This is a genomic window from Paractinoplanes aksuensis, from assembly GCF_024137025.1.
Taxonomy (GTDB): domain Bacteria; phylum Actinomycetota; class Actinomycetes; order Mycobacteriales; family Micromonosporaceae; genus Actinoplanes; species Actinoplanes aksuensis.
Genome location: NZ_JAMYJR010000026.1, coordinates 169,669 through 285,011 on the forward strand (window position 1 = coordinate 169,669; position 115,343 = coordinate 285,011).

The 115,343-nt window shown below is 69.7% G+C and carries 100 protein-coding genes, 1 tRNA gene, 1 pseudogene and 1 riboswitch (2 of these 103 only partly in view); of the genes and pseudogenes, 50 read left to right on the forward strand and 52 right to left on the reverse strand.

The genetic code is table 11. From position 1 onward, the window contains the following. Positions 1–26: riboswitch (ZMP/ZTP riboswitch) on the forward strand (it extends 67 nt beyond the left edge of the window). A gap of 18 nt (positions 27–44) precedes the next feature. From M1L60_RS23265 to M1L60_RS23280, 4 genes are all read left to right on the forward strand, one after another. Then, positions 45–1,469, forward strand: coding sequence for a glycine hydroxymethyltransferase (locus tag M1L60_RS23265; protein ID WP_253239592.1), 1,425 nt, complete (start codon positions 45–47; stop codon positions 1,467–1,469). 210 nt (positions 1,470–1,679) lie between these two features. Then, positions 1,680–2,759, forward strand: a complete 1,080-nt coding sequence (locus tag M1L60_RS23270; protein WP_256516908.1) for a helix-turn-helix domain-containing protein — start codon at positions 1,680–1,682, stop codon at positions 2,757–2,759. A gap of 123 nt (positions 2,760–2,882) precedes the next feature. Further along, entirely contained in the window at positions 2,883–3,275 is a 393-nt protein-coding gene (locus tag M1L60_RS23275; protein ID WP_253239594.1) for a PIN domain-containing protein, read from the forward strand. A gap of 32 nt (positions 3,276–3,307) precedes the next feature. Beyond that, the gene (locus M1L60_RS23280; protein WP_253239595.1) at positions 3,308–6,073 is read left to right on the forward strand and encodes a DEAD/DEAH box helicase; all 2,766 of its coding nucleotides are present in this window, start codon (positions 3,308–3,310) and stop codon (positions 6,071–6,073) included. A gap of 1 nt (position 6,074) precedes the next feature. Here M1L60_RS23280 and M1L60_RS23285 read toward each other — a convergent pair whose 3' ends face one another. Next, on the reverse strand, positions 6,075–6,578 hold the full coding sequence (locus tag M1L60_RS23285; RefSeq protein ID WP_253239596.1) for a metallophosphoesterase family protein: 504 nt from the start codon (positions 6,576–6,578) through the stop codon (positions 6,075–6,077). A 368-nt stretch (positions 6,579–6,946) separates the two neighbouring features. On the opposite strand from M1L60_RS23285, the gene M1L60_RS23290 reads away from it, so the two are divergent. Continuing rightward, positions 6,947–9,148 (forward strand): discoidin domain-containing protein, encoded by a 2,202-nt coding sequence (locus M1L60_RS23290; RefSeq protein WP_253239597.1) that lies wholly within the window; start codon positions 6,947–6,949, stop codon positions 9,146–9,148. A gap of 55 nt (positions 9,149–9,203) precedes the next feature. On the opposite strand, the gene M1L60_RS23295 is transcribed toward M1L60_RS23290, so the two are convergent. The 3 genes from M1L60_RS23295 to M1L60_RS23305 all read right to left on the reverse strand — a co-directional run bounded on the left by M1L60_RS23295 (position 9,204) and on the right by M1L60_RS23305 (position 13,138). After that, the gene (locus M1L60_RS23295; RefSeq protein ID WP_253239598.1) at positions 9,204–10,460 is read right to left on the reverse strand and encodes an ATP-binding protein; all 1,257 of its coding nucleotides are present in this window, start codon (positions 10,458–10,460) and stop codon (positions 9,204–9,206) included. A gap of 224 nt (positions 10,461–10,684) precedes the next feature. Beyond that, positions 10,685–12,031 carry a serine hydrolase domain-containing protein gene (locus M1L60_RS23300; protein ID WP_253239599.1) on the reverse strand — a complete coding sequence of 449 codons (1,347 nt, stop codon included), beginning with the start codon at positions 12,029–12,031 and terminating at the stop codon, positions 10,685–10,687. Positions 12,032–12,163: 132 nt separating this feature from the next. Continuing rightward, a complete protein-coding gene (locus M1L60_RS23305; protein WP_253239600.1) occupies positions 12,164–13,138 on the reverse strand; it encodes a LacI family DNA-binding transcriptional regulator in 975 nt (324 codons plus the stop codon). Between the two features lie 175 nt (positions 13,139–13,313). On the opposite strand from M1L60_RS23305, the gene M1L60_RS23310 reads away from it, so the two are divergent. The 3 genes from M1L60_RS23310 to M1L60_RS23320 are packed head-to-tail and all read left to right on the forward strand — an operon-like array spanning position 13,314 to position 16,143. Next, positions 13,314–14,339 (forward strand): sugar ABC transporter substrate-binding protein, encoded by a 1,026-nt coding sequence (locus tag M1L60_RS23310; RefSeq protein WP_253239601.1) that lies wholly within the window; start codon positions 13,314–13,316, stop codon positions 14,337–14,339. Between the two features lie 2 nt (positions 14,340–14,341). Next, on the forward strand, positions 14,342–15,355 hold the full coding sequence (locus M1L60_RS23315) for an ABC transporter permease (RefSeq protein WP_253239602.1): 1,014 nt from the start codon (positions 14,342–14,344) through the stop codon (positions 15,353–15,355). Further along, on the forward strand, positions 15,352–16,143 hold the full coding sequence (locus M1L60_RS23320) for an ATP-binding cassette domain-containing protein (protein ID WP_253239603.1): 792 nt from the start codon (positions 15,352–15,354) through the stop codon (positions 16,141–16,143). The genes M1L60_RS23315 and M1L60_RS23320 overlap by 4 nt, the downstream gene beginning before the upstream one ends. A gap of 41 nt (positions 16,144–16,184) precedes the next feature. On the opposite strand, the gene M1L60_RS23325 is transcribed toward M1L60_RS23320, so the two are convergent. Beyond that, entirely contained in the window at positions 16,185–16,382 is a 198-nt protein-coding gene (locus tag M1L60_RS23325) for a hypothetical protein (RefSeq protein WP_253239604.1), read from the reverse strand. Positions 16,383–16,513: 131 nt separating this feature from the next. Here M1L60_RS23325 and M1L60_RS23330 point away from each other — a divergent pair, with 131 nt between their 5' ends. Beyond that, on the forward strand, positions 16,514–16,723 hold the full coding sequence (locus tag M1L60_RS23330; protein WP_253239605.1) for a hypothetical protein: 210 nt from the start codon (positions 16,514–16,516) through the stop codon (positions 16,721–16,723). 165 nt (positions 16,724–16,888) lie between these two features. Here M1L60_RS23330 and rhaI read toward each other — a convergent pair whose 3' ends face one another. The 6 genes from rhaI to M1L60_RS23360 are packed head-to-tail and all read right to left on the reverse strand — an operon-like array spanning position 16,889 to position 23,133. After that, on the reverse strand, positions 16,889–18,055 hold the full coding sequence (rhaI, locus tag M1L60_RS23335) for an L-rhamnose isomerase (RefSeq protein WP_253239606.1): 1,167 nt from the start codon (positions 18,053–18,055) through the stop codon (positions 16,889–16,891). Further along, positions 18,052–18,384: an L-rhamnose mutarotase gene (locus M1L60_RS23340; protein WP_253239607.1), complete on the reverse strand. Its 333-nt coding sequence runs from the start codon at positions 18,382–18,384 to the stop codon at positions 18,052–18,054. The genes rhaI and M1L60_RS23340 overlap by 4 nt, the downstream gene beginning before the upstream one ends. Positions 18,385–18,398: 14 nt before the next feature. Next, positions 18,399–19,472 (reverse strand): rhamnose ABC transporter substrate-binding protein, encoded by a 1,074-nt coding sequence (rhaS, locus tag M1L60_RS23345; protein ID WP_253239608.1) that lies wholly within the window; start codon positions 19,470–19,472, stop codon positions 18,399–18,401. Positions 19,473–19,495: 23 nt separating this feature from the next. After that, positions 19,496–20,557, reverse strand: a complete 1,062-nt coding sequence (locus M1L60_RS23350; RefSeq protein WP_253239609.1) for an ABC transporter permease — start codon at positions 20,555–20,557, stop codon at positions 19,496–19,498. After that, entirely contained in the window at positions 20,550–21,593 is a 1,044-nt protein-coding gene (locus tag M1L60_RS23355; protein ID WP_253239610.1) for an ABC transporter permease, read from the reverse strand. Before M1L60_RS23355 ends, M1L60_RS23350 begins: the two co-directional genes overlap by 8 nt. A gap of 28 nt (positions 21,594–21,621) precedes the next feature. After that, a complete protein-coding gene (locus tag M1L60_RS23360; RefSeq protein ID WP_253239611.1) occupies positions 21,622–23,133 on the reverse strand; it encodes a sugar ABC transporter ATP-binding protein in 1,512 nt (503 codons plus the stop codon). Between the two features lie 178 nt (positions 23,134–23,311). On the opposite strand from M1L60_RS23360, the gene M1L60_RS23365 reads away from it, so the two are divergent. Further along, complete coding sequence (locus M1L60_RS23365) at positions 23,312–24,346, forward strand: LacI family DNA-binding transcriptional regulator (RefSeq protein ID WP_253239612.1); 1,035 nt, start codon at positions 23,312–23,314, stop codon at positions 24,344–24,346. Between the two features lie 243 nt (positions 24,347–24,589). Here the strand turns inward: M1L60_RS23365 and M1L60_RS23370 are convergent, their stop codons facing one another. The 4 genes from M1L60_RS23370 to M1L60_RS23385 are packed head-to-tail and all read right to left on the reverse strand — an operon-like array spanning position 24,590 to position 26,476. After that, complete coding sequence (locus M1L60_RS23370; protein WP_253239613.1) at positions 24,590–25,000, reverse strand: roadblock/LC7 domain-containing protein; 411 nt, start codon at positions 24,998–25,000, stop codon at positions 24,590–24,592. Positions 25,001–25,032: 32 nt separating this feature from the next. Then, complete coding sequence (locus M1L60_RS23375; RefSeq protein ID WP_253239614.1) at positions 25,033–25,662, reverse strand: hypothetical protein; 630 nt, start codon at positions 25,660–25,662, stop codon at positions 25,033–25,035. Continuing rightward, positions 25,662–26,108, reverse strand: coding sequence for a hypothetical protein (locus M1L60_RS23380; protein WP_253239615.1), 447 nt, complete (start codon positions 26,106–26,108; stop codon positions 25,662–25,664). The genes M1L60_RS23375 and M1L60_RS23380 overlap by 1 nt, the downstream gene beginning before the upstream one ends. Further along, positions 26,105–26,476 (reverse strand): hypothetical protein, encoded by a 372-nt coding sequence (locus M1L60_RS23385; protein WP_250002441.1) that lies wholly within the window; start codon positions 26,474–26,476, stop codon positions 26,105–26,107. The genes M1L60_RS23380 and M1L60_RS23385 overlap by 4 nt, the downstream gene beginning before the upstream one ends. 384 nt (positions 26,477–26,860) lie before the next feature. Between M1L60_RS23385 and M1L60_RS23390 the strand changes: the two genes are divergently transcribed. From M1L60_RS23390 to M1L60_RS23430, 9 genes are read left to right on the forward strand one after another with little or no spacing between them, the layout of a single operon-like run. Continuing rightward, on the forward strand, positions 26,861–28,891 hold the full coding sequence (locus M1L60_RS23390) for a bifunctional aldolase/short-chain dehydrogenase (RefSeq protein ID WP_253239616.1): 2,031 nt from the start codon (positions 26,861–26,863) through the stop codon (positions 28,889–28,891). Then, the gene (locus M1L60_RS23395) at positions 28,888–30,246 is read left to right on the forward strand and encodes a rhamnulokinase (RefSeq protein WP_253239617.1); all 1,359 of its coding nucleotides are present in this window, start codon (positions 28,888–28,890) and stop codon (positions 30,244–30,246) included. Before M1L60_RS23390 ends, M1L60_RS23395 begins: the two co-directional genes overlap by 4 nt. Before the next feature lie 9 nt (positions 30,247–30,255). Beyond that, positions 30,256–30,993: a (Fe-S)-binding protein gene (locus M1L60_RS23400; protein ID WP_253239618.1), complete on the forward strand. Its 738-nt coding sequence runs from the start codon at positions 30,256–30,258 to the stop codon at positions 30,991–30,993. A 40-nt stretch (positions 30,994–31,033) separates the two neighbouring features. Further along, positions 31,034–32,461, forward strand: a complete 1,428-nt coding sequence (locus M1L60_RS23405) for a LutB/LldF family L-lactate oxidation iron-sulfur protein (RefSeq protein ID WP_253239619.1) — start codon at positions 31,034–31,036, stop codon at positions 32,459–32,461. Next, positions 32,458–33,048, forward strand: a complete 591-nt coding sequence (locus M1L60_RS23410; protein WP_253239620.1) for a LutC/YkgG family protein — start codon at positions 32,458–32,460, stop codon at positions 33,046–33,048. The genes M1L60_RS23405 and M1L60_RS23410 overlap by 4 nt, the downstream gene beginning before the upstream one ends. After that, positions 33,045–34,460 carry an L-fucose/L-arabinose isomerase family protein gene (locus tag M1L60_RS23415; protein ID WP_253239621.1) on the forward strand — a complete coding sequence of 472 codons (1,416 nt, stop codon included), beginning with the start codon at positions 33,045–33,047 and terminating at the stop codon, positions 34,458–34,460. The genes M1L60_RS23410 and M1L60_RS23415 overlap by 4 nt, the downstream gene beginning before the upstream one ends. Positions 34,461–34,480: 20 nt before the next feature. After that, on the forward strand, positions 34,481–35,368 hold the full coding sequence (locus tag M1L60_RS23420) for an NmrA family NAD(P)-binding protein (protein WP_253239622.1): 888 nt from the start codon (positions 34,481–34,483) through the stop codon (positions 35,366–35,368). Between the two features lie 9 nt (positions 35,369–35,377). After that, positions 35,378–36,169 carry an SAM-dependent methyltransferase gene (locus M1L60_RS23425; protein WP_253239623.1) on the forward strand — a complete coding sequence of 264 codons (792 nt, stop codon included), beginning with the start codon at positions 35,378–35,380 and terminating at the stop codon, positions 36,167–36,169. A gap of 10 nt (positions 36,170–36,179) precedes the next feature. Next, positions 36,180–36,743, forward strand: coding sequence for a DUF1707 SHOCT-like domain-containing protein (locus M1L60_RS23430; protein WP_253239624.1), 564 nt, complete (start codon positions 36,180–36,182; stop codon positions 36,741–36,743). On the opposite strand, the gene M1L60_RS23435 is transcribed toward M1L60_RS23430, so the two are convergent. After that, positions 36,740–37,444 (reverse strand): LamG-like jellyroll fold domain-containing protein, encoded by a 705-nt coding sequence (locus M1L60_RS23435; RefSeq protein ID WP_253239625.1) that lies wholly within the window; start codon positions 37,442–37,444, stop codon positions 36,740–36,742. The genes M1L60_RS23430 and M1L60_RS23435 overlap by 4 nt on opposite strands. Beyond that, the gene (locus M1L60_RS23440) at positions 37,441–38,556 is read right to left on the reverse strand and encodes a hypothetical protein (RefSeq protein WP_253239626.1); all 1,116 of its coding nucleotides are present in this window, start codon (positions 38,554–38,556) and stop codon (positions 37,441–37,443) included. The genes M1L60_RS23435 and M1L60_RS23440 overlap by 4 nt, the downstream gene beginning before the upstream one ends. A 111-nt stretch (positions 38,557–38,667) precedes the next feature. Here M1L60_RS23440 and M1L60_RS23445 point away from each other — a divergent pair, with 111 nt between their 5' ends. Beyond that, entirely contained in the window at positions 38,668–41,730 is a 3,063-nt protein-coding gene (locus M1L60_RS23445; RefSeq protein WP_253239627.1) for a M4 family metallopeptidase, read from the forward strand. Here M1L60_RS23445 and M1L60_RS23450 read toward each other — a convergent pair. The 7 genes from M1L60_RS23450 to ahcY form a co-directional block, all read right to left on the reverse strand. Beyond that, positions 41,699–42,205 carry an NUDIX hydrolase gene (locus M1L60_RS23450; RefSeq protein ID WP_253239628.1) on the reverse strand — a complete coding sequence of 169 codons (507 nt, stop codon included), beginning with the start codon at positions 42,203–42,205 and terminating at the stop codon, positions 41,699–41,701. The genes M1L60_RS23445 and M1L60_RS23450 overlap by 32 nt on opposite strands. 429 nt (positions 42,206–42,634) lie before the next feature. Further along, positions 42,635–43,105 carry a helix-turn-helix domain-containing protein gene (locus M1L60_RS23455; RefSeq protein WP_253239629.1) on the reverse strand — a complete coding sequence of 157 codons (471 nt, stop codon included), beginning with the start codon at positions 43,103–43,105 and terminating at the stop codon, positions 42,635–42,637. Positions 43,106–43,247: 142 nt separating this feature from the next. Further along, positions 43,248–44,819 (reverse strand): ABC transporter permease, encoded by a 1,572-nt coding sequence (locus M1L60_RS23460; protein WP_253239630.1) that lies wholly within the window; start codon positions 44,817–44,819, stop codon positions 43,248–43,250. Next, entirely contained in the window at positions 44,816–45,709 is an 894-nt protein-coding gene (locus tag M1L60_RS23465; protein ID WP_253239631.1) for an ABC transporter ATP-binding protein, read from the reverse strand. Before M1L60_RS23465 ends, M1L60_RS23460 begins: the two co-directional genes overlap by 4 nt. Before the next feature lie 2 nt (positions 45,710–45,711). Next, positions 45,712–46,311 carry a TetR/AcrR family transcriptional regulator gene (locus M1L60_RS47595; RefSeq protein ID WP_308208529.1) on the reverse strand — a complete coding sequence of 200 codons (600 nt, stop codon included), beginning with the start codon at positions 46,309–46,311 and terminating at the stop codon, positions 45,712–45,714. A 207-nt stretch (positions 46,312–46,518) separates the two neighbouring features. Then, positions 46,519–48,168, reverse strand: a complete 1,650-nt coding sequence (locus M1L60_RS23475; protein WP_253239632.1) for a Na+/H+ antiporter — start codon at positions 48,166–48,168, stop codon at positions 46,519–46,521. A 57-nt stretch (positions 48,169–48,225) separates the two neighbouring features. After that, positions 48,226–49,701, reverse strand: a complete 1,476-nt coding sequence (ahcY, locus tag M1L60_RS23480; protein WP_253239633.1) for an adenosylhomocysteinase — start codon at positions 49,699–49,701, stop codon at positions 48,226–48,228. 174 nt (positions 49,702–49,875) lie between these two features. Here ahcY and M1L60_RS23485 point away from each other — a divergent pair, with 174 nt between their 5' ends. From M1L60_RS23485 to M1L60_RS23500, 4 genes are all read left to right on the forward strand, one after another. Next, positions 49,876–50,841: a hypothetical protein gene (locus M1L60_RS23485; protein ID WP_253239634.1), complete on the forward strand. Its 966-nt coding sequence runs from the start codon at positions 49,876–49,878 to the stop codon at positions 50,839–50,841. A gap of 88 nt (positions 50,842–50,929) precedes the next feature. After that, positions 50,930–51,943, forward strand: coding sequence for a LacI family DNA-binding transcriptional regulator (locus tag M1L60_RS23490; protein ID WP_253239635.1), 1,014 nt, complete (start codon positions 50,930–50,932; stop codon positions 51,941–51,943). Positions 51,944–52,025: 82 nt separating this feature from the next. Then, positions 52,026–52,355, forward strand: coding sequence for a YciI family protein (locus tag M1L60_RS23495; protein ID WP_253239636.1), 330 nt, complete (start codon positions 52,026–52,028; stop codon positions 52,353–52,355). A 1-nt stretch (position 52,356) separates the two neighbouring features. After that, complete coding sequence (locus M1L60_RS23500; RefSeq protein WP_253239637.1) at positions 52,357–53,517, forward strand: RNA polymerase sigma factor; 1,161 nt, start codon at positions 52,357–52,359, stop codon at positions 53,515–53,517. Positions 53,518–53,552: 35 nt separating this feature from the next. On the opposite strand, the gene M1L60_RS47930 is transcribed toward M1L60_RS23500, so the two are convergent. From M1L60_RS47930 to M1L60_RS23515, 3 genes are read right to left on the reverse strand one after another with little or no spacing between them, the layout of a single operon-like run. Next, positions 53,553–54,773 carry an EAL and HDOD domain-containing protein gene (locus M1L60_RS47930; RefSeq protein WP_253239638.1) on the reverse strand — a complete coding sequence of 407 codons (1,221 nt, stop codon included), beginning with the start codon at positions 54,771–54,773 and terminating at the stop codon, positions 53,553–53,555. Between the two features lie 7 nt (positions 54,774–54,780). After that, on the reverse strand, positions 54,781–55,995 hold the full coding sequence (locus tag M1L60_RS23510) for a CehA/McbA family metallohydrolase (RefSeq protein WP_253239639.1): 1,215 nt from the start codon (positions 55,993–55,995) through the stop codon (positions 54,781–54,783). Positions 55,996–56,026: 31 nt separating this feature from the next. Then, complete coding sequence (locus M1L60_RS23515) at positions 56,027–56,356, reverse strand: hypothetical protein (RefSeq protein WP_253239640.1); 330 nt, start codon at positions 56,354–56,356, stop codon at positions 56,027–56,029. Positions 56,357–56,802: 446 nt separating this feature from the next. Here M1L60_RS23515 and M1L60_RS23520 point away from each other — a divergent pair, with 446 nt between their 5' ends. Both M1L60_RS23520 and M1L60_RS23525 read left to right on the forward strand, forming a co-directional pair. Beyond that, a complete protein-coding gene (locus M1L60_RS23520) occupies positions 56,803–58,791 on the forward strand; it encodes a glycosyl hydrolase family 28-related protein (RefSeq protein WP_253239641.1) in 1,989 nt (662 codons plus the stop codon). Between the two features lie 88 nt (positions 58,792–58,879). After that, positions 58,880–59,767, forward strand: a complete 888-nt coding sequence (locus tag M1L60_RS23525) for an NAD-dependent epimerase/dehydratase family protein (RefSeq protein WP_253239642.1) — start codon at positions 58,880–58,882, stop codon at positions 59,765–59,767. Here the strand turns inward: M1L60_RS23525 and proA are convergent. Beyond that, positions 59,764–65,553, reverse strand: a complete 5,790-nt coding sequence (proA, locus tag M1L60_RS23530) for an anti-phage protein ProA (protein WP_253239643.1) — start codon at positions 65,551–65,553, stop codon at positions 59,764–59,766. The genes M1L60_RS23525 and proA overlap by 4 nt on opposite strands. Before the next feature lie 146 nt (positions 65,554–65,699). Between proA and M1L60_RS23535 the strand changes: the two genes are divergently transcribed. From M1L60_RS23535 to M1L60_RS23545, 3 genes are all read left to right on the forward strand, one after another. Then, on the forward strand, positions 65,700–66,215 hold the full coding sequence (locus tag M1L60_RS23535) for a SigE family RNA polymerase sigma factor (RefSeq protein ID WP_253239644.1): 516 nt from the start codon (positions 65,700–65,702) through the stop codon (positions 66,213–66,215). Next, complete coding sequence (locus M1L60_RS23540; protein ID WP_253239645.1) at positions 66,212–66,907, forward strand: hypothetical protein; 696 nt, start codon at positions 66,212–66,214, stop codon at positions 66,905–66,907. Before M1L60_RS23535 ends, M1L60_RS23540 begins: the two co-directional genes overlap by 4 nt. A 70-nt stretch (positions 66,908–66,977) precedes the next feature. Continuing rightward, the gene (locus M1L60_RS23545) at positions 66,978–67,817 is read left to right on the forward strand and encodes a hypothetical protein (protein ID WP_253239646.1); all 840 of its coding nucleotides are present in this window, start codon (positions 66,978–66,980) and stop codon (positions 67,815–67,817) included. Here M1L60_RS23545 and M1L60_RS23550 read toward each other — a convergent pair. The 7 genes and pseudogenes from M1L60_RS23550 to M1L60_RS23580 form a co-directional block, all read right to left on the reverse strand. Continuing rightward, positions 67,809–68,498, reverse strand: a complete 690-nt coding sequence (locus M1L60_RS23550) for a hypothetical protein (RefSeq protein ID WP_253239647.1) — start codon at positions 68,496–68,498, stop codon at positions 67,809–67,811. The two genes, M1L60_RS23545 and M1L60_RS23550, sit on opposite strands and share 9 nt — an antisense overlap. Continuing rightward, positions 68,492–69,070 carry an AAA family ATPase gene (locus M1L60_RS23555; RefSeq protein WP_253239648.1) on the reverse strand — a complete coding sequence of 193 codons (579 nt, stop codon included), beginning with the start codon at positions 69,068–69,070 and terminating at the stop codon, positions 68,492–68,494. The genes M1L60_RS23550 and M1L60_RS23555 overlap by 7 nt, the downstream gene beginning before the upstream one ends. Next, positions 69,063–70,037 (reverse strand): asparaginase, encoded by a 975-nt coding sequence (locus tag M1L60_RS23560; RefSeq protein WP_253239649.1) that lies wholly within the window; start codon positions 70,035–70,037, stop codon positions 69,063–69,065. The genes M1L60_RS23555 and M1L60_RS23560 overlap by 8 nt, the downstream gene beginning before the upstream one ends. Before the next feature lie 26 nt (positions 70,038–70,063). Beyond that, positions 70,064–70,136: transfer RNA gene (locus tag M1L60_RS23565), tRNA-Arg, on the reverse strand. A 383-nt stretch (positions 70,137–70,519) separates the two neighbouring features. Continuing rightward, positions 70,520–71,174, reverse strand: a pseudogene (locus M1L60_RS23570) (nucleotidyl transferase AbiEii/AbiGii toxin family protein). Between the two features lie 2 nt (positions 71,175–71,176). Further along, a complete protein-coding gene (locus tag M1L60_RS23575) occupies positions 71,177–71,530 on the reverse strand; it encodes a hypothetical protein (protein WP_253239650.1) in 354 nt (117 codons plus the stop codon). A gap of 151 nt (positions 71,531–71,681) precedes the next feature. Continuing rightward, on the reverse strand, positions 71,682–72,086 hold the full coding sequence (locus M1L60_RS23580) for a SitI3 family protein (protein WP_308208534.1): 405 nt from the start codon (positions 72,084–72,086) through the stop codon (positions 71,682–71,684). A gap of 97 nt (positions 72,087–72,183) precedes the next feature. Here M1L60_RS23580 and M1L60_RS23585 point away from each other — a divergent pair, with 97 nt between their 5' ends. The 3 genes from M1L60_RS23585 to M1L60_RS23595 all read left to right on the forward strand — a co-directional run bounded on the left by M1L60_RS23585 (position 72,184) and on the right by M1L60_RS23595 (position 76,580). Next, positions 72,184–72,540, forward strand: coding sequence for a nucleotidyl transferase AbiEii/AbiGii toxin family protein (locus M1L60_RS23585; RefSeq protein WP_253239652.1), 357 nt, complete (start codon positions 72,184–72,186; stop codon positions 72,538–72,540). A gap of 206 nt (positions 72,541–72,746) precedes the next feature. Continuing rightward, a complete protein-coding gene (locus M1L60_RS23590; RefSeq protein ID WP_253239653.1) occupies positions 72,747–75,974 on the forward strand; it encodes a DEAD/DEAH box helicase in 3,228 nt (1,075 codons plus the stop codon). A 96-nt stretch (positions 75,975–76,070) separates the two neighbouring features. Further along, positions 76,071–76,580 carry a DUF6933 domain-containing protein gene (locus tag M1L60_RS23595; RefSeq protein WP_253239654.1) on the forward strand — a complete coding sequence of 170 codons (510 nt, stop codon included), beginning with the start codon at positions 76,071–76,073 and terminating at the stop codon, positions 76,578–76,580. 619 nt (positions 76,581–77,199) lie between these two features. Here M1L60_RS23595 and M1L60_RS23600 read toward each other — a convergent pair. The 4 genes from M1L60_RS23600 to M1L60_RS23615 form a co-directional block, all read right to left on the reverse strand. After that, the gene (locus M1L60_RS23600) at positions 77,200–77,397 is read right to left on the reverse strand and encodes a DUF397 domain-containing protein (RefSeq protein ID WP_438862148.1); all 198 of its coding nucleotides are present in this window, start codon (positions 77,395–77,397) and stop codon (positions 77,200–77,202) included. Next, entirely contained in the window at positions 77,394–78,251 is an 858-nt protein-coding gene (locus M1L60_RS23605) for a helix-turn-helix domain-containing protein (protein WP_256516915.1), read from the reverse strand. Before M1L60_RS23605 ends, M1L60_RS23600 begins: the two co-directional genes overlap by 4 nt. Positions 78,252–78,406: 155 nt before the next feature. After that, positions 78,407–79,756, reverse strand: a complete 1,350-nt coding sequence (locus M1L60_RS23610) for a plasmid pRiA4b ORF-3 family protein (RefSeq protein ID WP_253239656.1) — start codon at positions 79,754–79,756, stop codon at positions 78,407–78,409. 157 nt (positions 79,757–79,913) lie between these two features. Further along, positions 79,914–82,931 carry an EAL domain-containing protein gene (locus M1L60_RS23615; RefSeq protein WP_253239657.1) on the reverse strand — a complete coding sequence of 1,006 codons (3,018 nt, stop codon included), beginning with the start codon at positions 82,929–82,931 and terminating at the stop codon, positions 79,914–79,916. Positions 82,932–83,138: 207 nt separating this feature from the next. Here M1L60_RS23615 and M1L60_RS23620 point away from each other — a divergent pair, with 207 nt between their 5' ends. Further along, positions 83,139–84,737 (forward strand): chitinase, encoded by a 1,599-nt coding sequence (locus M1L60_RS23620; protein WP_253239658.1) that lies wholly within the window; start codon positions 83,139–83,141, stop codon positions 84,735–84,737. Here the strand turns inward: M1L60_RS23620 and M1L60_RS23625 are convergent, their stop codons facing one another. Next, the gene (locus M1L60_RS23625) at positions 84,738–84,977 is read right to left on the reverse strand and encodes a hypothetical protein (protein ID WP_253239659.1); all 240 of its coding nucleotides are present in this window, start codon (positions 84,975–84,977) and stop codon (positions 84,738–84,740) included. A gap of 130 nt (positions 84,978–85,107) precedes the next feature. Between M1L60_RS23625 and M1L60_RS23630 the strand changes: the two genes are divergently transcribed. Further along, entirely contained in the window at positions 85,108–86,121 is a 1,014-nt protein-coding gene (locus tag M1L60_RS23630) for a glycosyltransferase family 2 protein (protein WP_308208531.1), read from the forward strand. Here the strand turns inward: M1L60_RS23630 and M1L60_RS23635 are convergent. Genes M1L60_RS23635 through M1L60_RS23645 form a run of 3 tightly spaced genes read right to left on the reverse strand, consistent with a single transcriptional unit; the run spans position 86,118 to position 91,473 of the window. Beyond that, entirely contained in the window at positions 86,118–86,930 is an 813-nt protein-coding gene (locus tag M1L60_RS23635; RefSeq protein ID WP_253239660.1) for an ABC transporter ATP-binding protein, read from the reverse strand. The two genes, M1L60_RS23630 and M1L60_RS23635, sit on opposite strands and share 4 nt — an antisense overlap. Next, entirely contained in the window at positions 86,920–89,676 is a 2,757-nt protein-coding gene (locus M1L60_RS23640; RefSeq protein ID WP_253239661.1) for an FtsX-like permease family protein, read from the reverse strand. Before M1L60_RS23640 ends, M1L60_RS23635 begins: the two co-directional genes overlap by 11 nt. A gap of 60 nt (positions 89,677–89,736) precedes the next feature. Beyond that, the gene (locus M1L60_RS23645; protein WP_253239662.1) at positions 89,737–91,473 is read right to left on the reverse strand and encodes an ABC transporter ATP-binding protein; all 1,737 of its coding nucleotides are present in this window, start codon (positions 91,471–91,473) and stop codon (positions 89,737–89,739) included. Between the two features lie 61 nt (positions 91,474–91,534). Between M1L60_RS23645 and M1L60_RS23650 the strand changes: the two genes are divergently transcribed. After that, the gene (locus M1L60_RS23650) at positions 91,535–92,083 is read left to right on the forward strand and encodes a TetR/AcrR family transcriptional regulator (protein WP_253239663.1); all 549 of its coding nucleotides are present in this window, start codon (positions 91,535–91,537) and stop codon (positions 92,081–92,083) included. Positions 92,084–92,114: 31 nt separating this feature from the next. Then, the gene (locus tag M1L60_RS23655; RefSeq protein ID WP_308208532.1) at positions 92,115–92,351 is read left to right on the forward strand and encodes a diguanylate cyclase domain-containing protein; all 237 of its coding nucleotides are present in this window, start codon (positions 92,115–92,117) and stop codon (positions 92,349–92,351) included. Positions 92,352–92,407: 56 nt separating this feature from the next. Here M1L60_RS23655 and M1L60_RS23660 read toward each other — a convergent pair whose 3' ends face one another. Continuing rightward, positions 92,408–93,190 (reverse strand): polysaccharide lyase family 7 protein, encoded by a 783-nt coding sequence (locus M1L60_RS23660; RefSeq protein WP_253239665.1) that lies wholly within the window; start codon positions 93,188–93,190, stop codon positions 92,408–92,410. Between the two features lie 104 nt (positions 93,191–93,294). Here M1L60_RS23660 and M1L60_RS23665 point away from each other — a divergent pair, with 104 nt between their 5' ends. Next, complete coding sequence (locus M1L60_RS23665; protein ID WP_253239666.1) at positions 93,295–93,738, forward strand: SRPBCC family protein; 444 nt, start codon at positions 93,295–93,297, stop codon at positions 93,736–93,738. On the opposite strand, the gene M1L60_RS23670 is transcribed toward M1L60_RS23665, so the two are convergent. The 3 genes from M1L60_RS23670 to M1L60_RS23680 all read right to left on the reverse strand — a co-directional run bounded on the left by M1L60_RS23670 (position 93,722) and on the right by M1L60_RS23680 (position 96,119). Further along, complete coding sequence (locus M1L60_RS23670; protein WP_253239667.1) at positions 93,722–94,855, reverse strand: Gfo/Idh/MocA family protein; 1,134 nt, start codon at positions 94,853–94,855, stop codon at positions 93,722–93,724. The two genes, M1L60_RS23665 and M1L60_RS23670, sit on opposite strands and share 17 nt — an antisense overlap. A 1-nt stretch (position 94,856) precedes the next feature. Beyond that, positions 94,857–95,441, reverse strand: a complete 585-nt coding sequence (locus M1L60_RS23675; RefSeq protein ID WP_253239668.1) for a copper resistance CopC family protein — start codon at positions 95,439–95,441, stop codon at positions 94,857–94,859. Positions 95,442–95,735: 294 nt separating this feature from the next. Next, entirely contained in the window at positions 95,736–96,119 is a 384-nt protein-coding gene (locus M1L60_RS23680; RefSeq protein WP_253239669.1) for a hypothetical protein, read from the reverse strand. Positions 96,120–96,372: 253 nt separating this feature from the next. On the opposite strand from M1L60_RS23680, the gene M1L60_RS23685 reads away from it, so the two are divergent. The 11 genes from M1L60_RS23685 (at position 96,373) to M1L60_RS23735 (ending at position 108,697) form a co-directional block, all read left to right on the forward strand. Beyond that, the gene (locus tag M1L60_RS23685) at positions 96,373–97,719 is read left to right on the forward strand and encodes a DedA family protein (protein WP_253239670.1); all 1,347 of its coding nucleotides are present in this window, start codon (positions 96,373–96,375) and stop codon (positions 97,717–97,719) included. 11 nt (positions 97,720–97,730) lie between these two features. Next, on the forward strand, positions 97,731–98,957 hold the full coding sequence (locus M1L60_RS23690) for a sensor histidine kinase (protein ID WP_253239671.1): 1,227 nt from the start codon (positions 97,731–97,733) through the stop codon (positions 98,955–98,957). Next, positions 98,945–99,589 (forward strand): response regulator transcription factor, encoded by a 645-nt coding sequence (locus M1L60_RS23695; RefSeq protein WP_253239672.1) that lies wholly within the window; start codon positions 98,945–98,947, stop codon positions 99,587–99,589. The genes M1L60_RS23690 and M1L60_RS23695 overlap by 13 nt, the downstream gene beginning before the upstream one ends. Positions 99,590–99,707: 118 nt before the next feature. Next, positions 99,708–100,433 carry an ABC transporter ATP-binding protein gene (locus M1L60_RS23700; protein ID WP_253239704.1) on the forward strand — a complete coding sequence of 242 codons (726 nt, stop codon included), beginning with the start codon at positions 99,708–99,710 and terminating at the stop codon, positions 100,431–100,433. Between the two features lie 2 nt (positions 100,434–100,435). Next, a complete protein-coding gene (locus tag M1L60_RS23705; protein ID WP_253239673.1) occupies positions 100,436–102,586 on the forward strand; it encodes an ABC transporter permease in 2,151 nt (716 codons plus the stop codon). Between the two features lie 16 nt (positions 102,587–102,602). After that, complete coding sequence (locus tag M1L60_RS23710) at positions 102,603–103,982, forward strand: M14 family zinc carboxypeptidase (protein WP_253239674.1); 1,380 nt, start codon at positions 102,603–102,605, stop codon at positions 103,980–103,982. Between the two features lie 75 nt (positions 103,983–104,057). Next, on the forward strand, positions 104,058–105,068 hold the full coding sequence (locus M1L60_RS23715; RefSeq protein WP_253239675.1) for an iron-siderophore ABC transporter substrate-binding protein: 1,011 nt from the start codon (positions 104,058–104,060) through the stop codon (positions 105,066–105,068). A gap of 6 nt (positions 105,069–105,074) precedes the next feature. Continuing rightward, entirely contained in the window at positions 105,075–106,100 is a 1,026-nt protein-coding gene (locus tag M1L60_RS23720; RefSeq protein WP_253239676.1) for a FecCD family ABC transporter permease, read from the forward strand. Next, complete coding sequence (locus tag M1L60_RS23725) at positions 106,097–107,128, forward strand: FecCD family ABC transporter permease (RefSeq protein ID WP_253239677.1); 1,032 nt, start codon at positions 106,097–106,099, stop codon at positions 107,126–107,128. The genes M1L60_RS23720 and M1L60_RS23725 overlap by 4 nt, the downstream gene beginning before the upstream one ends. Then, a complete protein-coding gene (locus tag M1L60_RS23730) occupies positions 107,125–107,943 on the forward strand; it encodes an ABC transporter ATP-binding protein (RefSeq protein ID WP_253239678.1) in 819 nt (272 codons plus the stop codon). Before M1L60_RS23725 ends, M1L60_RS23730 begins: the two co-directional genes overlap by 4 nt. Before the next feature lie 16 nt (positions 107,944–107,959). Continuing rightward, a complete protein-coding gene (locus M1L60_RS23735) occupies positions 107,960–108,697 on the forward strand; it encodes a DinB family protein (protein WP_253239679.1) in 738 nt (245 codons plus the stop codon). On the opposite strand, the gene M1L60_RS23740 is transcribed toward M1L60_RS23735, so the two are convergent. The 3 genes from M1L60_RS23740 to M1L60_RS23750 are packed head-to-tail and all read right to left on the reverse strand — an operon-like array spanning position 108,661 to position 111,352. Then, positions 108,661–109,554 carry a class I SAM-dependent DNA methyltransferase gene (locus M1L60_RS23740; protein ID WP_253239680.1) on the reverse strand — a complete coding sequence of 298 codons (894 nt, stop codon included), beginning with the start codon at positions 109,552–109,554 and terminating at the stop codon, positions 108,661–108,663. The two genes, M1L60_RS23735 and M1L60_RS23740, sit on opposite strands and share 37 nt — an antisense overlap. Positions 109,555–109,564: 10 nt before the next feature. Beyond that, positions 109,565–109,876 carry an Rdx family protein gene (locus M1L60_RS23745; protein ID WP_253239681.1) on the reverse strand — a complete coding sequence of 104 codons (312 nt, stop codon included), beginning with the start codon at positions 109,874–109,876 and terminating at the stop codon, positions 109,565–109,567. Positions 109,877–109,936: 60 nt separating this feature from the next. Next, a complete protein-coding gene (locus M1L60_RS23750; RefSeq protein WP_253239682.1) occupies positions 109,937–111,352 on the reverse strand; it encodes an MFS transporter in 1,416 nt (471 codons plus the stop codon). Between the two features lie 77 nt (positions 111,353–111,429). Between M1L60_RS23750 and M1L60_RS23755 the strand changes: the two genes are divergently transcribed. Continuing rightward, positions 111,430–112,092: a TetR family transcriptional regulator gene (locus M1L60_RS23755; RefSeq protein WP_253239683.1), complete on the forward strand. Its 663-nt coding sequence runs from the start codon at positions 111,430–111,432 to the stop codon at positions 112,090–112,092. Here the strand turns inward: M1L60_RS23755 and M1L60_RS23760 are convergent. Then, the gene (locus M1L60_RS23760) at positions 112,082–113,995 is read right to left on the reverse strand and encodes a hypothetical protein (RefSeq protein ID WP_253239684.1); all 1,914 of its coding nucleotides are present in this window, start codon (positions 113,993–113,995) and stop codon (positions 112,082–112,084) included. The two genes, M1L60_RS23755 and M1L60_RS23760, sit on opposite strands and share 11 nt — an antisense overlap. A 73-nt stretch (positions 113,996–114,068) precedes the next feature. Then, the gene (locus M1L60_RS23765; RefSeq protein WP_253239685.1) at positions 114,069–114,524 is read right to left on the reverse strand and encodes an Hsp20/alpha crystallin family protein; all 456 of its coding nucleotides are present in this window, start codon (positions 114,522–114,524) and stop codon (positions 114,069–114,071) included. Between the two features lie 210 nt (positions 114,525–114,734). Between M1L60_RS23765 and M1L60_RS23770 the strand changes: the two genes are divergently transcribed. Next, positions 114,735–115,343, forward strand: the 5' portion of a protein-coding gene (locus M1L60_RS23770) for an MFS transporter (protein ID WP_253239686.1). 570 nt of this gene lie beyond the right edge of the window; 609 of the gene's 1,179 nt are visible here — the first part of the coding sequence; it begins with the start codon at positions 114,735–114,737; the stop codon falls past the right edge of the window.

Consider the following 115,343-nt stretch of genomic DNA (forward strand, 5'->3'; position numbering starts at 1 on the left):
ACCTGCCGTGCGCCTGGGCCTCTTCACCGTGATAGGGAGGTCCCATGCCTGAGGTAAACGCCGAATCCGCCGCCTTCCGCTCCGCCCTCGAGGTCGTGCGGTCCGTCGAGCCCCGCATCGCCGACGCGATCGCGCAGGAGCTCACCGACCAGCGTGAGTCGCTCAAGCTGATCGCGAGCGAGAACTACGCCTCCCCGGCCGTGCTGCTGGCCATGGGCAACTGGCTCTCCGACAAGTACGCCGAGGGCACCATCGGCCGCCGCTTCTACGCCGGCTGCCAGAACGTCGACACCGTCGAGTCGATCGCCGTCGAGCACGCCAAGGCCTTGTTCGGCGCGCCCTATGCCTACGTGCAGCCGCACTCCGGCATCGACGCCAACCTGGTCGCGTACTGGGCGATCCTGGCCGACCGGGTCGAGGTCCCCTACCTGAAGAAGTTCGAGAAGCGCCAGATCAACAACCTCACCGACGCCGAGTGGGCCGAGCTGCGGCAGGCGTTCGGCAACCAGCGCATGCTCGGCATGAGCCTCGACGCGGGCGGCCACCTCACCCACGGCTTCCGCCCCAACATCAGCGGCAAGATGTTCGACCAGCGCAGCTACGGCGTCGACCCGGCCACCAGCCAGATCGACTACGCGGCCCTCCGCGAGACGGCCCGGGAGTTCAAGCCCCTGATCATCGTGGGCGGCTACTCGGCGTACCCCCGCAAGGTGAACTTCGCGACCCTGCGCGAGATCGCCGACGAGGTGGGCGCGACCTTCATGGTCGACATGGCGCACTTCGCCGGCCTGGTCGCGGGCAAGGTCTTCACCGGCGACTACAACCCCATCGAGCACGCCCACATCGTCACCACCACCACCCACAAGAGCCTGCGCGGCCCCCGCGGCGGCGCCGTCTTCGCCCAGCCCGAACTGGCCGACCAGGTCGACCGTGGCTGCCCGATGGTGCTGGGCGGCCCGCTCGCCCACGTGATGGCGGCCAAGGCCATCGCGTTCGCCGAGGCCCGCCGCCCGGAATTCGCGACCTACGCCCAGCAGATCGTCACCAACAGCCAGGCCCTGGCCGAGGGCCTGACCAAGCGCGGCGTCCAGCTGGTCAGCGGCGGCACCGACAACCACCTGGTGCTGATCGACGTGCACCCGTTCGGCCTCACCGGCCGCCAGGCCGAACAGGCCCTCCTCGACAGCGGCGTCGTCACCAACCGCAACGCCATCCCCAACGACCCCAACGGCGCCTGGTACACCTCGGGCATCCGCATCGGCACCCCCGCCCTGACCAGCCGCGGCCTCGGCACGGCCGAGATGGACCAGATCGCCGAACTGATCCACACCGTCCTGGCCGGCACCACCCCCGACGCCACGTCGAAGGCCAAGTTCCACCTCGACCCGGCCGTCTCCGACCGCGTCCACAAGCAGGCCCACGAACTGCTGGCGGGCTTCCCCCTCTACCCGACCGTCGACCTGGGCTGAGTTCCCGAACTGGCGGCCGGCTTCCAACGCCGGCCGCCAACAAAAGTTCGAATACAGATGTCGTAGCGGGGCGGTGGGTACGGGCCGCAGCTCCCGCCGAGGGCCCGGGTGGGTTTCGCTGGCCGCTGACGCGTCCAGAACGCGAAACCCACCCGGGCGACCTGCGTGAGCGGTCACCCTCGAACCGTCGGGATGTGCGATTATCGCACCATGGCGGCACGAGACTGGACCGAGATCGGCGACCGGGTGCAGACGACCCGCGCGTCCCTCGGCCTGTCTCAGAGCGAGTTGGCCGAGGCCATGGGCCTCGACCGCACGATGGTGGCCAAGATCGAGGCCGGCACCCGCCGTGTCGACGCGCTCGAGTTGGCGCGCTTGGCCGCAGTGCTCAAGGTGCCGATGGCGCACTTCCTCGAAGAGCAGCCGCCTGTGCTGTCACGCCGGACGGTACCGCTGACCGAAGACACCACGACCGGCGCCGGGCGCGAGTCCAACCTGCTCGATCTCGCCCTCGAGAGCTGGATGCGGGAACTGCGGCAGCTCATCGAACTGGGCACCCTTGCCACGCGGCCCGCGATGACCTGCCCTTCGCCGGTGTCGGACGGATCGACCGCGCGAGCGGCCGCCCGGTGGCTTCGTGGCGAACTGGGCCTGGGCGTCGAGCCCATCGACAGCATGCTGAGCCTGTGCGAGCGAGCCGGGCAGTTCGTCCTGCTGACCGACCTGGCCGGTGAGGGTGCGTCCGCCGTCGACGGTGATCTCGGTGCGGCCGTCGTGAGCCTGAAGGGCGACCCCGGCCGGCGCCGCGCGACCGCTGCTCACGAGCTCGGCCACCTCGTGCTCGGCGACGAATACTCCAGCGACCTCGGTGTACACGCGTCCCGGGCCAGCCGCGAGGCAACGATCGACACCTTCGCCGCCGAGCTGCTCCTGCCGTCCTCCATATTTCCCGACGGGGACACCCTTACCCGTGAGCAGCTGGTGGGGATCGCCGCGCGCTATCGCACATCGTGGTCGCTGACGCTTCGGCAAGCCACGGCGGCGGGCCGGGGACCGATACCCAAGGCGTGGGCCCGGTCCAACCCGACAAAGGCAGAATTCCTGGAAGCGCTCGGCTGGGCTCCCCAATCCGACCTCGAATCGGTCCGTGTCTCCCCGGCGGTGGCCAACGCCGTCATGCGGGCCTGGCGGCAGGGACTGATCACACGCAGGCGTTGTGTCGAACTCATGCACGGGCAGATCCAGGAGGGCGACCTGCCCGAAGACCCAGAAACCGACCTGGAGCCCTGACAGTGGTCGGGACAATCGGTGGTGCCGCCAAACCCTATTGCGCGAGCTGTTAGTGGGCCGAGAGTGCTGGACCACGACGGTTGTCCTGGCGGAGCTGCGCCAGGGCGCCGACACCCATCCGCTTTGGCCGAGGCAGTGGAGCTGGAATGGTTGCGGGTCGCGAGTTTGGATGCGCTCGACGAGCTCCGGTGCTTCGTGAAGTGGACCGGTCGGATCGGTTCTCAGGAAAGAGATCTGGGCGAGGCGAGCGTGCTGGCGGCTGCGGAGCTTCGTGGCGGCATCGCCGTCACCGACGACCGTGATGCCACCGTTGTGGCGCGTCGCCACGGCGCAGAAGTGCACGGGACCATCTGGTTGCTGGCCCAAGGGTGCCAGGACGACAAGCTGAACCCGGTCGGGGCGGGAAGCATCGTTGACGCCCTGCGGGCGACAGGTGCTCGGCTGCCCTGTACCGGCAACGAATTTCCTGCGTATGCCGCTGAGCATGGCCTGCTCTCCCGGGGATGCCTGGGCTGAAGGCTGTTCGACGGGCGGTAACCTCGGGCGCGATGGTGCCGTCGACTGTTCTTGCTGTGCTGGCTGAGCTGGCGCCCGCTGGTGGTGATCGGGTGCTGGATGTCGGGCGGGGTGGGCAGCCGATCGTGTGGCTGGATGATGCTGAGCGGGCGCCGCGGCGGAAAGAGGTTGATCGGCTCGCGGCTATCGGGGCGTTGCACCGGGATGAGCGGCCGCTGCGGCGTGGGTGGGGTTTTCTGGTCGGGCGGGCCGAGGTCGAGGGCAAGCAGCGGAAGATCCGGGTTCCTCTGCTGAGTCAGCCGGTGCAGCTCGAGCGGGGGCTGTTGGGCTATCGGGTGGTGGCGGCGGGGGATGTCGAGATCACGCCGCTGATCGAGGATCGGAATCTGGCGGCGGCGTTGGAGGCCGCGCCGGGGGTGGCCGGGCCGGGGTGGCTCGAGGCGACCGGCAGCAAGGCCTGGTTGTGGTCGGCGGCCGAGGCCACGGGGCTTTCGGTGGACGCGGTGGCCGGTGATCGGCGGGCGCCGAACGACCGGGTCGTGCTCATGGCCGAGGCGGCGCTCTTCGTGGTGCGCGATGTTTTCGGGGCGGGGCTCGCGGACAGCCTGCGCAGCTGGGCCTCGCGCGACCTCACCGGCACCGCACTCGCTGCCGTCTACGCCGACGGTCACGAGAGCCCTGCGGAGGGCGCGAGCCCGCCCGGCCGCGATGGGCGTGGTGAAGGCGCGAGCCCGACCGGCCGCGATCGGCGTGGCAAGGGCGCGAGCTCGGCATTGACGAGCCGAGACCGGGGCGAGGCGGTTCTCTCGCCGATGCCGTTGAACGAGGCGCAGGCCGAGGTGGTGGCCCGGGCCCGCACCGAGACGATCACCGTGGTCTCGGGGCCGCCCGGGAACGGGAAGAGCCACACCGTGGTCGCGGCGGCGCTGGAAGTGGTGCATCGGGGCGGATCCGTGCTGGTCGCGACGCAGTCGCCGCACGCGGCCGAGGTGCTGGCGCGGCTGCTGGAACGGTATCCGGGGCCGGTTCCGGTGCTTTTCGGGGACGCCGCCCGGCGCGAGAGCCTGGCCGCCGAGTTGACGGGCGGGCTCGAGCAGGGCGCCACCGACGACGAGCTCAAGGCCGACGCCGAGAACGTTCGCAAAGCCTCTGACGCCGTACGGGATATCAGGGCCGGCCTCACCGCCGCGCTCGACCTCGAAGTGCAGGCGGCCGCGCTGCCGGAATGGCAACCGCGCCTGGCCGCGCTGGCCGGTGACGCGCCCGGCGCCTTCACCGACGACGCCGATCCGGGGAAGCTGAGGGCGCGGCTCGACGGCGGCCGGCTCGCGCGCTGGTGGGCTCGGCGGTTGCTGGGCGCGCGAAAAGACGTACCGAAGGAAAGGTTGACCGACGCGCTCACCGCGGCCACCGCGCAGCGGGCCGCGGCCCGGCTGGCCGCGACCGGAGGCACCGAGCTGGCGGCGCAGTGGGCGGCCTGGCACGACGCCGAGCAGAGGCTGGCCGCGGCCGTCGGTGCGGCCATGCGCCGGGCCGCTCGCAGTCGGCAGCGGTGGGACAAATCCGCGCGCCGGGCGGCCGCCGACCTGGCCGCGGCGTTGCGGGCCGGGCGCAACCGCCGTCGTGAACTGCTCGCCGGGTTGCCCGCCGGGCCGTTGGTAAACGCTCTCCCGCTCTGGATCGGCACGGTGGCCGACGTCGAGGATCTGCTGCCGGCCGCGCCCGGGATGTTCGATCTCGTTGTGCTGGACGAGGCGTCCCATGTGGACCAGGTGCGGGCCGCGCCCGTGCTGGCCCGGGCCAAGCGGGCGCTGGTGGTGGGCGATCCGCGGCAGTTGCGATTCGTGTCGTTCGTGAGCGATGTCGACGTGGCCGAGGTGTTGCAGCGGCACGGCGCGGACGAGCGGCTCGACGTCCGCCGGGTGAGCGCCTACGACCTGGCCGCGGGGGCCGCCCCGGCGACCTGGCTGGCCGAGCATCACCGCAGCGTGCCGCACCTGATCGGGTTCGCCGCCCGGCGGTTCTACGGCGACCGGCTCGACGTGCTCACCCGCACCCCGGCCGGCGAGGGCGCCGACGCGATCGACATCGTGCGGGCGCCCGACGAGCTGGCCGCGGTGTTGAAGCTGGTCGAGGCGGAAGCGGCCGCCGGCACCCGCGGCATCGGGGTGATCTCGCCGTTCCGCCCGCAGGCCGACGCGTTGGAGGCGGCGCTGGTCGAGGCGTACTCGGTGGAAAGAATCGAAGAGCTTGGATTGCGTACGGGGACAGTGCACGCCTTTCAGGGCAGCGAGGCCGACGTCGTGATCGTCTCGCTCGGCCTGCAACCGGATGACTCTCCGACCCGCCGCCGGTTCGTGGCCGACCCGAACCTGTTCAACGTCATGGTCACCCGGGCCCGGCGGCGACTCGTGGTGGTCACGGCTCTGGACCGGGCCGACGGCCTGATCGGGGACTTCTTCGCCTACGCCGATGCCGTGCCCACCGCTCCGGCCGAGAACCCGGCGACCGGTTGGGCGGCCGAACTCGCGGCCGAGCTGCACCGCCTCGACGTCGAGACCAGGCCCGCGTACGCCGTGGGGAGCTGGACGATCGACCTGTGCATCGGCCCGCCCGGCGACCCGACGGGCGTCTTCTGCGAACCCCACCCGGACGGCACCGAGGCGCACCTGGCCCGGCAGTGCGCCCTGGCCCGGAAGGGCTGGCGTCTGCGCGACGGGTTCGCCAGCCGCTGGGCGGGTGACCCCCGGCGGGCAGCCTTGGACCTGGCGAGCGATCTGCGGACGCCAGGCCCTTGAGTCAGCCGCGCGGCGGCAACTCGTGCAGCGTCACCTCGGTCAACTTGCCGCCGTCGATCACGGCGGTCTGGTACGTGGCGAACGGCTGCCGTCGCCGGTCGGTCGGTGAGCCGGGGTTGAGCAGGCGCAGGCCCGACGCGGCGGTCGTGTCCCAGGGGATGTGGGAGTGGCCGAAGACGAGCAGGTCGACGTCGGGGAAGCGGGCGGCGCAGCGCTCGGTGCGGCCCGTCGACTGGCCGGTCTCGTGCACCACGGCCAACCGCAGGCCGTCCAGATCGGCGTACGCGATCTCGGGCAGGCGGGCCCGCAGCGCCGGCCCGTCGTTGTTGCCGTAACACGCGATCAACCGGGCCGAGCGCGCCTCAAGGCTGTCCAGGGCAGCCTCGTCGACCCAGTCGCCGGCGTGCACCACGACATCGGCGGTGTCGATCGCGACCCACAGCGGCGCCGGCAGATCGCGGGCGCGCTTGGGCAGATGGGTGTCGCTCGTGAGGACCAGACGCATCGCTCCAGAGTAGGAAACAAAGTTTCGGGAAGCGCTCTCCGCGACAGGATCAGCCGAATTGGCGGGCATGCCGTTTTTGCCGACCAGCGCCGGAACCGGTTCCGAAGTCTCTGTTATCGATCCCGCAGGAGGCCGTCACGGCCCTTCTCGTACGGCATTGACCTGGGTTTATGCGCAACCGCAGGGCTGGCCTTTGTGACAACCGCAAGACCGGCGAAGTTCCGGAACCGTGTTCATCTATGGACAGCTGATGAACGCGGTGCCTAGCGTCGGTCGCGGGGGAGCGCTCTCCCTCGGAACCGCAGGAGAGTTCAGCCTTCCCTAGGGCGCAAGAGTCCCCCTTGCGCATCTCCGCCCAAGGAGAAGCAATGATCATCCCCATCTCCTCCGCACCCGAGCGGAGGCGCTCCCCCTGGCGCCTCGCGGCGATAGGTGGCCTGGTCGCCACCGTTGTCGCGGGTTACACCGCGATCACCGCGGTCGGCGCCAGCGCCGCCGAGACCCTGCTCTCGCAGGGCCGGCCGGCCACCGCGTCCTCGACCGAAGCGGCCGGCGCCTACCTGGCGTCCGAGGCCGTCGACGGCAACACCGGCACCCGCTGGGCGTCGGCGTTCAGCGACCCGCAGTGGCTGCAGGTCGACCTGGGCAGCTCGCAGCAGATCACCCGGGTCGAGCTGAACTGGGAGACCGCCGCCGGCAAGGCGTTCCAGATCCAGGTCTCGGACAACGCCAGCACCTGGACCAGCATCTACTCGACCACGACCTCGACCGGCGGCAACCAGAACCTGACGGTCAACGGCACCGGCCGGTACGTGCGCATGTACGGCACCCAGCGCACCACCGGCTACGGCTACTCACTGTGGGAGTTCAAGGTCTACGGCGGCACGACCACGCCGCCCCCGACCGGCGACCCGATTCCTGGTGGCGGCAGCCTCGGCGCCAACGTGGTCGTCTTCGACCCGTCGATGTCGAGCGCCAGCATCCAGGCCCGGGCCGACCAGATCTTCGCGCAGCAGGAGAGCGCGCAGTTCGGCACCGGGCGTTACGTGCTGGCGTTCAAGCCGGGCACCTACAACAACCTGAACATCCAGGTCGGCTTCTACACCTCGATCGTCGGCCTCGGGCAGAACCCTCAGGACGTACGCATAAACGGCGACATCACCGTCGACGCCGGCTGGTTCCAGGGCAACGCGACGCAGAACTTCTGGCGCAGCACCGAGAACGTGTCGGTGTACCCGGTCAACGGCACCAACCGCTGGGCCGTCTCGCAGGCCGCGCCGTTCCGCCGCATGGACATCCACGGCAACCTGAACCTGGCCCCCAACGGGTACGGGTGGGCGTCCGGCGGCTACATCTCGGACTCGCGGATCAGCGGCTCACTCGGCCAGTATTCGCAGCAGCAATGGTTCACCCGCGACAGCGCGATCGCATCCAACACCAATGCGGTGTGGAACCAGACCTTCGTCGGCGTGCAGGGTGCACCGACCGCCAGCTATCCGAACCCGCCGTACACGGTCATCCCGCAGACCCCGGTGATCCGCGAGAAGCCGTACCTGTACCAGAGCGGCAGCGACTACGCGGTCTTCGTGCCCAACCTGCGCACCAACACGTCGGGCGCGACCTGGGTCAACGGCAACACCCCGGGCAGTTCGATCCCGCTGAACCAGTTCTACGTGGCCAAGCCGGGTGACACCGCGGCCCGGATCAACCAGGCGCTGGCCCAGGGCCTGAACCTGATCTTCCAGCCCGGCATCTACCACATCAACCAGACGATCAACGTGAATCGGGCCAACACCGTGGTCCTCGGGCTCGGCTACGCCACGATCATCCCGGACAACGGCGTCACCGCGATGCAGGTGGCCGATGTGGACGGCGTGAAGATCGCCGGCGTGCTGTTCGACGCGGGCACCACCAACTCGCCCAACCTGTTGGTCATCGGACCGTCCGGCAGCAGCGCTTCACACGCCGCGAACCCGACCACGGTCCAGGACGTGTTCTTCCGGATCGGCGGCTACATCGCCGGCAAGGCCACCAACAGCCTGCTGATCAACAGCAACAACGTCATCGTCGACCACATCTGGGCCTGGCGGGCCGACCACGGAAACGCGGGCACCTACGGCTGGACGGTCAACACGGCCGACAGCGGCCTGATCGTCAACGGCAACAACGTCACGGCGTACGGCCTGTTCGTCGAGCACTACCAGAAGACCGAGGTCCTCTGGAACGGTAACGGCGGCCGCACCTATTTCCTGCAGAACGAGCAGCCGTACGACCCGCCGTCCAACGCGGCGTGGCGGAGCGACGGGGTGCTCGGCTACCCGGCGTACAAGGTGGCCGACAGCGTCCAGACCCACGAGGCGTGGGCGATGGGCAGCTACGCCGTCTTCCTCGACAACCCGTCCATCCACTCGGCGAACGGCTTCCAGGCTCCCACCCACGGCGGCGTGAAGCTCCACAACATCTTCACGATCTCCCTGGCCGCCGGCACCATCGACCACGTCGTCAACAACCTCGGCGCCCCCGCCCAAGCCAGCAACGTCGTCCCCTCCACCATCACCAACTTCCCGTGACCGACCTTCTCTGAACCAGTACGGCGCCGCGGGCCTGGCCTGCGGCGCCGCCTTTCTATTCGGGCGCGGCGACCTGCCACAGAGCGCTGACCGGCATGACGCGGAGTTTGTCGCCGAACGGCAGGGTGCTGTTGCCGGTGTAGAGGACGACTCCCGCGACGAAGTCTTCGCCGAGGCGGTCGCGAAGGCGTTGCAGACCGCGAAAATCTGCTGCCCTGACGGTTGAGGCGGCTTTCACCTCGACGCCGACGACTTGCCCGGACCGGTTTTCCAGAACGGCGTCGACCTCGAACTTGTCCCGATCCCGGTAATGCGAGAGCTCGGCTCTCTGGCTGGACCACGTGAGCTGGCGTGACAGCTCGGACAACACAAACGATTCGAGCAGCGGTCCGAACGGCGCCCCTGGACGGAGCAGGGCCCGAGCCTCGATTGCCATCTCGTTGGCGAGAATGCCCGAGTCAACGAAGATCAGCTTCTGTGCGGCGGTCACCCGGGTGCCGAGGTTGCGGGACCACCCAGGAATCCGTTTGATCAGGAAGATCTCTTCCAGTACCTGTAGGTAGCGCGCGATTGTCGGCCGGCTCAATTCCAGGTCCGATTCGAGCGAGTTGGCGGCGACGATGGTCCCTGACCTGGCTGCGAGGAGCCGCACCAGCTTGCGCAGCCGGCCCTTGTGCTGGATATCAGAGAGCTGCCGCACGTCACGGTCGATGAGTGCCTGGACGTATGCGTCCAAAAACTCTTCGCGCCGCTGAGGATCGGATCGGAACGCTGCCTCAGGAAGGCCTCCACGGACGATCCGTGCCGCATAGTCGGCGCGAGTCACGGTCGATGTGTGCCGCAGCCCGGGGCCGAGCGCGAAGATAGCGTCGATGAAGCCGTCCGGCTCACTGTCGATCTCGCCCTGCGAGAACGGCCAGAGTTCGACGGTCTGCATCCTGCCGGGAAGGGCGTCCGGGGCGGCGATCATCCCGAACAGTGCGGAAGATCCGGTAAGGAGGTAGCGCCCCGGGCGAGGGTCCTCGTCGACCGAGACCTTGATGGCCCGGAGGAGGTCCGGAGCGCGCTGGATCTCGTCGATCACCAGCAACTCTGTGCTGTCGACAAAGCCCGTGGGATCGGCAATGGCTATGGTGCGATCCTGCTCGCGGTCGAGATCTCGACGCTCGGCCAAGCGATCGCCGGCGACGACGCGGACGAGGGTGCTCTTCCCGGCTTGACGCGCGCCGCTCACCAGCACTACCCGAGTGTCGGCTAGTGCGGCATCAACTTTCGCTGAAGCATGGCGCGGGATCAGCGGCCGAGTGTGCACACCTCATCCTAGCTGCGGGACTTTCAGTTTGCGAACGATTTGACTTTCGATCTGCGAAGGTCAGCGTGTTCGTTCTGCGAGCAGATGCGTGTTCGGTTCGCCGTGGTCCTGGCTTGCAGTTCGCCGGAATCACCAGGGGGGCAGTTGTGGCCACCTCTACCGTCACCTCTTTCCCGTAGCCGGATGGCCGGGGCTCACAAAGCCCCGGCCATCGCGGTTGGTGGTCAGTGCCAGGCGTTGTCGAACGCGGTGAGCAGGATGGAGCACGGGCTCGGGTAGTCGCCGCGGTTGTTGACCAGCAGGGAGGCGTCGACGTGGATGTTGAAGGACATGGCGCAGCTGCGCATGCCGCGGTTGCCGGACTGCGTCCATGAGCCGTTGTGGCCGTGGTAGGTGCCGCGGGCGCCGGTGTACGAGTACATGCCGACGTTCTCGTCGACCATCAGCTTGCGGGCGGCGGCCGAGATCACCTTGTCGGTGTAGCGGATGTGGGACAGGAACGAGGTGATCCCGTTGGCCGACATGTTGTAGCCGTAGCCGCCGCAGCCGGTGGTGTAGTCGGCCGGGCCCCAGCCGGCCTTGCCGCCGGTCGGGAACGCGTACAGCTTGGTCGGGTTGGGGTCGGTGTTGGCGCAGCTCACCGACGCCTTGGCCAGGGCCAGCACCGGCTTGAGGTAACCGAGGAACACGACCCCGGTCAGGTAGTCGATCTGCGCCGGGGTGATGTTCGGCGGCGGGGTGTCGTACTGGGGGCTCAGGTCCACCCCGTACGCGATCTTCGGCACCATGATGCGGAAGATGCTGAAGTTCATGTTCGCGTACTTGAAGCTTTTGGCTCCCAGCTTCTGGCCGATCGCGATGCGGATGTTGTCCCACGACCCGGTCGACTTGCCGCCGGTGGTGCCGGTGGCGGTCTGGTAGTTCTGCAGCAGGCCGCTGGTGTGGGTCATCAGCTGCCGGAACGTGATTTTGTCGACGTCGGTGCCGCGCTTCCAGGCCGACGGCAGCCAGGGCCCGATCCCGCTGTCGACCGAGATCTTCTTCTGTTCCAGCAGGCGGAGCACGGCCGCCGTGGTGACCGGCTTGCTGACGCTGGCGATGGTCATCGCCTTGGTGGCCGACTGGGCGGTGACCGGGTTGTCCGGCGCGACCCGGGCCGAGCCGACCCCGGCCTGCCGGTCCAGCTTTCCGGCCTTGCCGATCGAGTACGCGTACCCGACGGTCTTACCGGCCAGCGCGGCCCGGATGTTGCGCTCGAACCAGGCCATGTCGAACGTCTGGCCCGGCGTGGCGACCTTGCCCGACCGCGGCCGGTCGGCCTCCTCGGCGGTGAGGTCGAGGCTGTCCGGGTCGGCGGCCCGGGTGGCCCGCTGCAGCCCGGCCAGGGTGCCGTCGGCCTCCAGGTCGCGCAGGGAGACGTGCCGTCCGACCTGGTCGAGCAGGCGCTGCAACTCGGGCGAGACGCCGGCCTGGGCCGGGGCACTCACAACGGCGAGTGCGCCGGCGGCGAGCAGCCAGGCGGTGACTGTGGCTTTGATCCGCATCGATCGGCGGGAATGGTTGGTGCGCATGGAACTCTCTCCTCGACAACGCCGCGACAGTGCGACTAGAGAGATCAACTACGTAAAAGTCCTGGTGATACGGGGTTTTCCGGGAATCACCCCGCCTCGGCGGACGGGTGCGGGATGCATCCTGGATCATGCTCACAGCTCGCCGGAGCCGCGGGCGATCAGGGTGGTGGGGATGCGGATCTCGCGCGGCGGGCCGTCGTGACCGTCTATGCGTTCGAAAAGAGCGGTGGCGGCCGTGCGGCCCATTCGGGCCGGGTCTTGAGCCACGACCGTGACCGGCGGGTCGAGCAGGTCGGCCAGCGGGAAGTCGTCAAAGCCGACCAGGGCCACCGAGTGCTCGCGGCCCAGGCGGCGCAGCGCCCGCACGACGCCGATGGTCACCATGCTCTGGGTGGTGAACAGGGCCGTCGGCGGGTCGGCGGTGCGCAGCATGGACACCGCGGCCCGTTCGGCGTCGGTCGGATCGTGCAGATCGTGCACCGCGGGCCCGGCCCGGCGGCCGAGCGCCCGCTGGTAGCCGGCGTAGCGGTCGCGGGCGGTGGACAGATGCCGGTCGCCGCCGAGGAAGCCGATCCGGCGGTGGCCGTGGGCGATCAAATGGCGTACGGCGCCGGCCGCTCCGGAGACGTTGGTCGAGACCACCGTGTCGCCCGTGGCGCCGGTCGGGACGCGGTCGACGTAGACCACCGGCATCTCGTGCGGGTCCAGCTCGGCGCCGCTCGGGGCCAGGATCAACCCGTCCGTCTGGCGCTCGGCGAACGCGGCGGTCAGGGCCTTTTCCCGTACGGGATCACGGTCGAGGCTGCCGGTCAGCACGTGGATGCCGCCGGCCCGGGCCTGGTCCTCGACGGCCCGGTGCAGCGCGGCCGAGAACGGGTGGGACACGTCGTCGAGCAGCACGCCGATCGTCCTCGTGCGACGGTCGTTGCGGCGCAGCATGCTGGCGCCCAAGTGTGGGCGGTAGTCGAGTGACTCAACCGCCGCGTGGACGCGGGCGGCCAGTTCCGGGGCCACCGTCGTCTCGCCGTTGACCACCCGGGACACCGTCTTGAGGCTCACCCCGGCGGTGCGGGCGACGTCGTTCATGGTCGGCCGATTGGGTGTCATCCATCAACCTCCGTCGATGTTGATCACGCATCGCAACATCTTGGAAACTCATTGTTGACACGAGATGACGGCAGGCGTCTACTGCGAGACAACGTTGTCCCTCCATTTGCAGTCTTCAGTCCGTTTAAGGGCGGTGGCGGGGTGGTTGGAAGGGCTAAATCGATTGGGAGGGAGCATGCGACGAAAAGTGCTGGCCGCAGGCTGCGTGGTGACGCTGATTCTCGGCACTGCGGCGTGCAACCGCGGTACAGGTGAAGATGTCGTCGGGCTCATCACCAAGACCGACACCAACCCCTTCTTCGTCCAGATGAGAAAGGGCGCCCAGGACGCCGCCAAGACCCAGGGCGTGGAGCTGCAGAGCTTCGCCGGCAAGCAGGACGGCGACAACGAGGCCCAGGTGCAGGCGATCGAGAACCTGATGTCGTTCGGCGCCAAGGGCTTCCTGATCACCCCCAACGACTCCAAGGCGATCGTGCCCTCGATCGACAAGGCGCACGAGCAGGACATGCTGGTGATCGCCCTGGACACCCCGGTCGACCCGCCCAACGCGGCCGACGCCACCTTCGCCACCGACAACTACGAGGCCGGCAAGCTGATCGGGCAGTGGGCCAGGGCGAAGTTCGAGAAGGACGGCAAGCAGGCGAAGATCGCCATGCTCGACCTCAACGCCAACCAGGTCTCGGTCGACGTCAAGCGCGACCAGGGCTTCCTCGACGGCTTCGGTATCGACATCGGCGACCCCAACCGGATCGGCGACGAGAACGACCCGCGGATCGCCGGGCACGACGTCACCGACGGGGCCGAGGACGGCGGCCGCACCGCCATGGAGAACCTGCTGCAGAAGGACTCCACGATCAACCTGGTCTACACGATCAACGAGCCCGCCGCGGCCGGGGCCTACCTGGCCCTGCAAGCGGCCGGCAAGGAGAAGGACACCGTCATCGTCTCGATCGACGGTGGCTGCCCCGGGGTCGACAACGTGTCCAAGGGGATCATCGGGGCCACCTCGATGCAGTTCCCGCTCAAGATGGCGCAGCTCGGCATCGACGCCATCGCCGCGTACGCCAAGGACGGCACCCGGCCCGAGGCGACGCCGGGCAAGGACTTCTACGACACCGGAACCGAACTGATCACCGACGACCCGCAGGCCGGCGTGGAGGCGAAAGACTCCGCGTGGGGCAAGCAGAACTGCTGGGGTTGATTATGGCGACTGCCACCGCCGACTTCGACGTGCGCAAGAACGACTCGCTCGGCCTGCGCATCCAACATCTCCTGCACGCCAACCCGATCCTCGGGCCGCTGGCCGTGCTGCTCGTCGCGATCATCGCCTTCTCGATCGTCAACGGGCGGTTCTTCACGGCGACGAACCTCTCGCTCGTGCTGCAACAGGTCACGGTCATCGCCACGCTGGCCCTCGGGCAGACGCTGATCATCCTGACCGCCGGGATCGACCTGTCGGCCGGCGCGATCGCGGTCTTCTCGTCGATCCTGATGGCCACGTTCTGCGTCGACGCCGGGGTGACCGGGGTGATCGCGCTGCTGCTCGGCTTCGCCTGCGGCACGGCCATGGGCGCGCTCAACGGCTTCCTGGTGACGCGGATAAAACTGCCACCGTTCATCGTCACGCTGGGCACGCTGACCATTTTCTTCTCGCTGAACTCGGTCGTCAGCAACAGCGAGACGGTGCGCGGCTCGGACATGCCCGGGATCATGACGTGGACGGGCGACTCGATCCCGATCGGCAACTTCCGATTGACGTACGGGTCGATCATCATGCTTTTGCTGTTCGGGTTCTTCTTCTACGCGTTGCGATCCACGGCGTGGGGCAAACACGTGTACGCCACCGGTGATGACGCCGAGGCGGCCCGGCTCGCCGGTATCCGTACGGGAAGGGTGTTGTTCTCGGTCTACACCGTGGCCGGCCTGCTGTATGCGATCGGCGGCTGGATCCTGATCGGCCGGCTCGCGTCGGCCAGCCCGAACGTGGGCGTCGAGTACAACCTCGACTCGATCACCGCGGTCGTGCTCGGCGGCACCAGCCTCTTCGGCGGGCGCGGCGCGGTGATCGGCACGCTGATCGGCGCGCTCATCGTCGGCGTGTTCCGCAACGGCCTGCAACTGGCCGGCGTCGAGGTGGTCTGGCAGGGCTTCGCGATCGGCCTGCTCGTGCTCATCGCGGTCTCGCTCGACCAGTGGATCAGGAAGGTGAAGACATGAGCCACGCCGCCCCCGACCGCACGCCTGTGCTGCAGGCCAAAGGGCTGGTCAAGAAGTACGGGCGGGTCGTCGCCATCGACGGCAGCGACCTCGAGCTCTACCCGGGCGAGATCCTGGCCGTCATCGGCGACAACGGCGCCGGCAAATCGAGCCTGATCAAGGCCCTCTCCGGTGCCCTCGTGCCGGACAGCGGCGAGATCTACCTGGATGGGCGTCAAGTCCAATTTCGTACGCCCATGGACGCGCGGTCGGCCGGCATCGAGACCGTCTATCAGACGCTGGCTGTCGCCCCCGGTCTCGACATCGCCGACAACCTGTTCCTCGGTCGCGAGCAGCGCCGGGCCGGCCCGCTCGGTTCGGTGTTCCGGATGCTCGACCGCAACCACATGCGCTCGGAAGCCAAGCGGCACATGAGCGAACTGGGTGTAGCCACGTTGCAGAACATCGGCCAAGCCGTCGAGTCGCTTTCGGGCGGTCAGCGGCAGGCGGTGGCGGTGGCCCGCTCGGCCGCGTTCGGCAGCAAGGTGGTGATCCTCGACGAGCCGACCGCGGCCCTGGGCGTCAAGGAGGGCAACCGCGTCCTGCAACTGATCCGCGACGTCCGCGACCGCGGCCTGCCGGTCATCCTGATCAGCCACAACATGCCGCACGTGTTCGAGATCGCCGACCGCATCCACATCCAGCGGCTGGGCCGCCGGGCCACGGTGATCACCCCGAAGAGCCACTCGATGAGCGAGGCAGTGGCCATCATGACCGGCGCCGCCGAGCCACCCCCACCCACGGCTTGACCCGTCCCCATCCCCAGCCGGCGCCGGGCAACCGGCGCCGGCTACTTCTTCTTCTTGCCGTCCCCGAACATCTCACCGAGCATCTCGTTGTCGCGGTCGGTGGCCGTCTTGGGCTCCTTGACCGCCACCTTCCAGAACATGGCCCCGACCACAGCCATCCACGCCCACCACGGAATGCCCGACTCCGGCCCGAAAAGCCCATTCGTCACGTCGTACGCGGTATTGAGGTACTGCTCCATCCGTGGCCCCCGTCGCTGAAGTTGGCCCCTCAAATCGGCCACGACAGCCCCGGCCTGAGCAAACTGACGACGTCAGCTGACAGCGCTGCACTTGCTGCAGTTGGAACAGTTAGAGCAGATGGAGCAGCTATATGAGTGATCTTCTTACCCGTGATGCCGGCGCTCTCCATCGCGCGCTCGACAGTTCTGGCGATGAAGTGCAGGTAGAGCTGTCGCGTGAGACGGCAGAGCTGGTCTCCCGGTGGATCGACGCACGGGCGCGCGGCGAAGAGATTCTGGTCTCTCCGGGGAAGGCCGAGGTCACTCCGACCGCTGGCCGACTTGGCCGCGCTGCAGGATGAGCTCGGCCTGACGCAATGAGTGAAAGCCCACGCGCGGGTAGCGACGAGTCGGATCTCGTTCGCGTCGTCTCGAACTCGAGCAATAGCGACGTACCGACAGACGGCTGACAGCACGAATCCCCGTCCCGGGTCGGCGCCGGGAGCGGGGATTCGTGCCGTCGGGGGTTAGGCGCCCCAGCCGGCCTGGGTGCCGCCTACGCGGTCGGCGGTGATTTTTTCGTCGTAGCCGCTGGCTCGGTAGGCGGTGATGGGGTTGGGGTCGAGGCCGGCGTCGGCGCGGACCTCGGCCAGCAGGGGGCGGACGTCGGTGTTGTAGGCGTCCATGAAGACCGCGTTTGCTTCCAGGACGTCGCCGGACTGCTGGGCCTTCGTCAGGGCGTCGCGGTCGACCAGCAGGGCCTTGGCCGTGGCCTCCTGGACGTTCATGACCGAGCGGATGATCGCCGGGATCTTGCGCTCGATGTTGTGGCACTGGTCGAGCATGAACGCGATGCCGTACGCCGGGTCCAGGGCGCCGCCGCGGACGATCTCGTACATGATGCGGAACAGCTGGAACGGGTCGGCCGCGCCGACCATCAGGTCGTCGTCGGCGTAGAAGCGGCTGTTGAAGTCGAAGGCGCCCAGCTTCTGCTGGCGCAGCAGGAACGCGACGATGAACTCGATGTTCGTGCTCGGCGCGTGGTGGCCGGTGTCGATGCAGACCGTGGCCCGCTCGCCCAGTTCCAGGCAGTGCGCGTACGACGTGCCCCAGTCCGGCACGTCCGTGGCGTAGAAGGCCGGCTCGAACAGCTTGTACTCGAGCAGCATCCGCTGGTTGCCGGTCAACCGGTCGTACGCCTCGCGCAGCGCCGCGGCCAGCCTGTCCTGGCGGTCGCGCAGGTCGTCCTGGCCGGGGTAGTTGATGCCGTCGGAGAACCACAGCTTCAGGTCGCGCGACCCGGTCTGGCCCATGATGTCGATGGCCTCGAGCAGGTGGTCGGTGGCCTTGCGGCGGATCCCGGCGTCGGGGTTGGTGACCGAGCCCAGCTTGTAGTCGTCGTCCTGGAAGACGTTCGTGTTGATGGCGCCGATCTCCACCCCCAGATCCCGGGCGTACGACCCCAGGGCCGCGTAGTCGTCGACCTTGTCCCAGGGGATGTGCAGGGCGACCACGGGCGCGACGCCGGTGAACCGGTGCACGGTGGCGGCGTCGGCGATCTTCTCCTCGGGGGTGCGCGGCACCCCGGGCTGGGCGAAGACCTTGAAGCGGGTGCCCGAGTTGGCGTAGGCCCACGACGGGGTCTCGATGCGCTGGGCCGTCAGGGCGCGCTTGACGGCGGCGAGGTCGGTCATGGGGTCTCCTGAGAACTTTCGGAAAGGTGGAACACCTCGGCGAGCAGCGGGAACCCTTCGTCGTTGGGCCCGCCGCCGGCGAAGAACCCCGCCATTTCCGCTTGCCACCTGGTGTTGACGTCCAGCGCCGCCATTGCCGCCTGGGACGCCTCGAGATCGTCCGCCTCGACGTAGCCGATGAGCAGCCCGTCACCGCGGAGGAAGAGGGAGTAGTTGCGCCAGCCGGTGGCCCGAAGTGCGTCCTGCATCTCGGGCCACACGGCCTGGTGCCGCTCCACGTACTCCGCCATCCGCTCGGGGCGGACCTGGAGCTGGAAGCAGTAGCGCATTTTCGTACGACCTTCTAGAAGTTGAACTGGTCGATGTTTTCCTTGGTGAACTCGGTCGGCGGACCGAGGACGATCTCGCCGTCGGCGCCGATCGTGTACTCGCCGAGCTTGCCGGCGGTGAACTTCTCGCCCTCGGCGCCGGTGATCTTGCCCGAGGCCATGTTGGCCCCCGCGAACGCGGCGAGGTAGCCGATGTCGGCCGGGTTCCACAGCGCGAACTTCTTCACGGTGTCGTTCTTGACGTACTCGCGCATCTGGTTGGGCAGGCCGAGGCCGGTCACCGCGACCTTGCCCTTGTAGCTGGACGACGAGATGTAGCGGGCCGCCGCGGCGATGCCGACCGTGGTCGGGGCGACGATCGCCTTCAGGTTCGGGTACGACTGCAGCAGACCCTGGGCCTCCTGGAACGACTTCTGGTCGTCGTCGTTGCCGTAGGCCACCTTGACCAGCTTCAGCTTGGCGTACTCGGGCTTCTTGAGCTCCTCCTGCATGACCTTGATCCAGGAGTTCTGGTTCGTGGCGTTGGGGGTGGCCGAGAGGACCGCGATCTCGCCCTCGCCGCCGGCCTGCTCGAGCGCCATCTTGGCCAGCGACTCGCCGATGCCCTGCGTGGTGGCCTGGTTGATGAACGCGTCGCGGCAGTCCTTGGAGGCGTCCGAGTCGAACGTGATGACCTTGATCTTGGCCGCGCGGGCCTGGTTGAGCGACGGGCAGACCGCGTTGGGGTCGTTGGCCGCCACCACGATCACGTCCTGCTGCTGCTGGATCAGCGTGTTGATGTAGGACACCTGGGACGAGGCGGACGCGTCGTTCGGGCCGACCAGCTTGTACTCGCCCTTGAGCTCCTCGACGGCGACCTTGCCGCCGCCGGTCTCGACGTCCGAGTACGGGTTGTTGAGCTGCTTCGGCAGGAAGGCGATCTTGAGGCCCTCCTTGACCGCCGCGTTGGGGTCGGCCGCCGCGGCCGACTGGCCACCGCCGCTCGAGGTGGAGGCGCTGTCTTTGGTGGTGCCGCTACAGGCGGTGAGCCCGGCGACCAGCAGTGCGGCCGAAGTAACGGACAGTAGCGTCCGGGGGGAGCGAAGCACTGGGTACTCCATTCACTCAGGGGCTATCGGGAAGCGGCTTGCCGCAGCCTGCGGCGGTGCCAATTACTGCGTACGGCGGTGGTGATGTTCGGAAGCAGTACGGAGAGCACGAGCAGGGAGCCCGTGACGATGTTGAGCGCCTGCCCGGAGACGTCCTCCAGGCGCAGCGCGTTCTGCAGCGCGGTCAGCAGCACCACACCGGCCAGCACGCCGGGCAGGCTGCCCTTGCCGCCGAAGATCGACACCCCGCCCAGCAGGACGGCCGCGACGACGGCGAGTTCGAGGCCCGCGCCGTTGTCGGCCCGGGCGCTGGAGTAGCGCAGTGTCCACAGCACACCGACGAGGCCGGCCACCGCGCCACTGGCCACGTACAGCCAGAACTTGGTTCTTGCGACCCGGATGCCGGAGAAGTGGGCGGCCTGCGCGTTGGCCCCGATGGCGTAGAGCGAGCGGCCGAACGGCGTGGCGTGCTGCACGATCCCGAAGATCAGGGCCAGAACCACAATCAAGATCAAGACATTGGGTACGGCGCCACCGCCGATCGTTCCGGTCACCCACCCGGTGTAGTTCCAGGGGAAGTCGGCCACGGCGCCGTCACCGAGCACGACGAACGCGAGACCGCGGTAGAGGGCCAGGGTGCCGATGGTGACCGCCAGCGAGGGCAGGCCGAGCCCGGTGATCAGGAAGCCGTTGACCACACCACAAATGGCGCCGATCACGATGCAGAGCGGGATGATCGATTCGATCGACAGGCCCTGGTTCCACAGCCAGCCCATCATCGAGCTGGTCAGGCCCAGGGTGCTGGCCACCGACAGGTCGATCTCGCCGGTCACGATGATCATCGTCATCGGCAGCGCGATCAGGATGATGGGCAGCAGGTCGAGCACCATGAACGTGAAGTTCCGGCTGGTGCCGAAGTTGTCCACAGTGCCCGACGCCACGATCAGCACCAGGACGGTGAGCACCAGGATGATGCTGTCCCAGCTGGTCAGCCGGCTCTTGAGGACGGCGCTGCGGTTGTTCGCGGGCCGCTTGTCCAAGTCGATCTCTTGCGGCGCGCCGCCTTTACGCAAGGTGTCAGACATGCGCGTCCCTCTTCCGGAGCGAGCGGGCGATGCGGAAGGCGACCAGGCGGTCGGCGCAGATGGCCAGGATGATCAGCGCGCCCACGATGGCCTGCTGCCAGAACTGGTTGATGTCGAGCACCGCCAGGGCGCTGCCGATCACCGTGAGCAGCAGGGCGCCGAGCGCGGCCCCCCACACCGAGCCGCTGCCGCCGAAGACGGCCACGCCGCCGACCACGACCGCCGCCACCACGTTGAGCTCGTAGCCGTTGCCGGCCGCGGCGTCGACCGTGCCGAACCGGGCCGCGTAGAGCACCCCGGCCAGCCCGGCCAGGGCGCCGCTGATCACGAACGCGCTGAGCAGGTTGCGGGCGACTTTAATGCCGGCCAGCTCGGCCGCGGCCGGGCTCGAGCCGATCGCGTACAGCTCGCGGCCGATCCGGTAGTTGCGCATCATCACCGATCCGGCGGCGATCACGACCAGCGCGATCAGCACCAGCCACGGGATCCCGAGCAGGCTGTCGTTGGCGAACGTCAGGAAGTTGCCGGGCAACTCGTCCGCGTTGACCTGTGAGCCGCCGGCCCACGAGTACGTGATGCCGCGGTAGATGTAGAGCGTGCCCAGGGTGACGACCAGCGCGGGCACCTTGCCGTAGCGCACCAGCACGCCGTTGAGCAGGCCGGCCACCGCGCCGATGGCCAGGCCGGCCAGCAGCGCGACGATCATCGGCAGGTCCTGGTTGTTGCTCATCATCGTGGCCACGGCGAACGCGCTGATGCCGAGCACCGAGCCGACGCTGAGGTCGATGTTGCGGGTGATCACCACGATGGCCTGGCCGGTCGCCATGACCGCCAGGATCGCCGTGTTCAGCAGGTTGTCGCGGATGCTCTGTCCGCTGAGGAACCGCGGGTTGTCGATCGCGGTGTACGCGACCAGCAGCGCGAGGGCGAGCACGATGCCCAGTTCGCGCGTTTTCAACAGGCCGGCGAAGCGTTTGGGGGCCGGGGTGCCGAGCGGGGCGTCGGTCGGAGTGGGCCGGTCGGAGGTGACAGTCACGCCGAGCCTCCGATCACGAGTGTCCCGGTCATACCGAGACCTCCTGTCCCATGGCGGCGTACATGACTGACTCCTCGGTGGCCTCGGCCCGGGTGAGCTGGGCGGCGATGCGGCCCTCGCGCAGCACCACGATCCGGTCGGCCATGCCCAGCACCTCGGGCAGCTCCGACGAGACCATGACGACCGCGAGGCCATCGGCGGCCAGCGACGACATCAGCCGGTGCACCTCGGCCTTGGTGCCGACGTCGATGCCGCGGGTGGGCTCGTCGACGATCAGCAGCTTGGGCCCGGTGGCCAGCCATTTGGCCAGTACGACCTTCTGCTGGTTGCCGCCCGACAACGTGCCCACGGCATCGCTGAGCCGGCCCAGCTTGGTCTGCAGCTTCTGGGTCCAGGTCAGAGCCGCCTCGCGCTCGGCGCCACCGAACAGCAGACCGAGGCGGGCCAGCTTGCGCGCCCGGGGCAGGGTCACGTTGCGTTCGATCGAGAGCTCCATGACCAGGCCCTGCTGGCGACGGTCCTCGGGGACGAGCGCCATGCCGGCCGCCATGGCCGCGCGCGGCAGGCCCTTCCTGAGTCGCCGGCCGTGGACCTTGACGGTCCCCGAGTCGTAGGGGTCCACCCCGAACACGGCCTGCATGACCTCGGAACGGCCGGCGCCGACGAGCCCGGCCAGAGCGACGATCTCCCCGGACCGTACGGAGAAGGAAATGTCTTTGAAGACGCCCTCGCGGGACAGGCCCTCGACCTCGAGCACGACCTCGCCCGGCTCGACGTCCTGCTTGGGGAAGAGCGCGCTCAGATCGCGGCCGACCATGCGCCGGATCATGTCGTCGACGCTGAGCTCGGCGACCAGTTCGGTGGCGACGTGCTTGCCGTCCCGCATGATCGTCACCCGCTCGCAGAGGGCGGTGATCTCTTCGAACCGGTGCGAGATGAACATGATCGCCGCGCCCTCGTCGCGCAGCGACCGCACCACCGCGAACAGCCGCTCGACCTCGACAGCGGACAGGGCCGCGGTGGGCTCATCCATGATCAGCACCCGGGCCTCGGCCGACAGCGCCTTGGCGATCTCGACCAGTTGCTGGTCGGCGATCGACAGGCCACGGGCGGGCCGGCTCGGGTCGAGCGGGACGCCGAGCCGCTGGAACAGCCGCTCGGCGTTGGCCGTCATCTCTCTGCGGTCGATCTGCCGCAGCCTGGTCAGCGGCTGGTTGCCGATCGCGATGTTCTCGGCCACCGACAGGTCGGGGAAGAGGGTGGGTTCCTGATAGATCACGGCGATGCCGGCCGCCTTGGCGTCGGCAGGGCCGGCGAAGTCCACGTCGACACCGTCGACCCGCAGCGTGCCGGTGTCCGGACGGTGGACCCCGGCCAGCATCTTCACGATGGTGGACTTGCCGGCCCCGTTCTCACCGACCAGCGCATGCGCCTCGCCCGGGTGCAGGGGGAAGCTGACGCCCTGCACGGCAGCGACGGCGCCGAAGGATTTCGTGACGTCGTGAACCTCGAGTCTGGGCCGGGCGTTTGCCTCCGCCACGGGCCACCTCCGTCGAGAAAGTTGAAATGTTTCATTGACCGTAGGAGCAACGTAGGTGGCCCCGATCACACCTGTCAAGCGTTGGTCAGAAACGTTGTGGAAACACTGCCGTTCTTGTGACGACCAGTGCCGTAGGATTCGGCTTCAACGTTTCAACGACTCCGTCGAGGAGGCTGCAGTGCTGAACGGCCGGACGCCGTCCGTGAAAGATGTCGCGGCAGCCGCCGGCGTCTCGCTGGGCACCGTCTCCAACGTGATGAACCGCCCCGAGGTGGTGAGCGCACGCACCCGCGAGCGGGTCGAGCGGGCCATGTCCGAGCTGGGCTTCGTGCGCAACGAGTCGGCCCGCCAGCTGCGCGCCGGCACCAGCCGCACGCTGGCCTACGTGATGCTCGACGGCACCAACCCGTTCTTCCACGACGTGGCCCAGGGCATCGAGCTGGCCGCCGAGGACGCCGATCTGTCGCTGTTCATCTGCAACAGCAACAGCCGCGCGGCCCGCGAGGAGGTGCACCTCGACCGCCTGCTCCAGCAGCGCGTGCAGGGCATCCTCATCACCCCGGTCGACCCGGCCGCGGCCCACCTCGACGAGCTGACCCGCCGCGGCGTCCCCATGGTGATCGTCGACCGGGTGCGCGGCGCCGACAGCTGCTGCTCGGTCTCGGTCGACGACGTGCTCGGCGGGCGCATCGCGGTCGAGCACCTGGCCGAGCAGGGCCACACCCGGGTCGCCGTCGTGGGCGGGCCCGACTCGCTGGGCCAGGTGGGCGAGCGGTTGCAGGGCGCGCGCGAGATCTGGGAGTCGCTGGGCCGCGACCCGGACGACCTGATCTATCTGCCGACCGACGCGATGACCGTGTCCGAGGGGCGCTCGGCCGGTGAGCGCCTGGCCGGTCTGCCCGCGCGGCGCCGGCCGACGGCCGCGTTCTGCCTCAACGACCTGCTCGCGCTGGGCCTGCTGCAACAGGGCATCGGCGCCGGCCTGCGGGTGCCGGACGACCTGGCCATCGTCGGGTTCGACGACATCGAGTTCGCCTCGGCCGCGGCCGTGCCTCTCACTTCGGTGCGGCAACCGCGCCAAGAGCTGGGCCGGGCCGCCGCCCAGTTGGTGCTCGACGAGGCCACCAACCCGAACCACCGCCACGAGCAGCTGCAATTCACGCCCGAACTGGTCGCCCGAGCGTCGACGGTGAGCCGGGCTCGCGCGCGCTGAAATCGCGGTCGGCGCCACAACTCAAGATCGCCCGGGGTGCCACCGCCTCCCCCGCCCACCCAAGGGACGGGGTGATTTTGCGGTTTTTCGGCCGGAGGGCGCCATCGGTTGTCCACAGCCAGGCCCGGTGAGCCCGCGCGCGGCTGTGGAAACAGAGCGGACCAGACCCGGTGAGCCCGCGCACGGCTGTGGAAACAGAGCTGACCGGGCCGGAGGTGCGGCCTGGTCGATCGAACAGGAGCGTCAGCCGAAGTAACCCGAGTGCTCCACCGTCTGGATGCGCAGCAGGCCGGCCAGGCGGTTGGTCACCGGCCGGGCCTCCAGGTGCAGCCGGGCGATGTTCAGACCGCTGTCGCCGATCACGGCCAGCAGTGCCAGCTCGCCCACCGCGTACACCGAGAGATAGCCACCCTGGTTGCGGATCGTCACCTCCTGGAACGTGCCCTGGTTGAGGGCCGCCCCGCAGGTACGGCTGATCCCGTGCGCGCCCGCGGCCAGCGCCGCGATGTCGTGGGGCTCGGGGCCGGCCACGGTGTCGTGCAGGATCAGCAGGCCGTCGACGCCGGCGATGACGCAGCCGCGCACCCCGGTCACCTGATGCCGCAGCGCGGCCAGCTCGGCTCGGACAGCCTGGTACGGATCGGAGGGTTGCAACGCTTTCTCCAGGGGGTGGGAGGCCGGGAGGGTCAGAGGCTGCGGAGGGCGACCAGCACACGATCGAGGATTGCGTCGTCGGTCACGTACGGCCGTCCCAGCAGGTCGAGCAGGTCGGCGGAGGACTCGTCGGGCTCGGACGGGTCCGGCCGCTGCCGCCGGGGCAGATCGGCGGTCTCGGGGGTGAGTCCGGAGACCGACGCGCTGAGGTCGACGGTACCCCCGCCCAGGTCGCGCGGGGTGAGGTCGAAGTTGAGGGAGGAAGTGGTCAGCGCGGGGGCGCTGCCGTTGGCCGGCCGGACGAGCTCTCGGGCGTACGACTGGGTGATCGAGCCGAACTCGCGCCGGGCCATCGCCAGATTGGCGTCGGCCCGGCGCAACGTCAGGTGGGCGACGAGCGGCGCCTCCTCGCCCACCAGGCGCACGACGTGGAACGCGTCGGCGCTGGTGAGGAGGATGTCGCCGAGTTCGTCGGCACCGTTTCCCTTGAGCAGGACGAGTCCGGCCGCCGCCGCGGCGAGCGTGACGGCGGCAGCGGCCTCCTGCTCGGTCGGCGCGGTCTCACCCGCCCACCACAGCACGTCAGGGCCGTCCGGGTCGAGCAGGGACACCGCGTGGGCGCCGGGGATGCCCAGCGCCGCCGTCAGCGGTGGCACGGACATCAGCTGAGGCCGGCGTCCAGCTGCTTCATGACGAGCCGGGCCTGCGTGAGGATCATGCCCGTGTTCGCCGTCTTGCGGGCGATCACGACCGCGGCGATGTCCTGGCCGGCGCTGCGCAGGAAGACGTGCACGTGCGAGTCGCTCTGGGCCAGGAACTCCTGGAAGTAGTGGCGGTCGTCGAGCACGCCGTACCGGGCCTTGAAGATCTCTTCGATCATCACGACGTTACGACCCTGGAACAGGTCGAACGTGGCCGCCGCGATCAGGTCGAGCACCTCGTTGGGGTGCTCGTCGAGGGTGTCGGCGGCCAGCAGCATGCCGGTGGACATGTCGACCAGACCGGCGCCGATGCACTCCGGCACCTGGGCACGGAACTGCTTGACAGCGTCACCGATCAGCTGCGTCGTGCTCCGGATGCCCAGTCCGGTCTCGTCGACGGCCGTCATACGTCGAGCTCGCTCTCGATCTTGCGGAGCTGGTGCCGGGCCAGACCGAGGTTCGCGCGGCTCTTGTTCAGGGCGAGGTAGAGGAAGAACGCCTCGTTGCCACGGCCCTGGAGCAGGCGGATCAGGTGGTACTGCGAGTCGAGCGTGATCAGGATGTCCTCGATGCTGTCGGCCAGGCCGAGCATCTCGAGGGTGCGGACCTTGGCCCGGATCACGTCGGTGTTGCCGGCGGCGGCAATGTTCATGTCCATGTTGAGGCCGCCACCCATGACACCCAGCGTGAGACCGCTGGTGTAGTCGACGAGCGCCACGCCGATGGCGCCCTCGATCGTCATGGCTTCCTTGAGCGAAGTCTCGATGTTCGCCACTTAACTCCTCCTTCTCGTGCCGCCACATGCGGCTTGCCCTGGCATGAGGCGTGCCGTCACGTTCGGTCACGAGGAACGGCGTCGTTCTCGATGTCGAGGCAACAGTCGCACAGCCGACAATGGTTGAACACTGAAGATTGGGCGAATCGGTGCAGGTCAGACCGAAGATCAGCGCTAATTGCCCGTTGACCCGTTAGGGGTCGGCCGAACGGCGCGGAAGCGGCCGATTCGTCGGATGGACACGTTGTCGAGCGTCGCTCAGAACCGACGCACAGGGCACGTTTCAATTTTCAAAGGCATCTTGACCGGGGTCGCTACAGACCCGTAATGTGGCGGCAACGTATGAAACGTTTCACGAGGTTGCCGACGAGGTCGAAGGACATCATGACGAACCCCGCAGTGCGTGAGCTTCTGGAGCGCAGCAATCGGCTCGGCGCCGACCCGCGCAACACCAACTACGCCGGGGGCAACACCTCGGCCAAGGGCAGCGAGACCGACCCGGTCACCGGCGAGCCGGCCGACCTGCTGTGGGTCAAGGGGTCCGGCGGCGACCTCGGCACGCTGACCGAGAAGGGCCTCGCGGTGCTCCGCCTCGACCGGCTGCGGGCGCTGACCCGCACCTACCCGGGCGTCGAGCGCGAGGACGAGATGGTCGCCGCCTTCGACTTCTGCCTGCACGGCCGGGGTGGCGCGGCCCCGTCGATCGACACCGCGATGCACGGCCTGGTCGACGCCCCGCACGTCGACCACCTGCACCCCGACTCGGGCATCGCGATCGCCACCGCGGCTGACGGCCCGGCCCTGACCAAAGAGATCTTCGGCGACCGGGTGCTGTGGGTGCCGTGGCGCCGGCCCGGCTTCCAGCTCGGCCTCGACATCGCCGCCGTGCAGAAGGCCAACCCGCAGGCCATCGGCGTCATCCTGGGCGGGCACGGCATCACGGCGTGGGGCGCGACCAGCGAGGAATGCGAACGCAACTCGCTCGAGATCATCAAGAAGGCCGCCGACTATCTGGCGGAGCACGGCCGACAAGATCCATTCGGCCCGCAAATCGTGACAAATGCGCCGGAAGGAGCAAGGCGGGACCGGGCCGCTGCTCTGTTCCCGGTGCTGCGCGGCCTCGCCTCGACTGACCGCACCCAGGTCGGCCACTACACCGACAGCGACGTCGTGCTCGACTTCGTCAACAGTTCGCGGGTTCAAGAGCTGGCCGAGACGGGCACCAGCTGCCCCGACCACTTCCTGCGGACCAAGGTCAAGCCGATGGTGCTCGACACCGCGCCCGACGCTCCGCTCGACGAGGTCGTGGCCCGGGCCAAGGAGCTGCACGAGGCCTACCGCGCCGACTACCGCGGCTACTACGACCGGCACGCCACCGCCGACAGCCCGGCCATCCGCGGCGCCGACCCGGCCATCGTGCTGGTGCCCGGCGTGGGCATGTTCTCGTTCGGCGCCAACAAGCAGACGGCTCGCGTGGCCGGCGAGTTCTACGTCAACGCGATCAACGTGATGCGTGGCGCCGAGTCGGTGTCGACCTACGCGCCGATCGACGAGGCCGAGAAGTTCCGCATCGAGTACTGGGCCCTCGAGGAGGCCAAGCTGCAGCGCCTGCCCAAGCCGAAGCCGCTGGCCACCCGCATCGCCTACGTGACCGGGGGCGGCTCGGGCATCGGCCGCGCGATCGCCCTGCGGCTCGCGGCCGAGGGCGCGTGCGTCGTCGTCGCGGACCGCGACGGGGAAGCCGCCCGGCAAACGGCGGACGAGATCGGGGGCAGCGACGTCGCCCTGGCCGTGACGGCCGACGTCACCGACGCCGCCTCCATCGTCGCCTCGCTGCAGGAAGCGACCAGAAAATTCGGCGGCATCGACCTGGTGGTCAACAACGCTGGACTCTCCATCTCGAAGCCGCTGCTCGAGACGACCGAGCAGGACTGGGACCTGCAACACGACGTGATGGCCAAGGGCTCGTTCCTGGTCTCCCGCGAGACGGCCCGGATCATGATCGCGCAGGGCCTGGGCGGCGACATCATCTACATCTCCAGCAAAAACTCGATCTTCGCCGGGACCAACAACGTCGCCTACGGCGCGACCAAGGCCGACCAGGCCCACCAGGTGCGGCTGCTCGCGGCCGAGCTGGGCGCCCACGGCGTCCGCGTCAACGGCATCAACCCCGATGGCGTCGTCCGCGGGTCGGGCATCTTCGCCGGCGGCTGGGGCGCCGAGCGGGCCGCGGTCTACGGCGTGCCGGAAGAGAAGCTGGGCGAGTACTACGCGCAGCGCACCCTGCTCAAGCGCGAGGTGCTGCCCGAGCACGTGGCCAACGCGGTCTTCGCCCTGACCGGCGGCGACCTGACCCACACGACCGGCCTGCACATCCCGGTGGACGCCGGCGTGGCCGCGGCCTTCCTACGATGACTTCCTTCGCCGCGGTCGACCTCGGCGCGTCCAGCGGGCGCGTCATGGTCGGCCGCTTCGGGGCCGGCACGATCGAGCTCACCGAGACGCACCGGTTCGCCAACGAGCCGGTGCGGGTGGGCGGCACGCTGCACTGGGACATCCTCGGCCTTTATCGGGGAGTCCTCGAAGGACTACGAAAGGCCGGGCCGGTCGCGAGCATCGGCATCGACTCGTGGGCCGTCGACTACGGGCTGCTCGACGCGTCGGGCGCGCTGCTGGGCAATCCGGTGCACTACCGCGACGGCCGCACCGACGGGGTCCGCCTCGACCTCGGCGACGAGCAGCTGTACGAGATCACCGGCCTGCAGAAGCTGCCGTTCAACACGATCTACCAGCTGGCCGCGGCCCGGACGACGCCGCAGTTCGAGCTCGCGCAGCAGATGCTGCTGATCCCCGACCTGCTCGCGTACTGGCTGACCGGCGAGATCGGCGCCGAATACACGAACGCCTCGACGACGGGCCTGCTCGACGTCCGGACGCGGGACTGGTCGGCGCCGCTGCTGGCGGAGCTGGGCCTGCGGCCTTCGCTGCTGCCGCCGGTCCGGCTGCCGGGTTCGGTGACGGGTCACTTCGGGGGTACGCCGGTGGTGGCGGTCGGATCACACGACACCGCGTCGGCGGTGGTGGGGGTGCCGGCCGCCGGTGAGCAGTTCGCCTACATCTCGTGTGGCACCTGGTCACTGGTCGGGCTCGAACTGCCGGATCCGGTGCTCAGCGCCGAGTCGCGGGCGGCCAACTTCACCAACGAGGGCGGCGTCGACGGCACGATCCGCTACCTGCGCAACGTGATGGGGCTGTGGCCGCTGCAGGAGTGCATGCGTGAGTGGGGCACGACCGATATCACCGAGCTGCTGCGCGCGGCGTCCCGTGAGAAGCCGGTGGTGATCGACCTCGACGACCCGGGCTTCATCCCGCCCGGGGGCATGGCCCAGCGGGTGGCCAAGGCGGCGGGCCTGCCGCCTGACGCGAGCCCGGCGGTGCTCACCCGGTGCATCGTGGACAGTCTGGCCCTGGCTCACCACAAGGCCGTCGAGCAGGCTCAGCAGTTGTCGGGACGGCACGTGGACGCTGTCCACATCGTCGGTGGTGGGGCTCGAAACGAGCTGCTGTGCCAGCTCACGGCGGACGCTTGTGGCCTCCCGGTGCTGGCCGGTCCGGTCGAGGCCACTGCGCTGGGGAACCTGCTGATCCAGGCGCGGGTGGCGGGTGTGATCGAGGGCGACCTGGCTGCGCTGCGCTCGGTGCTCCGCGAGACTCAACGGGTGGTGCGCTACGAGCCGCGCGGGGCCGCCGTTCCCGAGCTGCTCCGGTAGGAGGTCGCCGTGCGCATAGCCCTGTTCGCGTCCTGCCTGGCCGACACCATGTTCCCGGCGGCGGCGAAGGCGACCGTGCTGCTGCTCGAACGGCTCGGCCACGAGGTCGTGTTCCCGCCCGAGCAGACCTGCTGCGGCCAGATGCACGTCAACACGGGCTATCAAGATCAAGCCCTTCCGCTCGTACGTCGTTACGTGCGCACCTTCGAGCCGTGCGACGTGGTGGTGGCGCCGTCGGGGAGCTGTGTCGGCTCGATCCGGCATCAGCACGCGATGGTCGCGCGGCAGGCCGGCGACGAAGGGCTGGCCACCGCGGCCGAGGCCGTCGCCGAGCGCACCTTCGAGCTGTCGGAGCTGCTCATCGACGTGTTGAAGGTGGAGGACGTCGGCGCGTACTACCCGCACCGCGTCACCTACCACCCGACCTGTCACTCGCTGCGGGTGCTGCGCGTCGGTGACCGCCCGCAACGGCTGCTGCGTCAGGTGCGCGGCCTCGACCTGGTCGAACTGCCCGCGGCCGAGCAGTGCTGCGGCTTCGGCGGCACCTTCTCGGTGAAGAACGCTGACACCTCGACGGCCATGCTCGCCGACAAGATGCGGCACGTGATCGACACGGGCGCCGAGGTCTGCACGGCCGGTGACGCCTCGTGTCTCATGCACATCGGCGGCGGGCTCTCACGGTCCGGCGCCGGCGTGCGAACAGTGCACCTCGCGGAGATCCTGGCATCGACGGAGGCCTCGTCGTGATCCGCTGCATCGGAGCGATTGAAGTTGCGGCAGGCGCAGCATGAGCACCTTCCTCGGCATGCCCGTCCACGCGCCGCGAGGGGTCGGACATCTCCGCGGCGATGAGCCGTTTCCGGCGGCGGCCCGCACAGCGCTGGCGAATCCGCAGCTGCGCAGCAACCTGCGGCACGCCACGACCACGATTCGCGGGAAGTCGGGGCGGGTGATCGCGGAGCTGCCGGACTGGCAGGAGCTTCGGTCGGCCGGGTCGGCCCTCAAGACGTACACCATGGCGAATATGCCCCGGCTGCTGGAGCAGTTGGAAGAAAAGGTGACGGCTGCGGGCGGGGTCGTGCACTGGGCGGCCGACGCGGAGGAGGCCAACCGGATCGTCACCGGGTTGATCCAGGAGACCGGCGAGCGGCGGGCCATAAAGATCAAGTCGATGGCGACCCAGGAGATCGGGCTCAACGAGGCCCTGGAAGAAGCCGGGATCGAGGCGGTCGAGACCGACCTGGCCGAGCTGATCGTGCAGCTGGGCCGGGACAAGCCGTCGCACATCCTGGTGCCGGCCATCCACCGCAACCGCGCGGAGATCCGCGAGATCTTCCTGCGCGAGATGCCCGGGGTCGACCCCGCGCTGACCGACGACCCGGCCGAGCTGGCCGGGGCGGCACGGCGCTATCTGCGCGAGACGTTCCTGTCGACGAAGGTCGCGGTGTCGGGGGCCAACTTCGGGGTGGCCGAGACCGGGACGCTGGCCGTGGTCGAGTCCGAGGGCAACGGCCGGATGTGCCTGACCCTGCCGGAAACGCTGATCACCGTGATGGGCATCGAGAAGGTGGTGCCGGCGTGGCAGGACCTCGAGGTGTTCCTGCAGTTGCTGCCGCGGGCGTCGACGGGGGAGCGGATGAACCCGTACACGTCGATGTGGACCGGAGTGACGCCGGGCGACGGGCCGCAGAACTTCCACCTGGTGCTGCTCGACAACGGGCGGACGGCCGTGCTGGCCGACGAGGTGGGGCGGGCGGCGCTGCACTGCATCCGGTGTTCGGCCTGCTTGAACGTGTGCCCGGTCTATGAGCGTACGGGCGGGCACGCGTACGGGTCGGTCTATCCGGGTCCGATCGGGGCCGTGCTCTCGCCGCAGTTGACCGGGATCGCGGACAACGCCTCGTTGCCGTACGCGTCGTCGCTGTGCGGCGCTTGTTTCGACGCGTGTCCGGTGAAAATCGACATCCCGTCGATCCTGGTGCACCTGCGGAACCAGGCACCCCATCCGCGTACGGAGAAGGCGGCGATGGCCGCGGCCGCGTACACGATGGACCGGCCTCGGCTCTATCAACGCGCGCAACGGGCGGCCAAGCTGGCCGAACTGCTGGGCCGGAAGGGTCGGGCGCTGCCGCCGCCGCTGAACGGCTGGTCCGCGAGCCGGGACCTGCCGGAGGTGCCGGACGAGTCGTTCCGCGATTGGTGGCGGGGCCGATGAGCAGCCGCGAGCTCGTGCTGGGCCGGATCCGGCAGGCGCTGGCCTCGCCGTCCGCCGTGCCGGTGATTCCGCGCGACTACCGCCGGGGCCCGCATCCCGTTGATCTCGACCTGCTGGTCGAGCGTCTCGTCGACTACCAGGCCGTGGTTCATCGCTCGTCGGACATTCCGGGCACCGTGCGCGAGATCATCGGTGACGGCTGGGTCGTCGTGCCGCCCGGCCTGCCGGTCGAGTGGCAACCGGCCCGGGCCCGCATCGACGACGGCCTCTCACCCGCCGAGATCGCGGCCGCCGACGGCGTGCTCACGGCGGCTGCGGTCGCCGTGGCCGAGACCGGCACGATCGTCCTCGACGCGTCGCCCGACCAGGGCCGGCGCATCCTCTCGCTCCTGCCTGACCGGCACATCTGCGTGCTGCGCCCGGAGCAGGTGGTGGCCTCCGTTCCCGAGGCCGTCGCTCGGCTCGACCCCGGCCGCCCGCTGACCTGGATCAGTGGACCGTCCGCGACCAGCGACATCGAGCTCAACCGGGTCGAGGGGGTGCACGGCCCCCGCAACCTCCACGTCGTCCTCTGGGAGGCAGCATGATCCTCACTCCGAAACCGCGCCGGAAGATCCGCATCGGCCTCGTGGCGGGCGGGCTCGGCACGTACTGGCCGCAGTTCCCGCACCTGCTACCGCAACTCGAAGAATCGGCGCGCTACGTCTCCGAACGTTTTCAGGAGATGGACGCCGAGGTCACCGACGTCGGCTTCATCTCCGACGCGCAGGAGGGCGTGGTCGCGGCCGAGAAGCTGCGCCAGGCCGACTGCGACCTGATCGTGCTGTTCCTGACTACCTATCTGACCTCGTCGATGGTGCTGCCGATCGCCCAGCGGGCCGGCAGCCCGGTGCTGGTCATCGATCTGCAGCCGACCGAGAAGATGGACCACGCCTCGTTCGACACCGGCGCCTGGCTGGCCTACTGCGGCCAGTGCCCGGTGCCCGAGGTCGGCAACCTGTTCCGCCGGGCCGGCATCCCGTTCCGGTCGGTCACCGGCTGGCTGCGCCAGGAATCGGCGTGGGCCCGTATCTCGCAGTGGATCACTGCCGCCCGCGTACGCGCGGCGTTGCGCAACGCCCGCCACGGGCTCATGGGTCACCTCTACCCGGGCATGCTCGACGTCTCGACCGACCTCACGCTGCTGCCGACCACGTTCGGCTCCCACGTCGAGGTGCTCGAGTTCGACGACCTGCGGGAACGCACGCTGGCGGCGACCGACGACGAGGTGGCCGAGCGGATGGAGCTGGCCCGCAAGATCTTCGTGCTCGACGAGTCGGTGAACGAGGACGACTTCGCCTGGGGCGCCCGGGTCTCGGTCGGCCTCGACCGGCTGGCCGACGACTTCGACCTCGACAGCCTCGCCTATTACCACCGCGGGCTGAACGGGGAGCAGCACGAGCGGCTGGGCGCGGGCATGATCCTGGGCGCCTCGCTGCTGACCGCGCGTGGTATCCCGGCCACCGGCGAGTACGAGTTGCGGACGACCGTCGCGCAGCTGGCCACCCAGGTCGCGGGGGCGGGCGGGTCGTTCTGCGAGATCCAGGCGCTCAACTTCACCGACAACGTGGTCGAGATGGGCCACGACGGCCCGGCCCACCTGGCCGTCAGCTCGCGGCAGCCGCTGCTGCGCGGCCTCGGCGTCTATCACGGTAAGCGCAGCTGGGGGGTGAGCGTCGAATTCGACGTACGCCCGGGGCCGGTGACCCTGCTCGGCCTGGGCCAGGACCGGGACGGCTCGCTGTCGTTCATCGCCGGCGAGGGGACCGTGGTCGACGGGCCGCTGCTGGCGATCGGCAACACCACGAGCCGGGTCGACTTCGGGCGGGACCCCGGCGAGTGGGTCGATGACTGGAGCGCGTCGGGGGTCGGCCACCACTGGTCGCTCTCGCTCGGGCACCGCGCGGCCGACTACAAGGCGGCGGCAAGTCTGCTCGGAATCGAGTTCCGACAGGTCTGATCGGGGTAGTGAAGGGTGGCATGACGATTGTCGTGACCACCCCGACCGGAAATGTCGGCTCCCGCGTCGTCCAGCTGCTCGTGCAGGCGGGTGAGCGCCCCCGGGTGCTCCTGCGCGATCCGTCCCGTTTGCCGGCCGAGTTGTTACCGCTGGTCGAAGTGGCTCAGGGTGACCTGCTCGACGGAGAGTTCGTGGCCGATGCGGTCAAGGGGGCCGACTCACTCTTCTGGGCCACCCCCGAGGCCTTCGACGTGCCCGACCCGCTGTACGACATGGTGGCGATGGGCGAGAACGCCGCGGCCGCCGTGCGCGCGGGCGGGGTCGCGCGCGTGCTGCAGATAAGCAGCGTCGGGGCCGAGTTGCGGCAGGGCGCCGGGCTGATCGACGGGCTGGCCCGCAACGAGGAGCAGTTGGCGGCCACCGGCACCGACCTGCTCACACTGCGCTGCGGTTACTACTTCACCAACCTGTACGGCATGCTCGACAGCTTGCGCGAGGGCGTGCTCACCACCACCGTGGCGCCGTCGCGACGCATGCCGTGGGTCGACCCGCGCGACGTCGGCGAGGTCGCCGCGGCCCGGTTGCTGGCCGGCTGGCCGGGCTCGGCGGTCCAGGCGGTGCACGGCCCGGCCGACCTGAGCTGGGACGAGGCCGCCGGCATTCTCGGCGCCGTGCTGGGCCGGGACGTCTCGGCCGTGCGGATCACCGACGAGCAGTTGCAGCAGGCGCTGACCGGCGCCGGGCTGAGCGAGGTGGCCGCAGCCGGGATCGCGGCCATGACCTCCGGCATCCCCGACGATTTTGTGCCCGAGCAGTCCCGGGATTTCCGCAGCTCGACACCGACCACGCTGGCCGCGTGGGCCTACGGAAACCTGCGCGGGGCCCCGGAAATTTCCACAAAGGACTAGTCTGCGCGGATGGTGGACGAGACCCGGGTTCATTCCGCGCGCCGGTACAACTACTGGCTCGGCGGCAAGGACAACTTCGCCGTCGACCGGGAGTCCGGCGACCAGATCGCCGCGGTGTTCCCGACCATCCGCACCACCGCCCGCGAAAACCGGGGATTCCTGCGACGCGCGGTCACCCACCTCACCACCGAGGGCGGCCAGCGGCAGTTCCTCGACATCGGCACCGGGCTGCCCACCGCCGACAACACCCACCAGGTGGCCCAGCGCAACGCGCCCGACGCCCGGGTCGTCTACGTCGACAACGACCCGATGGTGCTGGCCCACGCCCGGGCCCTGCTGACCAGCACCCGCGAGGGGCGCACGGCCTACCTCGAGGCCGACCTGCGCGAGCCCGGGAAGATCCTGGCCGATCCGACCGTACGCGATGTGCTCGACTTCGACCGGCCGGTCACGCTGATGCTGATCGCGGTGCTGCACTTCATCGACGGCACCGATCAGGCCCGCCGCATCGTGCGGACCCTGCTCGACGAGCTGCCGTCCGGCAGTCACATCGTGCTCAGCCACGGCACCAGCGACTACGCCGACGCCGAGACGCACGCCCGGTTCGCCACCATGGCCGCGCGGGGCAAGCTCGACGCCTGGCCGCGCACCCGCGACGAGGTGCGCTCGCTGGTCGACGGTCTCGAGCTGCTCGAGCCGGGCCTCGTGCCGGTCAGCGAGTGGCGGGCCGAGGGCGAGACCGGCCCGCGCCCGACACCGGCCGAGGTCGCGGTGTACGGCGTCGTCGCCCGCAAGCCCTAGGATCGCCACCGTGACCACTCCGATGCAGGTGCCGCCGTCCGAGCCCGAGCGCGAGCGGGCCGCCGAGTTGCTGCAACGGGCGTGCGGCGACGGCCGGCTGACGCTCGAGCAGTTCAGCGTGCGGGTCGGTGCGGTCTGGGCCGCGCAGACGTCGACCGAGCTGGCCGAGGCCACCGCGGGCCTGAGCCAGACGCCGATCGTGGGCTCGGCCCGGACGGTCGACAAGGTCATCACCGTCTTCAGCGAGAACAAGCGCCGGGGCCGCTGGCGGTTGCGGGAGCCCCGGCTGACCCTGTTCACGCTGTTCGGCTCGGCCACGCTCGACCTGCGCGAGGTGCTGACCGACCAGGACGTCATCGAGATCGCCGGCAGCTGCACGTTCGGCGAGCTGAAGATCATCGTGCCCGAGGGGGTCGAGGTCGACGTGACCGGCACGGTCGTCTTCTCGTCGCGCAACCTCAACCTGGCCGCGGTGCCCCGCCTGCCCGGCACGCCCGAGATCCGGGTCCACGTCACCTCGTGGTTCAGCAACGTCGAGGTCGTCTCCAAGCCGTACGCCCTGCCCCCGGCCTAACCGATCCGCACCCAGACCTCGTCCAGAATGCCTTGGAACTGGTCGTTGTCGGGGTAGGAACCCTTGCCGCCGAGGCTGAACGGCCGGCGGTTGCTCACCGAGAGGTCGGCCGGCACGGTGGCGCGGCCACGGGTGACGCCGTCGACCAGGATGGACAGACGGCTGCCGGCGCGACGGCATTCCAAGGTGTGCCAGCGGTCGTCGGCCACCCCGACGTTGCTGATCGCGGCGTGGATCTGCGGTCGCCGGTCGTCGACCAGCACGCAGCTGGGCCGGCCGGCGAGCCCGTCGATCTGCAGCTTGTACTGGCTGCCCTGGGCCGAGAAGCCCTTCTGCAGCACGTTCTCGCCCTTGGTGGTCTGGTCGGCGGCCAGCCGCACCGAGGCGCCGTACCGCAACGGGCGCCGGCCGGGGTTGAGACCGGTCGTGGTGGCCGCCCGCAACGCGATCCGCGGGCACGGCTCGGCGTGACAGGGCGACGGGAAGACAAGTGCCTGGCCACCGTTGTGGGCGACCGTGGTGAACGCCCCGCCGAACCGGCTGACCGGGGTCAGGTCGTGGCCGTGCCCCGAGACGTCGGTCAACGGCGACGGCCCGTCGAACGTGTAGTGGACCGTCTCGGTCGCCGGCTCGGCGGCCGCCGCGGTCGTTCCGGCCAGCACCGCCAGCAGCAGCACCAGGCCGGACAGCACGCGTCTCATCCGAACGACGCGTAGCGCCGCTGGGTGCGCCCTCCGATCGTGGTGAAGTCGCCGCCGGCCGCCACCGTGGCTCCCTTGATCACCAGCGTGCGGACGCCGACCACGCCGTTGGCCTGCGGCGCCCAGCCGGTGAGCGAGCCCGACGGGCTGACCGCGGCCAGCTTCACCCGGGGGACCGAACCGGCCTCGCACTCGCCGTTGTCCGCGTCGTCGCCGTTGGCGCAGGCCCGGTCGAAGTGGCCACCGACGTACGCGACGCCGTCGAGCACCGCGATCGCCTGGGCGTCACCGTCGAAGACCCGGATCCAGCGGGTGGCGCCGCTCGTCGAGAACTTCGCCGCCCGGCCGCCCGCGCCACCCATGGCCGCGTAGACGCCGGAACCGTCGACCGCGATCGCATGCACCAGGGCCGGCGCGTCCGGGCGGAAGCCGGCGTCGTCCCGGCCGTCGGCGGCGTCGACCGCCGCGAGCCGGCGCGGAAAGGCTCCGCCGAGATAAACCCGGTTCCCGCGTACGGCGAGGGAGTTGACCATCCCACCGGGCCGCGGGGTCCAGGTGTCGTCGAGCTCGTCGTCGGCCAGCGAGAAGGCGGCCAGTTGGCCGCGACGCTCGCCGTCGACCCGGCTGATGGTGCCGCCCGCGTACAGCCGGCCGTGGCCGACGGCCAGGGTGCGCACGCTGCCCGCGAAGCGGTGATCGAACGACCCGACCTCGGCGTCGCCCGCGTCGATCCGGGCCAGCGCCTGGCGTTCCTCGCCGTTGACCTCGTCGAAGTCGCCGCCCGCATAGACCCAGCCCGGCACGACGGCCAAGGCTCGCACAGTGTCGTCGGCCGACGGCGCCCAGTCGAGCAGTTCGCCGGTGCGCCCGGAGAACGCGGCCAGCCGGTTCCGGGTGACGGTGCGGCCGTCGATCGTCATGCGGGTGAACGAGCCGCCGACATAGACCGTGTCGCCGCGGTGGGCGATCGCGTAGACCGAGCCGTTGAAGGACGGCCCTCGGCGGTCGGCCGACGCGCCGACGACCGCGAGGGCGGGCTGCGCCGACACGCACACCGCGACGGCCGCGGCGCCGGCCACCATTGCCCGGCGGACACGCTGAGAGATACGCACGCCGGGTCAACGCGCCACGCGCGCCGAGGATGCGCGAGCCCGGGCGGGACAACCTGAGCCGTCAACTTCCATTACAGTTCGCTCGTCATCGATATCGACGGGGGATGAAGAATGACGGTTCGGCGCAGCCATGCCCGCGGTCTGCTCGCGGGTGCCGCCGCAGCGGTGCTGATCGGGGGCGGCTTCGTCGCCTTCGGGTCCGCACCGTCCACACCGGCCGCCAGCTTCGTCTCTCCCGTGGCCGCGCCGGCCGCACCCGGGCGCTCGACCTCCCCGGCCAGCCGGCCCGAGGTCGTCACCGCGGCCCGCACGACAGTGACGCGCGACACCAAGGCGATCCACGGGCGCACGGGCGAGAAGTACCAGGCGCGCGACGTCGTGGTCGACCCCGACGGCGACCGGCACGTGCGCTTCGACCGTACGTGGAACGGGCTGCCTGTCCTCGGCGGTGACTTCGTCGTGCACACCGACCAGGCCGGCGCCCGGACCGGCACCACGGTCGCCCAGCAGGCGCCGATCGAGGTGTCGCGGACGCCGAAGGTCAAGCGAGCAAAGGCCGTCACCGTCGCGCAGAAGCAGTTCACCGGTCGTCGCGGGGGCCCGGCGACGGCGCGGCTGGTCGTCGACGCGTACGCCGGAAAGCCCGCGCTGGCCTGGGAGGCGACCGTTCCCGGAACGGCCCGCTCCGGGTTGCCGAGCCGCCTCGTCGTCGTGGTCGACGCCACCACCGGGCAGGTCCGCCGCTCGCACGACCAGGTACACACGGCCGACGAGGGCACCGGGCGCGGCCTGCACACCGGCTCGGTCGAGCTGGCCACCAAGCACACCGACGCCGGCTACGAGCTGACCGACACCAGCCGCGGCGGTAACACCACCCGTGACGCCCAGAACCTGGCCACCCTGCCGACCGTCGCGAACTCGAAGGCCTTCACCGACGCCGACAACGCCTGGGGCGACGGCACCGTGGCCGACCGGGCTTCGGCCGGCGTCGACGTGCACTACGGCATGGCCCGCACCTGGGACTGGTTCCAGAGCGAGTTCGGACGGGCCGGCATCGGCGGCGACGGCAAGGGCATCACGGCGTATGCCCACTACGACCTGAACGAGGCCAACGCGGGTTGGAGCGATTACTGCCGCTGCATGTTCTTCGGCGACGGCGCCCCGCCCTTCAAGGCGTTCACCAGCCTCGACATCGTGGCCCACGAGATGGCCCACGGCTTCACCACGCAGACGGCCGACCTCGTCTACGCCGGCGAGTCCGGTGGGCTCAACGAGGCCACCAGCGACATCATCGGCACGCTGGTCGAGTTCGCCGCGGCCAACCCGGCCGACGAGCCCGACTACCTGGTCGGCGAGAAGATCGATGCGCAGCCGCTGCGCTACATGGACGAGCCGAACCGCGACGGGAAGTCGGCGTCGTGCTGGAGCCCGCTCGTCCCGAGACTCGACGTCCACTACTCGTCCGGGATCGCCAACAAGTTCTTCTACAACCTGGCCGTCGGTAGCGGCACCACCCGCTGGGGCACCAGCACGCCGTGCGGCACGGCGGCGCCGGTGACCGGTATCGGCAACGAGGCGGCCGGCGCCATCTGGTACCGGGCGGTCAGCGCGTACATGGTGTCGAACACCAACTTCGTGGGCGCCCGGCAGGCCACCCTGCGGGCCGCGGCCGACCTGTTCGGCGCGACCAGCCCGCAGCACGACGCGGTCGCCGCGGCCTGGCTGGCCGTCGGCGTCGACCGCGGCGTCGTGCCGCCCGCGCCCACCGCGCCGGTGATCGACCGGCCCGAACCGGCCGACGGGATGGTCGGCCGCCCGGTCGAACTGCAGATGACCGGTCGTGATCCGCAGCGGCAGCAGCTCACCTGGACCGCGCCGGAGCCGCCGCCCGGCCTGACGATCAGCCCGTCCGGCCTCATCAGCGGCGTGCCGACCGTCAAGGACCTGTATTACTTCGACGTCATCGCCACCGATCCCGACGGCAACAGCACCACCCTTCGGGTGCTCTGGTACATCAAGGGCCCGCCGGTCATCCTCGGCCCGGCGCCCGCGGCGCGCACGTTCACGACCGGCGCCGCGGTCAGCTTCAGCGTGTCGTTCAGCGACGGATCGGACTACTCCCGTGACCCGGGCCGGCCCCTGGTCGTGCGCGCGACCGGGTTGCCCGCCGGCCTGACCGTCACGGACACGCCGCTCGAGTCCAGCAGCATCGTCCGGGCCATGGTGTCCGGCACCCCGACCACCGCGGGCGCCGGCACGATGACGATCACAGCGACCGACGCCGACGGCGGCGTGGTGACCGCGACCATCCCGTGGACGGTCAGCACCACCACCCTGCCCACGGAACCGGTCGGCGTCTCCGTCACCGCCGGCAACGGCAGCGCGGTGGTCAAGTGGGACGACCCGTTCCCGGCGGACAGCGCGGCGGTCACCGGCTACGTGGTGCGGGTGACGCCCGGCACGACGCAGACCCTGCCCGCGACGGCCCGCTCGGTGACGCTGACCGGGCTCTCGACCAAACAGTCGTACACCGTCGGCGTCACGGCCCGCGGCACCCAGGGCGACAGCCCCGAAAAGGTGTCGAAGCTGGTGCCGACCCAGCTGCTGCTGTCCCCGATCTCGGTCATCACCGGCTACGGCGGCCCGGTGACGATGAACGGCGTGATCAGTACCGAGGAGTCCGGCCCGATCGCCGGCGCCGTCGCCTACCTCGAGAAGAAGCCGACCGGCAGCACCACGTGGACGAGGGTGGTGACGGTCAAGACCGACAGCACGGGCTCGTGGCGGCACCCGGTCCAGCCGACGGTGACCACGGCCTACCGGGTGACGTTCCCGGCCGGTTCGTACGGCCGCTGGCCCGCCACGTCGGCCGCGTCCGCGGTGACGGTCCGCTACGGCCTCACGGTCAAGGTCAGCGCGGCCTCGACCACGGCCAACAAGCCGGTCACGTTCTCGGGCACGGTCAAGCCGGCCACCCCCGGGGTCAAGGTGGCGCTGCAGCGCAACACCAACGGCACGTGGGCGACGATCCAGACGGTGGCGATGAAGGCCGACGGCACGTACTCGATCGCCCGCGCCTTCCCCAAGGGCACGTGGAACCTGCGCATCCTGGCCAGCGGCGGCGGCACCAACGGCTACGGCTTCACGTCGACGCTGAAGGTGACGGCGAAGTAAAACCACTGCCGGCGATCCACACCCCGCTGCCGCCGCTCACCGCGAGCGACACACATCGCGCCTGATGCGGCGGCAGCGGAGGCAGCGCATCCGCCTCGAACCACCCCACCTCGACCGACTCGTCGTCGTTGACCCGGGCCACCCCGCCGGCCGAACGGCACAGCAGCCCGACACAGAGCCAGTGGATCTGATCGCCGTTGGGCGCCACGGAAAGCTCCAGCGCCTCGACGGCGAGCAGCCGCTCCACAGTGACCTCGACGCCGGTCTCTTCCCACACCTCACGGGCGGCCCCGGTCGCGGGCTGCTCGCCCAGCTCGAGACACCCGGTGGTCAGGGTCCACTCGCCGGTGTCGGCCCGGCGCACCATCAACACCCGATCCCGCTCATCCAGCACCACCGCCACCACCCCGGCCAACGGCAACGGGTCATGCCCGACCTTGGCCCGCAACCCAACAACAAACTCAGGAATCGGCACGCCGCCAATCTAGGGCGTATCTGCGGCTTCTGTGCGGTCCGGCTACCAGAGATGGTCGTTGGTGACGAGGACGTCGACCTCGCCGGCGACGCTGCGGCCAGGACGTGGCGGTCGTCAGGATCGGCGGGGCAGGGGACGGATTCGGGGTTCCAGCCGGTGATCTTTGCCTCGGGGAACGATCGCTCCATAGTGTCTCGCCAGCGTTCCACTTGTTGTTCAGGTGCCTCGGGGTGTGCGCGCCGCAGGTGGTAGAAGGCCTCGGCCAGGGTGGCTTCGCTCCAGCGCGGTCGATAGGCGGTGTAGTGGCTGTCCAAGGCCGTCATCAGCAGCCAGTCGCGTAGGCAGCGGGACCAGATGACGTTGGCGTCGAGGAAGACGGTGAGCGGGCCAGGCTACCGATGCTGCATGATCATTACGACAATGGCGTTTCTAGTCATAAATGCCCAAGTCGTCCTGTTCACTCATCAGTGCTTCGTAGGCCTGGCGCTGCTGAGCGATGCGCCTTTCCCGGTGGGCCAGCACATCGGCCAGGGCGACGCGTCGATGGGTGCCGACCTTGTGTGACCTGATTTCTTTCTTGTCGAGGAGGGCGATCAGCGTCGGGCGGGAAACGCCGAGCATCCGCGCCGCCTCGCTGGTCGTCAACTCACGGGCGATCTCGCTGACGATCACGCCGTCGCCGCGGTCGAGGATGGCGCTGACCTGGCGCAGGAGGTCGACGAACAGCGGTGGGATGTCGACGGCGTCGGCGTCGGGGGTGCACAGGCGGACCTGATCGCGGTCGGCCTGCGCGAGAAGGGCGATCAAGGACTTCAGCGACGCGTGCTCGGGGCTGCCCTTTCGGCTTGCTGCTGCGGACAGTTGCAGGGCTGTGCCGGCGAGTGTTGGTGCGGTGCTCATGGTTGCCCCCTCGCATACAGGTCGCGTCGCATCTGCAGTATGTGCAACCGGCTTTACTTTATTTCACTTACTGGCCGAGCCTAGCTGAGGGATGACCGCCGGTCGCGCCCGATCCGCGGACTCGGGAATCGGCCTGGCGCCCTCAGTCCGGGATGTTGCGGCGGTGCAGGGCGGCCAGGCCGGTGGCGGTGAGGGCGGCTGCGATGACGGTCAGGGTTATCAGGGGGGTGGCGGAGGCGTCGCCGCCGGGGAGGTGGGGGACGTGGGTGAAGGGGGAGAGGTCGAGGAACCACTGGTCTAGTTGCAGGGTCTGGCCGACCAGCAGGATCAGCAGGCAGAGGGCGGGGGCGGCCCAGGCCACGCCGGACAGGCGGGGGATCAGGCCGAAGGCCAGCACGGCCAGGGCGGCCAGCACCCAGACCGCGGGCAGCTGCACGAGTGTGCCGGCCAGGATGGCGCCCAGGTCGCCCTGGGGGTAGGCGAGACCGGTGGCCAGGCCCTCGGCTGTGAGCACCACGGCCGGGCCGAGCAGGGCGAAGAAGAGGTTGGTGCCGGCCCAGGTGTAGCGGGACACGGCCGTGGTCAGCACGGCCTCGGCGTGGCCGGCTTGTTCCTCGTCGCGCAGGCGCAGGGTGGCCTGGACGGCGTAGCAGGCGGCGATCAGGCCGACGATGCCCGCGGTGCCGGCGAAATAGCTGTCGACCAGGGCGGTCGAGCCGCCGAGGCGGGCGAAGATGTCGCCCAGGCCCTCGTTGTCGGAGGCGAGGTCGACCACGCTGCCGCCGACGCCGCCGAAGATCAGGCCGAGCAGGGTGAAGCCGATCGTCCAGCCCAGCAGCAGGCCGCGGTGCAGGCGCCAGGCCAGCGCGAACGGCGAGCCGAAGGAGGCCGAGGCGGGGCCGAGCCGGGCCGGCAGCAGACCGGCGCCGAAGTCGCGGCGGGCGAGCAGGACGGCGGCCGCGATTGCGGCCACCACCGTGAACAGGAGGGTGAGGCCGGCCGGCCACCAGTTGTTCACGCCGTACGGGAAAAGGTGTTGAACCCACCCGATCGGCGAGAGCCAGGACAGCCACGACAACGCGCCGTTGCCCAGGGCCGAGACGTCGCCGCCGACCCGCAGCACGAAGGCCACACCGAGGGCGACGATGGCGATCGACCGCGCGCTGCGGGCGCTGCTGGTGAGCTGGGCCGTGATCGCGCCGACGCCGGCGAAGGCGCAGCCGGTCGACGCCATCTCGGCGCCGAACGCCATCGAACCCTCGGCCGGCATGCCCTGCCCGAGCATCGCCGCCGTCAGCACCCCGCCGAGCAGCAGGCTGGCCGCACACGTGGTGATAAATGCGGCGGCCAGCGGTGCGTGCCGGCCGATGGCGGCGGCGCCGATCAGCTCGGTGCGGCCCGCCTCTTCGTCGGCGCGGGTGTGCCGGATGACCGTGAGCAGCGCACACAGCGCGACCAGGACCGGCAGGAACCCGGCCCGCCAGGCCACCAGCTCGCCCAGCGACGAGCCGTGCAGCGGACCGTACAGCGTCACGAACCCGGCGTTGGACTCGCTGACCTGCGCGTAGGTGACCCGCTCGGCCTCGGTCGGGAACAGCTCCTCGAAGGAGGCGACGTAAGCGGCCGGGATCAGCCCGAGCAGCACGGCCCACAGGGGCAGGACGACGCGGTCGCGGCGCAGGATCAGCCGGATGAGCTTTCCGGTGCCGGTCATCGGTCGGCCTGCTGATACTGCCGCAGGAACAGCTCCTCGAGCGACGGGGGCTGGCTGACCAGGCTGTGCACGCCGACCTGGACGAGTTTCTGCAGCGCGGGCTCGAGGGCGTCGGTGTCGACGTCGAACCGTACGCGGTGCTGGTCGAGCTGGAAGTCGTGCACCCCGGTCAGCGTGGCCAGCCCGTCGGGCGGCCCGGCCAGCTCGGCCTGGATCGTCGTGCGGGTCAGGTGACGCAGGTCGGCCAGCGTGCCGGTCTCGACCGTGCGGCCCTCGCGGATGATCGTCAACCGGTCGCACAGCGCCTCGACCTCGGCCAGGATGTGGCTGGACAGCAGCACCGTCCGGTCGCCGCGCCGCTTCTCCTCGGCGATGACCTCGCGGAACACCTCTTCCATGAGCGGGTCGAGCCCGGAGGTCGGCTCGTCGAGAATCAGCAGCTCCACATCGGACGACAGGGCCGCGATCAGCGCGACCTTCTGCCGGTTGCCCTTGGAGTACGTGCGGCCCTTCTTGCGCGGGTCGAGCTGGAAACGCTCCAGCAGTTCGGCCTTGCGCCGGGCGTTGAGACCGCCGCGCAGCCGCCCGAGCAGGTCGATGACCTCGCCGCCGGTCAGGGCCGGCCACAGCGTGACATCGCCCGGCACGTAGGCCAGCCGCCGGTGCAGCGTGGTCGCCTCGGTCCACGGGTTGCCGCCGAGCAGGCTCACCGTGCCGCCGTTGTGCCGCATCAGGCCCAGCAGGATGCGGATGGTCGTGGTTTTGCCGGCCCCGTTGGGACCGAGGAATCCGTGCACCTCACCGGTCGCGACATGCAGGTCGAGCCCGTCCAGGGCGGGAACCTGGCCGAACCGTTTGACGAGCCCCGTGGCATCGATGGCCTCGATCATGATCATTCCTCTCCGGCGGCCAGCCGGTCGAGAGCGGCCCGCGCCTGCGCAGCCTGCTCTTCAGTGATGAGGGGTTGGGAGAACAGGTCGAGCGACGCCTGGAGCATGCGCGCCCAGGTGGCCGGCTCGGTGACGTCGCTACCCAGCGCGCGCGACATCAGGTCACGCATGGTGAACAGAGACATCTTCATGACGGCCAGCACCGCCACGAACGCCTCCGGGTCGGCGATCTTGAGGTTGGTGGTGGCCAGCCATTCGTTCCCGAACACCAGCATGCGGTCGAACATGGCGGCGCCGGTCGGCGAGCCGTCCATGGTGGAGCGGATCAGGTATCGCTGCAGCTGCTGGACGCGGGGAGTGAGCCCGTCGAGCGTGTTGAACTCGGAGAACTGGCCGCTGAGCTTGGTCAGCTCGTTCAGCGCGTACTCATCGCAGGCGTCGCGCAGCCCCTCTTTGGACCCGAAGTGGTGCCGTAGCAGGCCGGACGAGACGTCAGCCTCTTGCGCGATGTCACGGATCGTCGCCCCGTCGATGCCCCGCTCCGCGAACAGCTTGATGGCGGCGTCACGAATGCGAGCCCGTGCGGTCAGATCGCTACTCACGTGTGTAGCGTACTACACGCTTGTGTAGTCGCAAGGGCGCGCAGAGATCAACATCGATTGGTTTGAGCGTGCCCATTTACGCACGTCGCCCGGGTGGGTTTCGCGTTCTGGACGCGTCAGCGGCCAGCGAAACCCGCCCGGGCACCTCGGCGGGAGCGGCGGTCTGTAACCCCCCACCCGCTACGACATGATCTTGATTGTCGGCTTTTATCGCCGGTCGGGGAGCAGCCTCTCCTCGTGATCGAGCTCTCGCTCCAGGATGCGCAGCCCCTCGTCGTTCAGGTTGCCGGCGTCGCGCCAGCGCAGCAGTTCCTCGCGCTGGGCCTCGATCGTCATGCGGCGGACCATCAGCGCGGCCTCGTACTGCGGGGAGGCCGGCACCTGGTCGGAATCGGCCTTCTCGAGCAGGTCGAGACGGCGGCGGTAGCGCTCGAGCCGCACCTCGAGCTGCTTGCGCATGTGCTCGATGGCCACGTCCTCGACGTGGTCGTGCTTCTCGGCCTGGACGTCGTCCAGCCGGTCGAGAGCGGCCTGCACCGCCGCCGACCGGGCCTCGTTACGTTCCCGCGCCTCGTCGGTCTTGTTGGCCCGCAGGCCCAGCCAGCGCACCAGCGGCGCGAAGGTCAGGCCCTGGCCGAGCAGCGTGACCAGCACGACCACGAACGCACAGAAGTGCAGCAGCTCCCGGTTGGGCACCGACTCGGGCAGCGTGAAGATGGCCGCGAGGCTGATCACGCCACGGGTCCCGGCCCAGCTCAGCGCCGTGACTTCCCGGCCGTTGAGCGCCTTCTCGGGGTCGCGTGGGGTGCGTGTCGCGCCTTCGGAGTCGGCCTCGACCTCGGCCTCGCCGCCCAGCCGCAGGTGCAGCGACCGGGGGAGCAGCTGGGTCAGGATCAGCCAGAGCGGGCGCAACAGCAGCGTCACCCCGACCGTGATGCCGACGGCGGTGGCGATCGTCGCCGTAGTGTATTTGCTCAACTCGTCGACCACCGTCGGCAGTTGCTGGCCGATCAGCAGGAAGACCAGGCCCTCGAGCAGGAAGTCGACCAGCCGCCAGACCGCGGTGGTCTGCAGTCGGCTGGCCGCGAGGCTGTGCCGGGACGAGTCGTGGCCGATGATGAGGCCCGCGATGACCACCGCGAGCACGCCGGAGACGTGCACCGACTCGGCCAGCACGTAGGCCGCCAGCGGGGTCGCCAGCGACAGCGCGTTCGAACTCAGCGGGTCTTTCCGGAGCGGCCGCATGAACCGGATCGCGTACGCCACCACGACGCCGGCGATCACGCCGCCGATCGCCATGACGAAGAACTTGCCGGTCGCGGACGGGAACGAGAAGCCGTCGCCGTCGGCGGCCGCGATGGCCACGGTGAGGATGGTCAGGGCGGTCGCGTCGTTGAGCAGGCCCTCACCCTGGATCAGGGTGATCAGTTTGCCGGGCAGTCCGGCCCGGCGGCCCACGGCCAGCGCGGCCACCGGGTCGGGCGGGGCCACGGCCGCACCCAGGGCGATGCCGGCCGCGAGCGTGGCGCCGCCCACCCACCAGCTGATGCCGAAACCGATGAGCAGGGCGGTGGCCAGCACCAACAGCACCGACAAGCTGATCACGGTGCGCGCGTGGCGCCGGATGTCGAGCAGCGACGAGTCCAGCGCCGCGCTGTAGAGCAGGGGCGGGATCACGTACGTCATGATCAGCTCGGGTTCGAGCTCGACGTTCGGTCCGGGCAGGACCGCGTACGTGATGCCGGCGATGGTCAGCAGGGCGGCGGCCGGGAGCCCGGTTTTCTCCGCGATCCACCGCATGGCGATGATCACCGCGACGGCGGCCAGGATGAAGAGCAGGGTTTCTTCGACGTGCACAGAACCATCTTTCCCCGCCCGCCCCGCCGATGCGGCCGGGCGGGGAAAGAGCGGCTGTCAGTAGCGGTAGTGCTCGGGCTTGTACGGGCCCTCGATGTCGACGCCGAGGTATTCCGCCTGCTTCTTGGTGAGCGTGGTCAGGCGGACGCCCAGGGCGTCGAGGTGCAGCCGGGCCACCTTCTCATCCAGATGTTTCGGGAGAACGAACACCTGCTTCTCGTACTCGCCGGGCTTGGTCCAGAGCTCGATCTGGGCCATCACCTGGTTGGTGAACGAGTTCGACATGACGAAGCTGGGGTGGCCGGTGGCGTTGCCCAGGTTCATCAGGCGTCCCTCGGAGAGCACGATCACGGCGTGACCGTCGGGGAAGCGCCACTCGTGCACCTGCGGCTTGATCTCGACCTTCTCGATGCCCGGGATCTTGGCCAGACCGGCCATGTCGATCTCGTCGTCGAAGTGGCCGACGTTGCCGACGATCGCGTTGTGCTTCATCTGCGACAGGTGGTCGGCCGTGATGATGTCGGTGCCGCCGGTGGTGGTGATGAAGATGTCGGCCTGGCCGATGACGTCCTCGATGCGGACGACCTGCATGCCGTCCATGGCCGCCTGCAGCGCGCAGATCGGGTCGACCTCGGTCACCACGACGCGGGCGCCCTGGCCGCGCAGCGTCTCGGCCGAGCCCTTGCCGACGTCGCCGTAGCCGCAGACCACGGCCAGCTTGCCGCCCAGCATCACGTCGGTGGCGCGGTTGAGACCGTCGACCAGCGAGTGCCGGATGCCGTACTTGTTGTCGAACTTGCTCTTGGTGACCGCGTCGTTGACGTTGATCGCCGGGAAGAGCAGCGTGCCCTCCTTGGCCAGCTTGTACAGCCGGGCCACACCGGTGGTCGTCTCTTCGGTCACGCCACGGATCTCGGCCGCGATGCGGGTGAACCGCTGCGGGTCGTCCGCGAGGCTGGCCCGCAGGGTCTCGAGGATGATCCGGTACTCGTGGTTGTCGTCCTCGGTGGCCTGCGGCACCGCGCCGGCCGCCTCGAACTCGACACCCTTGTGCACGAGCAGGGTGGCGTCACCGCCGTCGTCGAGGATCATGTTGGGGCCCTGGCCGTCGCTGAAGTTGAACAACTTCATCGTGGCCCACCAGTACTCGTCGAGCGTCTCGCCCTTCCAGGCGAAGACCGGGACGCCGGTGGGGGCGTCGACGGTGCCGTTCGGGCCGACGACGACCGCGGCGGCCGCCTCGTCCTGCGTCGAGAAGATGTTGCACGACACCCAGCGCACCTCGGCGCCGAGCGCGACCAGCGTCTCGATCAGCACGGCGGTCTGCACGGTCATGTGCAGCGAGCCGGCGATGCGCGCGCCGCTGAGCGGCTTGCTGTCGCCGAATTCGCTGCGCAGCGACATCAGGCCGGGCATCTCGTGCTCGGCCAGACGCAACTGGTGACGGCCCGCCTCGGCCAGCGAAAGGTCGGCTACCGCGAACTCGACCCCGTTGACAGAGGTCAGACGGCTTTTGGCAAGATCTGTGCTCACGCGAGGGCTCCTCCCTCATCAGGAGGCGCCCTTGAGGTCATTGAACCCGGGCCGAGCGTGGCGGAGACCGGCACGACCGGTTCCGTCGCAGCGCCTCTCGACGCGGGCAGGTAATACCTTAACCCGAGTGCCCGACTGTTTTCCCGCCACCGTCGTGAGGATCAAGCCCCGGCCATGAGGCTCCGCACTCAGCTCACCCTCACCGTCACCGCGCTCGTCGCCCTCGTGGTGGCCCTCGCGGGGCTGGTCATCGTGGTCCGCATCGACCATCGGGACCGCGACGACCTCGACCGGCTCCTGGCCCAGCGGGCCGACCGGGTGAAGGTGGCGGCGACCAAGAACGGCTCGCTGCCGACGGACGGCACGTTCGCCATCCGGCTGATCCAGAACGGCGAGATGCTCAAGCAGGTGGGCTCGTCGGCCGGCTTCCCGCTGCCCGAGGGGGACGGCTACGCCACCGTCAGCTCGGGTGACGACGAGTGGCGGGCGCTGACCCAGACCCTGGTGACCGGGGCCCAGATGCAGATTCTGGTCAGCCTGAACGACCTCGAGGAGCAGCACGACGATAACGTGCTGGTCGTGGATCTGCTGGTGCTGCTCGCCGCCCTGCTCAGCGCGGCCGGGGTGTGGTTCGCCACCGGCCTCGTCCTGCGCCCGTTCCAGCGCCTGCTGTCGTCGGCCCGCGACCTCGACCCGGCCGACCCTGACCAGCACCTGCCCGAGGTCAAGAGCCCGCGCGAGGTCGCGGAGCTGACCACGACGCTCAACGATCTGCTGGCCCGGGCCCGCGCGTACGAGGCTCCGGTTCCCGATGGCGTCCGGGTGCCGCCGGACGAGCCGGTCGCCCCGCCCGCCGCCGTCCCGACGGTCGAGATCCGAGCCGTCGAGCCGCCCGTGCCCGCGCCGGTCGAGCCGCCGCCCGCGCTGGTCGAGCCACCGCCGGCACCGGTCGCGCCGCCGCCCGCCGCGCCCGTCTCCACCGCGGCCGACGAGCTGCGGCCGAGCCTGGTCGACCTGGGCGCCCAGCTCGACCAGCTCATGGACAACCCCGACATGCCGGCCACCCAACGCCACCTGCTGCTGGCCCAGATGGCCGACGAGCACCGCCGCATGGTGGCCGTCCTCGACGGTGACGCGTGACCAGTCACGCGATGGACTGACCACACATCAAAGCTCTTCCATAAACCCTCAAAAACTCCTCATCCTGTACGCGGAGATGGGGGTCCTCGTGAAGCATCCGTACCGGATCCGGGAGATCGCCGCCCAGGCCGGGCTCAGCCAGGCCACCGTCGACCGCGTGCTGCACGGCCGGGGCGGCGTCCGCGAGAGCACGGTCCGCGACGTCCATCAGGCCATCGCCGCCCTCGATCGCGGCCGCGACCAGCCGCCCCTGCCCGCCCGCACCTTCACGATCGACCTGATCGTCCCCGACCGCTCCCGAACCGGCGCCGCCCTGCGGGCCGAACTGCCCACCCTGCGCCCCGCCGTGATCCGCCCCCGCCTGCGCCCCGCCACCGACCCGGTGGCCGAGCTGGCCAAGGTCGCCCGGGCCCACTCCCACGGCCTCATCCTCGAGGCAGCCGAGTCGCCGAAGCTGATCGAGGCCATAGGCCGGATGGAGATCCCGGTCGTCACCCTCAACACCGACCTGCCCACCAGCAAGCGCGTGGCCCACGTCGGCCTGGCTGAGCCCGGGGCCGGCGCCACCGCCGCCTACCTGCTCGACCAGTGGCTGGCCGACCGAGCCGGCGACGTGCTCGTGGTCGCGAGTGGGCCTGCCGCTCCGGCCGTCAGCGGCGCCGCGGGTGGCGCGATCGCGGGTTCGCGCGGCCCGGGCCTCGCCGTCGCGGCCCGGATCGCCGGCTTCCGGGCCGAGCTGCATTCCCGAGCCCCGAACCGCCGCCTGCTGGTGACCGATCCCCTCCGTCTGCGAGCCGCGCTGGCCGGCAACCCGTCGATCCGAGCCGCCTACACCCCCGCGCGTGGCTGCACCAGGGCGGTGATCGCCGACTTTGCTGCCGAGCACCGCAACTTCGACGCCTTCGTAGCTCACGGCCTGGACGAGGAGAACGCCGACCTGCTGCGCACCGGCCGCCTGTCCGCCGTGCTGCACCACGACCTGCGGTCCGACCTGCGCGCGGCCGCCCTGGCCATCCTGCAGTCGCTGGGCGCGGTCCCGGGCCCGGTCCGCTCGACCTCGTCGAGCGTGCAGATCCTCACCCCGCTCAACCTGCCGTCCTGAGAAACTTCCGGGAGGCTGTCCGGATCGGGTGCGGGCCGTTCGTCATGTGGGTGAAGACGTCGAACGAGAGTGGGAGACAGCGATGAAGTACATGATGTTCGTCTGCACCGACACCGAGCCTGAGACCGACGAGTCGCGGGTGCCGGACATCGAGGTCTGGGTGGCCGAGAACGATGCCGCCGGGCGCCGGCGGGACGGGAACGTGCTGGCTTCGCCGACCGCCGCCACCACAGTGCGGGTGCGCGGCGGCGAGGTGCTGCTGACCGACGGCCCGTTCACCGAGACCAAAGAGGTCATCGTCGGCTTCGACATCCTGGAGTGTGCCGACCTCGACGAGGCCATCACCGTCGCCGCCGCCCACCCCATGGCCCATCACGGCCGGATCGAACTGCGCCCGTACGCCGACCTCTGACATGGAAGCCGTCGCCGCCGCCCACCAGGAGCACTGGACTCGCCTGGTCGCCACCCTGATCCGGTTGACCGGCGACTGGACACTGGCCGAGGACTGCGCACAGGACGCCTTGGCCACTGCCCTGGAACGGTGGCCGCGCGACGGCGTACCCGGCAACCCGGGCGGCTGGCTGATGACAGTCGCCCGGAACCGGGCCTTGGACGTGCTGCGCCGCGCCGCCACCGAGGACCGAAAACTGCGGGAGCTCGCCCTGACGACCGACCCTCCGGCCGAGCCCGACGACCGGCTCCGCCTGATCTTCACGTGCTGCCATCCGGCGCTGGCCCTGGAGTCCCGCGTGGCCCTGACCCTGCGCACGGTGGCCGGCCTGCCCACCAGCGACATCGCCCGTGCCTTCCTGGTCACCGAGCCGACGATGACCCGCCGCCTGACCCGGGCCAAGGCCAAGATCGCGGACGCGCGGATCCCCTACCGGGTGCCCGAGGGCGACGCGCTGGGCGAGCGGCTGCCGGGCGTGCTCGCTGTGCTGTACCTGCTGTTCAACCGCGGCTACGACGGCGAACCACTTCTCGCCGACGAGGCCATCCGCCTGGCCCGGCTGCTGAACACCCTCATGCCCACCGACCCCGAGGTGTCGTCGCTGCTGGCGCTCTTCCTGCTCCAGCACTCACGCCGCCACGCCCGCCGCGACACGAACGGCGACCTGGTGCCCCTGGACCGCCAGGACCGCGACGCCTGGGACCACCCCGCAATCGACGAGGCCGTCCAGATCCTGCGCCGCACCCCCGTCACCGGCCCGTACGCCCTGCAGGCCCACATAGCCGCCTGCCACGCCACAGCCGCAACCCCGAGCGACACCAACTGGCCCGACATAGCCCGCTGGTACGACGAACTGGCCAGGATCCAACCCACGCCCGTGATCCACCTGAACCGCGCAGTGGCCCACGGCTACGCCTACGGCCCCACCGCCGGCCTGGACCAACTAGCCACTACAAAAGACATCCGACACAGCTACCCGATGGTCATCGCCGTCGAAGCCGACCTGACCGCCCGCACCGGCGACACCGAGCGCGCAAAAGCGCTGTTCCACGAGGCAGCGGCCGCAAGCGAGGACGGACCGGAACGCCGCGCCCTCCTGGCCCGCGCCGAGGAACTGACCTGACCCACCCCGAACCGTCCCACCGCAACCCAGATAACCTAAGCAGCCGCCAGCCGGTTGGAGGCGTCGAGAGCCCGGGTAGACCACCGCACAGCATCCATGTACTGAGGAGCCAGATCGTAAGTCCCCAGCTCCCCCTTCTCGTACGAATCAACCGCGCACAAAACCTGACCGAGCCGCCCAGCCCCTTCGGTCAGAGCAGCCGCCACAGCCGGCGCCAACGGGAACTGCTCGGCCATCTCGGCCGACGGAATCCCCAGCACCCGGGCCACCCCGCTGATCACCCCTGACATGAACGCCGCATCCGGCTGCGCCCCGAACCACTGGGCCACGTTCTCGCACAACCGGGCCCGGGTCAGCACACCCAGCATGTGCTCCTCAGCCGCCCCGCCCACGTCGTCCAGCACCATCAGCATCGCCCATTGGCGAATGTGCTTGAGCCCCACCATCACCACGGCCTGCCGCACCGAGGAAACTCGGTTGGGATGCCCTGCCGCCACCGAGTTGCTGGCCCGCAGCACCCGCAACGACAGCGCCGGATCACTAGCGATGATCGACACGATCCTCGGCATGTCCGTCTCGGGCGCGCTCAGCGCCGTGACCAGCTCGAGCCTCCGCAGCCGGGACGGCGACAGGCTGGCCACCGTCAGCACCTGCGGGTGGCTCAGCGCGTACCCCTGCCGCAACTCCATGCCGTAGCGATCGGCCAGCGCGAGCTGTTCCTCGGTCTCGAGCCGCTCGGCGACGAGCTGGATGTTCGGGAACTGCCGGATGGCCGCCACGACCTCGTCGAGGTTGCTCACGTCGCCGTCGAGAAGATCCAATTTGACGTACGAGGCCAGCCCGAACAGCTGCTCGTGCCCCGACCCCCAGACGAAGTCGTCCAGGGCGATCCGGTAGCCGGCCTCGGCCAGACGCGTGATCCCGGCGACGACCTCGTCGTCCATCTCGACCGTCTCGAGCACCTCCAGCACCACCTGGGCCGGCCCGAACGGCAACGGCAGCTCCCCGGCGAGGAATTCGCGGGTCAGGTTGATGAAGCAGAGCCGGTCGCCGGCGACCTCGCGGATGCCGAACTCGGTGAACGCGTTGATCATCACCGTGCTCGTGGCGTAGGTGTCCTGCCGCCCCGCCGCCACCGCGTCCATGCTGCCGCGGAAGAGCAGCTCGTAGGCGACCACGTCACCCTGCGCATCGAAGATGGGTTGGCGCCCGACGTGCACGAGCTTGGTGCCGTCGCCTGCCTCCGATGGTTTCACGCGCTGCCTATCGGCCGGACGGGTGCCGAGTTGATGACTTGGCCGTGGTTGATCCGCCGGTCAGCCACCACGGGCTCGCGTAGGCCAGGCCGAAATCGTTGCACGCGTGACCTTCCGGGCCGGGTGTCGGATTGTCCAGGGCGGGGTCGGAGACACGCAGCACGACCCAGTCGCCGTCCGCGATGTCGAGCGGCACGGTCGTCTCGACGAGCTCACCGGCGGTGAAGTGCACCAGGTCGGCCACCTCGGGCGTGGTCGTCCCCGGTCGTAGCACCTGCAGGCTGAGCGGCCGCCCGGCCCAGTCCGGGCCCGCGTGGAAGTCGACCCGGATCTTCACGTCGCCCTTGGCCAGCGGCAGGCGCCCACCCATTCGTACGCCATCGGCTGTCGCATCGAGCCGCAACGTGTCGACCCGGCTGGCGAAGAAGCGCCGCGCCCGCAGGGCCGACAGCACTCCGGCCCGGGTGTTCTGGGTGAGCCAGAGCCCCGTACGCCCCTTGTCCCGGTCGTGCCCCCAGTCCGCGCCGTGCTCGTCGGAGACCCCGGTCAGCCCCGTCCGCCACCCCGCGTTGAGGCAGGCCGACAGCGGGGAGTGATGCTCCGGCCAGCCGCCGAACAGGTAGTCGTCGCCGTTGTTGATCATTTCGAGCGCGACCATGTGCCGGGCGACCCGCGGATCGTAGGCGAAGTCGCCGAACTGCTCGCGCTGGCGCCCCGGGTGGTTGAAGCTGCCGACGCCCTGGGTCGTGGCCAGCCAGTCGTACAGCTCGGTGGTGTCGCCGGCGGTGTCGAGGTCGGCGTAGTCGTCGGTGAACCAGATGTTGATGTGACCCAGGTGCGAGTGTGACCACTCGAACCCGCGCAGCGCCGTGTACGAGCCGGGCCGGTCGGCGTCGTCGGCCAACCGGCCCAATTGGCGCCACTTGTGACCCGTGAGCCCGGTCAGCGCGTGGTCGGTGGCGTGGTCGGTCAGCGCGGCCACGTCGTACCCGGCCGACCGCATCGACTCGAAGGCCAGCTCGGGCTCGCCCATGCCGTCCGACAGCAGCGTGTGGTTGTGCAGGTCGGCGTACGCGAGGGTGGTGCCCCGGCTGATCCTCGAGGCACGCCGGGAGCGGGCGGCCCGGGCCGGGCCGGCGGTCGCGGCCAGCACGGCCAGACCGCCGGCGCCGGTCAGCAGGGATCGACGTCGGACACGGGGTTGGTGATGGGACGCGCTCACCCGAGGAGCATGTCAAGGCCCCGGACGATGGTCAGGTGAATCGCGCAAGGGCGGCCGAGGATTGGTCCGTACGTGGTCGGCCGATCAGGCGGTGAGCCACCACGGGCTGGTATAGGCCACGCCCCAGTCGTTGCTGGGGTGCCCGGCCGGCGTTGAGGCACGCGTTGAGCGGCGAGCTCTGCCCGTCGGACCAGCCGTCGAACAGGTAGTCGTCGCCGCGGTTGAACATCTCGAGGCCGACCATCTGGTCGCGCAGGCCGGCGTCGTACGCGAAGTCGTTGAATCTCAGCAGTTCGCGGCCGGGATGGTTGAAGCCGCCGATGCCGCCCGAGGACTCGATGAAGTCGTAGAGCTTGCCCATGCTGGACGAGCTGCCCAGGTCGGTGAAGTTGCCGGCGTACCAGACGTTGACGTGCCCGAGCAGCGGGTGCGACCACTGGCTGCCAGCACCAGCAGCCCGCCCGACGCGGCGAGCAAGGATCGACGGCTGAGGTGATCAGGAGCGTGGTGGTGCTCGTGGCCGGTCATGCGCCGAGCATCGCAAGAAAGCGACAGCTATGGATGTCTCAGCGATGAACGGCGGTCTGCCAGAGGCTGTCGTCCGCGGCCGACGATCCGTCTTGCGGCTGGTTGCTGCAAGCGGCGGTCAGCAGCGCGACGAGCGTGAAAGAAAACGATCGTTTCACGTAAACACCGAGCAATCTGCCGGAAACTATCGACTGAACCTTGTGGACTGCGTCACAGCAATCTTATGGTCACAGCCACGCTCCTTCTCCCCGTCCTCTCCGCTCAGAGAAGAGTTCGTCGATGCACCTGGCTTTCCGAAGGCCCGTCGCCGTGGCCGTCATAGCTCTGAGCGCCGCTGCGGTCGTCCCCGCCGGTGCTGCCCATGCCTCATCCACCACCGCCGTCCCCGCGGTCACCCGGGCCGGCCTCGATCCCGCGCTCGTCGCCGGTCGTGGCGCCTCCGTCGCCTTCCTCGAACAGGAGGCCGAGCGGGCCAAGACCAACGGCACGGTCATCGGGCCCGACCGCACCGCGTACACCCTGCCCGCCGAGGCGTCCGGGCGGTCCGCCGTACGTCTGACGCCCGGCCAGTACGTCGAGTTCACGCTGCCCAAGGCGGCCAATGCGGTCACCGTGCGCTACAGCATCCCCGACTCGACGACCGGCGGCGGGCTGACCGCCCCGCTGACCGTCAAGGCCGGCAGCACGAGCCGCACGATGACGCTGACCTCGCAGTACTCGTGGCTCTACAACCAGTATCCGTTCACCAACGACCCGAATGCCGACCTGCTGCACCCGGACTGGTGGATCACCGAGTGCGCCTGTGTGCCCGCCGCGACCACGCCGACGCCGGTGATCACCAAGCCGTTCCGGCCCAGCCACTTCTACGACGAGCAGCGGCTGTTGCTCGGTCGCACGGTCCGGGCCGGCGAGAAGGTGCGCCTGACCGCGTCCTCGGCCGTGCCGTGGACGGTGATCGACCTGCTCGACTCGGAGCTGGTCGGGCTGCCGCACGTCAACCTGCTCGCCGCCAACGTGCTGGCCTTCGGGGCCGACCCGACCGGCCGGCGCGACTCCGCCCCCGCGTTCGACAAGGCGATCGCCTTCGCCAAGAAGACCAAGCTCAAGGTGTACGTGCCACCGGGCACCTTCCAGGTCAACCGCCACATCATCGTCGACAATGTGACGATCGAGGGCGCGGGCAACTGGTACACGGTCATCAAGGGCCGTCAGGTGGCGCTCTCCACGCCGGCCGCGGACGGGTCGACCCACACCGGGGTCGGTTTCTACGGCAAGTACGCGTCCGAGGGTGGCAGCCGCAACGTGCATCTGTCCGGGTTCGCCATCGAGGGTGACGTGCGCGAGCGCATCGACATCGACCAGGTCAACGGGGTCGGCGGCGCGATGAGCGACTCGACGATCAAGGGCCTGCACATCCGCCACACCAAGGTCGGGCTCTGGTTCGACGGGCCCATGTCGAACGTACGGGTGGAAGACAACGTCATCGTCGACCAGATCGCCGATGCTCTGAACTTCCACACCGGTGTCACCGGCTCGCTCGTGCGCAACAACTTCGTCCGCAACAGCGGCGACGACGGCCTGGCCATGTGGGCCGAGAAGACGACGAACGCCGGCAACACGTTCGACCGCAACACCGTGCAGACGCCGGTGCTGGCCAACGGTATCGCGATCTACGGCGGCCGGGACAACACGGTCTCGAACAACCTGATCGCCGACCCGATCCGCGAGGGCAGCGCCATCCACGCCGGGTCGCGGTTCGGGGCCGAGCCGTTCACCGGCACCCTGCGGATCACCAACAACACCACGGTGCGCGCGGGCACGTACGAGCTGAACTGGAACATCGGGCTCGGCGCGATCTGGATCTTCGCGCTCGACCGCAGCATCGACGCCGCCATCGAGGTCACCGGCGATCACTATCTCGACAACACGTACAACGCGATCATGATGGTCTCGGACTGGCCGGTGAAGGATCTCTACTCGATCCCGAACGTCCACTTCAAGGACGTCAAGATCGACGGCACCGGTACGAGTGTGCTCAGCGCCCGCGTGGCCGGCGGCGCCACCTTCGAGAACGTCGACGCCCGCGACGTCGGCGCGGTGCCGGTCAACAACTGCGGGTCGTTCGGCTTCACCCCGGCCGGCTCCGAGTTCACGGTGACCGATCGCGGCGGCAACGACGGCTGGCTCGCGCCGTGGCTGCTGCCCAACACCATCACCTGCGACGACCGCCCGCCGGTGGTCGCGCCGCCCGCCCCCGCTCCCTGGTAGTGCCGGGCCGTCCCGCTCGAACGATTCGGGCGGGGCGGCCTGCTCTTGGTAGCCTTTTCGATCGGGAGTCGTCGGTCGGAGGGTTACGTTGAGTCACACATTGTTGGTCACCGGTGGCGCCGGGTTCGTCGGTTCCGCCCTGATCAAAACCCTGCTCACGGACTATCCGGCCGCCGCGATCGTCTCGCTCGACAACTACTTCACGGGCGTCCCTGAGAACCACGTCAACGACCCCCGGGTCACGTACCTCGACGGCTCGACGGCCGACCTGGCCAAGATCTGGGCCGACCGTGGCCTGCCCAGCCCCGAGATCGTGTTCCACCTGGGTGAGTACTCGCGGATCGTCACCTCGTTCGAGGACCACGACCTGACCTGGGACTACAACCTGCTCGGGACCAAAGAGGTGGTCAAGTTCGCCTCGGCCGCCGGGGCCAAGCTGATCTACGCCGGGTCCAGCTCGAAGTTCGGCAACGACGGGCAGGACGAGAACCTGAACCCGTACGCGTGGACCAAGGCCAAGAACATCGAGTACATCCGGAACTACGCGAGCTGGTACGGCCTCGACTACGCGATCACGTACTTCTACAACGTGTACGGCCCGGGCCAGATCACCAGCGGCAAGTACGCGACCGTGATCGGCATCTTCGAGGACAAATACCTCCATGGCGAGCCGCTGCCGGTGGTCTCACCCGGCACTCAGACCCGCGACTTCACCCACATCGACGACATCGTCCGCGGCATCGTCCTGGTCGCCCAGAAGGGCAGCGGCGACGGCTACCTGCTCGGCGCCGGTCACGAGTGGCCGATCCTCGAGGTCGCCCAGATGTTCGGCGTGCCCTACGAGCTGACCCCCGCGCTGCGCGGCGAGCGCACCCGGGGCCAGGCCGACATCACGAAGGCGGCCGAGCTGGGCTGGCGCCCGGAACGGCGACTGGACGAGTACGTGGCCGCCTTCGTGGCCGCCAACCCGCGCTAGCTCACGTAACTGCCGTCGTCGTTCCGCACCACCGCGCCGGTCTTCTGCCCGGTCTCGAGGCCGTAGCGCAGGAGCCGCTCGATCTTCTCGGTCATCCGGCGATAGCCCAGCAGTTCCAGGGTGGATCGCAGCAGGTCCTCCTCGGTCAGGCCGGGCTTGACCGCCAGCGCGTTGTGGGCGGCGTTGGCGATCTCCTCGGGCGCGATGTCCTCGAGGCCACGATCACTGCTTTTCTGCGTACGCCGGTAGCCGCGCCACGCCTCGGCGTCGAGCTCCGGCGGCCAGGCGAAGACGGCGGACTCGTGGCTGCGGAACAACTCGGGATCGGCCTGGGACAACACCGCGGCGCGACGGTCGGGGTTCGACTTCGCGAAGCCGAACCGGGCCAGCACCAACCGGGCCAGGCGGTGCTGCTCGACCGGGCCCTCGGCCGCCACCACCTCGCGGATCGCGGTGCGGACCGTCTCCTGAACAGCGGCGTCGCTGCCGAGAAGGTCGAGGTCGGCGCGGTCGCCCAGCGGGGTCGGCACGTACGGAACGAAAAGGTGTTCCTCGACGACGGCCGGCACTGGCTCGATGGTCGGCTCTGGCTCGATGGCCGGCTCCGGCGCGGCCTGACGGTCCACGGCGCGGTCGACGGCGGCGGTGATGGAGTCGAGGACCGCGGCTCGGTCGCGGATCCAGGCCGGCAGCCAGAACCGCACCACCTCGGGCCAGCCCATGATCAGGTGCAGGAGCCGGGGCGCGTCGTCCCGGTCGGCCACGGTCGGGCGCTTGCCCCACTGCGGCCCGTCGAGCATCACCGCGACCTGCCAGCGCGGCGCTCCCGGCGTACGCACGGCGATGTCGACAGTGAACTCCGACAGCCCGTGACAGGTGGTGACTTCGAGCCCGCGATCGCTCAGGGCGGTCGCCACCTCGTCCCGGATCCGGTCGCGGTTGTGCCGCCGGGTGATCGACAGGTCCCCGAGCCGCTCCGTGCCGACCGCCGCCATCTCGCAGTACGCCCGCAGATGCTGCGTACCGATCGAGGTCGTGCGGGCCAGGTCGATGTCGCCCGGATCGAACGACGCGAACAGCACGACCTGCCGCCGGGCCCGGGTGATGGCGACGTTGAGCCGTCGTTCCCCGCCGGTCTGGCTCAGCGGCCCGAAGTTCAGCGGCAGCCTCCCGGTGTCGGGATCGGTGGAGAAGGCCAGCGAGAACAGGATCACGTCACGCTCGTCGCCCTGGACGTTCTCCAGGTTCTTCACGAAGATCGGCTCGCGCCGGCCCGCCGACACCCGCTCGCGCACCAGGGGATCGCTGTGCTGCTCGAGCCGGTCCAGGATCTCGTTGCGCTGCTGGAGGTTGAAGGTGACGACGCCGATCGAATGTTCGCGGCCGACCGGATCGTGGACCCGGCGGACGATCTCGGCCACGATCGCCTCGGCCTCGATTTTGTTGGTGCGGGTGGCCCCACGGTCGTACCGGCCATTGACCCGGCGCCAGTGCACACCGGCCGTGTCGGCCGAGCCCGGCGAGGGCATGCTCGACAGCTTGCTCTCGTAGTAGTACCGGTTGGAGAAGGCGATCAGCGACTCGTCGTGGCTGCGGTAATGCCACGACAGCCAGCGTTGCGGCAGCCCGGACTCCACCGCCTCGCTGAGAATGCTGTCCAGGTCCTCGGGAACCGGGTCCTCTTCGCCCGGCGGCGTGTCGTCGGTGTTCAGCAGCTGCAGGCCCGAGGTGGGCGGCATCTGGCGGGAGTCACCGACGATGACCGTGGCCCGGCCCCGGCCCATCGCGCCGATCGCTTCCGGCACGCGGATCTGGGAGGCCTCGTCGAAGATGACGATGTCGAAGCGGGCCGCGCCCGGGGCCAGGAAGGTCGCCGCGGAGGCGGGACTGACCAGGACGCACGGGGTCAGCGCCAGGATGACGTCGGAGTACTGCGTGAACAGCTCGCGGAACGACTTCCCGCCCCGTTTCCGGCGCAGCTCGGTGGCCAGATCGGCGACCCGGCCGCGCCGCTCGGTGGGGCGGAAGGGCCGGCGGTCGACCAGCACCGAGGGCAAGTGATCGGGCAGGGCGGTCCGCAGCCCGGCGGCGACCTTCTGGAACTGGACGATGTCGTTGTCGTGCCGCACCGGGTCGAAGTACTCGAGATCGCCCGCGCGCATCCGCTCGGCCAGCGCCGTCCGGGCCAGGCCGCGCCGGTACGCCTCCTCGGCCGTCTCCGCGGAGATCTCGCCCTGGAGCAACTGCCTGCGGAACGTGGTCAGACCGGCCCGGATCAGGGCGTCGGTGTTGACCAGCAGACCGGCCCACCGTTGCAGGCCCAGCAGCCCGTCGCCGGCCAGCTCGGCGAGCCAGCGTGCCCCGTCGCGCTGCCAGGAGTCGTACCAGCCCGGTTCGGCCGACCAGGAGGCGAACTCGGCCGGACCGCTGTGCAGGGCGGTTCGCCAGGCGGCCCAGGCCGCGACGATGCGGTCGACGAGCGTGGGATCGACGCCGGCGGCCAGCACCTCCCACACTTTCGCGTTCTGGCGGAGTAGGTCGCGGCCGATCACGGCGGCCTGGTGGGCCTGCGCGAGCTGGTCCTCGGCCTGCGCTCCGACGGCGAGCCAGCCGGGCGGCAGCCGGAGTGCGCCGAGCGCCGCCACCCGCCGGTGGAGGTCGTCGGCGTGCTCCCGCAGCTGCAGCAGTCGCCCGAGCACGTCCGCCACCTGGTCGGGAGGGACCACCTGACCCTCGTGGACGAACGGGGTGAGTTGATCGGCGACCTTCTGCAGGGCCCGGCGTTTGCCGAACATGCGCTTCGCGGCGTCGACGGCGTCGGCCTGCCACGCCGGTAGGTCGGGCGCCGCCAGCACGGCCGGCTGGAACAGGGCGAGCTCGGGGCCGTGGTCCCGGCGGACGCGGGCCAGGTCGGCCCGCAGACCGGTGACGGCTTCGTCCCACCCGGGTTCCATCGCGCGCCGGGTCGAGGCGTGGTCCGGCAGCCGACCGGCGGCCGCCCAGTGCGCGGCGGCCCGGAACGCCTCGAGCTCGTCGGGTTCGGCCAGCTCTCGTACGCAATCGGCGAGCCCGGGCTGGGCGAGCAGATCGGCCCGTACGCGCTCCAGGTCCTGGGCGATCTGATGGACCTGGTCCCGGGTCAGGTCGCCGACGGCGCGCAGCCCGCTGAGTGACCACGGATGATCGCGCCGCAGCCGCGCCGACCGGGCCACGGCCGCGAAGTCCTGCAGATGGTGCTCGACCTGGTCCCGGTAAGCGGCCGCCACCTCGAGATACGCGGGCGGTACGTCCGCCGTGGGACCTTCGCCGTACGTCAGAACCGCCTCGAACGCCGACCAGGCGGTCAGCCCCGCGCCGTTGGCCGCGTGCAACCGCTCGGGATAGCGCGCCAGGGTCGACAACTTCGTCCGGTACGCGGTCTCGACGGCCGTCCACGCCGTGCCGTCGCCCCGGTCGTCCTGCTCCAGGGCCAGGGTCAACTGCTCGCGGATCGCCTCGATCGACTGCGTACGGCCGTGCAGGTCGAGGCCGAACGGCGCCAGCCCGATCGAGGTGAGCCGCCCCTTCACCACTTCCAGCGCCGCCTGCTTCTCGGCCACGAAGAGCACGGTCCGGCCGCTCGCGACGGCGGTCGCGATCAGATTGGTGATCGTCTGGGACTTGCCGGTGCCGGGCGGTCCCTCCAGGACGAACGAGTAGCCCCGTTTGGCCAGCTCGACCGCCTGCATCTGGGACCCGTCGGCCGGGATCGGCAGGTGCAGGCGGCTCTCGTCGATGACGACCGCCGACGGGTCGCCGGCCGGGTCGTCGAACGTCGCCCCGGTCGATTCGACCAGGTGCCGCACGACCGGGCTCTCCATGAAGACCGGCCAGTGGTCCCGCAGGTCACGCCAGAGCTGGAAGGTGGAGAACTGGAGCAGGCGCAGGCTCGCGGTCTCGTCGATGCGGTAGTTGAGCCGATTGCCCACCAGGTTGTCGCGGATCGCCGCCAGCGTGGCCGGGATGTCGATCCCGTGCTCGTCCCGAAGCGGGTTCTCGAGCTCGTTGATCTTGACGCCGTGCCGGACCCGCAGCCACTCGACCAGGCACTGGTTGGGCGAGGCGAGCTGGGTTCCGTCGACGACCAGGCTGTACGGCTGGTGGCCGACACCCCCGTCGATCCGGACCGGAAGCAGGAAGAGCGGTGCGTACGCCTCGGAGCCGTTGGGTTTCGGGTGGACCAGGGTGCCGATGGTCAGGTAGAGGTAGTTGCTGCCCGTCTCCTGCTCCATCGTGCGCGCTTCACGCTGCAGTCCGCGCATGGCGCTGCGGTACCGCTTCTCGTCCACCGCGCCATAGATCCGCAGGTCGTCGCGTAGCTGCCCGATCAGCGTCTCCGGATCCAGGTCTTGCGCGCCCCGAGCGCCCGCCAGCTGGTGGATGTGGCTGATCTGGTCGTGGGGGATCACTTCCAGCCGTTTCCCGGCGTGGACGAGGTCGTCGAGCAGGGCCAGCGCCCCGGCCGGCACATGCAGCTGAAGTCCCTTGCCGCGGGCCGGAAGGCTCAGCAGCGGATTGCGCAGGCTCAGGTCGAGCAGGGCCCGCTTCCACTGCTGGATGCGCGGCGGGGACTCGTCGTTCTCCTGCGGAACGGCCTCGTCGGCCGCCTGCTCGTCCAGCCGGTCCCGGGCGGCTCCGGGCGGCAGTTCGATCGAGACCCGGGCTGGGGCGCCGGTGTCCACGGGCACCGGGAGCTGCGGCAGCGAATCCCGGGTGGGCAGAGGGCGTACGCCATTGCAGTGGGCACTGTGGACGTCGATGACCCCCAGCAGGGTGCCGCGCGGTTTGCGGAAATGGGTGAGACCGGCCCGGACGGCCCGGGTGAAATCGAGCGACTCGGAACCGGGACCCGTGGCCGTGACCTCCACCGGCACCGCCCGCCCGGACTCGACCATCGAGATGAGCAGGTTCTCCTCGGTCACCACCGGCGCCGGCAGGTGGCTCTCGGCGGCCAGGAAGCCCGCGAAGGCGTGCCCTCTGATCATCCAGATGAGCGGTCGCAGGCCGGCTTGCTCCAGGCAGGCGGCGTAGGTGACGGACATGTCGACGCAGTTGCCGAGGCGGCTCTCCAGGACGGCCGCCGTGGTCCGGATCTTCTGCCCGGTGTTCTCGAACGACGCCGGGAGCCCGCGGTAGTGGATGCCGAGCTGACGAAGCGCCTCGTACACGGCCCCGGCGATCTGGGCCGCCCGTTTCGACCCGTTCTGGTAACCCTCCATGGACCCGGATCCGGTGGTGGCGACCAGGATCTGACCGGCCGACCGCAGCACGGCGTCGACCGCTTCCGTGTTGGGCTGCACAAAGGCGGCCAGCGAGTCGTAGAGCAGCGGATGGTTGAACCACTCGTCGTGAGCCAGCGCCCGCGACGGGACGGACGCCACGAAATCCGGGTGGCCGAGCCGGGCGACGTTGATCCGGTAGTCGACGGGGAAGGCCTCGTTCGCGTTCCGCAGCACCGCCGTGTCCGGCCCGAACGAGCCGAGGTGATCCCAGGCCACGGCCGCGCCGGGCGAGATCTCGGGCACGTCGTCGTGCCAGGCCTCGCCCAACGGCCCGTCGGGCCCGATGATGTCCAGCCGCACCTCGAGCCGCTGAGCCGGCTCCGAGGCCGCATTTCCGATCAGAAGCTGGCGTACGGGGGCGACCCGGTTGTGCACGAGGGCCAGGTTGATGGCCGGCTGGAGCAGCAGATGAACTTCCAGCCCGGGGGCGTGCAGCACCACCGGTGTGAAAACGTCGTGGGTCACGCGAGCCCTCTCGCCGGCCAGATCGTGATCTCAGCGTGCCCCAAATCGGGCGTTGTCCGGGCGTATTCCCGCACATCGGCGTCTTGACTTCGGCGCGGATGATGGGCGCCATGCAACCTGGCTGGTGGGGCGATCGTCATCGGGATGTGAGACGAGACAGAGACGAGCAGTTCCACGATTTCGTGGTGAGCCGGCGCCCTCGCCTTCTCCATACGGCGACCCTGCTGACCGCGGGCGACACCCACCTGGCGGAAGACCTGGTCCAGGCCGCGCTGACGAAGCTGTACGTGGCCTGGCCGGCCTTCCAGCGCGCGGACAACCCCGACGGCTACGTGCGCCGGGTGCTGGTCAACGCGCTGATCGACGAGAAGCGACGGGTCTGGCGGCACCGCGAGCGCAGCATGGCCGTACTGCCCGACGTCGCGGGTGCCGTGCCGGCCGGCGCCGGGGTGGCCGGTGAGGCCGTCAAGCAGGCACTACGCGAGCTCCCGCCCCGCATGCGGGCGGCCGTGGTGTTCCGCTACTTCTACGACCTCGACGTGGCAGCGACGGCGGACGCGCTCAGCTGCTCGGAGGGCAACGTCAAAAGCCAGACCGCGCGGGGTCTGGAACGTCTCCGAGCCGCCCTTCCCACCTTTTCCAGCCAGGGAGCCACCCCATGAACGACCTGCGTGACCACCTCCAGCAGATCGCCGGTCCGATCCCCGCCGCCACCGACGAGCAGATCGCGGCCGACCTGACCCGCGGCCGCCGCGCCCTGCGCCGCCGCCGGGTCGTCCAGGCCTGCACCGGCTCGGCCTTCGGGATCGCCGCGCTGGCCGCCGCCATCGCGATCGCCACCAGCACCACCGGCGCCCCGCCGGCCCCTTCGTCGCCGGACCGGATCACCGCCTCGGTCCAGCTGGTCGCCTACAAGGGCGAGCAGCCCAAGGGCTTCACGGTCGACAAGGTGCCGGACGGCTGGTTCGTGCAGACCAGCGAGCTCGGCTACGTGACGATCGCCCCCGACAAGGCCAAGAACCCCGGCCCCGACGTCGACCCGTCGGCCGACCCGGTCTACAACAAGGACTCGTTCGTCGACAAAATCGCCGTCATGCTCGAGTCCAAGGACCAGAGCGGACCCGGCCGCGAAGGCAAGACCGTGAAGGTCGGCGACCGCGACGGCATCCTGGTCAAGAGCTTGGAAAAGCCCGACGCGAACGGCGACAGCGGCTGGACCCTCTGGGTCAAGCAGCCGAACGGCATCTACCTGCTCGTCCAGGTCTGGCAGGGCCTGGGCCTCACCGAATCCCAGATCGTCGAACTGGGCGCCGGCGTCCACGTCGAAAAAGACGCCGTCCAGGGCGTCGGCTGACCTTTTCTCACCCCCGGCGAGCGGCTCGTGACCTCCCGGTCGCGGGCCGTTCGCGCTACATTCCGGCACCATGACGATCGGTGCGGCGGAACGGGCCAGTGAGTTGGTGGCGGCTGTGCGTGACGATCCCGCCCAACGTCTCCGGTTGGCCGCCGCCTTCTACGAGGAGCGTGGCATCCGGTCGTACCGGAGGGCCGAAGTAGCCTTTATGAAATGGCAGATCCGGTGCGGGGTGCTGCGGGCGGACGGCGGCAGCCCGTGGTGGCGGGCCGTGAACGCATCGCTGCTGCGGGACGCGGCCGAGGCCGATCTGCTTTTCCACGGCGATCCGGGGTCGCCGAGCAATCGCAGCGTGGGTTTCTGGCTCGCGTTTCTGCGCGAGCCGGCGCCGGAGCGTTGGTATCGGGCGCACAACTCCAGCATCGTCGGCGGCTATCTGCGGCATCGGGATCTGGTGGCGGGGGAGGGGCCGCTCGAGCGCTTCTTCATGGATGTGGCTCTGCTCCGGGTGCTTTACGCCCACTGCCTTCTTGTACGACCGAAGCTCGCGCTCGGAAAGCTGGCCGTGCTCGGCCGTCTGCTCGGCGACCCGCGCCGACGCGGCGCCGACCTGTTCCTCTCGCTCAAAGACGTATTGCCCGACGTGTATCCGCTCGAAAAAATCGGCATCGACGAGGTGCTGGCCGACGAGAACTACTTGTCCCGCATCGTCGACTACGGCGTCATCGTGCCGAGAATCCCCCAGCTGTGCGCCCACGCCGCCGACGATCTGGGCGAGCCGGGACTGGCCGGCCTGTGCCGCGACGGGTTCCCGGTCTACGCCTGGCCGTATGAGGAACGGCAGGTCTGGCGTACGGACAAGTCCCCGTTCGCCATCGGTCTGGCCCACGCGCTGACCCGCTCACAGTGACTCGTGCGCGGCCCGCAGCGCAGCCACCCGCACCTGCTCGGCATCGTCCCGCCACCGGCCGATCTCTCTGATCGCCGCCTCCAACTGCACCCGCAATTCGCGCGGCTGCCTCATGGCGGGCCCATGCCCGACCGGCGGCGGTGATTCGCCGACGGCCTGAGCGGCCCGCTCGATCGTCCGCCGCAGACCCGGCACTTGCCGGCGCATTTCCTGGAGCAGCTCAGTTCGCTGCTGGCGAGCCATTTCATCCTCTCTGGACTCGCTGAGCTTGAGGGTGGACGAGATCTGCCAGCGTAACTTTTCACAGGCGCTCAGAGCTTTGTCGCACACACCGACCGCCTCGGCGCGCGCCCGATAACCCGGATCGTCCCGGAACAGCAGCGGATCGAGCAGCCCGTCGATCCGCTCCGCGTACTTGGCGTATTTGGCTTCGGCCTCGGCCAGCGCTTTCCCCGCCGTCTTGTGGGCCTCCCGAGACTGCCGAAACCTTTGCGTACGCCCGTCGTCGGCACTGAACAGCCCGCCGAGCACTCTGTCCCGCCAGTCCGTGCTGCCGGCCGATTCGGTCAGCCCTTGCGCGGCCGCCTCAAAACTGAGCCGGGCGGCCGCCAGTTCTTTCTGAGCCGCCCGCAACGACACAAGGTGCGGCGCCAACAGGAGGCGATCCCGGTCGCTCAGCACTCACCCAAAGTACTGCGCCGAATCTCGTCGCACCGCACGCACGTCACCGGGCAAGGCGTCAAAGGCGGCACATCAGAAAGCCCGGAGATCACCTCCACGGCCGCCGCCAGACTGACGTCCTCGCCGATCACCCGTTCGCCGGGCACACCCAGCAGATCCATCGGCGTGTACCAGGAACGCATCTGCTCGGCGCTGACCGGAATCGGCTCGGCCCGCCCCTCGTGCCGGCGCACCGTCTCGGCAAAAGAGACTTCCATCCAGTACGCGAACACCGCCCCCGAATGGTCGGCGATCAGTTCCCGCAGCGGCCGGCCGTACTGACCGGTGTGCAGAATCCCTTCCAGCACCACGTGATACCCGTGCCCGAGCGCCTCGCGAACCATCGTGGTGATGAACGCCGGCGCCACCGCATCCATCCCGTCGCCACCGTGTTCCCGCAGCATCACCCGGCGCACGTAGTCCTGCTCGATCAGAGCGCACCCACGCCCGTACCGCCGCCGGACTTCCCGAGCCGTGGTCGTCTTCCCGCTGCCACTGTTGCCGCGAATGACCACCAGGGTCGGCTCAACCATTACCGGCCACAGCAAACGTCGCCGCGATCCGCTCCCGGTCGAACCCGGCCGCCAGCGTCAAATGAAGAAGAACCCGAGCCTTGTACGCATCCAGATAACCGGAGCTGATAAGGCCGCGGCCCAACAGATCCCGCTCCGACCCGGCAAATCCGTACGTCTCCCTGAGCACCGGACCAGCCCCCGTCCGAGACGCGAGAACCACCGGAATCCGCTTCGCCGCCGCGGTCAGACCGTCAACCCAACCCTCCGGCACATGCCCCGCCCCGAAGCCCGCGACAACGAGCCCATCAAGCCGCTCGGCGAGCACCCCCACCGTGGCCCCGTCGTCCCCCAGAGTCGCAACGCAAACGCCCACCGACGGACTCCCGACCGGCAACGGCACTCGAATCCGGCCGTCGACCCGGTTGACGAAGCGAGCCCGCCCCTCCACCAGATACCCGAGCACCCCGCCATTCGGCGAGGCGAATGCCGCCGTACTGGTGGAATGCCCCTTCCGAACCCGCCGAGCCGCATGAATCTCGTCGGCCATGACCACCAGGCACCCAAGCCCCCGCGCCTCAGGACTGGCCGCGATAACCACCGCCGCCAGCAAATTTGCCGGCCCGTCAGCCCCCGCCTGAGTCGGATTCCGCATGGCGCCGGTAACCACCACAGGCCGATCCCCACCGTGAAGCAGATCCAACACGTACGAGCTCTCCTCGATCGTGTCCGTCCCCTGCACCACGACAATCCCCGCCGCGCTGCTGGCCTCGATGATCCGCACCAGCTCAACCAGGTCACCAACCCCGAGCGAGGCCCCCGGCCGGTTCAGAAACGTCGTCGCCTGCACCTCGATACCGGTCGCAGCCAACCCTGGAACGGCATCAACCAGCTGCTGAGCGGAGAGCTTCGGCGCCACCCCACCGCCCGCAGTAGAGGTCATGGCGATGGTGCCACCCAGCCCCACCACCAGAACCGACCCAGCCACGACGAACGCTCTCCAAGAACGCGAGGTGCCCCCGGTAGGAATCGAACCTACGACACACGGTTTAGGAAACCGATGCTCTATCCCCTGAGCTACGAGGGCCTACGGCCCATATCGTACCTACCAGGGCGTTCCCAGGAGTGCCCGGGCGTCCCATCGAATGCCCAGCGGTGCCGGCTGGTCGAGCTGCGGGGGTTCCGTCGCTGGTCGGAGCGCGTCCGGAGCAAATCCCGGGCACACGCGGCCCGGCGTGCCCGACGGTGACCACGGGTGCCCAGCGGTGATGTCGGGTGCTATTCGCTCCCCGAGCACGTCAGGAGCACTCGCGGCGACTCCTGAGCTGGCCAAATGTCTTTGGCGGTCGACTTGATGTTCGTGCGGGGTCAGGCGATGGTTCGTGCCACCGGTACCGCGGGGTGCGCCTCCTGCGGCAGCGTCGCCGGGGCACTTCGCGCACGAGGTGTCCCGGCGCGTGGCCCCGTTCGCTACGACGAATCGGTCGCCAGCTGGCCCCGCCACTCCTCGAATCGTTTCCGCATGGCGGCGATGTGATCAGGGGTGGCCTCGTAGGCCGCGAAGCGTCGATCTGGGTAGCGGTGCAGTATGGCGAGCAGGTCGGCGAAGATCCGCCGGTCGAACCCGGCATCGGCTTCCTCGGCCAGCTCGAGCAGCCGTTCGCGGGTGAAATAGCCAGTCATAATGGCGGCGTCGACGTCGAGGAAATCACGCGGCTCGGCCCGAGTGAACAGGGGCAGACATCTTCCCGGCGACGACGTCGTCCATGTGAAGCACCGGACCGACGTCCATCACCACCGGCGGCAAGGAGCGCCAGTTCGCGGCCAACTCGACCTTGTAAGGCCGCTCGGGTTCGGCCGGGTCGGTGACGGCGAGCTGGGCGAAGGTCTCGAATTGCCGAACGATGTCGACGGCGTATCCGGCCGCGCGGTATCCGTCGATGACGGCGTCCACCGCCGCCGTGAGCTCACCACGGCGGTCCCAGGCGGTGAAAAGGTCAATGTCTTCGCTCGGACGGTCAAGGATGCCGTTCGCTTGGACTGCATACCCGCCGGCCAGCGCGAATCCGTAACGGCCGGCCTCTCGGAGCCCGATCTCTGCGAGCCGCAGGTGGCTTGGATCCATGGTCAGCCGGCGAGTGCCTGTGGCGGCGCGGCCAGTTCCGAGAAGCGGTCCTGCCACAGCGCCCTCAATCGGGCAGGAAGCCACAGAGATGGCCATACCCGGCGCAGGACATCGCCGTCCAGCCAGCGATTGAGGTCCTCGGCACTGGCCGCCTGGTTCAGGACGGTCTGGTACATCACCTGGAGGTCGCCGGGATCATCAAGGTCATAGGTGCTGTCGCCGGACCAATCCAATGATCGATCGAGAGTGACTTGGCCGCCGGTCGGCCCGTGCAGATCGGCAAGACGTGACGGCACGACGTAATGCCGTTGGTCCACATACCGCGAACCACGCGGCGGGCGGTCGATCGTTGCCATCTGCTCCACCTCCTGATCCGATGATACGGCCAGGCATTCCTGGGCGGGTCTCGTCCGGCCGGCGTTACGGCCTGCCGGCCTCTCCATGAGGCGCCGCCGCAACCAGATTAGGTCTTCGACGGTCGACGTGCCTGGATCGATACTCAACCCGCTACAGCAGGGGTTGCGGAAGCGTTCCCCTGGCGAATTGGGTGAGCAGCGGGGCGATTTCACTATTCTCGGTCCAGTCCTCCCACCCGGCGTCGAAGGTGATCCCCTCTTTTCCGCATTGCAGGACTGCCCGCTCGCCGTTGTGCAGCAACACTCCGCTGCCGCCGTGGGTTTGGGCGAACGCTATGAGCACATGCACCATCAGCGCCGTATTGTGATCGCTGGTCGCCTCGTCCGCGAGATTCGCGAACCGGAACGTGACCCAGAAGCGGTCCTCGAATCCGAAGAGCTTCATCGCCTCGTTGACGTCGTCTGCGGAATCTGCGCTGGCTGTCACGTACATGCCATCCAGGAAAACGGTGCCGTCCGGAGACTGTTGACCATCACGCTCGGCCTGCTGCGCGATGAGGCGCTACCGCCATTGTTGCGCCCTACGCAGTCGCCTACGGCCACACCGACCAAGACGAGTTCGTCCAGGCACTCACCGGCAAGGGGTCACGTCGATGACCGAGCCCACCTTCCGATATCAGACGCCGTCGGCGTTCAGGACGGCACTCAAAGAACGCTTCGGGCAGATCGCGCATACCGACCGGCGCTACCCACTTGCCGAGCTCCAGCGGCAGTTCGCCTACGACCGGGCCCTCGCCCGGCTGTTCAGCTCCCACGACGCCGACCGATGGGTCCTCAAGGGAGCAGGAGCGCTGCTGGCTCGCCTCGCCACGGCTCGGCACAGCAAAGACGTCGACGTCTTTTTCAACGCCACCGAAGCCGACGTCGACGACGCCGTCGACGCGCTGCGCACTGCACTTCGCACTCACTGCAACGCCGCATGCCCGGATACCGGACACTCGGATTCATGACGGCATGAACCTGTGCTGTCGCGGAACATCGGCTGGTGTCGACCACGGCTTCAGGTACCCGGCGTGCAGCCTTTGTCTGTAGGGCGACCTGGTCTGGTGCGATGAGCGCCGGCGGCAGCCGCGACGTCCCTCGTTGTGAGTACGTCGCCTGCAGCGCCTCTTGCCGCGCGTTTAGAGTGGGTCGCTGACTCTCGCGAAGGGCGACGATGGCGAAGCTGGTCCTCTCCTCAGAAGAAGCGGTGCTTTGCGAGTTGGTCGGGGTCCGCACGTTTCTTCAAGCGCGAGCAGTGCTGGAGGATGGGGAGATCGTCGGCCCGGCCGTGGGCAGATCCGGTCAGGCGGTCGGCAAGGTTCGCGGCGGCGGGGAAGTGACCGGCGAGGTCGTCCAGGGGGCGAAGCCCGCACTGAGGGGTGCATGCAGCTGCGCCGATACGAAATGCGTACATGTCGTGGCGCTGCTGATCGCCGCTCAGCAGGACGCTGGGGCGGCGAAGCCCACGGCACCGGCCCAGCGGCGGTCGAAGGCCGGTCGGTGGGAGTCCCAGCTGTCCGCCTGGGTCCGTGACGTGGCAGGGACGCAGCCGGTCCCGCAGCCTGTGGATCCTGGTCTCGGGCTGCAGTTCGAGCTGGTAAACGCCCATGTTGCGCGGACGAGGAAGACCCAGCAGCGGATCTCGATGCGTCCGGTGTTGCCGGGCCGCAGGGGCTGGGTGCGTACGGGGATCAGCTGGCAGACGCTCGGCTATGCCGGAGGCGGTTCGCCGGACCTGAAGCACCACCGCCAACTGCTGACTGAAATAGTCAAGCTGTCCGGCTCCCATGCGCAGTATTACTACAGCAGCAGCGCGAACGTCTTTCTCGACGAATTCAGCAGTCGACGGATCTGGGATTTGCTGGCCGAGGCGCAGGAGGCCGGCCTGCCGCTGGTGATGTATGGCAAGAACGCCGGGCCGGTGATTGTGGCGCGCCGTCCGGCGCGGGTATCGATGCGAGTCGACCGGGTCGACGGTGACTTGTCGTTGCAAGCCGTGGTGCAGGACGACGGCATGCCGGTCGACTTGGAGAGCGCGACGTTCATCGGCGAGCCGGCGCACGGCATCGCCTCGTGGGGCATGCGAGGTGAAGCGGAACCAACTGGACTCGCCATGAGGCTGGCTCCGCTGGCCCGTCCGCTTCCGAAGCCGGCTCGTAAGGTGCTGACAGCATCGAGTATCCGGATTCCGGGCGAGCACGAGGAGCGGTTCTTCGCCGAGTTCTATCCCGGCCTGGTCCGGCAGGTGGAGGTCGTGCCGGCCGGGCCCGCCGTGAGGCTGCCCGAGGTGGGTGCCCCAGTCCTGTCCGCGACCTTGAGCGCCGAACGCGGGCAGCAGCTGCGAGTGCGCTGGGAGTGGGTGGTCGAGGTAGGTGGCGAGCGGAACGGCGAGCCGCTCTGGTCGCCGACGCTGTCCGACGAGGGTGCCGATCTCCTTCAGCGGGTGGCCGATCTCGTCGTACCCAGCCTGCTCGAGCCCGGCCGACTGGGCCCGCGGCTCGCCGCCGAGTCGGTGCTCGGCGGCGACGAAATGATCCGCTTCCTGAGTACGGTGGTTCCCGCGCTGGCCGAGCTCGGGGTGTCCGTGATCGAGCCCGCCGACGGTTGGAATCTGCAGGAGACCGAGGCGGCGCCGGTCATCACGTTCACCGGCGCCGCCGAGGCCGGCGAACAGGATTGGTTCGACCTGTCCGTTCGCGTCGCGGTTGGCGGCGAGCAGGTCGACTTCGAGGCGCTGTTCGTGGCCCTCGCCCAGGATCAAGAGTTCCTGATTCTGCCCAGTGGCGCCTATTTCGGCTTGGATCGGCCGGAGTTCCAACAGCTACGCGATCTGATCACGGAATCGCGGGCGCTCACCGACAGCCCGCCGGGCGTGCTGCGGGTCGGCCGGTTCCAGGCCGGGGTCTGGGACGAGCTGGCCGAACTGGGCGAGTTGGCCGGTCAGGCCGCGGATTGGCAGCGTACGGTGGCCGCGCTGAGCGGCGGCGTGGCCCTGGACCAGCCGGTGCCCACCGAGGTATGCGCCGAGTTGCGCCCGTACCAAGAGGAGGGCTTCCGGTGGCTGGCCGCGCTGCACGACAACGGGCTTGGCGGCATCCTCGCCGACGACATGGGGCTCGGTAAGACCCTGCAGGCGCTCGCTCTGCTGTGTCATGCCGGCAAACACGGCCGCTTCCTGGTCGTGGCGCCGGCCAGCGTCGTGCACAACTGGGCGGCCGAGGCAGCCCGCTTCACTCCCGACCTTGAGGTCCGGACGATCACCTCGACTGCGGCCCGGCGAGGAGTCGATCTGGCTGAAGCAATCGGGCACGCTGACGTGGTGATCACGTCCTACACCCTGTTCCGCCTGGAGTACGACGACTACGCGGCATCGGACTGGGCTGGTCTGGTGCTCGACGAAGCGCAGTTCGTGAAAAACCCGCAGTCGCAGGCGTACAAGTGCGCCCGCCGCCTCCCGGCTCCTTTCAAGATCGCCATTACCGGTACGCCGATGGAAAACAACCTGGCCGAGCTGTGGGCGCTGTGTTCGGTCGCTGCCCCCGGCCTGTTCCCTTCGCTCGATCGGTTCACCGAGTACTACCGCCATCCGATCGAACGTGACCGCGACCAGGACCGGCTGGCCCAGTTACGCCGCCGGATCCGGCCGCTGGTGCTGCGCCGGCGCAAGAGCGAAGTGGCCGCTGACCTGCCGGCCAAGCAGGAACAGGTGGTCGAGGTTGACCTGTCACCCGGTCATCGCAAGGTCTACCAGCGCTACCTGCAGCGGGAACGGCAGAAGGTGCTCGGCCTGCTGGGCGACCTGGAGAAGAATCGCTTCGAAATCTTCCGCTCGCTGACGTTGTTGCGGCAGGCCAGCCTGGACGTGGCGCTGGTCGACGAACGACACCGCGCAGTCTCCTCGACCAAGCTCGACCTGCTCGTGGAGCAGCTCACCGATATCGTCGCGGAGGGCCACCGCACCCTGGTGTTCAGCCAGTTCACTCGCTTTCTCGGCAGCGCCCGCGATCGGCTGGAACAGGCCGGCGTCGCCTGCTCATACCTCGACGGCACCACCCGCGACCGCAAGCGGGTGGTGGCGGAGTTCAAGACCGGCGCCGCGCCGGTCTTTCTGATCAGCCTGAAGGCGGGCGGGTTCGGCCTGAATCTGACCGAGGCGGACTACTGCATCCTGCTCGACCCGTGGTGGAACCCCGCGACGGAAGCGCAGGCGGTGGACCGGACACACCGCATCGGCCAGACCAGAAACGTCATGGTCTATCGCCTGGTAGCGCGCGATACCATCGCGGAGAAGGTAATGGCCTTGCAGGCCCGCAAGGCGGAGTTGTTTGCCGGCGTCATGGACGGTGGGGAGTTCTCCTCTGCAGCCCTGACCGCCGCCGACATCCGCGAACTCCTCAATTAGCCCGCTTGGCGGTGGAGTTCTCGTCCCAGCAGTCTGGTCACGCCCTCTGAGGGGGCCGGCCCCAGTCCTGCAGCGCGTCGGGGCACGATTGATCTCGTGTTGATCGTCCGCGCCACCAAGAAGCTACGCCACCGGCTCGGGGCGGCGACCCCGCACGACGGTGAACTGTCGACCACCCTGCTCAGCGACTGGTACGCGACCCTGCTGCCGTGGCGGCCTCAGCAATTGATCCTGCTGGTCAACGAGCAGACCCTGCTGCCAGTGGTGATGCCGCTGGCACCTGGTGCCACCGCGCCGGCCCGTATCGGACTGGAGATTGCCGCTGCCCTGGCCATCCACCAAGCGCCGGCTACTGTCATCGACACCGAGTTGAGTCAGATGCGTGACTGCCGGTTCGGTCCCACCACGAACCGCAGCGTCGTCGGGATCATGAGCGAGTTCGCCTACCTCGCCGACGTCTATCGGCACTCCGACCCCAGCAGAAGCCTGGCCGAGCTGGGCCGGAAACTGGCGGAGACACCGTGCAGCCCGCTCTACCGCCGCCATGTCCGGCCGGACCATGAACTCGAAGCGTTTCTGCAACTCATCCAGCGCCCGGACTCTTGAAGCGATCGCCATTCGAAGCAGGCGAGAGAGCCTGTCCTTGCCGCCTCACTGCAACGCGTTATGCCCGGATACCGGACACTCGGCTTCATGACGCCATGAATTGAGCTGCTCAGTAGTAATACGCGTGGGCGGTGGATGGAGTCGTTCCCGTCCGGCGGTAGGCGCGCATGATCGCGACGACCACCTGGTTGAACAGCCGCTGGTTCACGCCGGCGGTCGCGCCTGACGGCTCGCCTACGGCGGGATCGAACAACAGATCCCCGATCGTCTGACCGCTGTCGTCGGCCGGGCGGATTCGCCGGGTCGGTGCCTCGAGGTCACATAGCCGGTCTGCTGGTCGGCTTCCCACCGGTAGAGCACCGACTCACCGCTCGGGTCGCCCTGCGCCCAAACTCCGATAGAGGCGGTCATCGTCGGCACCGCCCACAGTCACCGAGCACGTCAGTCCTTCCGTTGATAACCGACCCCATCGCGAGCTGCGGCTTCAGGGTCCCACGTAAATCCTGCACGCTCATTCCGTCGATGTTTATCGACAGGCTAGCGGGCTCCCGCTATCTCGATCCTCGCTTTCAATGCTGTGGGCCCGGCCCCCTGTGTGAGGGCCGGACCTTTGTGTTCGTTACAGGTCGAACTCGCCGTTCTTGACGCCGCTGACGAAGGCTTGCCATTCGGCGTCGGTGAAGATCAGCGTGCCGCTGTTGCGGGACTTCGTGTCTCGGACGGCGACGATGCCGTCCAAGTTCTCGGCCACCTCGACGCAGTTCTCTGTGCCGCTGCGGGTGCTCTTGTGCCAACGTGCGCCGGGTAGATCAATCACCGTTTCACTTCCTTTTCTGCGGCCTCTGCCGCTTCCTTGATCTTTCGGATGGTGTCGGCCGGGCTCAGCGCTTGTGCGGCCAACCGTTGGAAGTTGTTCCGGTAGCGGGCGACTTCGATCTCGCGCTCCAGGAGCAGGCTGCCGCCGGGATTCTCGGTGCAGACGATCGCTGGGTCGGGGTCGGCGAATTCCAGGATGACGAAGCTGCCCGGCATGCCGAAGTGGGCGCCCGCGCTGAAGGGCATGACTTGGAGCGTGACTGACGGCCGGCCGACCGCGGCCAGGAGATGTTCGAACTGTTCCAGCATGATGTCGTTGCCGCCGACGCCACGGCGGAGTACGCCTTCGTCGAGGATCGCCCAGATGGCCGGATTCGACTCTTGGCGTTTCATCCGCACTTCGACGTGCTGCTGGAGAATGTCGTTCTCGGCTTCGGGCAGCAAGGCGTCGATGATCGTCCGGGCGTAGCGCTCGGTCTGGAGAAGGCCGGGGATGAAGGCCAGCTCGAAGACCGACTCCCGAGTCGCTTCGGCCTCGAAGCTGATGAGCGTCTTGTAGGCCGCGGTGAGGTCGCCCTCGTAGTGCTGCAGCCAGCCGATCTCGTCGGAGTGGCGGAGGACGGCCTCCATCTCGTCGCGCCGGACCTGGTCCTGCACGCCGTAGAGGTCGAGCAGTGAGCGGAGGGTTCGGCGCTGCGGCCGGGTCAGGCCCTTCTCGAGTTTGAAGAGGGCGCCCTCGGAGATGCCGGTGCGTTCGGACACGTGCTCGCGGGTGAGGCCCGAGCTGGTGCGTAGCGCGAGCAGGTCCGCGGCCAGACGGCGTCGCCTGACTGTGGGTGTCTTACGCGGTGGCATCGGCTCATCTCCATCCTTCGTCGCCTTATAGTCTCTCGCCTACTAGGCGCATGACAATACCGGGGTCGGGTTGGTGCAGCTCGCCGGAATGCGAGTCGCACTTTCGGGGCCTGGTACTCCGGTTTGAGGGACGTACGGAGAGGGGCGGCGTCAGTTCACCGCGGGCTTCTCAGGTGCTGGTTGACCTGGTCGGGGTTGAAGGTGGCCGGGTTGAACTGGCTTGCGTCGGTCAGGCCCAGCCATTCCAGCCGGTCACGGTGTTCTTCGTGGGTGGGATCGGCGAGGATCTCGATCAGTTCCTGATAGCCCCAGATGCCACCGCAGTCGTCGGGCGGGGCCGCGCGCCGGCCGGCGGTGCACAGCGGATAGTCGGCGGTGGGGTCGGCGGGTGTCACCTTCTCGATCAGGATCTCGTGTTCCCAGTTGTCGCCGAAGTCGTACGTGTAGCAGAGTTTGCTTTTCTCCTCGCGGGCGACCTGTTCCAAAGTCACCGGGCCGTCCGAGCGGTACCCCAGCTCACGGTCGGCTCGGCCGAACTGGCCGTAGGCCGTGTCGAAGACGTGCAGGTGGCTTCCGTCCCAGCCGAAGGCCGTGAGCAGGACGTGGTGCAGCCGGTCGAGGGTGATGTCGCCGCGGACCTGCAGGCGGCGCCAGATCGGCGGTTTCGCACCCGACAGGCTGACTTTGATCTGGTACGCCGGTGCCGGGCCGTTCGATTTCTTCCTCTTGGCCGGCAGCTTCGGCGGCCGTGGGGCGGAGCGGCCGATCACCGCGGCGAACTGCTGCATGACGTCCAGCGGGGTGGGGTCGTCGGCGTGGGTAGACGCGACCGCGCCGCGCGGTTGACGGGCTGGTGCGAGGCCCGCCAGCCGGCTGCGAGTCAGGACAGCGAGCGGAAGGTAGCCGGGGCCTTCGTCGTCGTCGGGCTCATCGTCCTCGCCGTGGTCGGCGCGGATCTCGAGCGCCTGCTCGGCGTACCAGCGGAATTCCGGTGCGCCGAGCTTCTGGGTCTTGATGGTGACCCGGTCGGCCCGGGCTGTTCGGTGCATGCCCGCGACCAGGGTCGGGAGTTCTTCCTCGTCGAGCAAAAAGATCTGGTCGGCCTCACCGCAGTTCTCGTGATCGACCGCGATCACCAGCGCGTGTCCGCGACCCGCGCGCTCGAAAACGCCGATCAGCACGGACATCGTGTCCTCGGTGTCGTACATCCGGGTGAACGGGCCTGCAGTGAGTGGTTTCCTCAGGTCGCCCAACCAGGCCGGCTCGGCAATTCCCCTGTCGGCCAAGCGCCGGGCGGCGGCCCAGGCCTGCTCGTTGTCACCGACTGCACCGATCGCACCGAGCAGCGCCAGCGCTCCGGCAGACCCGTGGGCCTCGATAGTCGGAAGGAGGTCATCGACTGACCGGGCCAGCGCCCCGAAGAGAGCACCGGCCAGTTCGGCGTCCAACGGGTCTTCGGCCTCGGCCAGCGTGGTGGCGGCGCCGTCGATGAGTTCGGTCAGCATCTGCGCCGGATCGCTCTGGCAGTCAGGGCAGTCGCACGTTTGATCCTCGGCGGGCACGACGGTGAGGTTGGCGCTTCGCGCGGGACGTCCGGGCCTGCGGTTTCGAGCGGTCATCGCACCATTCTGGACCGGTGACCTCCGCGTTCACCCGATCGGGTCACCAGCCGCCGACGCCGGTCAGGACTCTTTCCACCGGGACTGGTTTGCCCAGGTGGAAGCCCTGACCGAAGGGGACTCCGCAGGCTACTAGGGCGTCGCGTTGGGCGGCGGTTTCGATGCCTTCGGCGATCACCGTGCAGTTGTGTTGTTCGGCGAACTGGACCAGTGCGCGGATCGCGGCCTGGCGCGCCGTCTCGTGTTCGATGCCTTGCAGGGAATCGAGGCCCAGCTTCAAGAATGCTGGGCGCAGGGATTCGATGACCGAGAGGGTTTCGTAGCCGGCGCCTTTGTCGTCGACGGCGATCGGCACGCCGAACTGGGGCATGTCAGTTGTTTCGCCGACCTCGAGCACCAGCGGGCGGCGCGATTCGGCCAGCAGGGGAGCCAGGTCGTGCGGGCGGTGCAGCAGGTGCGGGGAAACGTTGATGGACAGCCACGTTCCATTGGGCAGGGACACGGCCGACGCGATTGCGGCCTGCACCAGGGCGGCGTCCAAGGCGATGTGCACGCCCCGATCCGCGGCCGAGCGCAGAGCCTCGCGTGGGTTGCTGCCGTCGGCGAAGCGGGTCAGGGCTTCGTAGCCGGCCACGTGGCCCGTGAGCATGTTGTAGATGGGCTGGAAGACGGTGAAGAAACTGAATTCCTCGAACGAGTGCGCCTGCGACCCGGGCGCCGAAGGCGTGGATTTCCAGTCGCCCGTGGAAGTGCGTTGCAGCCGTACGGTCGTCTGGCCCGCGGTCGCGCCGTGCTCGTGCCGGTAGTGCAGCACCTGGGCCCAGTCGCCCACTGCAGCCGGAGCGGGGGCGGCGACGGCCTTCTTCTTCTTCTTCTTCTTGCGCGGCCGTTTCGATCCGCGCGGCGTCACCGGGCGGATCAGCCAGTCGCGCAGGTGGGTAAACAGGTCGACGATGGTATTGCCGAGGCCGACGAAGGCGATCATCGCGTACAGCGAGAGCGCCAGGTTCAGCGCCGCGAAAACCAGGTTGTTCCAGAGGTGGTGTTCAATGTCGACCCACACCGTGTAGACGCAGAGCGCGATCAGCGCCAGCGGCAGGATCAGGTAGCTGGTCGCGGCCGTCGTCCGGTTGCGGACCTTCGGCGTACGTTTGAAGGCGCTCTTCTCCCCGGTCAGCAGTTGCAGCAGTGAGGCGATGCTGCCCGACAGGTTGACCGGCAACAGGATCAGGTTGAAGCCGTAAATTCTGAGCATGTCCGACCGCTTGTAGCCGAGGTGCTTCAGGTCGGCCGCCATCATGAAGAAGTACGGCACCGAGATGAGCAGCAGGATCGGGTTGAGCAGGCGGCTGTTGAACGGGTAGGCCAGCATGACGACCAGGCACACGGAGCTCCAGAAAATGGAGGCCATGTAGTTGACCCGCAGGAAGTACTCGCCGAAGCGGTTCTTGTCCTCACGCTTCGTCTTGGCCCGGAACTGGTCCTTGAGCCGGCTCAGAATGAGCAGCCCGCCGTTGGCCCAGCGCTGCCGCTGAATGCACAGCGAGCCGAAGTCGGGCGGGGTCGCGCTGTAGGCGAGCCGTTCCGGGTAGTTGTGCAGCAGCCAGCCCCGCACGCCGAGGTCGATGGTCGATTCGGTGTCCTCGATGACCGTACGGTCCTGGATGTAGCGCTTGATCTCCCAGTCACCCTCGTACGAGACCTCGCAGATCTCGTCCAGGGCCTTCTTCCGCAGCACGGCGTTGGCGCCGACCCAGAACGTCGCGCCGTAGTGCGTCATGCCCTGGTGCACGATGTATTGGATGTCGGTCGTGGCACCGGAAATGCGTTCGATGCGGGTGGCCGAACCGGGATACGAGCTGTACGGGGTCTGGGCCACCGCGTACTGGGCATAGGCGCCCTGCTCGAGCAGATGGACGAGTCGTAGCGCGTACTCGGGAAGCAGCACGCTGTCCGCGTCGAGGGTCAGAACGTAATCCGGGTTCGGTACGACGAGATCGGCCCGGTTGGGGCCGGCCGTCACGAGTGCGGTGCCGAGCGGCGTACTCACTTCCTGATAGGCGCCTCCCATGAGCCCCATGTAGCTGTTCAGGTTCATCGCCTTGTTCGGCTCGTGCGACAACGACACGTACTTCTTGCGTTCGAAGCTCGTGACCTGCGCGTCGAAAATACCGAGCAGACGGCGGTGCAGCTGGTTCATCCGGGCCACCGGAAGCGTGACCTGTTCGTCGGCGCCCTTGTTGAGCGCGCCCGAGATCTGGCCCAGTTCGACGGCGAGCGGTTGCAGGATGTGCTCGACGAAGAACGTGTCCGTGTGGTCGACGATTTCCTGGCGCGCGCCCAGGTCGTACAGCCAGTCGGAGGCGAAACGGTATTCGTCGGCGAGCCGGCGCATGTCCTCGAGCACGACCAGGTAGCCGCCGCGCATGCGCACCTGCTGGTCGAAATGCGCGTACGCGTTCGACACCCGGTGGAACGGCATTTTCAGTTCGGCTTCGATCTGCCCGGGCAGCGCGCGGGCGGCGAGAAGCATGTCCCGCGCGGCCCGCGTCTTCGGCGCCCGCGGATCGTCGATCAGCAATGTCACCCGCAGGCCGGGGTATTCCTGCAGCGCGGCCGACAGCAAAGTAGTGCGGTTCGTCCGCTCGTCTTCCTGATACGACGGCACCAGAACGGTCAGGGACGGCGTCCTCCCGCCGATGAACTCGTCGAGCATGATGCGCGGCGCGCGCTGATGGCCGCGGGCCCGATAGAAATAGCCGATCCGTGTGATCAGATAGGCGGTCGCCGATGCGGCCAGGCCGGTGACGACCAGCATGTAGACGATCGCCTCGATCTTGAGCCGCACGCTGTACGCCTCACCCGCGATGAACTGCTGGATGATCGTGTATGTGATGTAGCACGCCCACACCGTGATGGTCACCACGATTGCCAGGCGGCCGCGGGTGATCCTGCCTTCGGAGACCGGAGGCGGCACGATCGGGTGGGGTTCCGTCCGCCGGTCGGCCCCCCATTGGCGCTGGGCGTCCCGCTTGCGGTGGTCCGCCGGTGTGCGTGGCATGCGTTTTGGAGCCTTTCGGTACGGATTACGGCCGCACCGCACAGCGGTGCCCGGCGGAATTGTCGTGGCGTGATCACGATTTGGCGCTCCTAGATCCAGATTGGAAGCGCCGGGCCTGTGACCCCCCGGTCGTCCCCCGTTCGCCCGATCGCCAAGGAGGGCCGGCATGGGCCAGCGTGTGGCGACTCGTACGACGAAAGGCCTTTGATGTCCGACCGCGCCGCTGCCGTGCGCCCGGAATACGATCCGCTCGCTGATCCTGACTGGCAGGAACCGGAACAACCCCGCAAAAGGCTCTCGTGGACGAGGCTCATCCTTCTCGTGGTGGTGCTCGGCCTGGTCGGGGCGGGCGGCACGTACGAGGTGAAACACCTGCTCAACACGGCCGGGCCGACCGCCAAGTCGTGGGCCGTGCCCTACGTCGACGTCACGCTGACCCCGACGTTCCAGTTCCAGGACCCCGAGGCGAACCCGGCCAACGACGTGGCCCTCGGGTTCGTCGTCGCCGACCCCGAGAGCCCGTGCGCCCCGAGTTGGGGCGGCGCCTACACGCTCGGTGAGGCGGCGTCGTCACTTGAACTCGACCGGCGGATCAACCAGCTGCGACAGGCCGGCGGCGACATCACGCTGAGTCTGGGCGGCCTCAACAACTCCGAGTTGGCAGTGGCCTGCACGGACCAGGCCAAGCTCACCGCGGCGTACCGCCAATTGGTCAAAAGGTACGACGTGAAGACGCTCGACCTCGACATCGAGGGAACGGCCGTGGCCGACCAGGCGTCGCTCGAGCGCCGGGTCACCGCGGTCGCCACCGTGCAGAAGGAACGGCAGAAGGCCGGCAAACCGCTCACGGTGTGGCTCACGCTGCCCGTCGCGCCGACCGGCCTGACCGACAGCGGGGTCGGGGTTGTCCGCGGCATGCTCGAAGGAGGCGTGAATCTGCGCGGCGTGAACGTCATGACCATGGACTTCAACAACGGCGACGCCCGCCCGGACATGCTGGCCCTTAGCACCAGTGCCCTCAACGGCACCCACAAGCAGCTCACGGACCTGTACCTGCGGCTCGGCCAGAAGCTGACGTCGCCGCAGGTGTGGTCGCGGATCGGCGCCACCCCGATGATCGGCCAGAACGACATCGACTCCGAGCGCTTCACCCTGGCCGACGCCGAGGGCCTGGCCCGGTTCGCCGTCGACAACGGCCTGGGCCGGGTCTCGATGTGGTCGCTCAACCGCGACGCCGCCTGCCGGGGCACGTTCGCCAACGTGGTCGTGCACTCCAACACGTGCAGCGGCGTCGACCAGGAAGCGCTGGCGTTCTCGAAGGTCTTCGCGGGCCTGCCCGGCAAGGCCCCGGGCAGCGGTCCCGACGACTCGGTGGAGATCCCCGACCGCGCGGCCACGGTCGACGACCCGAAGACCAGCCCATACCCGATCTGGCGCCAGACCGCGATGTACACCGGCGGCTACAAGGTCGTGTGGCGCGGCGTCGTCTACGAGGCCAAGTGGGCCAACTCGGGCACCGACCCGTCGGCCGCCCCCGCGGCCGGCACGCAGGCCGCGTGGTCGGTGATCGGCCCGGTCAGCCCGGTCGAGAAGGCGCCGCGGCCCACCCCCGCGGTGACCGGCGTGACCAAGGTCTGGACGCCCGGCACCGTCTACCGCCGAGGCAACCGCGTCCTGTTCGACGGCCTCCCCTACGAGGCAAAGTGGACCACCAAGGACGAAACGCCGTCCACCGAGTTCCCCATCGACGCCGACGACCCCTGGAAGCCCCTGTTCAACGTCCCCGGCGAACCCGCAACAAACTGATCAGCCGAGCTGGATCGTGTTGCCGGACTCCTGCAGGTGGACCGCGGCCGTGGTGGTGTTGCGGACAGTGATGGTGATGGTGCAGAAGTGACCCTGTGCTTCGGCTCCGGGGATGGTGACGTCGCACGTGTGTGAAGTCACTGCCAACGAGAGGGCGGGCTGCTCCGTCTTAGGGGAGGAGGAGCATGCGCCGGCGAGGGCGGCTGCGGCCAACACGAGCAGGAGCCGGGGTTTGATCACGCCGGATAAGTTCGGCAATCGCCGGATGAAGTCAACAAAAGGCCGTCGCACAAGGTGGCCACACCGTGGTCACAAAGCACAGCTATCCTTGCTGGCCGTCGGACCGTCACGCTGAAGGAGAGTGCGCCACGTGGTGACTTTGTCGGTGGTGACGCCGATGTTCAATGAGCGCGAGGCGGTCGACCACTTCGTCGCTCGGCTGCGGCCCGCCCTCGATGGGCTGGGGGAGCCGTACGAGGTCATCGCCGTTGACGACGGCAGCAGCGACGCCACCGTGTCCCGTCTGATGCAGCTGCGGGTCGACTGGCCGCAACTGCGCGTAGTCGCCCTGCGTCGCAACGTCGGTCACCAGACGGCTCTGCGGGCCGGCCTCAAGGCCGCGCGCGGCGAGTACGTGGTGAGCATCGACGCCGACCTGCAGGACCCGCCCGAGACGATCGGCGAGATGCTGGCCGCGGCGCGGTCCGAGCAGGTCGACGTCGTGTACGGCGTGCGCAGCGACCGCAGCACCGACACCGTCTTCAAGCGCAACACCGCCGGTGTCTACTACTGGATGATGCGCCGCCTGGTCGGGCCGTGGGTCAGCGACCAGGCCGGTGACTTCCGCCTGATGAGTCGCGCGGTGGTCGACGTACTCAACGACCTGCCCGAGCCGCGCCCGGTGTACCGGCTCGTGGTGCCGTCGCTCGGCTTCTCGAGCACCGAGGTCAGCTACGTGCGCGAGGAAAGGGTTGCGGGCGAGACGAAATACCCGCTCAGCCGCATGATCCGGTTGACCTTCGACAGCATCACCGGGTTCTCGGCCTCGCCGTTGAAGATCGCGACCTGGCTCGGCCTGCTGAGTTTCCTGCTCTGCGTCGTGCTGATCGTGACCGGGCTGGTGGCCTGGGGTTCCGGCGCGACCGTGCCCGGCTGGACGTCGCTCTACATCGCGGTGCTGCTGCTCGGCGGCGTGCAACTGGTCTGCCTCGGGCTGCTCGGCGAGTACGTGGGCCGCATCTACGCCGCCAGCCAGGGCCGTCCGGCCTACCTCGTGGCCTTCGACACCGCGTCCGCGCGGACCGCGCATCCGATGTCCGGCGGCCCGATCAGCGTCGACATCGACGCGGTCGAACTCGGCCGGGAGCGCGAGCCCATCGCCTAATCAGGCACGTGCAGCTCGACGTGCCCGTCGACGACGGTGACGACGACCCGGCCGCCCGGGAACAGCGGTAGCGCTTCCTCGGGGAGTTGTACCCGGCCGAGTCCGTCGATGGTTGCCGTACGGGTCTCGCCCGAGCCGTGTTCACCCGAGAGCACGCCGTGCCGCAGCCGGAGCACGGTGTCCGACGAGTCGATGGCCCGCGCGTCGTGGGTGGCCATGACGACCGCGCTGCCCTCCGCGGCCCGCGCCCGGAGCAGCCGCAACACCAGGGCGGCGGACGTGTCGTCGAGTTCGGCCGTGGGTTCGTCGGCGATCAGCAGGGCGGGCGCGCCGACCCCGGCCGCGGCCACGGCCAGGCGCTGCTGCTCGCCGCCGGACAGAGCAAAGGGCCGCGCCTCGGCCCGCGACGTCAGTTCCACCTCGGCCAGTGCGGCGTCGGCGTCGACCCGTACGCCCCGCAATTGGGCCATCTGCGTGATCTGGCCCCGGGCGTCGAGCTGGGGGAACAGGCTGTGCGACGGGCGCTGGGCGACCCAGCCGATCTCGGTGCGGCGCAGGTGTTGCAGCTCGCGCCGGGTGAGCGACGAGACCAGGCGGCCGCGGTGGCGCAGCTCGCCGCCGGCCGGGCGTTCGCGCAGGGCGAGCACTGACAGCAGGGTGGATTTGCCGCTGCCGGACGGGCCGGTGATCGCACTGACCCGGCCGCCCGTCACTGTCACGTCGACGCCGCGCAAGGCCTGCGTCGGGCCGGTGCGGGCGGCGTACAACTGAAGCAGTTCGCGGCCCTCGAGCAGGGGCTCATTCGTCACGGTAGGCCGCCTCCTCGGACGACGTGCGATCCCGGGTGACCAGCACGGCGAGCAGCGTGGCCAGGACGGCGGCGCCGGCCGTGACGGCCAGCGCGGTCGGGGACAGGGTGAACAGCAACCGCGGGAGCAGGGCGGGCTGGTCGTCGAGCAGGCGCGCGCCGAGCGGAGCCAGAGCGCGGACCCCGGCCACAGCGGCGACGAAGGCGACCGTGGCGAGCAGGACGAACTCGACCGCCCGGGCTCGCCCGACCCGGCGCCGGCCCAGGCCGATGCGGGCCAGCATCAGGTCGGCCGGGCGACGCAGCGCAGCCGTGCGCTGGGCATAGATGCAGAGCGTGAGAATTGCCAGCAACGCCAGGTAACCGGCGATGGCGAGCTGGTAACCGCGGGCCCGGCTCGACGCGACGTACGCCGAGTCCTGACGCAGGGCGCCGGCGGTCTCGACCCGCTCGAGCCGGGCGTCCTCGTGCGGCGCGACCGCGGCCTGCACACCGTCGGCGCCGCCCGAGCTCCACAGGAACACCTGCGGAAAGATCTGGTTGGGGAACTGGTTGCGCGGCCGCAGGCGGGGGTCGTCGACGCCGAGCTCGGCCAGTGTCGGGTCGGCCGCGGCCACGTACATCGGGCGTCCGCGCTGGCCCGGGAACGCGCGCACATGCCCGGCGACGTCGAAGTACTGGTCGCTGAAGCCGAGCATCATCCGAATGATGTCCTCACCCTCCGACACCGGGTCGGCGACGGTGATCACGCGGGGCCGGCCACTGTCGTTCACCGGCTTGGCGGCCAGGTCGGCCACGGCCGCGCGGGCCGCGGCGAGGTCGGCCCCGTGCCCCCACAACGCGATGTCGGCGAAGCGCGCCGGGTCGATGAGCAGCAGATCTTTCTGGTCGTCGTCGAGCAGCGTCCGTACGTCGGTCCGCCACACGACCGTGCTCCCGGCGGGCAGCGGCGGCATGCGTACGCCGGGCACGGGCCCTTCCGGGGGCGGGTTGAGCGGATCATCCTTCGGCACCGGGGGCGCCGCCTCGTCCAACTGCCAAGATCCTTCCAGTACGCCGACACCCTCCGCCCCGGCCGCTACGGCCACCCGGTCGTCGGCCGAGATCTCGGTGGAGTGCACGGCCGACAGCGCGAACAGCAGCATGCCGAGACCGGCCGTCACCACCACGACGGTGAGCCGGCGTTCCGCGCCGCCCGAGCCCAGTCGCCGCCGGGCCAGCCACCACACGGCCCGCGCGGGGGAGCCCGGCAGGTGCGTCCCGGCCCCGGCCAGCCGCCCCGGCAGCCAGCCCGCGATCACCCCGGCCGCGGCCAGCACGAGCAGCGGCACCAGCAGGTCGACCCCACCGGCCGGGCCGCCCGCGCTGACCAGCCCGCCCGCGGCGACCAGGGCGGCGATCACCACCATGGCGCCCCAGGGCAGGGCCCGGCGCATCGTGGCCGGGGGCGCCGGTCGTACGCGCCGGGAAGCGGCGAGGGCACCGACCACCACTACTGCCACGAGACCGGCCAGCACGGCCGCGGCCCCGGACCGCGCGGCCGGGGCGAGTGACTCCTCGACCGCCCCCGGCGGCCCGAGCCGAGCCACGAGTTGCCACGCCACCAGCCACCCGAGAGCCGCCCCGAGCACGGCCGGCAGCAGATGTTCGAGCAGCCACAACCCACCCACGCGGACGGGTGAGAGGCCCACGGCGGCGGCGTGGCGCAACTCGCGCTCGCGGCGCCGGGCCGACAACAGCGCGACGGCCAGCACCGACGCCAGCCCGATGCTGACGGCGGCCCACTCCACGGGACGGGTCCGTTGGCGTACGGCCTCGGTCGTGACCTGGGCCGTGGCCACGATTCGGCTGATGCCGGTCGCGAACCGCAGCGCCAGCGGATCGTCGACCTGATCGGGCTGCGCACTGGCGTACTGGCGGCGCAGCAACTCGATGTCGCCGGCCGTGCGCCGCGCCTCGGCCAGGGTCGAGCCAGGCGTGAGAGCCGCCTCGACCGACCAGAAGAGCGGATCGTCGACCGACTGCGCCAGCCCTTCCACGGTCGGCAGGTCACCGACCAGCAGGTACGCCGGGAGGGTCTCGTACTCGGTGTCGGGCGGGGTGTCCCCACGGCGCAGCGCCCACTTGCGGCTGCCCGGGACATCGGCCGGAAGCCGCCCGCCGGCGTCGACGCGGTAGACGCCGGCCACTGTCGTCTGCGCGGTGCGCGGCTCGCCCTGAGTGCCCTGACGCAGCGTCAGCCCGATCTTGTCCCCGGCCCGCACGCCGAGTTCGCCGGCTACCGGCTCCGGCAACCAAAGCCCCTCATTGCCGCCGGGCGTCGACGCGACCAACTCGACCACCGGGTCCTGCACAGCGAAGAACCGCGCGCGTTCCTGCCGGCCGCCCGCGCTGACAGTGAAGCCCCAGTACTGAGGAGAGGCCACCTCGGCCCCGACGGACTGCCCGGTGAGGTCGGGCTCCTCGAGCCCCGGCACCCCACGGATGTCCGCCATGATCGGCTCTTGGTCGATGCTGCGCGGCCCGACATCGGACGAAACCCGCACCACAGCCGCATCGTTCTGCCGCGCCGACGCCGGAATCTGATCACGCCGCACCTGAAAGGCCGCGTTGTCCGACGCCTCGGCGAACATCGGCCCGGCCGCACCGGCCGCCCCCAAAACGAGAAACGCGGTGACGATGAGCACCGACCACGCCCGCTGCCGCACCCCACCAAAAACCGCAGCCAGGGCAAGCCGGTCGCGCATGGTCCTCCTTCGGCTATCACCCCGCAGGGCCTACGTCGAAGAAGCTATCCCAACCAGGCCTTACACCGCGGCCCCGTGCGGTAAAACCGCCTGACCGGTCGGGACGGCGATTCGTAGGGCTTCGATCAGGCCTCGGTAGAGGTCGTCGGATTCGAGGAGGGACTCGTGGGTGCCGATGGCTCGGACCTCGCCCTTGTCGAGGACGATGATGCGGTCGGCCTCGACCACTGTGGACAGGCGGTGGGCGATGGTCACGACGGCGGCTGCGGCGGCTCTTTCGCGTACGGAATTCTGCAGAGCCGCCTCGGTCAGGGCGTCGACCTGGGCCGTCGCCTCGTCGAGCAGTAGCACCGCGGGGGTGCGGACCAGGGCCCGCGCCAGGGCGATCCGCTGTCGTTCGCCGCCCGAGAGTTCGGCGCCGGAGAGTTGCGTGTCCAGGCCCTCGGGCAGCGACGCCACCTTCTCGGTCAAGTGCACCCTTTCCAGTACGGCGTGCAGTTCGGTCTCGGTCGCGTCGGGGTGGCTGAACAGGAGGTTGTCGCGGATGGTGCCCGGCACGACGGGAGCCTCCTGCTCGACGTACGCCAATGCGGTTCTGATCTCGTCGTGGGTCAGGTCTCGGTAGGGCCGGCCGTGCAGGTAGATGTCGCCTGTCTGTGGGTCGAGGAAGCGCAGCAGCAGCGAGAACAGTGACGTCTTGCCGGCGCCGGACGGGCCGACGATGGCCGTGTGCCCGCGGGACGGGATGGTCAGCGTCACGCCGTTCAGGGCCGGCCGTGCGTCCTCCTGGTAGCGCAACGTCACGTCCCGCACCTGAAGAACAGGTGCGTCGGGGACCGGGTCGCCGGGGCGCGGGTCGGAGGTCTCGGGGGTCATCGCGTAGACCTCGCTGATGCGGCGGGCGGCGGCGATGCCGGACTGCAGGGCGGTCACGTTCTGGGTCAGTTCGCCGATCGGGCCCATCAGCTGGAACGCGTACAGCAGGAATGCGATGAGGCTGCTGACCTCGAGCAGGCCGGCGTCGGCGCGCCAGGCGCCCACGCCCAGCACGGCGATGATGGCCAGGGAGACGCCGCTCCACGAGACCGTCCAGACCCAGGCCGCGCGGCGGGCGGCACGCACGTTGTACATGGCGGCGCGGCGGGCGTCGGCCTCGATGCGGGTGCTCTGGCGGTCTTCGGCGCGGCTCGCTTTCACCGTGCGCATGGCCCGCAGCGTGCCTTCGAGGCCGCCGCCGAGTTCGCCCACCGCGTCCTGGGCGAGTTTCTGGCTCTTGCTGATCGTGGGCAGCAGCACGGCCATGACGGCGCCGACGATCGCGACCGCGGCCAGGGTGCACAGCAGCAGCACGATGTCGAGTGTGCCCATCAGCACCAGGGTGGCGATGAAGGCGAGCGAGGCGTTGATCAGCCCGACGATGCTGGACGAGGCCTGGTGCAGCAGGCCGGGGTCGGCGGTGACGCGGGTGACCAGTTCGCCGGTGGGGCGGCCGGTCAGTTCGGCCAGGCGGGCCCGGAAGTAGCGCTGGATGACCGACAGCCGTGCGTCGAGGACGACCTGCTCGGCCAGGGTGCCCATCAGGATCCACTGCCACAGGCCGATGACCGCGCCGATCGCCACCAGCACCAGCAGCAGGGTGATCGGGCCGGTCAGGGCGTCGCCGGTGCCGAGCGTGTCGATGATGCGCTTGGTGGCGAGCGGGGCGGCGAGGTTGGCGGCGTTGGAGATCAGGCCGAGCACGAGCCCGAGCGTGAGGACCGGCCAGTGCGGGCGAAGAAGGCGCAGCAGAATCTGCATGGTTCGTAGTGGAACACAATTGTTCCATCACGGGCAATGCCAATTCCAGTAATGTAAGCCCGTGACCTCCGGAGTGAAGAACCGCACGCGGCAGGCGATCATCGATGCCGCGATCGACCTGCTGGCCGGCAACCCGGCCTGCTCGCTGGGCGACATCGCCGCCGCGGCGCAGGTCGGGCGCACGACGCTGCACCGCTATTTCGGTGAGCGGGCCGACCTGCTCTCGGCCGTCGCGGCCGAGGGGGGCGAGCGGCTCGGGCGGGCGGCGATCCTGGCCGACCTCGACCGGGGCTCCGGGGCCGAGGCGCTGCTGCGGTTGTGCCGGGAGTACTTCGACCTCGGCTCGCTGCTGTCGTTGATGTTCAGCGACCAGGGCGGCGAGTGCTGGGAGTCGCAGGACGAGCACTCGCTCATCGGCGTCATCGAGCGTGGCCACGCCGACGGTTCGATCGACCCGGCGCTGCCCTCGGACTGGGTGCTCGCGTTGCTCTGGAGTCAGCTCTACGCGGCCTGGGAATACCGCGCCCAGCGGCAGGACGCGTCCCGCCACCACGTGCTCGACCTGCTGACCCGCACGCTGTCGAACGCGCTACGCCCGCCACAAGGCTGAAGTCCGGGCCGGCCGAGCCGATCTGGGCGCGGTGAGGTATTTCCGGCGTGTCCGCGGGCCTCGGCGTCCGATCTCGCCTCCATCGGTTACGCCCTGCCGTCTGGCCGGCGACGAGTTCGTGGTGCTGCTGCCGCAGACCGATCTCGACAACGCGCGTACGGTGGCCGACCGCCTGCAGCGACGGCTGGGTGACCTGCGCACTGCCGACGGCAGCCCGGTCCGGGCCGGCATCGGTGTCGCCGCCGGCCCGGACCTGGACCACCGGTGACTGCTGGCCCAGGCCGACGAGGCGATGTACCGGGCCAAGCAGTCCGGCTCAGGTACCTACGCGTGGCTCACGGTAAGGGCGTAGAACTTCACCTTGGCGCCGTTCGAGGTGCTCTCCGAGGACGACTGGTTGTACGACCCGGCCTTGAAGTACTGCTTGTACGGGTTGAACGACGACGGGATCGTGTAGTTCGTGCGGCTGCCGTTGATCGTCACGCTGGCCGCGTTGCCGCGCACGTTGATCGCGTACGTCCAGCGCTGGCCCAGTGCTACGTTGCCCAGCTTGTGCAGCGTCTGCCCGTCGGTCGGGCTGCGCTGCTGGCCCAGGTAGATGTCGCCGTTGGCCCGGTAGTAGAGCTCGAGCAGCGGCTTGGTCGACGGCCCGCCGGTGCCCAGCTTGACCTGGCCGACGGCGACGTTCTTGGTCACCGAGACGATCCGCAGGTCGGCGCTGAGCGTGTGGTTGCCGGCCAGGGCCCAGTTGGCGGCCGAGCCGTTGGCGTTCATCTCGCGCAGTTCGGACCGGGCGTACTTGGAGTTCGGCGTGGTCACGCCCTTCTCCGGCGCCCAGAAGGTCATCGAGCCGTCGTTCTTGTCGGTCCAGAAGTACGCCGGATTGGAGTACCCGGTGGCCCCTTTGAGCTGGGCCGGCTGGATGGTCTGGGGCGCGCCGGGGGAGCCGATGGGCAGCTGCAGCGACCAGACCGAGAGGTTGAAGTTGCCGCCGGGGGCGACGTTCGGGTTGAGGGCGGCGGCGTTGGCGTTCGTGACGCCGAGGACGCCGAGCCCGGCCACCACGGCCGTGGACAGGGCGGCGGCGAGCAGCGTGCGCTTTCTCATGGGGATACCTCGTCTGCCGGTGGGGGAATTGGCAAGAGGCTTAACAGTAGAGACTGTCTTCGATGTCCGGTCAAGAGTTGATTCAAGCCGTACGATCCTGAGCCATGCCGACCGACCGGTTCAGCGACACCGTCCAGCTCGCCGCCGCGCCGCCGGTGATCTACGCCCATCTGATCGATCCGCAGAGCTACGTCGGCCTGTCCCCGCTGGTCGTAGCCGTCCGCGACATCCGGCCCCGTAACGACGAGACCACGTACGTCGCTGTCGAGCGCTTCCGGTTGGGCCCGCTGCACTGGGACAACCCGATCCGGGTCACGCTCACCGGTTTCGACCCCGATCGCCGCCTGGTCAGCCGGGTGGTCAGCCCGGGCGGCGTCCGCCTCAGCGCGACGATCGACCTGGCGCCGGCGGGCCCGGGCACGGCGCTCACCGAGACGATCGAGGTCAGCTCGCCCGCGCTGCTGCGCTCGTTCGTCCGCCGGCAGGCCGGTTCGGTCCAGCAGGCGCGCCTGGCCGAGCTGGGCCGCCGGTTCAGCGGTCGAGCGTGATCCAGCGGCCCGAGGCGGCGGACTGCTCCATCGCGTCCAGGGCCTCGGCGGCCCGGATGGCGTCGGCCAGGGTCGCCCCGTACGCCTGGTCGTCGGCCACCGATCGCAGAAAGCGCGCGGCCTCGATGACCTTGAGATCGTCGTAGCCCATCGGGGTGCCGGCGCCGGGCTGGAACGCCCCGAAGTCGCCGTCGTGCGGGCCGACGTACTGCGTGCGTACGGGTTCGTCCTGATAGGACGACCCGGCGCTGACCCCGAGCTCGCCCATCCGGCGGAAGTCCCATAACAGCGCGCCCTGGGTGCCGTGGATCTCGAAGCCGTAACTGTTCTGCTCGCCCACGGCGACCCGGCTGCAGTCGAGCGTGACCCGGGCCCCCGAGGTCATCCGGAGCAGGCTGCCGAACCAGTCGTCGTTCTCGACCGGGCCCGGCGCCCCGCTGCCCCGCTCGTGACCGGCGGTGGCGGCGGTCGGCCGGGGCCGCTCGGGGATGAAGATCGCGGTGTCGGCGACCAGCGCGCCGATCTCGCCGAGCAGGTAGCGGATCAGGTCGACGCCGTGCGCGCCCAGGTCGCCGAGCACCCCGTTACCGCCCCGGGCCCGCTCGAACCGCCAGCTCAACGCGCCCTCGGGGTGAGCCGCGTAGTCGCTCAGGAACCGGAACCGGGCGTGGGTGACCGCGCCGATCCCGCCCTCCGCGATGATCGCCCGGGCCTTCTCGACGGCCGGCGCGTTGCGGTAGTTGAAGCCCACGGTGACCTGCCCGGCGCCGGCGATCGCGCGCGCGTCGTCCGCGGTCAGCCCGACCGGCTTCTCGATCCAGATGTGCTGGCCGGCCGCGGCGAACGCGCTGCCCATCGCTCGGTGCAGGAAGTTGGGCGCGGTGATGCTGACCGCCTGCACCCGCGGGTCGCCGACCAGGTCACGCCAGTCGGCGGTCGAATCGGCGAAGCCGTAGCGCCCGGCGGCCTCGGCGGCCCGGCCCGGCACGTCGTCGGCCACCGAGATCAGTCGGACCGGGGGCGCGGCCGGGTAGTGGTGCGGCACCCGGGCGTACGCCTGGGTGTGCACCCGCCCCATCCAGCCGAAGCCGACGACGGCGACCCCGAGGGCGGCCATGTCAGGTCGTCTTGCGGCGACGGGTGACCAGGAAGATGCCGAGCGCGATAACCGCCAGGGCGGCCACGATCAGCGTGATGAGCAGGCCGCTACCGCCGGAGTCGTCCTGATCGGAGGCCAGCTCGGTGGTGGCGGCAGCGCTGCTGGCGGGCGGGGGAACGGCGACCAGTGACTCGTCGGCAGCCGGTGTGGTCGCGGCCGTGGTGGGCTCGGCCGTGGCCGACGGGTCGGCCACCGTGAACTTGTACGAGCCCTTGACGGTGTGACCGTCCTTGGAAGCGACCTGGTACGCGACCGTGTAGGCGCCGTTGGCCAGCGGCTCGAAGGTGATCGTGCCGGTGGCCCCGTCGACCTCGGGCTCCGACGCCTCGACCGCGCCCGCGCCGGTGACCGTGATCGTGGTCTTGTCGGGGTTCAGCTTCTGCAGGAACTTCAGCTTGACGCTGGTCGGGGCCTTGGTGACTGTCGCGCCCTTGGCCGGTGTGGCCTGGGCCAGCGCGTTGTGGGCGAACGCCGGGGCACCGGGCAGCAGCACGGCCAGCATCGCGGCCAGCGCGACGAGCGGGCGGATCAGGCGTTGGTCCATGGGTGAGCGGGTCCTTCCCTGGCGGGCGTTCGTGGCGTCATCGTAGTTCTACGGACGCGACGCGGCTTCGGATGTGATCCTGGTTGGTCGTTGTCCGACCGGCCGAAGTTCCCGGGACGCACTGCGGCCGGGCGCGTGACGCGCCCGGCCGCAGCGGGGACCTGTGGGGTTGTGATCGGTGGCTGGGGCGTACGGCGGCTCCTTCACGAATTATCTTGTACTCAAGAAATGAATGCTGATCCGGCGTGTCGGTCGACGCCGCCCGATGCGAATTCCGGATATTGCCGGGAATGATTACCCGCGACGGTGAGGGCCGCGGTTGTGGTCGCCACGGTCGTCGAAGCGGTGGTGGCCCGGCCGGCCCCAGCCCCAGTTGCGCTCGACCTCGAGGGCGAACTGGCCGCGGTGGAAGCCGCGCCGCTGGAAGTCGCAGTCGTAGTCGTCCCAGCGGCCGAACCGCTCGCCGATGCGTCCAGCCAGGTCACAGGCCCGGTAGGAGCGGTAGTAGCCGACCACCGCGTCGCGGTCCCGGAACCGGTCGGCCTGCGTGGCCCCGGTCTGGGACTTGGCCGCGCTCGGAGCCGCGGTGTCGGCGGCCTGGACCGGACCGGTCCCGAAAGCCACGCCGGCCAGCAGGCCGAGGCCGGCCGTGGTCAGGATTCGCGTCACCTTGTTCATATCCATGGTTCCTTTCCGGTGGGATTCTCGCTAATTCCGTGTTGCATGATCAGGAAAGCATCCCGGGGCACCGCGACCCGCCATTCAACACGCCGGGTAACCCGTATGATCGATAGCCGAAAAGAGGATGGGGAATAAGACGTTTCGGTACCACGGAATCGGGATAAGGAATTTCCGGGGGCTCTGTGCCGCCCCGGCTCTTAGGGGTATTCCACCGATCCGCCTGAGGCCCGCGGGTCCATAGGCTGCCTGCGTGCAGACAGTCGGCGATCTGATCGGGGCCCTGCCCGCGGGACTGGTGCTGGTCGTCGTCGCTGCGCTGGTGGCCGCCGAGGCGGCGCTGCTCGCCGGGCTGGTGCTGCCGTCGGCGACCGCGCTCGTCGCGCTGGGCCTGCTCGCCAACGAGGGGGTGGTGGGCATCGGCCCCGCCGTGCTGGTCGCAACGGGGGCGGCGGTCCTCGGGGGCACGGGCGGATACTTCGCCGGTCGCCGCCGGGGACCGCGGGCGCAGTGGGTCAAGGAGCGGCACTGGCAGCGGGCCGAGCGCATCTTCGACAAGCACGGCGGGCGGGCCGTCTTCTTCGGACAGTGGGTGGTCGGCGCGCGGACGCTGGTGCCCCGCCTGGCCGGGATGAACGGGGTGCCGTACCGGCGGTTCGCGACCTGGCACAGCCCGGCCGCGGTGGGCTGGGCGTTGTGGCTGGTGCTGGGCAGCTATCTGGCCGGCGCCTCGTACGACGTGCTGGCGGCCCGGGCCGGCCGGGCCGGCGGCGCCCTGGCCGTGCTGACCGCGCTGCTGGTCGTCCTCGTGCTGGCCGGCCGCTGGCTGGGCGGGCACCCACCCCGGCCGCTGCCGTGGACCCCGCTGAAGTTCGACGGCCCGCTGCCGCGGGTGCTCGTCAGCCTCGGTGCCCTGGTGCTGCTGGCGACGTTCCTCGTCGCCGTGACCCCGCTGATCGTCAAGCTCAGCGGACTCTCGGCGGCCGACGACGCGGTCACCGAGTGGGCGCGCGGCCAGTGGACGTCCGACGGGTACCTCGTCGCGGTGGAGCTGGCGACCTCGGTCAACCCCGAGGTGCTGCTCGGGGTGACCGCTGTGGTCGCGCTGGCCCATGCCTGGTGGCGCCGCGCGCGGCTGCTCGACGGCCTCGCCCCGCTGGCCCCCATGGCCGTCCTCGTGCTCGTGCTGGCCGTGATCTCCCCGCCCTCCTGGCAGAGCCGGCCCGAGGTGCTTTTCCCGTCCGCTTTCGAGTACGACGGTCCGATGCCCCTGGTCGTGCGGGGCGCCGGCGCGGCGCTGGGCGACGCCGGTCCGGCCCTGGCCGCCCTGGCCTCGGGGCAGGTCGCCATGCTGGCGGCGGTGGCCGGCCTGCTCACCTGGCTGCTGACCCGCCGCCTGACCTGGCCGCGCCGAGTCGCCGTGGGCACGGTGGCGGCCGCCGTTCTCACGGTCTGTGCCGGCTCCTGGGTCTATCTGGGCTGGGCCAGCCTGAGCTCGACGATCGCCGCGCTGCTGCTCGGCGTGGCCTGGGCCGTGTTCAACGCGGCCGTCTGGTCGTCGCGGCGGCAGGAGTCCCGGGTGCTCGAACCCGTGCCATAGGCTGACGGGCTATGACCCTCGACGGGCTCCGGCGCCGCACGCGCGTCACCGTCGACGCCGCGAAACGGCTGCTCGGCGGGCTCGGCACGGCGGCTCTCGCCCTGCCCCTGCTGGGCTGGCTGATCATCGCGGCCCTGACCTCGTTGTCGGGAATCGGTCTGGTGTTCGCGCCGTCGGTCGCCCAGGGCGTCCGCGCCGTCGCCAACCGGGAACGGGCCCGCCTGTCCCGCTGGGGTCCCGAGGTCATCGGGCCCGCGCCGCTGAAGCCCGGCCTGCACGCCTGGACCGATCGGGCCCTGTGGCGCGAGGTGGCCTGGCTCGCCGAGCACGCGACACTCGGTTTGCTGATCAGCCTTTTCGGCCTGACTGTCCCGCTGTCAGCGGTGCAGGACGTGGCCTTCCCGTTGTACTGGCGGCAGGTATCGCCCGAATCGGCCCCGGGGCTGGTCTTCTGGTCGGTCCATTCCCAGCTCGACGCGCTGCTGGTCGGTCTCTACGGCCTGGTCTGGGTCGTCGTCGGCGTCGCGGCCGCCCCGTGGCTGGCTCGAGCCCAGGCCTGGCCCGGCCGCCGGCTGCTCGCCCCGCCGCCCGGCACCGACCTCTCGCTGCGCATCGTCGAGCTCACCGCGACGCGGGCCGCTGCCCTCGACGCGCACGCGGCCGAGTTGCGCCGGATCGAGCGTTCGCTGCACGACGGCGCCCAGAACCGCCTGGTCGCCGTGACCGTGCTGCTCGGCGCGGCCCGGCGGGCGGTCGCCCGGGACCCCGCCCTGGCCGGCGACGCTCTGGAACGGGCCCAGGACGCGGCCGAACAAGCCCTGGCCGAATTGCGTACGGTCGTCCGCGGCATCCTGCCGCCGGTGCTCGACGGCCGTGGCCTCGACGGCGCGCTGGCCGGTCTGGCCGCCGACTGCGGCGTGCCGTGCCGCCTCGAAGTCGACCTGCCCCGCCGCTGCGCCGCCTCGGTCGAAGCGACGGCCTATTTCGTGGTGGCCGAGGCGCTCACGAACATCACCAAACACAGCGGGGCCACCGCGGCCACCGTCAACGTGCGCATCGAGGACCAGCAGTTGCGGATCAGCATCGAGGACAACGGCCGGGGCGGCGCCGACGAGCACGGCGGGTCCGGGATCACCGGCATCCGGCGGCGGGTCGAGGCGTACGACGGCACCCTGACCCGGACCAGCCCGCCCGGCGGGCCGACAACCTTGCGAGTGGAGCTGCCGTGCGGATCGTGATCGCCGAGGACGACCCGTTGCTGCGCGAGGGCCTGGCCCTGCTGCTGCGGGCCGAGGGTCTCGACGTGGTGGCGACGGCCGACGCCCCGGCTCCGTTCCTGGCCGCCGTGGAGGCGCACAAGCCGGACGTGGCGATCGTCGACGTGCGGATGCCGCCCACGCACACGGATGAGGGGATCGTGGCGGCGGTCGAGGCGCGGCGGCGGTTGCCCGGCCTGGCCGTGCTCGTGCTCTCGGCGTACGTGGAACAGGCCTTTGCCACCGACCTGCTGGCCGGCGGCGCGGCGGGCCTGGGCTATCTGCTCAAGGAGAGGGTGGGCCGGGTCGAGGAGTTCCTCGAGGCGCTGCACCGGGTGGCCGACGGCGGCACGGCCGTCGACCCCGAGGTGGTGGGGCTGCTGCTGGCCCGCAGCCGGCCCGACGACGCGCTGGGCCGGCTGAGCCCGCGCGAGCGGGACGTGCTGGCGCTGATGGCCGAAGGGCTGGGCAACACCGCGATCGCCGAGAAGCTGGTGGTGACCGAGGGGGCCGTGCACAAACACATCCGCAGCATCTTCGCCAAACTCGACCTGGCTCCGGACGACCGAGCCGACCGCCGGGTCACCGCCGTGCTGCGCTACCTGCGGAAATAGCCTCAGGTACAGCAGGCTGTACCCGGAAGAGGCCTGCTGGCTTCATCGATCTTCGCCGCTGCCGAAAATAGCGTTTCTGGTGTCAATCAACGACACGAGAGGCGCTGAGATGAACGACATGCTCGCGGTCCGGGTGGAAGGGCTCACCCGGACGTACGCCACCGACGGCCAGCCGGTCGCGGCCCTGGCCGGGGTGGACGCGGCGTTCGCCCGCGGCACGTTCACCGCGGTGATGGGCCCGTCCGGCTCCGGCAAGAGCACCCTGTTGCAGACCGCCGCCGGGCTCGACCGGCCCACCTCGGGCCGGGTCTGGGTCGGCGACACGGAACTGTCGAAGCTGTCCGAGACGAAGCTGACCGAGCTGCGGCGCGACCGCATCGGCTTCGTGTTCCAGTCCTTCAACCTCATCGGCGCGCTCACCGTCGAGGAGAACATTCTGCTGCCGTCCAAGCTGGCCGGCGAGCGGCCCGACTGGCACTGGCTGGGCGGCGTCATCGAGCGGGTCGGCCTGACCAACCGGCTGACCCACCGGCCGGCCCAGCTCTCGGGCGGCCAGCAGCAGCGGGTGGCCATCGCCCGCGCGCTCGCCGTGCGGCCCGACGTGGTCTTCGCCGACGAGCCGACCGGCGCCCTCGACACCGGCACCGCGGCCGAGGTGCTGGCCCTGCTGCGCTCGATGGTCGACGAGTTCGGCCAGACCGTGGTGATGGTGACCCACGACCCGGTGGCCGCCTCCTACGCCGATCGCGTGCTCGTGCTGGCCGACGGCCGGATCGTGCGCGACCTGCCCCAGCTCGGCGCCGAGAAGATCGCCGAGGTCCTCGCGACGCGGTGGAAGGCCTGATCATGTTCAAGCTCGCGATGCGCCTGCTGCGCCAGCGCCCCGGCACCTCGATCGCCACCCTGGTGGCCCTGGCCGGCGGCGTGATGATCCTGATGTCCCTGGCCGTGTTCGTGCAGTCCGGCCTGCAATTCAAGCCCGAGCCGAAGCAGTTCGCGGCGGCCGACGTGGTGGTCGCCCACCGGCACATCACGGTGTCCACCAAAGAGTTCGACGGCGACACGACCACCACGCAGGTGCCGCTGCCCGAGGGCACTGTGCCGGCCGAGCTGGCCGATCAGATCCGGAAGGTTCCCGGCGTCACCGACGTCCAGGCGGTGGACGGCGTCATCGCCATCAAGGCGCCGGAGAGCAGCTACGCCGCGATCGAGCAGCTGGCCGAGGGGGCCGGGGTCGAGGCGTACGCCGGGGACGAACGCGGATGGGCCGAGTGGTCCACCTCGATCGAGGCCCGGTCGCTGCTGGTCGAGGCGGGCTCGGCCTTCGGCGGCTACGTGGTGCTGCTGATCGTCTTCGTGGTGGCCGGCACGGTCGGCCTGTCCGTCCGGCACCGCCGCCGCGACCTGGCCCTGCTGCGGGCCGTCGCGGCCACCCCGGCCCAGGTCCGGCGGCTGGTCGTGGCCGAGGCGGCAGTGGTCGGGCTGGCTTCGGCGGCGCTCGGCGTGCCGGCCGGCCTCTGGGCGACCTCCCGGGTGCACGACCAGCTGGTCGACCGCGGATTCCTGCCGGCCGACTTCCCGATCGCCAACCCGGCCCTGGGCATCGTCTTCGCCATCGCCATGACGCTGCTGGTCGCGGTGCTGTCGGCCCGGATCGCGGCCCGCCGCATCGCCAAGATCCGCCCGGCCGAGGCGCTGGGCGAGGTCGCTGTCGAACCGGCCCGCGGTGGCCGCGTCCGGCTCGCCCTCGGACTGATCACGCTGGCCGGCGCCACGGTGTCGCTGTTTTTCGCGGCCGGGCTGTCGGGCACAGCGGCGCTGGCGGCCGCGGTCGGCATGCTCTACCTGTTCGTGCTGGCGATCTCGCTGCTGGCGCCCTGGGTCAACGGGTTCGCGGCCCGGGTGCTGGCGCCGGTGCTGCGTACGGTCTGGGGTGTCTCGGGCGAGCTGGCGGCGGCCAACCTGCGGGCCAACGCCCGCGGCATGTCGGCCGTGCTGAGCGCGCTCGTGCTGTCGGTCGGGTTCGGCGGCTCGGTCTGGTTCCTGCAGGACAACCTGCAGCGCCAGACGGTGGCCCAGAGCCGCGACGGCATGCTGGCCGACCGCGTGATCACCGCGCCGGAGGGGCTGACCCCGGCCACGGTGGCCAAGTTGCGACAGGTCCCCGGGGTCGAGGCGGCCACGGGCGTCCGGCACACGTCGGTCGTGGTCCGCATCTTCGACGGCGCCGAACCGGCCGTGGCCCGCGCGGTCGACCCGGCCCAGCTGACGTCCACGATGGATCTGAAGGTCCGCGAGGGCGACCTGGCCGGCCTGACCGACGGCACGATCGCGGTGTCGGCTCTGCAGGCAGCGTCCTCCAGCTGGGAAGTCGGCGACACGCCCGAGATGTGGCTGGGCGACGGCACTCCGGTCCGGCCGCGGGTGGTCGCGATCTACGACCGTGGCCTCGGCTTCGGCGACGTCCTGCTACCGCAGAAGAGCGGTTCGTACGACGAGGTGCTCGTCCGCACGGACGGCCGGGCCGACCAGCAACTGGCCGCGTTCGGCGCGGTCACCACGGCCGACCAGCTCTCCGGTCAGCTCAGCCGCGCCCTCGCGATCAGCGCCTGGCTCAACAAGCTGCTGATCGGCGTGATGGTCGGCTACGCGGCCCTGGCCGCCGGCAACACGATGGTCATGGCCGCGCTGGCCCGCGGCCGGGAGCTGGCCGTGCTGCGGCTGGCCGGGGTCACCCGGCGCCAGGTGCGGCGGATGGTCAGCGCCGAGCAGGTGGGCCTGCTGGGGTCGGCGCTCACGCTGGGCGCGGCGATCGCCGGAGCCACCCTGGTCGCCGTGGTGCACGCGCTGACCGGCACGTTCCTGCCCTACATCCCGCCGCTGGGCTGGGTGATCGTGCTGGGCGGCACGACCGTGCTGGCCCTGGTCACGACGATCCTGCCGGTGGGCCGCCTGCTCAGAGTCCCGCCGGTCCGTGCAGCGGGCACCAAGGAATAGCAGGCAGGATGGCCGGGTGGACAACCTTCCCGCCTGGCTCCTCGCCGAGATCGAGACCGTGCCGGCCTACCAGGCCTTCGCCGGGGTCGACGACCTGCACGCCGGGCTCCGGCGGATCGCGGACCGTCACCCCGGCGTCGCGTCGTTGCGCCGCTGCGGCAGCTCTCGCCAGGGCAACCCGCTGTGGTGCCTGACGATCTCGTCGGAAAAAGAGGACGCGCCCGAGGCGCTGGCCTTCGGCCTGCCCCACCCGAACGAGCCGATCGGCGGTCTGACCGCGCTGCACCTGGCCGAACGGCTGTGTGAGGACCCGGCGTTGCGGGAACGGCTGGGGCACACGTGGCGGATCGTGGACTGCGCCGACCCGGACGGGCTGCGGCTCAACGAGGGCTGGCTGGGCGGGCCGTTCACCCGGGCCCACTACGCCGAGCACTTCTACCGTCCGGCCGGGCGCGACCAGGTCGAGTGGACGTTCCCGGTCAACCACGGGGAGGCGTACTTCGACGAGCCGATCCCCGAGACGCAGGCGCTGATGCGGCTGATCGACGCGCACCGGCCGGCGTTGATCGCCTCGCTGCACAACAGTGAGCTCGGGGGCGCGTACTACTGGCTCAGCCGGGCCGAGCCCGCGTTGCACCCGGTGTTGCAGCGGGTGCCCGAGCACCTGGGCATTCCGCTCGACCGCGGCGAGCCCGAGGCGCCCGACCTGGTGCTGCTCGACGACGCCATCTACGAGGCGGCGCCGCTGGCCACCGTCTACGAGCGCACGATGGCCCGCAACGAACCGTGGATCTTCGAGGGCGGCAGCACCACCTGGTACGCCCACCAGTGGGGCTCGTTCATGCTGGTCAGCGAGCTGCCGTACTGGCTCGACGCGCGCGCCGGGGACACCACGCCGGCCGGGATCGGGTATGCCGAGGCGCTGGCGGCCAATGCGGTCGCGCTCACCGATCTGGCCGAGTTGCTCACCCGTACGCTGGCCCGGGTCGAAAGCCACCTGCTGGCCCCCACCTCCCCGTTCTGGCGGGCCGCGCGCTTCTACGCCGCGATGCTCGAGGGCGCCGGCCCGGCCCGGCTGGCCCGCAGCAAGGAGGCGGCCTCGGACCGGCCGGCCACGGTGGCCGAAGCCACCTCGCTGGCCCTCAACGTGCACGAGTACCGGCTGCGTTACGGCGGCATCCTGCGGCGGGCGCTGCGCGGGGAGGCCGCGGTGGGCAACGTCCGCGGAACGATTCGCGACGCGCTGGCCGAGGTGGAGCGCCGGTACGCCGAGTGGCTGGCCGAGGACGCCCGCGTGGCCGAGCTCGAACCGATCGAGATCCGTCGACTTGTCGCGGTGCAGTACGCGGCCACCATAGCGGCCGCGGCCCATCTGGCAGGACGTATGGAAATGTGACCTGAACAGCTCTGACTTGCGGATATGGTGGTGATCGTTAGGTTAGGCTCACCTATTAATCTTGATGGAGCCTTCATGCGCCTGCCATTTTCCCGCGCTCGCCGGCTGCTCCCGGTAGCCGTCCTCGGCGCTGCTGTCGCCCTCTCGGGGTGCTCGACGAGCGGCACCGAGGACGACAACGCGGCCCCCGGGACCGCCGCCTCGGGCGCGTCCCAGTTCCCGGCCACGGTGACCACCGCGTTCGGTGACGTGACGATCAGCAAGCAGCCGGAGCGTGTGGTCGCTCTCGGGTGGAGCGACGCCGACGTCGCCCTCTCGCTCGGCGTGCAGCCGGTCGGGGCGGCCGACTGGCTGGCCTTCGGCGGCGACGGGCAGGGCCCCTGGAACACGGGCAAGTACACGACCGCGCCCGAGATCCTGGGCACGCTCGAGCTCGACATGGAGAAGGTGGCGGCGCTCAAGCCCGACCTGATCCTGGACACCCGGTCGAGCGGTGACAAGGCCCGCCACGACCAGCTGGCCAAGCTCGGCGTCCCGGTGATCGACCCGCCCAAGGGCGGCGAGATGTACCTGACCTCGTGGGAGCAGCAGCTCGACATGATCGGCACCGCGCTCGGCAAGAAGACCGAGGCCGACAAGCTCAAGAGCGACCTCGAGGCGAAGTTCACCGCCGCCGCGGCGGCCAACCCGGGCTTCAAGGACAAGACCGTCGCGGCGGTCGCGCGCACCGGCGACGGCTGGGGCGCCTACGTCACCGGCGACGGCCGGGTCGACTTCCTGACCAAGCTCGGCTTCAAGAACGCGCCGGCGATCGAGGCCCTGAAGAAGGACTCGTTCTACATCCCGCTCTCCAGCGAGCAGCTCGACCTGGCCGACGCCGACGTGACCGTGGTGTTCCTCATCCAGGCCACGCTCGACCAGGTCAAGGGGGACAAGCTCTTCCAGGCCGTGCCGTCGGTCAAGGCCGGTCACGTGGCCTACATGGACAACAAGGACATCTCGAACGCGTTCTCGAGCTCGTCCGTCGCCGGCCTGTCCTACGCCGTGGACAAGGTCACCCCGCTGCTGGCCACCGCCGCCGGCTGACCATCGGTGCCGGACACGGACACCCGGCACCGCAGGGCCGCCAAGCTCTCCACCGGACTGGTGGTGATCGTGGCGGCCCTCGCGGGCGCCGCACTGCTGAGCCTCGCCGTCGGAGCCCGCGACGTGCCCTTCGGCACGGTGCTTCACGCCCTCGTGAACCCGGACCCGAACTCCACCCTCGACCTGATCGTGACCGAGTCGCGGCTGCCCCGCACGATCGTCGGGCTGCTCGCGGGGGCCGCGTTCGGCCTGGCCGGCGCCGTGATCCAGGGCGTCACCCGCAACCCGCTGGCCGACCCCGGCATCCTCGGCGTCAACGCCGGGGCCGGGCTGTTCATCGTCATCGCGATCAGCTTCTTCGGCATCACGAACCTGACCGGGTACGTCTGGTTCGGCTTCCTCGGCGCCGCGATCACCTCGGTGCTCGTCTACACGGTCGGCTCGATCGGGCGGGGCGGCGCCACCCCGGTCAAGCTCGCGCTGGCCGGCGCCGCGGTCACGGCCGCCCTGACCTCGTTCACCACCGCCGTGCTGATCACCGACGTCGACGCCTACGACCAGTTCCGGTTCTGGCAGGTCGGCTCGCTGGCCGGGCGGGGCACCGACATCGCCGTCCAGAGCATCCCGTTCCTGGTCGCCGGCGCGTTGCTCGCCTTCTGTTCGGCCCGGGCCCTCAACGCCCTGGCCCTGGGCGACGACGTGGCCACCTCGTTCGGGCAGAACGTGCTGGTGGCCCGGCTCATCGCGGCCGGCGCGGTGGTGCTGCTGTGCGGCACGGCCACCTCGATGGCCGGTCCGCTGGTCTTCATCGGCCTGGTCATTCCGCACATCGCGCGGGCCATCACCGGGCCCGACCACCGCTGGCTGCTGCCCTACTCGATGCTGCTGGCGCCGTTGCTGCTGCTGATCGCGGACGTGATCGGCCGGGTCGTGGCCCGTCCCGGTGAGGTGCAGGTCGGCATCGTCACCGCGATCATCGGCGCGCCCATCTTCGTGGCCATGGCCCGTCGCGAGAAGCTGGCCGAGCTGTGAAGGGCGGAGTGGTCGCGGCGACCCGCCGCCGCGAGAGCGCCCGGGCCCGCTTCGTCGCCGTCGCGCTGTCGGTCGGGGTGATCGCGATGTTCACGCTCACGCTGTCGTACGGCGACTTCCAGATCTCGCTGCCCGACGTGGTGCGTTCGCTGCTGGGGCAACCCACGCCGGCCGGCGTCGACTACATCATGCACGACCTGCGCCTGCCCCGGGCCTCCGTCTCGGCGCTGGCCGGGCTGGCCTTCGGACTGGCCGGCGCGATCTTCCAGCAGCTGCTGCGCAACCCGCTGGCCAGCCCCGACGTGATCGGCGTGAGCCAGGGCGCGACCACCGCGGCCGTGGTCACCCTGCTGGTGTTCGGGGTCGAGGGCGGCATCGTGGCCGCGGCCGGCCTGGCCGGGGCGTTGATCAGCGCGCTGGTCATCTATGCGCTTTCCTGGCGCAAGGGGGTGGGCGGGTACCGCTTCATCCTGGTCGGCATCGGCATCGGCACGGTGCTGACCAGCATCACCTCGTACATTTTGACCCGGTCCGACGTCAAGGTGGCGGCCGAGGCGATGATCTGGCTGACCGGCAGCGTCAACGGGCGCACCTGGGAGCAGATCGTCCCGCTGGCCGTGGCCGTGGTGATCCTGGTCCCGGTGGCGCTGACCCTCGGGCGGGTGCTCACCGGCATGCAACTCGGCGACGACCTGGCCACGGCCTTTGGCGTCCGGGTGCAGTGGAGCCGTTTCGCGTTGCTGATCGTGGCCGTCTGCCTGGCCGGCATGGCGACCTCGGCCGCCGGGCCGATCGCGTTCGTGGCCTTCATGTCCGGGCCCATCGCGGCCCGCCTGGTCGGCGGGGGACGACCCGTGCTGATCCAGGCCGCCCTGGTCGGCGCGCTGCTGGTGCTCGTCTCCGACTTCATCGGGTCGCACCTGCTGGGCCCCCGCCAGTTCCCCGTCGGCGTCGTCACCGGCGTCATCGGGGCCCCCTACCTGCTGTGGCTGCTGGCCACCGCCAACCGCTCCGGCCGAGGAGGATGACCGTGCCCCTGGATCTGAAGGCCGACCGGCTGTCGCTGGGATACGGCGAACGAACCATCGTCCGCGACATGAACATGCACCTGCCGACGGGCAAGGTGACCATCATCGTCGGACCCAACGCGTGCGGGAAGTCGACGTTCCTGCGGGGCCTGGCCCGGCTGCTGCCGGCCGCTTCGGGCGAGGTGCTGCTGGACGGCAAGTCGATCCACGCCACCCCCAGCCGCGAGGTCGCGCTGCAGCTCGGCATCCTGCCCCAGGGCCCGATCGCCCCCGACGGCATCACGGTGACCGACCTGGTCAGCCGGGGCCGGCACGTGCACCAGGGCTGGTTCCGGCGGTGGAGCAGCGACGACGACGACGCGGTGACCCAGGCCCTGACCGCGACCGGGACCCTGCCGCTGGCGGCCCGGCCGGTGGACGAGCTCTCGGGCGGGCAGCGGCAGCGGGTGTGGATCGCGATGGCGCTGGCCCAGCGCACCGGCATCCTGCTGCTCGACGAGCCGACCACCTACCTCGACATCAGCCACCAGGTCGAGGTGCTCGACCTGGTGACCGACCTCAACGAGGCCGAGGGCACCACCGTGGTCATCGTGCTGCACGAGCTCAACCTGGCCTTCCGCTACGCCGACCACCTGGTCGTGATGAAGGACGGCGCGGTGGTGACCGCGGGCAGCCCCAACGACGTGCTCAGCGAGCAGGTCATCGCGGACGTGTTCGGCATGCGCTGCCGCCTCGTCAACGACCCGATCTCGAACACTCCGATGATCGTCCCGATCGGCCGGCACCGGGTAGGGGAAGGCGATCGTCCGGAATAGGCTCTAACCTGCGGACATGCCTGACTTCGAGCGCGCCGATCTGAGCGGATCCCGGTTCACCGACGTCGACCTGCGGCGCTCGGTGTTCCGGGAAACGGACTTCTACGAGTGCGTCATGCGCGGTGTCTATCTCGGCAATGTGAACATCGACGGCGCGATCGAGAACCTGGTGATCAACGGTGTCGATGTGGTGCCGTTGATCGAGGCCGAGCTCGACCGGCGCGACCCACAGCGGGTCAAGATGCGCCCGGTCGACCCGGCCGGGTTCCGCGAGGCGTGGGACATCATCGAGCGGTTGTGGGCCGGGACGGTCGAGCGGGCCCGCCAACTGCCGGCCGACCAGCTGCACGTCTCGGTGGACAGCGAGTGGTCGTTCATCGAGACGCTGCGGCACCTGGCCTTCGCCACCGAGTCATGGGTGTCGCGGGCGATTCTGGGCGATCCGTCGCCGTGGCATCCGCTCAGCCTGCCCTGGGACGGCATGGAGGACACGCCCGGTGTGCCCCGGGACCGGTCGGTGCGGCCCAGCCTCGACGAGGCGCTCGCGGTGCGGCTCGACCGGATGGCGACCGTGCGCCGGGTGCTCGACGGGCTCACCGCTGAGTCGCTGGCCGCCGAAACGAAGCCGGTCGAGGGGGCCGGCTGGCCGCCGCCGCGGTCTTTCCCCGTACGGGAATGCCTGTTGACCGTCCTCAACGAGGAATGGCAGCACCGGCTCTATGCCGAGCGCGACCTTTCCGTGCTCGAGCGCTGAAAGTGCCACAGGATCGCCACCGGTGAGGACGCCGACGCCGAGTGGTAGGCCTCGGGCGCCTGGCCGACCAGACTCCAGGGCCAGGTGTCCCACTCCTCGATCGGGAACCGGCGGCCGGCGGTGCCGCCGTCGATCGGCTCGGCGCAGCCCCGCACCTCCAGGCCGACGGGCAGGGCCGCGGCCAGATAATCGCTCGCCCGATGCTGGTACGAGAAGATCAGCCGGGGTTCGTCGTCGTGCGTGCGGACGTGCGGCATCGAGCCCAGCAGCACCCGCTCGTGGTGGATGTCGGTGACGATCAGGTGGCCGCCCGGCTTGAGCACCCGGGCCAGTTCGGCGAAGGCGGGCTTCAGGTCGGGCAGATGAGCCAGGGCGAGGGCACAGATCACCAGGTCGGCGTGCTCATCGGGCAGCGGCAAGGCATCCAGGTCGCCGTCACGGAATTCGGCCTGCGGCACGCGTACGCGGGCCCGCGCCAACATGTCGGGCGAACTGTCCACTCCGGTCAATCGAAAGCCCCGCGCCGCCAGATACTCGGTGTGCCGCCCGGTGCCGCAGGCGGCGTCCACCGCGACCCCCGGTTCGAGCCGATCGACGATCTCGTGGACGAACGGTTCCTCGTACGCGAAAAGGCCGTTTCCCGGTTGGTCGTACGTCTCGGCCCACACGCGATAGCCGGAGACAGTGTCGACAGCTTGAGCCTCCACCCCGTCACCGAGCCCCGGGTCGTCGAGCAGCCGGCGGATCTCGGCCACCCGCTGCTCGGCGAAGGCGCGATCGTGCTCGCCCCCGTACGCGCGCAACAGCGACAGCCCCTGAACCCCGAGCAGATAGTGCAGCGGATGCTGGTAGATCACGCCGCCGACGCTAGGGCTGCTCGTCGGCCGCCGCCACTGCATTACCGGCACGGTCGCTGTGCCCGAGCGAGCGGCCGGGCGCGATCCGGTCGCGCACCAGCCGCTTCAACTCGGTCAGTTCCGGGTGGCCGCTCTCTTTGCGCGACCAGATCAGCTCGTCGTCGAGCCGGATGTCGAACACCCCGCCGGTCCCGGGCACCAGGGCCACCTCACCCAGCTCTTTCTGGAACGTGGTGAGCAGCTCTTGTGCCGTCCACGCGGCCCGCAGCAACCAGCGGCACTGCGTGCAGTATTCGATCTCGAGCCGGGGTGTCCTCGTCACAGTTCCCGATTATCTCCCGGGGCGACGTCGTGGTTGATCCGGAACAGGCGTCCTGGCGAATCAGGCCGGTTCCAGCACCTTCTCATCGGGGGCGGTCTCGGCCGGGCGCACCGAGCGCAGCGACCACAGCGCGATCGGAATGCCCACCGCGACCAGGGCCGCCGCCACCACGAGCGAGAACTGGTAGCCCGCGAGGTAGCGGTGCAGTTCGCTGCCGGTGGCCGCGTTCGAGCGGTTGGTCAGAATGGCGCCCAGGATCGTGATGCCGAGCAGGCCGAACACCTCGCGCGAGACGTTGAGCATGCCCGAGGCGATCCCGGCCCGGCTCAGCGGCAGCGCGCCCACCACGACGTTGTTCAACGGCACGAGCAGGCCACCACCGACGCCGTAGACCACGAACCAGGGCAGCAGGTCGAGATACGTGGTTCCTTCCCCGTACGACGAGATGCCGGCCACCGACACCGCCATGAGCGCGAGGGCCGCGGCCACCGTGCGGGCCGCCCCGAACCGCGCCTCGAGCCGCGGTGCGAGCGTGGCCATCACGGCCATGACCAGCGCCATCGGCACGAACGCGGCGCCCGCCTCGGTGGGTGAGAAGCCGAGCACGTTCTGCATGTAGATGGCCGTGTAGAAGTAGATGCCGAACACGCCGAACGCCCACAGGCCCATCGCGAGCAGCCCGCCGCTGAACACCCGCATGCGGAAGAAGCCGAGATCCATCATCGGGTTGGCCGAGCGGGCCTCGATGATCACGAAGGCGATCGCGCCCGCCGCGGCCAGGGCGAAACCGGCCAGGATGCCGCCCGACGTCCAGCCCCGCGACTCGCCCTCGATCAGCGAGAACGTCAGGGCGAAGAGGGCGATCGAGGACGCGGCCAGGCCGGGCAGGTCGAGCCCCTTGGCCGTGCCCCGCCGCCCGGCCGGGATGCTGACGGCCGCGAGCACGGCCGTGGCCACGCCGATCGGCGCGTTGATCAGGAAGATCCAGCCCCACGAGACGTGCTCGCTGAGCCAGCCGCCGGTCAGCGGGCCGATGGCCAGGGCCAGCGCGCCCACCCCGCCCCAGATGCCGATCGCCGTGCTGCGCTCGCGCGGGTCGGGGAACAGCGCCGGCAGCAGGGCCAGCGAGGCCGGGGTGAGCAGGGCGGCGCCGATGCCCTGGACGGCCCGGGCGCCGATCAGCATCTCCTGGTTCTGGGCCAGGCCGGCGACCACCGAGGCCACGGTGAAGACGGCCAGGCCGGAGAAGAACGCGACCCGCATGCCCAGCACGTCGGCGATGCGGCCGCCGGCCAGCAGCAGGCCCGCGAAGACCAGGATGTACGAGCTGGCGATCCACTCCAGGCCCTCGATGCTCAGCCCGAGGTCGCGCTGGATGGAGGGCAGAGCCACGTTGACGACGTTGTTGTCGAGGTAGGTCATGAAGGTCCCGAGCGCCACCGCGACCAGCGCCCACCACCTGCGATTCTTCTCCATCGAGTCCCCCTGTACGACGTACCTGTACGTTGTAGATGTACGTCGTACATGAGACCTGTACGTTGTATGGTTGTCAAGTGGCGGCAGAGAGACTGAGCAGGGCGACGGTGGCCGAGGCGGCCCTGCGTCTGGGCGATACCGAGGGCCTCGACGCGGTGACGATCCGTCGGCTGGCCCAGGCCCTCGGCGTCACCCCGATGGCGCTGTACTGGCATTTCAAGAACAAGGACGAGTTGCTGCGCGGCATCCTCGACCACGCGCTGACCGACGTCCGGGCCGACCGCAGCGCCGCTGACCCATGGCAGAAACAGCTGCGGGCCATGGTCGAGGTGCTCGTCGACGTCTTCCGGCGTCACCCGGTGCTGCCGGCCCTGCTCCATTCGGTCGACAAGGACGAGGTCAGCAGCTTCACCCGGGCCACCGAGGACACGCTGGCCCTGCTCGCCCAGGCCGGCTTCGACGTTCGGGAGGGCTACTGGATCGGCAGCTATCTGCTGCACGGCGCCATCGGCCTGGTCGACGCGCAGCCCGAGGTGCCGGACGCGATGCCGGCGGCCGAGGGGCGTGAGTGGCGGCGGCAGCGGCGGGTCGAACTCGAGTGCCTGCCCGCCGACACCTTCCCGATGATGGTGCAGTTCGGGGCCACCTACGCCGGCGAGCCCGATGTCGAGCGTTACTACACGTTCGGCATCGACCTGCTGATCAACGGGGTCGAGGCGTCGGTGCCGCCTACTTCGTGAAGGTGAAGTACTTGTAGCCGCCGTACGTGCTGGTGTTCACCGTGTCGCCCGACTTGGCGTAGACGTACGACGCCCGTACGCGATATTTGAGCCCGACCGTGTGGGTGCCGGTCAGGTCGTTGTAGGCCTTGTTGCCGTACAGCCGGGAGTAGGTCGCGATCCACGGTCTCCACTGCTTGCCGTCGTGATACTGGATCTCGAGCAGTGCCGACCGGCCCGGGTAGGGCGACATGCTCGTGATGAACCGGGGATCCACTGTCGACCGCAGGAAGTGGTACGACACCGAGCCGATGTTGCCGGTGCCGTAGTGCCGGTCGAGTGCGACCGAGACGCTGACCTTGGTGGCGACCGTCGACCGGACGGTGCGGGCCGAGGTGAAGTTGTCGCCGCGGAAGATCGCCGACATCGTCGTGGTGCGGGTCAGCTTGAACGCCGCGGTCACCACGCCCTTGCTGTTCGCGGTGGCCTTGCGCACCAGGCGGTTCGGCTGGTCGGTGCCGTACGGGTCGGCCCAGATCTCGACCGTGCGGTTCGACGAGGTCGGGCCGAGCTTGGCGGTGAAGGTCACTGTCGACCCGGCGGCGAACGTGCTGCCGTTGCGGTCGAGGGTGAGCGTCGTCGCCTTGGTCGTGCCGACCTGGAACGACTTCGTGGCGCTGGTCGGCTTGTAGTCGGCGTTGCCGGCGAGGGCGACCGTGTAGGTGACCGTTCCGCTGCGGACCGGCTTGTCACTGATCGAGAAACTACCGTTCGCGGGTACGGTCGTCGGCCCGACCCGGCGGCTGCCGGTCGAATCCTTGCGGGTGATCACCACGGGCAGACCGGCCGGAACCGGTGTTCCGAAGACGCCGGTGATCGTGGCCGTCTGGCCGAGGTCCACCTTGGCCGGCACGGTCAGCTGGACCGAGGTGGTCAGGACGGCCGGGTCGCCGAGGATCTGCAGCGTGTAGGTGCTGCCGCTGCGGGACACGCCGAACAGGCGCGGGCCGCCGGGCTGCCAGGCCAGGCCACCGGGCTGCAGTGTGCCGCCGCCCGGCAGGGAGAACTGCCGGGTGGGTGTGGCCGAGCCGGGCGCGAAGACCGAGACGGCCTTGGTCGCCGTGCTGCCGATGCCGACGGCCACGGTGCCGTCGGTCCGGACGGCCACGGCGGTGCCGTCGGCCCCGGCGGTGTAGTTCTGGATCGTGCTCAGGTCGGCCGGCTTCACCGCGCGGGCCAGGCCGGCCGGGCCGGTCACGAGCAGACGGCTGCCGTCGGCGTTGGCGACCAGGTCCCGCGTACGGCCGAGGCTCTGGGACGCGCCGGTGGAGGGCGTCGCGGTCGAGACGTCGAAGACGCTGACGTCCGTGCCGGCGGCCGCGACGAGCGAGCTGCCGCCGGCGGCCAGCAAGGGAGCCTCGTCGAACGTCGTAGTGATGACATCCGGAGTCAGCTCGGGTTCCTCGTCGCCGCCCCGGGGGAGCTTGCCGATCCCGCCGTCGGCCTCGCCGAACCACAGCGCGCCCCGGGCCTCGGCCAGGGTGAACGGCCGCGCCGCGGGGTTCGGGCCGTAGGTCGCGATCTTCTGGCCGACCTCGTTGAACGCGACGATCGAATGGGCGCCGGGCACCGCCGCGAAGACGTCGCCGTCCTTGGCCAGCAGCAGGCCGCTCACGCCGGGCAGGTCGGCGGTGGTGCTCTTGACCGCGCCCGCGTAGTCGGTCTTGTACACCTTCCCGGCGGCCGGGTCGGTGATGTAGATCAGCCCGTTCGCGCCGTCGACCAGGATGTCGCCGAACGAGGAGATCGGCAGGTCGACCTTGAGGTCGACGGCCGAGGCCGGGCCGGGAACGCTCAGGGCGAACGCGGTCGATCCCGCGACGAGGGCGGCCGACAACGCTGCTCGCGTGATCCGATGAGGCACTCGGGGATCGTACGGGGGTGGGTGGCGGGCTTCGATCGGCCGAACGGATCGACGCCCGCCACCCTTTGACCTGTTACTTGTTCGCGGTCTCGCCCTCGAGCACGCGGTCGCCGCCGGCGTCGGCCGTAGTGATGGCGATGCGCCGCGGCTTGGCCGCCTCGGCGACCGGGATGGTCAGCGTGAGCACACCGTCCTGCCAGGTCGCGGTGATGCGGTCGAGGTCGAGGCCGTCGCCCAGGGTCAGCCGCCGCTCGAAGGAGCCGGTGGCCCGTTCACGGCGCAGCCACTGCACTTCGGCGTCGGTGCGCGGCGACCGCTCGGCCCGGATCGTCAGCACGCGCCCGTCGACGCCCACGTCGACCGAGCCGGGGTCGATGCCCGCGAGGTCGCAGTGCAGCACGAAGTGGTCGCCGGAGCGGTAGAGGTCGATCGGCATCGCGATCGGGGCGACACCGCCGCCGCTGGACGCGCCGAGCATCTGGCCCGCCAGCCGGTCGAACTCACGGAACGGATCGAAAGTCAGCACCACGGGATCCACCTCCTGCAGACGGCCCGCCGGCCTTTCCGGCGGGGCACGTGGCGCTCGGCTCAGATCAATGCGCCGAGGTCGTGCGGCTCGTCTCGCGGTATCTCATCACCGCGGTGAGCAGCAGCGACAAGTAATTTTTTAGCACTCGACGGCGAGAGTGCCAAGTCCTTCCGGCGAAATTTTGTCGGACCCGATCGGTAGCGTCGGGGCATGAGTCGTACGCGGGCCTGGGTCGCTCTGGCGGCGTTGTCGCTCGGCGCCTTCCTCTACGTCACGGTCGAGACGCTGCCGATCGGTCTGCTCGCCGCGATGGCGGCCGACCTGGGGGTCAGCGAGTCCTCGATCGGTCTGCTGGTGACGGCGTACGCGCTGGTCGTCGTGGTCGTCACGGTCCCGCTGACCCGGCTCACCGCGGCCTGGCCCCGCCGCCGCCTGCTGGCCGTGCTGCTGGCCGTCTTCGCGGTCGCCACCGCGCTGTCGGCCCTGGCCGCCAACTATCCGTCGTTGCTGGCGACGCGGGTCGCCGTCGCTGTCAGCCAGTCCGTCTTCTGGGCCGTGGTCACTCCGGCCGCGGCCGGTCTGTTCCCGCGCCACCTACGCGGCCGCGCTCTCTCCATGGTGTACGCGGGCAGTTCGACCGCGCCGCTGGTCGGGGTGCCGCTGGGCACGTGGCTGGGCCAACAGGCCGGGTGGCGCCTGCCGTTCCTGGCCCTGGGCGGGCTGGGGGTGATCGTCCTGGTGGTCGTGCTGACGCTGCTCCCCGAGACCCCGCGCGGCACCGGCGACGCCGACCACGGGCTGTTCCCCGACGCCGGTCGC

Bases quoted from the DNA above. Each gene is read 5' to 3' on its own strand.
- M1L60_RS23265 (WP_253239592.1), top strand. From the start codon at position 45: ATGCCTGAGGTAAACGCCGAATCCGCCGCCTTCCGCTCCGCCCTCGAG.
- M1L60_RS23270 (WP_256516908.1), top strand. From the start codon at position 1,680: ATGGCGGCACGAGACTGGACCGAGATCGGCGACCGGGTGCAGACGACC.
- M1L60_RS23280 (WP_253239595.1), top strand. From the start codon at position 3,308: ATGGTGCCGTCGACTGTTCTTGCTGTGCTGGCTGAGCTGGCGCCCGCT.
- M1L60_RS23285 (WP_253239596.1), bottom strand. From the start codon at position 6,578: ATGCGTCTGGTCCTCACGAGCGACACCCATCTGCCCAAGCGCGCCCGC.
- M1L60_RS23290 (WP_253239597.1), top strand. From the start codon at position 6,947: ATGATCATCCCCATCTCCTCCGCACCCGAGCGGAGGCGCTCCCCCTGG.
- M1L60_RS23300 (WP_253239599.1), bottom strand. From the start codon at position 12,031: ATGCGCACCAACCATTCCCGCCGATCGATGCGGATCAAAGCCACAGTC.
- M1L60_RS23305 (WP_253239600.1), bottom strand. From the start codon at position 13,138: ATGACACCCAATCGGCCGACCATGAACGACGTCGCCCGCACCGCCGGG.
- M1L60_RS23310 (WP_253239601.1), top strand. From the start codon at position 13,314: ATGCGACGAAAAGTGCTGGCCGCAGGCTGCGTGGTGACGCTGATTCTC.
- M1L60_RS23315 (WP_253239602.1), top strand. From the start codon at position 14,342: ATGGCGACTGCCACCGCCGACTTCGACGTGCGCAAGAACGACTCGCTC.
- M1L60_RS23320 (WP_253239603.1), top strand. From the start codon at position 15,352: ATGAGCCACGCCGCCCCCGACCGCACGCCTGTGCTGCAGGCCAAAGGG.
- M1L60_RS23325 (WP_253239604.1), bottom strand. From the start codon at position 16,382: ATGGAGCAGTACCTCAATACCGCGTACGACGTGACGAATGGGCTTTTC.
- M1L60_RS23330 (WP_253239605.1), top strand. From the start codon at position 16,514: ATGAGTGATCTTCTTACCCGTGATGCCGGCGCTCTCCATCGCGCGCTC.
- rhaI (WP_253239606.1), bottom strand. From the start codon at position 18,055: ATGACCGACCTCGCCGCCGTCAAGCGCGCCCTGACGGCCCAGCGCATC.
- M1L60_RS23340 (WP_253239607.1), bottom strand. From the start codon at position 18,384: ATGCGCTACTGCTTCCAGCTCCAGGTCCGCCCCGAGCGGATGGCGGAG.
- M1L60_RS23350 (WP_253239609.1), bottom strand. From the start codon at position 20,557: ATGTCTGACACCTTGCGTAAAGGCGGCGCGCCGCAAGAGATCGACTTG.
- M1L60_RS23375 (WP_253239614.1), bottom strand. From the start codon at position 25,662: ATGTCCGTGCCACCGCTGACGGCGGCGCTGGGCATCCCCGGCGCCCAC.
- M1L60_RS23380 (WP_253239615.1), bottom strand. From the start codon at position 26,108: ATGACGGCCGTCGACGAGACCGGACTGGGCATCCGGAGCACGACGCAG.
- M1L60_RS23390 (WP_253239616.1), top strand. From the start codon at position 26,861: ATGACGAACCCCGCAGTGCGTGAGCTTCTGGAGCGCAGCAATCGGCTC.
- M1L60_RS23395 (WP_253239617.1), top strand. From the start codon at position 28,888: ATGACTTCCTTCGCCGCGGTCGACCTCGGCGCGTCCAGCGGGCGCGTC.
- M1L60_RS23405 (WP_253239619.1), top strand. From the start codon at position 31,034: ATGAGCACCTTCCTCGGCATGCCCGTCCACGCGCCGCGAGGGGTCGGA.
- M1L60_RS23410 (WP_253239620.1), top strand. From the start codon at position 32,458: ATGAGCAGCCGCGAGCTCGTGCTGGGCCGGATCCGGCAGGCGCTGGCC.
- M1L60_RS23415 (WP_253239621.1), top strand. From the start codon at position 33,045: ATGATCCTCACTCCGAAACCGCGCCGGAAGATCCGCATCGGCCTCGTG.
- M1L60_RS23420 (WP_253239622.1), top strand. From the start codon at position 34,481: ATGACGATTGTCGTGACCACCCCGACCGGAAATGTCGGCTCCCGCGTC.
- M1L60_RS23425 (WP_253239623.1), top strand. From the start codon at position 35,378: ATGGTGGACGAGACCCGGGTTCATTCCGCGCGCCGGTACAACTACTGG.
- M1L60_RS23435 (WP_253239625.1), bottom strand. From the start codon at position 37,444: ATGAGACGCGTGCTGTCCGGCCTGGTGCTGCTGCTGGCGGTGCTGGCC.
- M1L60_RS23445 (WP_253239627.1), top strand. From the start codon at position 38,668: ATGACGGTTCGGCGCAGCCATGCCCGCGGTCTGCTCGCGGGTGCCGCC.
- M1L60_RS23455 (WP_253239629.1), bottom strand. From the start codon at position 43,105: ATGAGCACCGCACCAACACTCGCCGGCACAGCCCTGCAACTGTCCGCA.
- M1L60_RS23460 (WP_253239630.1), bottom strand. From the start codon at position 44,819: ATGACCGGCACCGGAAAGCTCATCCGGCTGATCCTGCGCCGCGACCGC.
- M1L60_RS23465 (WP_253239631.1), bottom strand. From the start codon at position 45,709: ATGATCGAGGCCATCGATGCCACGGGGCTCGTCAAACGGTTCGGCCAG.
- M1L60_RS23485 (WP_253239634.1), top strand. From the start codon at position 49,876: ATGAGGCTCCGCACTCAGCTCACCCTCACCGTCACCGCGCTCGTCGCC.
- M1L60_RS23495 (WP_253239636.1), top strand. From the start codon at position 52,026: ATGAAGTACATGATGTTCGTCTGCACCGACACCGAGCCTGAGACCGAC.
- M1L60_RS23500 (WP_253239637.1), top strand. From the start codon at position 52,357: ATGGAAGCCGTCGCCGCCGCCCACCAGGAGCACTGGACTCGCCTGGTC.
- M1L60_RS23515 (WP_253239640.1), bottom strand. From the start codon at position 56,356: ATGGGCAAGCTCTACGACTTCATCGAGTCCTCGGGCGGCATCGGCGGC.
- M1L60_RS23520 (WP_253239641.1), top strand. From the start codon at position 56,803: ATGCACCTGGCTTTCCGAAGGCCCGTCGCCGTGGCCGTCATAGCTCTG.
- M1L60_RS23540 (WP_253239645.1), top strand. From the start codon at position 66,212: ATGAACGACCTGCGTGACCACCTCCAGCAGATCGCCGGTCCGATCCCC.
- M1L60_RS23545 (WP_253239646.1), top strand. From the start codon at position 66,978: ATGACGATCGGTGCGGCGGAACGGGCCAGTGAGTTGGTGGCGGCTGTG.
- M1L60_RS23555 (WP_253239648.1), bottom strand. From the start codon at position 69,070: ATGGTTGAGCCGACCCTGGTGGTCATTCGCGGCAACAGTGGCAGCGGG.
- M1L60_RS23575 (WP_253239650.1), bottom strand. From the start codon at position 71,530: ATGGCAACGATCGACCGCCCGCCGCGTGGTTCGCGGTATGTGGACCAA.
- M1L60_RS23585 (WP_253239652.1), top strand. From the start codon at position 72,184: ATGACCGAGCCCACCTTCCGATATCAGACGCCGTCGGCGTTCAGGACG.
- M1L60_RS23590 (WP_253239653.1), top strand. From the start codon at position 72,747: ATGGCGAAGCTGGTCCTCTCCTCAGAAGAAGCGGTGCTTTGCGAGTTG.
- M1L60_RS23605 (WP_256516915.1), bottom strand. From the start codon at position 78,251: ATGCCACCGCGTAAGACACCCACAGTCAGGCGACGCCGTCTGGCCGCG.
- M1L60_RS23610 (WP_253239656.1), bottom strand. From the start codon at position 79,756: ATGCTGACCGAACTCATCGACGGCGCCGCCACCACGCTGGCCGAGGCC.
- M1L60_RS23615 (WP_253239657.1), bottom strand. From the start codon at position 82,931: ATGCCACGCACACCGGCGGACCACCGCAAGCGGGACGCCCAGCGCCAA.
- M1L60_RS23620 (WP_253239658.1), top strand. From the start codon at position 83,139: ATGTCCGACCGCGCCGCTGCCGTGCGCCCGGAATACGATCCGCTCGCT.
- M1L60_RS23640 (WP_253239661.1), bottom strand. From the start codon at position 89,676: ATGCGCGACCGGCTTGCCCTGGCTGCGGTTTTTGGTGGGGTGCGGCAG.
- M1L60_RS23645 (WP_253239662.1), bottom strand. From the start codon at position 91,473: ATGCAGATTCTGCTGCGCCTTCTTCGCCCGCACTGGCCGGTCCTCACG.
- M1L60_RS23660 (WP_253239665.1), bottom strand. From the start codon at position 93,190: ATGAGAAAGCGCACGCTGCTCGCCGCCGCCCTGTCCACGGCCGTGGTG.
- M1L60_RS23665 (WP_253239666.1), top strand. From the start codon at position 93,295: ATGCCGACCGACCGGTTCAGCGACACCGTCCAGCTCGCCGCCGCGCCG.
- M1L60_RS23670 (WP_253239667.1), bottom strand. From the start codon at position 94,855: ATGGCCGCCCTCGGGGTCGCCGTCGTCGGCTTCGGCTGGATGGGGCGG.
- M1L60_RS23675 (WP_253239668.1), bottom strand. From the start codon at position 95,441: ATGGACCAACGCCTGATCCGCCCGCTCGTCGCGCTGGCCGCGATGCTG.
- M1L60_RS23680 (WP_253239669.1), bottom strand. From the start codon at position 96,119: ATGAACAAGGTGACGCGAATCCTGACCACGGCCGGCCTCGGCCTGCTG.
- M1L60_RS23690 (WP_253239671.1), top strand. From the start codon at position 97,731: ATGACCCTCGACGGGCTCCGGCGCCGCACGCGCGTCACCGTCGACGCC.
- M1L60_RS23700 (WP_253239704.1), top strand. From the start codon at position 99,708: ATGCTCGCGGTCCGGGTGGAAGGGCTCACCCGGACGTACGCCACCGAC.
- M1L60_RS23705 (WP_253239673.1), top strand. From the start codon at position 100,436: ATGTTCAAGCTCGCGATGCGCCTGCTGCGCCAGCGCCCCGGCACCTCG.
- M1L60_RS23715 (WP_253239675.1), top strand. From the start codon at position 104,058: ATGCGCCTGCCATTTTCCCGCGCTCGCCGGCTGCTCCCGGTAGCCGTC.
- M1L60_RS23730 (WP_253239678.1), top strand. From the start codon at position 107,125: ATGACCGTGCCCCTGGATCTGAAGGCCGACCGGCTGTCGCTGGGATAC.
- M1L60_RS23735 (WP_253239679.1), top strand. From the start codon at position 107,960: ATGCCTGACTTCGAGCGCGCCGATCTGAGCGGATCCCGGTTCACCGAC.
- M1L60_RS23750 (WP_253239682.1), bottom strand. From the start codon at position 111,352: ATGGAGAAGAATCGCAGGTGGTGGGCGCTGGTCGCGGTGGCGCTCGGG.